Consider the following 114207-nt stretch of genomic DNA (forward strand, 5'->3'; position numbering starts at 1 on the left):
GGAGCTCAACCCCACCCGCGCGCCGGGCCGCAATCCGCTGTTCCAGGTCATGCTGGTCCTCAAGTCGGGTGCCGGGGAGGGCAGTTCCGACCTCGCGCCGGGGCTGCGCTCGGAGCCGGCGCCGCTCGGCACCGGCACGGCGAAGTTCGACCTGACGTTCGGGGTCGAGGAGTTGCGCGGCGCGGACGGTTCCCCCGCCGGACTGGAGTGGGCGGTCGGCTACGCCACCGACCTGTACGACGCCGCGACGGTCGCCGGCCTCGCAGACCGGCTGGGCCTGCTGCTGGAGGGTGTGGCGGCCGAGCCCGACAGGCGCCTGGAGGACGTGGAGCTGACGACGGCGCGGGAGTCGGCCGCGCTGGCGGAGTGGAGCGGCACGGACGTTCCCGCCACCGCCTCCGCGACGGTGACGGAGCGGTTCGCCGAACAGGTGGCGCGCACCCCGGGGGCCGTGGCGCTGGTCGACGGCGGACGGACGCTGCGGTTCGCGGAACTGAGCGACGAGGCGCACCGCTTCGCGCATCGGCTGCGGAAGTGCGGTGTGGGGCACGGCGACATCGTGGCCCTGCACCTGGAGCGCTCGGCGGACCTGGTGAGCTGCCTGCTCGGGACGCTGGCCTGCGGTGCCGCCTACACCCTGCTCGACCCCGACTTCCCGGACGGGCGGCTGTCCGCGGTGGTCGCGGCGACCCGGCCCGCGCTGGTCGTGACGGCGGACGCCGCTCCGGGGTGGCTGTCCGGTACGGGGGCGTCCGCGCTGTGCCTGGCGGAGGAGCGGTCCGCGCTCGCCGCGTGCCCGGTGACCCCGCCCGCGGTCGTCGTGGCGCCCGACGCAGCGGCCTGCGTGATGTTCACCTCGGGTTCCACGGGCGCTCCGAAGGGGGTCGTGGCACCGCACCGCGCGTTGACCGGCACCCTGTGCGGCCAGGACTACGCGCCGTTCGGCCCGGGCGAGGTGTGGCTGCAGTGCGCCCCGCTGTCCTGGGACGCGTTCGCGACGGAGCTTCTCGGCCCGCTCATGGGCGGCGCCACCTGTGTCCTGCAGCCGGGGCAGCGTCCGGACCCGCTGCTGATCGCGCGGCTCGCCGAGGAGCACGGGGTGACGGTGCTCAAGGCGTCCGCGGGCCTCTTCAACCATCTGGTGGACGAGCACCCGGAGATGCTGCCGCGACTCACCGCCGCGTTCACCGGTGGTGAGGCGGCCTCGGTGACGCACGTGGCGCGGGTGCTCCGCGCGTTCGGGCACGTCCGGGTCGGCAACGGCTACGGTCCCGCCGAGAGCATGGGCTTCTCCACCGTCCACGCCGTGTCCGAGGCGGACGTCGCGCGCGGCAGCATCCCCGTCGGCCGGCCCGTGGCGGGCAAGCGGGCACAGGTGCTGGACGCGTCGCTCCGCCGGGTGCCGCCCGGTGTTCCCGGCGAGCTCCACCTGTCGGGGACCGGGCTCGCGCTCGGCTATCTGAACCGACCCGCCGCGACCGCGGAGCGGTTCGTCGCCGATCCGTACGGCCCTCCCGGGAGCCGCATGTACCGCACCGGCGATCTGGTGCGCTGGCGTGCGGACGGTGTGCTCGAGTACCTCGGGCGGGCCGACGAGCAGGTGAAGATCCGCGGCTTCCGCGTCGAGCCGGCCGAGGTGCAGGCGGTGCTCACGGGGCATCCCGGGGTGCGGCAAGCCGCCGTGCGCGTCCGGGAGGACCGGCCCGGGGACCCGCGTCTCGTCGCGTACGTGGTGCCGCACGGCGAGGGTCTCCCCTCCGGGCTCGCCGCACGTGCCGCGGAGCTGCTGCCGCAGCACCTGGTCCCGGCCGCGTTCGTGGCGCTGGACGAACTGCCCCTCACCGCCAACGGGAAGCTGGACCACCGTGCGCTGCCCGCTCCGGATTACGCTGCGGCCGGCACGGAGCGCGCCGCCCGTACGCCCCGCGAGGAGATCGTGTGCGGGCTGTTCGCGGAAGTTCTGGGCCGGGGTGCGGTCGGGGCGGAGGACGACTTCTTCGCGCTGGGCGGGCACTCACTGCTCGCGATGCGGCTGCTGAGCCGCGTCAGGTCCGCTCTGGACGTGGAGCTGACGGTCGGCGACCTGTTCCGGCTGCGCACCCCCGCGGCGCTCGCCGCGGCCGCGGACACCGCGGTCCGGGCCCGGCCGGCGCTGCGCCGCGCCGAACGCGTCGGCCCGCTCCCGCTCTCGTACGCCCAGCAGCGGTTGTGGTTCCTCACCGACTCGGCCGACGGAGCGACGACGTACAACTCCCCGTACGCGCTCCGGCTGCGGGGCGTCCTGGACCGGGAGTGCCTGGCGGCGGCGCTGGGGGATCTGATCGCCCGGCACGAGGTCCTCCGCACCGTCTTCCCGCAGTCCGGCGGCACACCGCGGCAGGAGGTGTCGGCTCCACCCACGGGGCCGTACCCGCTCGCCGTGGAGGAGTGCGCCGCGGAGCGCCTGTCGGACCGGCTGCGGGAGGCTGCCCGGCACGTGTTCGACCTGGCGGTCGAGCCGCCGTTCACCGCCCGGCTCCTGCGATGCGCCCCGGACGAGCACGTGCTGGTGCTCGTGCTGCACCACATCGCCAGCGACGGCTGGTCGCGCGAGGTGCTGCTCCGCGACCTGGACACCGCCTACACCGCACGGCTGGCCGGAGCCGCGCCCGGCTGGCAGCCGCTGCCCGTCCAGTACGCCGACTACACCCTCTGGCAGCAGGACATGCTCGGCGACGCCGACGACCCCGGCAGCGTGCTCGCCACCCAGCTCGACCACTGGCGCACCGCCCTCGCCGGCCTGCCCGAGGAACTCGCCCTCCCCGTCACGGGCCGGCGTTCCGACGACGCCGACCGCCTCGGTGCCGTGGTCGGCGCGCAGTTGCCCGCGGACGTCCACCAGCAGGTGGTGGCGTTGGCGCGGGAGACCGGCACCACCGTCTTCATGGTCCTGCACGCCGCCCTCGCCGCACTCCTCACCCGACTCGGCGCCGGCACCGACATCCCCCTCGGCACCCCCGTCGCAGGACGCACCGACCAAGCCCTCGACGACCTCGTCGGCTTCTTCGTCAACACCCTCGTCCTGCGCACCGACACCTCCGGCAACCCCACCTTCCGCGAACTCCTCCACCGCGTACGCGACACCGACCTCACCGCCTACACCCACCAGGACATCCCCTTCGACCGCCTCGTCGAAGAACTCAACCCGCAGCGCACACCGGGCCGCAATCCGCTGTTCCAGACCATGCTCGTGCTCCAGGACGGGCAGGTCGACGGCATCGAAGGGAGCGGCCCGGGGGACCTGGCGGGCTCCTGGGAACCGGTGGGTACGGGCACGGTGAAGTTCGACCTCACCTTCGCCTTCACGGACCGCCGCGGCGAGGACGGGTCCCCCGCCGGGATCGACTGCGGTCTGGAGTACGACACGGGCCTGTTCGACCAGCGCGACGCCGACGGCCTGGCACGTCGGGTGACGGCTCTGCTGACGGCGGCCGCGGCGGACCCGGACCGGCCGCTGGGGCAGCTGGAGATACTGAGCGGAGAGGAACTCCGCCGGGCGCTCGACGGCTGGAACGCGACCGGCGCGCCGCGCGAGGAGGGCCGCACCGTCCCGCAACTGATCGCGGAACGCGCTGCGCTCACGCCCGGTGCGGTGGCCCTGGTCGACGCCTCCGGAACCGTCGGCTACGCGGAACTCGACGACCGGGCCAACCGGTTGGCGCACCACCTGCTCGCTCTGGGCGTCGGCCGGGGCGGTGTCGTCGGCATCTGCCTGGAGCGCTCCGCCGACCTCGTCGTCGCCATGCTGGCCACGCTCCGGACCGGAGCGGCCTACGTCCCGCTGGACCCGCGGCATCCGGCGGAGCGTTCCGCGTTCGTGCTGGCGGACACCGCGGCCGGCGTGGTGGTGTCCCGGCGCTCCCTCGCCGCGGCCATCGGGGCGGCGGACGCCTCGGCACCGTCCGCGGGGCCCCGCTTCGTGTTCCTCGAGGAGGAAGGGCTGTTGGCCGCGCAGCCCGGCACCGCGGTGGCCACCGCTCCCTCCGGGAGGGACGCGGCCTACGTGATCTACACCTCCGGATCGACCGGCCGCCCGAAGGGGGTGGTCGTCGAACACCGGGCGCTGTACGACCTCGTGCGGTGGCACAACGACAGCTATGCCGTCACATCCGACGACAGGGCGGGGCAGACCGCCGCCCTGGGGTTCGACGCGGCCGTCTGGGAGGTGTGGCCGTACCTGTGCGCGGGTGCCTCGGTGCACCTGCCGTCCCAGGACACCCTGGACGATCCGGACGCCCTGGCGGCCTGGACCGCCGACGCCGGTCTGACGCTGTGCTTCCTCCCGACGCCCCGTCTGGAGACCGTGCTGGACCATCCGTCGCTGGCGCAAGGCAGCCTGCGGGCCGTGCTCACGGGGGGCGACGCGCTGCGGCGCCGGCCCTCGGCCGACCTGCCGTTCCGTGTGGTGAACCACTACGGTCCGACGGAGTTCACCGTGGTCGCCACTGCGGGCGACGTGGCGGCCCGGAGCACGGGCGGCGACTCCTCCCCGGCGATCGGACGTCCGGTGGACAACACGCGGGCCTACGTCCTCGACGAGCATCTGGGCGCCGTCCCACCGGGCATCACGGGTGAGCTGTACCTGGCCGGGACGGGTCTGGCACGCGGCTACCTGGGGCGCCCGGGGCTCACCGCCCAGCGCTTCTCCGCCTGCCCGTTCGGCGCGCCCGGCGAGCGCATGTACCGCACGGGCGACCTGGTCCGCCGGGGCCACGACGGGACGCTGCACTTCGTCGGCCGTACCGACCACCAGGTCAAGATTCGCGGCTACCGCATCGAACCGGGCGAGATCGAGGCCGTACTGGCCGCCCATCCCAGGGTCGCGCAGGCCGTGGTCGTGGTCCGCGAGGACCGTCCGGGCGACCGGCGGCTGGCCGGCTACGTCGTCGCTCCCCGGGCCACGTCGGAGGAGCTGCGGGAGCACCTGCTGAAGAGCCTTCCCGCCTACATGGTGCCCGCCGACCTGGTGGCGCTCGACACTCTCCCGCTGACACCCAACGGCAAGCTGGACCGGGCGGCTCTGCCGCGTCCCCGCCGGGAGTCCGCCGGCCGCGCTCCGCGGACCGGGCAGGAGGAGATCCTGTGCGAGCTGTTCGCCGAAGTACTCGATGTGCCCGGCGGTGTGGGCGTGGACGACGACTTCTTCGCCCTCGGCGGCCATTCGCTGCTCGCCACCCGCCTGACGGCGCGGATCGGTGCCGCGCTGGGCGCCGACCTCGCGGTGCGCGACCTGTTCCGGGCGCCGACGCCGGCCGGACTGGCGGGCAGGCTCGCGCAGGCCGACCCCGCGCGCCCCGCGCTGCGGCCCACGGACCGCCCCGCACGTCTGCCGCTGTCGCCGGCGCAGCGGCGCCTGTGGTTCGTCAACCGGCTGGAGGGCGACACGGCCACCTACACGGTGCCCGCGGTGTTCCGGCTGGGTGGCGCCCTGGACCGGCCGGCGCTCGACGCGGCGCTGGGTGATGTCGTGTCCCGTCACGAGGCGCTGCGCACGGTCTTCCCGGAGGACGCCGGCGAGCCCCACCAGGTCGTGGTGCCCGCGGCCGAGGCCGGTCCGGGCCTGGAAGTGCTCGAGGTCGACGCCGCCGGGAGCGACGCGGTGGTCGTCGACCTGGTGTCCCGCCCGTTCGACGTCACCCGCGACCTGCCCTTCCGGGCCTCGCTGCTGCGGCGGGGCGCCGAGGACCACCTGCTCGTCCTGGTGATGCACCACATCGTCAGCGACGGCTGGTCCCTCGGGCCGCTGACCCGGGATCTGGCAGCCGCGTACGCGGCACGTCGCGCGGGCGGGGAGCCGGAGTGGACGCCGCTGCCGGTGCAGTACGCGGACTACACCCTGTGGCAGCGCGAACTGCTCGGGGACCCGGACGACCCGGGCAGTGCCGGAGGGAGGCAGCTCGCGCACTGGCGTTCCGCCCTGCGGGGCCTGCCCGAGGAACTGGCGCTGCCCACCGACCGGCCGCGCCCGGCGACGGCGGGGCACGGTGCCGGGCTGGTGCCGTTCGAGCTGGACGCGGAGGTGCACCGCGCCCTGGTGGCGGTGGCCCGGGAGCAGGGCGCGACGCTCTTCATGGTCGCCCATGCGGCGCTCGCCGCGCTGCTGACACGGCTCGGTGCGGGAACGGACGTGGCCGTGGGCACTCCGGTGGCCGGGCGTACCGACCCGGCGCTGGACGATCTGGTGGGCTTCTTCGTCAACACCCTCGTCCTGCGCACCGACACCGCGGGCGACCCGTCGTTCGGTGAGCTGCTGGAACGCGTGCGAGAGGCGGACCTGGCGGCGTTCAGCAACCAGGACGTGCCGTTCGAGCAGCTGGTCGAGGAACTCAACCCCTCCCGTTCCCTGGCCCGGCATCCGCTGGTGCAGGTGCTGCTGGTGCTGCAGAACGCGGGGTCGGCCCGTCTCGGCCTGCCGGGACTCCGTGTCGACGCCGTCCCGTCCTCGGGCGGCACCACCGCGTTCGACCTCACCGTCGGCCTGCGGGAGCGCCGCAGCGCCGACGGCCTGCCGGACGGCATCGAGGCCGGCATCGGCTACCGGACGGACCTCTTCGACCGGGCGACCGTCGAGGCGCTCGGCGGGCGGCTCCGGCGGCTGCTCGCCGCCGTCGCCGCCGACCCTGGACTGCGGCTGCACGAGGCGGAGCTGCTGGACGAGGACGAACGCCGGGTGCTGCGCGAGGGCAACGACACCGGGGTCCCCGTCCCCGCCGCCACCCTGCCTGCCCTCTTCTCGGCTCAGGTGCGGCGCACTCCGGAGGCCACCGCGGTGGTCTTCGAGGAGGAGACGCTGACGTACCGGGAGCTCGACGAGCGCGCGGAGCGCCTCGCCCGCCGGCTGCACCGCCGCGGGGCCCGGCCGGAACGCATCGTCGCCGTGGCGCTGCCGCGGTCGCTGGATCTGGTCGTCGCGCTGTACGCGGTGCACAAGTGCGGTGCCGCGTATCTGCCGGTCGACCCCGACTACCCGCGTGAGCGGGTGGCGGCGATGCTGGCGGACGCGGAGCCGGTGGTGCACCTGACCGCCGAGTCGCTCGCGGAGCTGCGGCTCGAACCGCCGTCGGCGGCGGCGCTGCCCGAAGCGGAGCCCCGCCACCCGGCGTACGTCCTCTACACCTCGGGGTCGACCGGGCGGCCGAAGGGCGTCACCGTTCCGCACGACGCGATCGTCAACCGCCTGTGCTGGATGCAGGACGCCTACGGTCTCGCCTCGGGCGAGGCGGTGCTCCAGAAGACGCCGTCCAGCTTCGACGTGTCGGTGTGGGAGTTCTTCTGGCCGCTCGCTTTCGGCGCGACGCTGGTGGTGGCACGCCCGGGCGGGCACCGGGATCCGGAGTACCTGGCCGGACTGGTGCGCCGACGGCACGTCACCACCGTGCACTTCGTGCCCTCCATGCTGGAGGCGTTCCTGGCGGAGCCGGGGGCGGCACGCTGTTCCTCGCTGCGGCGGGTGATCTGCAGCGGGGAGGCGCTGCCCGGTGCACTGGCGGAACGCGCCGTGCGGGTACTGGGCCCGGCGGCGGCCCTCCACAACCTGTACGGACCGACCGAGGCGGCGGTGGACGTGACCGCCCACCCGTACACCGCCGAGGACGGAGCGCGGGGGACATCCACCGTCCCGATCGGCACGCCCGTCTGGAACACCCGGGTGCATGTGCTGGACCGCATGCTGCGCCCGGTGCCTCCGGGAGTGCCCGGTGAACTCTATTTGGCCGGTGTCCAGTTGGCACGCGGCTACCTGGGGAGGCCGGCGCTTACCGCCGAGCGGTTCGTCGCCGACCCCCACGGCGGCGGCGACCGGATGTACCGCACGGGCGACCTGGTGCGCCGGCACCGCGACGGCGTGCTGGAGTTCCTCGGCCGCACCGACGACCAGGTGAAGCTGCGCGGCTTCCGCATCGAACCCGGTGAGGTGGCGCAGGTCCTGGCCGGGCACCCCGACGTGCGGCAGGCCGCGGCGACGGTGCGGGAGGACCGGCCCGGCGACCCGAGGCTGGTGGCCTACGTGTGCGGGACCGCGGACCCCGAGGAGGTGCGGCGGTACGCCGCCGACGCACTGCCCGCGCACATGGTGCCCGCCGCGGTGGTGCCGCTGGCGGAGATTCCGCTCTCCCCGAGCGGCAAACTGGACCGCTCCGCACTGCCCGCTCCCCGGTGGGGCGGCGGCACGGGCGGGCGGCCGCCCGGGGACGCGACCGAACGGCGGCTGTGCGCCCTGTACTCCGAGCTGCTGGGCACCGCGGTGGATGGCGTGGACAGCGACTTCTTCGACCTCGGCGGCCACTCCCTGCTCGCCACCCGGCTGATGCACACGGTGCGGGAGGCCTTCGGCGTCGAACTGGGCCTGAGAACACTGTTCGAGGCTCCGACCGTCGCCGAACTCGCGGCCCGCGTGGCCGGTGCCCGGCGCAGTGGCGGTACCGCTCCGGACACCACCGCCTCCGGCCCGCTGGACGTGGTCCTCCCGTTGCGCCGCGGCACGGCCGACGGCCCGCCCCCGCTGTTCTGCGTGCACCCCGCCGCCGGTATCGGCTGGGTGTACTCGGGACTGCTGCGCCACGTCCCGGACGGTCGCCCGGTGTACGCCCTGCAGGCGCGTGGCCTCACGGGGACCGACGCTCCGGCCACGAGCCTCGCCGCGCTGGTCGACGACTACGCGGCGCAGCTCCGCCGCGTGCAGCCGCAGGGCCCGTACCACCTGCTCGGCTGGTCCTTCGGGGGTCTGGTGGCGCACGCGCTCGCCACACGCCTCCGCGAGGAGGGGGAACCGGTCGCGCTGCTGGCGGTGCTGGACGGCTATCCGCCGGGCGCGGGAGTGCCGTCCGGGCCGGCACCGGCCGCGGATTCGCCGGAGTCCCTGAACGCACTTCTCACCTCGCTGGGGCACCGGCCCCCTGCCGACGGCCGGACCACGCTCGCCCGGGTGACGGAGGCGCTGTCGGGGGACGGTCCGCTGGCGGACCACGGCACCCGCGGGGTGGAGCGGCTGAGCACGGTGTTCGCCAACAACCGGCGACTCCAGCAGGAGTTCTCCCCGCGACCGTTCGACGGCGACATGGAGCTGTTCGTCGCCACGGCCGACAAGACCGCCGCCTCGCCCCGACCGGGGTTGTGGCGCCCGCACATCGGCGGGCGGCTCGGCGTGCACCCCGTGGGCTGCCGTCACGGGGAGATGGCACGCCCCGGCCCGGTGGACCGGGTCGGCGAGGTCCTCGCCGACCTGCTCGCCGCACGCGCCAGGACACCGGCAGCCGTGGGCGGCTGACCCCCGGCGTCCCCGGACCGGCGCCTCCCCGACCAACGACCTTCCGACCGCACCACCGTTCCGACGGACCGGCACCACACGTTCCACGTCCAGGCAAAGGAGCCCGACATGACCGTCGAATCACCCGCCCCGTCCACTGCCGTCGACACCGCCGAGGGCACCGTCCGGCACTACTACGAGCTGGTCGACAGCGGCGACGTCACCGGCCTCGTCTCGCTGTTCACCCCGGATGCCACCTACCACCGGCCCGGCTACCCGCCGATGGTGGGGCACGAGGCGATGACCAGCTTCTACTCCGGCGAACGTGTCATCAAGGAAGGCCGGCACACGCTCGACACGGTCGTCGACCACGGCTCCCGAATCGCGGTGCACGGCGAGTTCAACGGTGTCCTCAGGGACGAGAGCACGGTGAGCCTGCGGTTCGCCGACTTCTTCCAGCTCGCCGACGACGGCCGCTTCAGCCGGCGGGACACCTTCTTCTTCGCACCGCTCGTCTGAGGGCCCGCGCCCCCGCTCCCCTTTCCACCCCGAGAACCTCACGACCGAGAGGACATCCCATGACTCTGACAGCCCCCGAGGAGCAGGTCCCTTCCGCCGCCCCGCAGGTGGTCACCCACCCCGGCCACGGAGACGCGTTCACCGCCCACATGGTGGCGATGGACTGGAACAGGTCCCGCGGCTGGAGCGATTCCGTTCTGCGCCCGCTGGACAATCTCAGCCTGCACCCCGGCACCCTCGGCCTGCACTACGCGCAGGTGGTCTTCGAGGGCCTCAAGGCCCACCGCCGCGTCGACGGCGGGGTGTCCGTCTTCCGGCCGTGGGACCACGCACGGCGCTTCCGGCGGTCGGCACGGCGGCTGGCGATGCCCGAACTGCCGGAGGCGGCGTTCGTGTCGTCGATCGAGGACCTCCTCACCGCGGACCAGGGGATGCTCTCGGACGACCCGGCGCACAGCATCTACCTGCGGCCGTTCATGTTCGGCACCGACGCCAACCTGATGCTGCGGCCCTCGGAGGAGTACCAGTACCTGCTGATGGCGTTCGTCGCCGGCGGCTTCTTCGGAACGAACATCGAGAGCGTGTCGGTCTGGGTGAGCCACGAGCACAGCCGTGCCATCCCCGGCGGCACGGGGAACGTCAAGTGCGCGGGGAACTACGCCGGATCGTTCGTGGCGCAGCGGGCCGCCCAGGACGCGGGCTGCCAGCAGGTGGTGTGGCTCGACCCGGTGGAGCGGCGCTGGGTGGAGGAGATGGGCGGAATGAACATGTTCTTCGTCCGGGGCAGCGGCCCGGGAGCGGAGGTCGTCACTCCCGAGCTGAGCGGTTCGCTGCTTCCGGGGGTCACCCGCGACACGCTGCTGAAGCTCGCGGAGCGCGCGGGCTACACCGCCAAGCAGGAGCGGATCAGTCTCGACCAGTGGCGGGACGAGTGCCGGCGGGGCGTCATCACGGAGGTGTTCGCCTCGGGGACGGCCGCCGTGGTGACTCCGGTCGGGGAGGTGCACGACGAGGGCGGCGACTGGCGCATCGGTGACGGCACGCCGGGCCCGATCACGCTGGAGATGCGGCAGAAGCTGGTGGATCTGCACCACGGTGTGCTGCCCGACCCCGACGGCTGGCTGCACCGCATCTCCTGACGCGGTATCGCCGGCGGCGGCCGGTGCGGGGAGGACGGAACCGCCGAACGGTCCGTCCTCCCCGCCCACGGGGCGTCGTGTCAGCAGCCGTTGAGGATGCTGCTCAGGGCGCTCTTCTCGGCGCTGTCGACCGTGAGGTTCCAGTCGTACTTCACCCAGACCCACATGCGGGCGTACATGCAGTGGTAGCTGCTGCGCGGCGGGAGCCACTCGGCGGGGTCGCGGTCGCTCTTGGACTGGTTGGAGTTGTCGGTGACCGCGATCAGCTGGCTGATGGAGAGGTCGTTGGCGAAGGACTCGCGGGTGGAGTCGCTCCAGCCGGAGGCGCCGGAGCGCCATGCCTCGGCGAGCGGCACGACGTGGTCGATGTCGATGTCGCTGGGCGCGTACGACCAGACGCCGTCGTAGACCGAGTACCAGCTGCCGCTGGTGGGGTAGCAGTCGCCGCCGGTCACCACGTCGGACCCGTCACGCTCCAGCACGACTTCGCGGGTGTTGCAGTTGTTGCCCTGGCTGGACCAGTGCGGGAAACGGTCGCGGTCGTAGCCGCTCATCGAACCCTCGGAGCTCACGGTGAGCGCCGACAGGTAGGAGCGGGCCGTGGAGGCGCTCGGCGGGTCCGGCGGGTAGGCGTGGGCGGGCGGACCCGCGAGGAGGTTGGCGAACGTCAGTAGGCCGACGAGTACTGCGATCACGGCGACGTGTCGACGCGCGTTGAACGCAGCGGGCGCAAAGGGTATGCGCGTGCTGGACATGGCACTCCCGGTTGGCGAGTTGGGGGGAAACGGCGGAGCGCGGGGGTGCCCCGCTCCGCCGTCCCGGCGGCGTGTCTCGCGCAACAGCGTGACGCCATGGGCATGCCATGACAAGGGTCGTCGCGTGAACGTGCGGTGTACAGCGGCGTGGAACGGCCTCAGTCGATGGCGATGCGGGGGTGGTTGCCCGGTTCGATCCACGCCATGATCCGGTCCATCGTCGCCCGCGGCACGGAGACGCAGCCGGCCGTGGCGCCGCTGCCGTTGATGTGGAGGAAGATCCCGGCGCCGCGGCCCCGGACGGCGGGCCGGCGGTTGAAGTCGACGACCAGCGCGTTGGCGTACCGGTCCGGATAGTTGACCAGATGTTCGCTGCCGCGCTCACCGGACTCCTGGAGCGGGAAGTCCGCGCCCTCCGCGGTGTGCATCTGGTTGTAGAACTTCGACTCGGGGTCCTGCACCCACCAGTGGCGGTCGTCGACGACGGTGTACGGCATGGACGTACTACTCGCCTCCACCCCGAACCCCTCGGTGAGGGTGTAGGTGCCGCCGGGCGTGGTCCAGGTCCCCTGCTGCCGCGAGGAGCCGGGGACGACACCGTTCGAACCCACCCGGCCCTGCGAGGTGCTGAAGGCCGACTTCCACCCCGAGGCCCCCTTGGCCCACGCGGTGACGGTGGCGTACGAGCCGTTGGAGTCCACGGTGATGAGCTGCGTGGCATCACCCACCGTGACGGGCACCGGGAAGTCGGGGCCCGCGGAGGTGCCGGCAGCGGCGGAGGTGCCGCCGGAGCCGCCGCCGGAGGAGTCGCTGCCGGAGTGGTCGCCGCTCGCGGTGCGGGAGGGGGTGGCGGACGCGGTGGAGCCTCCCGAGGGCGAGGGCGAGGCGGACGTGCTCGCGGACGCCGAGGCGCGGGGAGAGGCGGAGTCCGAGGTACTGGGCGAGGCCTCGGCCGACTGCTCGGCGGACTTCGTCACCCCCGAGGCCGACGCCACCTCCTCGACGTCCTCACCACCGCAGGCGGAGGTCGCCGCAAGGGCTCCCACCGCAACCGTGGCCGCGAGTACCTGCCGGAACGACACCTGCACGCTGCACTCCTCCGAGAGACAGGGAAGTAGAGGGGACCGCACGAATGCGACCGTCGGGCAGGGCGGCTTCGGCACGCACCCCGCGGCAACGGCGTGCAGGTTTCTAGCCATGTCCGTGCGGCGAAGTCAATCGGGGCGATATTCCTCGCCAATCGGAAGAAATGTTCCTCGTACCGGCCGTCGCATGCTCCCGGGGAACCGGGGCACGTAGACTCCGACAACCGCTGGCCCGGGTTCCGGGGCAGCGACCGGATCTCCCGACCTGAAGGAACGCCGCAACGATGACCACCGCCGAACGCGCGGACGCGCCGATCTACGCAGACCTCGTTCAGGAGCAGGGCGACGTGATCGAGGAAGCTCGCCGGGTGGCCGAACAGGCCGAACGCGACGTGTCCGAGGTGATGGACTTCAGCCGGACGCACTCGCTCTCCGGCGGCGCCGCGATGCGCTGATCCCGCACCCGCCCCTCGCGGACGCCGCGGCCGAGCCCAGGGGTCTGCACCCCCGTGTCAGACCCCTGGACCTGCTTTTCCGAGTAAACAGTGACGCTGCGTGTATCCGCAAGGCACGGTTCGACGTCGGGCCGCAGCCGAGCGGAGCACTGCGCCCTCGCCCCCCGCGTGCCGGTGGCGGCGTCGCGAGGCGGGCGGACGGCCCGTGATTTCCGCCCTGGTACAGACCAGTTCCGGCCACCCCCTGGCGTTCGCGGACGCGATAGGGCAAGATCGGTTGCACGGCCCGCCCGGTGTGCATCCCCCGTCGCACCGGGCGGGTCTCTTCGTGCGTGCCCGATGCGCCCGTGCGAACCCCTCAGTCGTGCGGTACCACGGCGACCGGGCAGGCCGCATGGTGGACGGCGGCGTGCGCGACGGGCCCGATCCGGGGCCCCAGCGGCGCGCGGTGCTTGCGGCACCGGCCGACCACCAGAAGGTCCGAACCCTCCGCCTCGTGCACCACCGCCTGCACGGTGCCCTCCAGGCGCAGCGCCGCATGCAGTTCCACGTCCGGGTAGCGCTCGGCCCAGGGCTGCACGAGGGCGCGGACCTCCTTCTCGACCTCCCTGCGGTGCTCCACCGCCATGTGCGGCACCACCGGCCCGCCGGGGACGTACACGTGGGACGGCAGCCGGATCGCGTGGACGACGTGCAACGGAAGTCCGGTGGCACGGGCACTCTCGAAGGCGAACCGCAGCAGATTCTCGTAGGTGTGCCCCAGGCCCACGGCGACGACCACCCGCGGTCCGTGCGGATGGACCTCGTACTCCTCGTGTTCCGCGTGCCCGCGGCGTCGGCCTGCCGCGGTCGGAGGCTGCGGACCGCCGGCGGCGGTGTGGCCCTCCGCGCTCCCGTCGGGATCCTCGTCGACGCGCACCAGCACCACCGGGCGATCGGCGCGGGCGACGGCGGCGAGGCTGGTGCTGCCGAGGAAGAAGCTCGGGAGCCGGCGCATGCCGTAGGAACCGAGCACCAGCATCTGCGAAGCGTCCGCCACCCGGAGCAGGGCAACCTCGGGATCCTCCGCGACCACCTCGCTCGTCACCCGGAGGCCGGGGTGCCGGTCCAGCACGTCCTCGCGCATCCGCTCCACGAGCTCCTGGGCGGCCCGCACCTGACGCTCCTCCACACCCTCCCGGGCGAAGTCGGGGGTGGGCATCGGTTCCCTGGCATGCACCAGGCGCAGCGGCACGTGACGGCGCTCGGCCTCCGCCGCGGCCCAGTGCGCGGCGGCGACGCTCGCGGGGGAGCCGTCCAGTCCCACGGAAACGACAGTCTGCTCCTGTTCCTGTTCCTGCTCCTGCTCCTGCTCGGCCACGTTGCTGCGCCTCCTTCGCTGCCGGAGCAGTTCCGGCGCCGGGCCCGGGTACCCGCGGGCACGGGCTTTGCACGGACAGGTCCGCCGTCACCCGAACGGCCGTACCGATCTGTGCGCGGCGGCAGGAAGAACCGCAACCTGGCCGGTATGGAGCGGCCCGGACTCGCACTCGCCGCACTGCTGCTGCCGGCGGCGGTGCTGCTCAGGTGGGGCGCCCCGCAGGCGGACTCCGTCGTCGAGAAGCCGCCGCAGCGTTCCGCCGAACGGCCGGCGGCACCGCGCCCCGCTGTCGTTCCGCGGGCCGACTGGGGTGCGGACGAGTCGATGGTGCGGGAGAAGCCGGTGCACATGCAGCGGGTGAAGGCGGTCTTCCTGCACCACACCGACCACGACAACGGCTACGACTGCGCCGACGTCCCGAGACTGCTGCGGTTCCTCGAGGCGGACCACATCCGGTACGAGGGGTGGGACGACGTCGGCTACAACTACCTCGTCGACCGCTGCGGCACCGTCTACGAGGGGCGGGCCGGGGGCGGTGAGCACGCGGTGCGGGGCGCGCACACCAAGGGGTTCAACAAGCGGACCGTGGGCATCGCGGCACTGGGCACGTTCGACGCGGGCACCCATGTGCCGCAGCCCATGCTGGACGCGATCGCGGCACTCATCGCGTGGCGCCTTCCGCCGGAGAACGATCCGCACGGCCGGGTGCGGCTCACCTCCACGAACGATGCGAGCCGCTACCCGAAGGGCTCCACCAGGTGGTTCGACGTGATCGCCGGGCACCGGGACGCCTTCGAGACCACCTGCCCCGGGGATGCGCTGGAAGCACAACTCCCCGAACTGCGTGACGAGGTGGCGCGGCTGCGGTGACGGCGGGCGGCACCCGTCGGCACGAGGCCTCCCCGACTCAGCGGGTGAGGTGGTCGACGAACCAGTCGCAGGCGGCAGCCGCGGCCAGGTCCAGGGTGCCCGGCTCCTCGAACAGGTGGGTGGCGCCCGGCACCACCTGGATCGTGTGCGGGCCGGCAAGGGCCTCCCCCGCCTGCCGGTTGAGCCGGAGCACCTGCTGGTCGAGGCCACCCACGACCAGCAGGACCGGTGCGGTCACCCGCTCCAGTGCCTCCCCCGCGAGGTCGGGGCGCCCGCCGCGGGAGACCACGGCCCGCACCGTGCCGGGGCGTGAGGCGGCGGCCACGAGCGCGGCGGCGGCGCCGGTACTGGCGCCGAAGAGGCCGAGCGGAAGGTGGCCGACGTCCTCGTTGCGCGTCAGCCAGTCGACGGCCGCGACCAGTCGACCGGTGAGGAACGGGATGTCGAAGCGCAGTCCGGCGGTGACGGCGTCCTCGCGCTCCTCGTCGGCCGTCAGGAGGTCGAACAGCAGCGTCGCGAGTCCCGAGTCCTGCAGCACGCCCGCGACGGCACGGTTGCGGGGACTGTGCCGCGAACTGCCGCTGCCGTGGGCGAAGGCGACCACGCCGCGGGCTCCGCCGGGCACGACCAGGTCCCCGGCGAGGTCCGCGTCGCCGGTGTCGATGCCGACCGGGGCTCCGTCATCGCCGGGCGTCACGCCGGGCCCTCCGCCGCGTTCCCGGTCAGCAGGTCCGCCGCACGTTCGGCGACCAGCAGCACAGTGACCATGGGGTTGATCGTCGGCATCGTCGGAAACACGGAGGCGTCCACGACACGCAGCCCGTCCACCCCGCGCACCCGCAGGGCCGGATCGAGCACGGCCCAGGCGTCCTCGGCGGCACCCATCCGGCACGTGCCCGCGGGGTGGTAGACGGTGTGGGCGACGCGGCGCCCGTACTCGGACAGGTCGCGGTCGGTCGCCACGTCCGGTCCGGGCGCCACTTCCCGCACCAGCCAGGACTTCAGCGGTTCCGCGGCCGCCACCTGCCGCGCGATCCGCAGGCCGTCGACGATCGTCCGCTCGTCGTAGCCCTCCGGATCGGTGAAGTAGCGGAAGTCCAGGGCGGGCTTGTCGTCGGGGTCCGCGCTGCGCAGCCACATGCGGCCCACCGAGCGGGCGCGCGGGACGTTCGGCGTCATGCAGACGCCGAACTCGGGAACCGGGTAGCCGAGTCGCTCGGTGTTGACGGTGAACGGCACCTGGTAGAAGTGGAACATCAGGTCCGGGCGTTCCGCACCGGCCTCGCGGCGCAGCAGGAGTCCGGCATCGGAGTCCATGGCGGAGTTGGGCGGGAGGGGGCCGCGCGTCTCCCAGACGATCACCGACTCGGGGTGGTCGAGGAGGTTCTCGCCGACGCCGGGGAGGTCGGCGACCACGTCGATGCCGTGCCGCCGCAGTTCCTGTGCGGGCCCCACGCCGGAGAGCATCAGCAGCCGGGGGGTGTCGACCGCGCCGGCGCACAGCAGCATCTCGCGCTCCGCGCGGAGGACCGTCGTGGAGCCATCGGCCCGTCGTACCCGGACCCGTGTCAGCCGGCCGGCCGCGTCGGGCAGCAGCCGGTACGCCCAGGTCTCCAGCATCAGGGTCAGGTTGGGCCGGCCGAGCACCGGGTGGAGGTACGCGACCGAGGCGGAGGAGCGGTGCCCGGATTCGGGGTCGTAGGCCACCGAGAAGAAGCCGGCACCCTCGTGGAACGGCCGGGCGTTGAAGTCCTCGACCACGGGCACGTCCAGTGCCGCCGCCGCGGCGGCGACGAAGTCCTTCGCCGCGGGGTTCCGGTCGGCCTCGGCGACCGGCGCGATGGTGTTGCGGAGCCTGGAGCGGTAGGGCAGCAGGTCGTCCGGCCCCCAGCCGTCGCAGCCCCGCACCACCCAGTCGTCCAGGTCCTGCGGCAGCGGCAGGAAGCTGATCAGGGTGTTGTGGGAGGAGCAGCCACCGAGCACCCGTGCCCGGGAGTGCAGGATGTGCGAGTTGCCGCGCGGCTGTTCCTCGGTGGTGTAACCGTAGTCGAACTCGGAGTCCAGCAGGTTGATCCAGTTGCGCAGGCGCAGGATGCGCTCGTCGCCCACGTCGCTGGGGCCGCCCTCGACGACGCAGACCCGCACGTCCGGGTTCTCGGTCAGCCGGGCCGCCAGCACGGATCCGGCCGTGCCGCCGCCGACGACGACGTAGTCGTACGCCCGCTCCTCGTCCATGCCGTTCACCCCTTGAACCAGCCGGAGGGAGCCGGCGCCAGATTCTGGTAGATGTGCTTGGTCTCCTGGTACTCCCGCAGCCCGGCCGGGCCCAGTTCGCGGCCGATGCCGGACCGGCCGAAGCCGCCCCACTCGGCCTGCGGCACGTACGGGTGGAAGTCGTTGATCCAGACCGTGCCGTGGCGCAGGCGACCCGCCACACGCTGCGCGCGGCTCGCCTCGGACGTCCACAGCCCGCCCGCCAGCCCGTAGCGGGTGTCGTTGGCGAGCTCCACGGCCTCGTCCTCGGTGCGGAAGCGTTCGACGGTGACGACGGGGCCGAAGACTTCCTCCTGCACGATGCGCATGGAACGGTCGCAGTCGGCGAACACGGTTGGCCGGAGGAAGTAGCCGCGACTCAACTCCGGTGCGTCGGGCCGCTTTCCGCCGGTCACGAGGCGGGCTCCCTCCGCCCGGCCGATGGCGAGGTACTCCTCGACCTCGGCGCGGTGCCCGGCGGAGCTGAGAGGACCGCTCTCCGTCTCCGGCAGCAGCCCGTCGCCGAGCCGGATCCGCGCCGCCCGGTCCGCCAGGCTCTCCACGAACCGGTCGTGGATGCCGTCCTGGACGATGAGCCGGGAGCCGGCGGAGCAGACCTGACCGGAGTGGAGGAACGCTCCGTCGAGGGCATAGTCGAGTGCCGCATCGACGTCGCAGTCGTCGAAGACGACGTTGGGGTTCTTCCCGCCGAGTTCGAGGGCCACGGTCCGCACACCTTCGGCGCAGGCCGTCATGATGCGGCGTCCGGTCGCCAGACCGCCCGTGAAGGAGACCAGGTCGACCTCCGGGTGGGAGGTCAGGGCGGCGCCGACCTCGTCCCCCGGGCCGAGCACGAGGTTCGCGACGCCCGGAGGAACCCCGGCCTCCACCAGCAGCCGCACCATCCGCACGGTGCTGAGCGGAGTGGTCTCGCTGGGTTTGAGGACGAAGGTGTTGCCCGCCGCGAGGGCGGGTGCGATCTTCCAGGAGGCCTGCAGCAGCGGGTAGTTCCACGGGGTGATCAGCGCGCACACGCCGACGGGTTCGTGGACGACCCGGCTCAGCACGTCCTTGCCGACGTCGAGGACCCGCCCGCCGTCCTTGTCCGCGATCTCGGCGAAGTACCGGAAGGCGTCGGAGACGTCCGCCACGTCGATACGGGCCTCGGCGAGCGTCTTGCCGGTGTCCAGCGTCTCGGTCCGGGCGATCTCCTCGCGGTCGCGGAGGAGCAGCCGTGCCATGCGGTGCAGCACGTCGGCGCGGGCCCGCGTGGGGGCTCCGGACCACTCGCCGCCGTCGAAGGCGCGGCGCGCGGCACGCACGGCACGGTCGACGTCCGTCTCGTCGGCGTCGTCCACGGTGGCCAGCACGGTGGCGTCGAAGGGGTTGACGACCTCGCGCCGGCCGCCGGCCCGTGCCGGCACCCATTCGCCGTCGATGTAGAGCTCGGGCACGTGGCCGCTCCCTCCGTCCGTACGCTGTCCTCCCCACTGTCGGGCGGGCGCGGAGCCGGGACCACTCGGCAGCGCCGAGTGGGCGACGGTGCGGCCCCGCCGGACACACGCGGCGCCGGCACGAGATCAACGGGCCTGGGCCGGGGTTCTGCCCCATGATGCGGGGAGACGCGCGGAGACGGGGATCACGGGTTTCCCGCCTCGCCCCCGCGTCGGGGCGGCGCCACGAGCAGCCGCCCGCCGCCACGCCCGTTCAGGGGCCCGCCTGCGCAAGGAGCGGAATCATGCTGATGGCACACCCGGCGTTTCTGCGGGAGCTGGTGCAGCGCTACGAGGAACTGCTGGCCGGAACCGGATCGCCCCGGCAACAGCGGCAGCGGGATCTCGAGGACGTCTCGTACACGCTCTGTGTGTCCACCGGCACCCGCTCGGTGGAGCAGGCACTGGCACGGGCCCGGGAACGCATCACCGCTGCGTCCTGATCGGCGCTCCCGGCGGCGCCCCTCGCGACGTGCGGCGGGCGCCGTCGCGCCCCTCGCGGAGGTGCGGGCGGTGCCATCCGAGGCGGGCCCCGGTTCCGAAGAGACGGTGCGGGCGGTGAACCGCGCGGATCACGAGTCGTGAGGAGAGTGGCGGATGCGGGTCGGGCTGTTGCGGACCGTGGGAGCGGCGACGGCAGTGTACGGAGTCGCGGTGGCCGGGTGGCCGGATCTGCTGGCGAAACCGTCGGGCCTGGTGGATGGGCAGGGGCGGTCGGCCCGCGACACCCGGGTGTCGCTGCGGCCGTTGGCCTGGCGGGACGCGGCGAGCGGCGCGGCGCTGATCCTCGCACCGCCGGGGGCGGCGCTGCGGACGGCCGCCCTGGTGCGGATCGCCGCGGACCTGGGTGACGCCGCCCTGCTCGGTGCCACGCTTCCGGATCGCGACAAGCGGCTGAAGGCCGTCGCGGTGTCGGTGGGCTGGGGAGCGCTGTCGGTGGCGGGCCTGCTGGCCGGGAGCGAGGGCCGGGGTGGCCATGACGGTGGATGAGACGGCGGCCCGGCCCGATGCCCTGGTCGTGCAGCGTCCGGCGGCCGCCCCGGCGGCCGCCGTTCTGGTGCTGCACGGCGGCAGGGCCGACGGCCTGGAGGCACCGCCGCCGTGGAACCTTCCCGGAGTCCGGATGCGCCCGTACGTGCGGGCGATCTCCCGCGGCACCGAGGACCACGACGTGGTCGTCGCGACGGTGCGCTACCGCCACCGCGGCTGGAACGGTCACCGCGGGGACGCGGCCCGGGACGCCGAGCGGGCACTGGAGGAGCTGCGGCTGCTGGCGGGGCCGGTGCCCGTGGTGCTGGTGGGCCATTCGATGGGCGGCCGCGCGGCGCTGCGGGCCGCCGGTTGCGACCGGGTGACCTCCGTCGTCGGTCTGGCGCCCTGGTGCCCGCCCGGGGAGCCGGTGGAGCAGTTGCGCGGGCGCCGCGTGGTGCTGCTGCACGGCGACCGGGACCGGATGACGGACCCGTGGGGGTCGTACGAACTCGCGGCGCGCGCCCGCGCGGCGGGGGCCGGCAGCTGCCACCTGACGGTGGCGGGCGGCGATCACGCGATGCTGCGGCGGGCCGGTCTGTGGCACCTGCGCACCACGCAGACCGTGCGGGGCCTGCTGGGCCTGGGCCCGCTGCCGGAGGCGGTCTCCTCGGCGCTCGCCGACGATGCGGTGCGGGCCCCGGGGAACGGCGGGGCGCTGCTCAGGTAGAGGAGGCCACGAGAGTGACCACACCTCCTGTACGGACGGTGATGAGTTGCGCGCACAAAGTAGGACATTTAGCGTCTTTTCTGTGCGGGAGTGAGAGACCACTCACGGTGTGTACTCCTCGCTCCTCTCCGTTCCGCGGTCCCGGGTCCCCGGGCCCCTACCTCCACAGGAGACACAGTGCTTCAGTCCACGTTCAGCAAGGCGGCGATGGCCGTCGCGGGCGGCGCCGTGGCGGCGATGAGCGTCGCCGGCCCCGCGACGGCCGTCGAGACCACCACCCCGGCCGCCCCGGTGAAGACCGGTGTCGAGAGCCCGCTGCCGAAGCTCGGCGGGTACGGCAAGGTCTACTGGGGCAAGGTGATCGCTCGCACGGGCCTGAAGGTCCGCAGCGGCCCCAGCCAGCACCACAAGTGGGTCGGCAGCCTCAAGTACGGCGAGGTCATCAAGATCCGCTGCAAGGTCAACGGCCAGTGGATCGACGGCAACCCGCGCTGGTACAAGCTCTACGACGGCAACTACATGTGGGCCTCGGCGCGCTACATCAAGAACATCGGCGCCGCCCCGCACTACTGCCACCACCGCTGACGGAGCCGGGAGACCTCCCGACCGCACCGGAAGCACACCGTGCCCCCAGTTGCCCGAGCGGCCTGGGGGCACGGTGGTGTCCGGGCGCCGAACTCCCGCCGGGAACCGGCCTTTTTGCCGCACGAGGGATTGACCTCCTTGCTGACGCGCAGTCTCATAAGGGATGTCCTCACGTGTGACCACCGGTAACCTGCGAGGTGCCCACCACCATGACGTCCACCGCAGAGAGCGGCACCGCCCTCCTCCACGACGCACTCGGCCGGCTCAAGGACCGGGAGCAGGTGGCCGAGCGCCTCCTCGACGCCTCCCGCAAGCACTCCTTCGACCCGGACCGGGAACTCGACTGGGACGCCCCCTTCGAGGAGGGCAAGTGGTTCTGGCCGCCCGAACTGGTGTCGCTGTACGACACCCCGCTGTGGCGCCGCATGACGGAGGAGCAGCGTCTGGCCCTGGCCCGCCACGAGGCCGCTTCGCTGGCCTCGCTCGGCATCTGGTTCGAGGTCATCCTCATACAACTGCTGGTCCGGCACCTCTACGACAAGCCCCTGACCAGCGCCCACGCACGCTACGCACTCACCGAGATCGCCGACGAGTGCCGGCACTCGATGATGTTCGCCCGCCTCATCACCAAGAGCGGCGTTCCCGCGTATCCCGTCAGCCGGCTGCACCACAACCTGGCACGGCTGCTGAAGACGATCTCGACCACACCCGGTTCCTTCACCGCCACGCTGCTCGGCGAGGAGATCCTCGACTGGATGCAGCGGCTCACCTTCCCGGACGACCGCGTCCAGCCACTGGTGCGCGGCGTCACCCGGATCCACGTCGTGGAGGAGGCGCGCCACGTGCGCTACGCCCGCGAGGAACTGCGCCGCCAGATGGTCCGCTGCCCGCGCTGGGAGGCGGAACTCACCCGCGTCACCTCGGGCGAGGCCGCCCGCATCTTCTCCGTCTCCTTCGTGAACCCGCAGGTGTACACCGATGTCGGCCTCGACCGCCGGGAGGCCGTGGAGCAGGTGAAGGCGAGCCCGCACCGGCGGGAGGTCATGCAGACGGGCGCCCGGCGGCTCACCGACTTCCTCGACGAGATCGGAGTGCTCCGCGGCGTCGGCCGCCGGCTGTGGCGCAGTTCCGGCCTGCTCGCCTGAACGGCCGACTCCCCCACCGCCCGGGCGCTCCGGCGGTGCCGTGCCGCCGTGCCGCCCGGCCCCGCCGCGCCCCGGCGGCGAGCGGCTACGCTCGAGCCCATGACCGCACCGGCGTACCGCAGACTGACCGTCGAGCAGCGCCGCAGCCAGCTGATCGCCACCGCGCTCGGCCTCTTCGCCCATCGCATGCCCGAGGACGTGTCGCTCGACGACGTCGCCGCCGCGGCCGGGGTGTCGAGGCCCCTTGTGTACCGCTACTTCCCCGGCGGGAAGCAGCAGCTGTACGAAGCGGCGCTCCGCTCCGCCGCCGACCGGTTGGAGCAGTGCTTCGACGAACCCGCCGCCGGTCCGCTCTCCGCACGGCTCGACCGGGCGCTCTCCCGCTACCTGACCTTCGTCGACGAGTTCGACACCGGCTTCAAGGCACTGCTGCAGGGTGGCAGCGTCGTGGAGACCGGCAGCACCTCGGCGATCGTCGACGAGGTACGCCGGACCGCCGCCGAGGAGATCCTGCGCCACCTGGCCGTCCCCGAGCCCGGCCCGCGGCTCCGGCTGATGGTGCGCACCTGGATCACCGCGGTCGAGGGAGCCTCCCTGATCTGGCTGGACGCGGGGAAGCAGCCGCCGGTGGCCGAGCTCCGCTCCTGGCTGGTGGACCACCTGGTGGCATTGCTGGTGACGACCGCGGCGAGCGACCCGCAGACCGCCGGGGCGGCCCGCCGGGCCCTGCGGAGCGAGGGCCCCGACGGGCAGGTGGCGGCCCTCGTGCGTCGGGCGCTGCCCGTGGTGGCGGACACCGGACACCTGCTGGCACCCCCGGCGGACCGGGGCACGCCCGGCGAGGACGGGCCCGGGGACGCCTGACCTCCCGGCGAACGGCGGCGCTACGCTGGCGGCATGTCGAGTCACCTCTCCTGGCAGGCCGAGGAGGCCACGGTCGGTGAGCTCGCCGAGCGTGCCGGAGTCGCCGCGTCCGCCCTGCGCTACTACGAGCGCGAAGGCCTCATCCGCAGCAGGCGCACCGCCGGCAACCAGCGCCGCTACGGCCGCGACACTCTGCGCCGCGTCGCATTCATCCGTGCCGCGCAGCGCCTCGGCATGCCGCTGGCAGCCGTGCGGGACGCACTCGGCATGCTGCCGGAGGGACGCACCCCCACCCGGGAGGACTGGGCACGCGTCTCCGCGTGCTGGCGCGAGGACCTGGACGCGCGCATCCGGCTGATGCAGCAGCTGCGCGATCACCTCACCGGCTGCATCGGCTGCGGCTGCCTGTCCCTCGACGTCTGCGCGCTCGCCAACCCGCAGGACCGCCTCGGCGAGGAGGGGCCCGGGGCCCGCCGTCTGGCCCTGCCCGCCGCCGGGCCGGGAGAGGAGTGAGCATCGGATGCGCAGCGAGAACACACGGTTCGAGGGCGGCCCGCTGGACGGGCGGGTGCTCCCCGTGCTCGTGGGGGTGACGGGGCGGCCGCCGAAGACCTACGAGGTGCCGGTGCCCGATGCGGACGGGGGGAACCGGACCGTGCACGTCTACCGGCTGGAGCCGGCAGCGCTGACGCCGCGTCTGCGCCTGCCGCGCGCCTGGAAGTACGTCCACGAACCCGATGCCCGGCCCGGCGCAGGGCGCCCCGCATGGCCCTGGCGGAGCCGGAGCCGCTGAGGACGGCGCCCGCCGAGGCACCCGCCGACTGGTCCCGGCGCCGCGACGGTGCCGAGATGCGAAGAATTGACGCAGGTCTGCCCGGAGCCGCTGTCGACCGCTCCCCCGCGGTCTAGGGTGCGCAACGTGATCGCAGGCATGGCCCGGCTCGGCAACGCCGACCCCCCTCAGCTCGGCCCGTACCGTCTGCTCGGCAAACTGGGCACCGGCTCCGCAGGCACCGTGTACCTCGGCAGGGGCGCACCGCACCGCGGTGCGCGCAAGGAGCGGGCAGCCGTCCGCGCTCTCCGCCCGGAACTGCTGCGCGACCGGCAGCAGCGGGCGCTGGTGCGCCAGACCACCGAGGCGCTGTACCGCGGACCGCACAGCAGCCCCTATGTGGCGGCGGCGCAGGGCTGCGAACTCGACGGGGAGACCCCCTGGGTGGCGTACGACTTCGTTCCCGGCCCGGATCTCGGCAGCCTCGTCGGACGCCACGGGCCGCTTCCCGAGGACGCGGTGCGGGCCCTCGGCGGCGCCCTGTGCCGCGCGCTGGAGGTGCTGCACAGCAGCGGGGTGGCGCACGGCGGGCTCACGCCGGGCAACGTCCTCCTCGCCGCCGACCGGCCCCGGGTGGTCGATCCGGGGATGGGGACGGCCGTCACCGATCTGTCCGACGGCGCGTCGCCGCGTCCCGCGGACGACGTCTTCGTACTCGGCGTGCTCCTCGCCTACGCCTCCTCCGGCCGGGTGCCCTTCAGCGTGCCGCTGGCCCGGGCCTGCACACAGGCACCCGATCTGAGCGACGTGCCCGAGGGTCTGCATCCCGCCCTGCTGGCCTGCCTCCAGGCACGGGAGGACGTCAGGCCGGCGCCCGGCCCGCTGGCACGCGCGCTCGATCTGGCGGCCGAGGCGGAACTCCCGGTCCGGACGTGGCTCCCGCAACCGTGGGCGCGGGAGGTGTCGGACGCCGCAGCGGCGGCGGAGAACCTCGGCAGGCGCCGGCTGTTCCGGCGCTGACAACGGCACGGGCGCGGTACGGGCGCGGTACGGGCCCGTACCGCTCGGCCCCGGCACGGGATCGCGCCCCGGGACACCAACAGGTGACACCGACGGGCATTGGGACCAGCCCGGCGCGCGCGACGGACTGACGCCTGGTCACCATGCTTCCTGACCACGGAGGTGAGGGACCATGACCCGACCGACCGCACTCCGGCCGCACCGACGCGCCTGGCCGGTGGGCGCGGTGGCGGTGGCCACCGCCGGAGCGCTGCTGCTGTCGGCGGCTCCGCCCGCCCTGCCCGCGACAACGGCATCCGCGGCGGCGCCGCAGCATGCCGCCGCGGCCGACCGCCCGGTGAGCGAGCTGCTGGCCGCGTTGCAGAAGCTGTACCGGGAGGCGGAGTCGGCCTCCCGTGCGTACCGCTCCACCGCTCGTACGCTCCGGGCCCAGCAGAAGCGCACCGCCGAACTGGAGAGGCGACGCGACCGGGTCCGGCTGCGGCTGACCGCCGAGCAGCAGGAGGCCGGCCGGTTCGCACGCGCCCGGTACCGGTTCGGGGCGGTGGAGCTGTCGCCGACGGTGCGGGTGCTGCTGGCGGACGATCCGGTGCAGGCCCTGCACCACGAGCACACGCTGCGCCGGGAGGCGGCCCGCCGTCAGGCGGCGGTGCGCCGGCTGGCCGGCACGGAGCGGCACCGCGGCGCCGTCGCCGCCGAAGCGCGGAAGGCGCTGCAGCGGGAACAGCGCCTCGCCGACCGGAAGAAGCAGCAGCACGGAGTGGCCCTGGGCCGGCTGCGCCGGGTGGAGCGGCTGCTCGCCTCCCTCACACCCGATCAGCTGGTCGCCCTGCGGCGGCTGGAGCAGCAGCGCGCGGGCGGCGGGCCGCCCCTCTCGGGGCCCGCCGCCCGCGCGCGGACGCTCGGTGCCGGGGGCGTCAGCCCGCGGTGACCTCGGCCAGGTAGGCCTCGGCCTTGGCCGGGTCGAAGAACCAGTTCTCGAAGTCCGACGGGTCGTTGAAGCCGTTGGCGAAGCGGTCGGCGATCGGCTGGGCCTGTCCGGCGGCCCCGATCAGGTTGAGGACGTGCTCCGGCGGCGGGGCCAGCATCGCGTTGGTCCACTTGGTGACGTACTGGGCCGTCTCCCAGTAGCGGTCGAAAGCGCTCTGCATCCAGTCCTCGTCGAACGGCTTGTCGCCGTGCTCGAGGATCGCCGAGAGGTAGGCCGCCGCGCACTTCGACGCGGAGTTCGACCCCTGCCCGGTGATCGGGTCGTTGGCGACCACGACGTCCGCGACGCCGAGGACCGCGCCACCGCCGGGGAGCCGGCCGATCGGCTTGCGGACGGTCGGCGCGTAGCGTCCCGCGAGGGTGCCGCCGGCGTCGGTCAGTTCGACGTTCGTCGCCCGCGCGTACTCCCACGGCGTGAAGCGCTCCATCAGCTCCAGCGTCTTCGCGAGGTGCTCGTTGGGGTCCTTGATGCCCTGGAAGGCGTCGAGCGGCCCGCCGGGGATGCCCTCCCAGAAGAGGATGTCGCAGCGGCCCGACGTGGTGAGGCCGGGGATCACGAAGAGTTCACCCACTCCCGGGACCAGGTTGCAGCGGACGCCCTCCGTCTCCGGGTGCTCGGGACGCGGACCGAGCCCGTTGACGTACGAGACGGCCAGCGCGCGCTGCGGAGCGTCGTACGGGGACCTCTCCGCGTCGCGGGCGAACATGGAGACCAGTTCGCCCTTGCCCGCGGCGACCAGCACGAGGTCGTAGCGCTGGGCGAAGAAGTCGAGGTCGGAGACCGCGGCACCGTGGATGACGAGTTGGCCGCCGCGCTGCGCGAACGTCTCCATCCAGCCGGCCATCTTCACTCTCTGGTCCACGGACTGGGCGTAGCCGTCCTTCAGGCGCCCGAACCAGTCGATGGCGCGGGAGCCGTCGGGTCCCGCGACGGAGACCCCGAGTCCCTCGACCCGCGGTGTCTGGCTCTCCCAGAAGTTGGCCTCGATGTCCCGCTCGTGCTGCAGCGCGGTGTGGAACATGCACTGGGTGGACATGACGCGGCCGCCGCGAATCTCGTCGGCGGTCCTGTTGGACATCACGGTGACCTCGTAGCCCTGGCCCTGGAGGCCGAGGGCGAGCTGGAGGCCTGCCTGGCCGGCGCCGACGATGAGTATCTTCCGCATGACGGATTCTCCCTGAGTGGTACTGGGTGCGACGTGGTGTGGGGGGCGTCCGGTCAGGTCGGTGTCAGCTCCAGCGCGTGGCCGACGAGTGACAGCAGAGTCTCCTGCACGGTGTCCCGCTTCCGGGCATCCATGATCACAACAGGGACCGACCCGGACACCGTCAGGGCCTCCCGGACGTCGGCCTCGGAGTAGGAGTTCGTGCCCTCGAAGTGGTTCACCGCGACGACATAGGGCAGGCCGCAGCTCTCGAAGTAGTCGAGGGCGGGGAAGCAGTCCTCCAGCCTGCGGGTGTCGGCCATCACCACGGCGCCGATGGCGCCCCGCACCAGGTCGTCCCACATGAACCAGAAGCGCTTCTGCCCGGGGGTGCCGAAGAGGTACAGCACCAGGTCCGCGTCGAGCGTGATGCGGCCGAAGTCCATGGCCACGGTGGTGGTGGCCTTGTCCGGCGTGGAGTCGAGATCGTCGACGTCCTCGCTGGCCTGCGTCATCACCGCCTCGGTCTGCAGCGGTTCGATCTCGGATATCGCCCCCACGAACGTCGTCTTCCCGACGCCGAATCCGCCCGCGACGACGATCTTCGTGGAGATCGGGGCTCGCGTGAGGTCGGTCTCCCAGCCGTGGCGGGAAGCCTCGTGTTCAGAGCTTGCGAAGTCCACCCAGCACCCTTTCCAGCAGAGCCCGGTTGGGCCGGTCGGCACCATGTCCGGTGCCGTGCACACGGATCCGTCCCTGGTCGGCGAGGTCGCTCAGCAGTACGCGCACCACGCCCAGCGGCATCTTGAGCAACGCGGAGATCTCCGCGACGGTGCGCATCCGCCGGCACATCTCGACGATCGCCTGCATCTCGGGCATCACCCGGTCCCGCAGTCCGCCCGAGACCAGCTCGGGGCGCTCCGGCGGTGCCTCGATCGCCGCGACGAAGGTCTCGACGAGCAGCACGTGACCGTAGCGGGTCCGGCCACCGGTCAACGCATAGGGGCGCACCCGCGCCGGCGCCCGTTTCGGCAACGAGGGGTGGGAGGTCACTTCTCCATCTCCAGCTCCATCGATTTACGCAGCTCCGTCCGGATCTCGGGGGTCAGAACATGTCCTGCACGTCCGACGAACAGGGCCATGTGGTAGGCCACCACGCTCATGTCGGAGTCCGGAGCGGCATGCACGCCGAGCAGCGAGCCGTCGCTGATGGACATCACGAAGAGCGAGCCCTCGTCCATCGCCACCATGGTCTGCTTCACGCCGCCGGCGTCCATGAGTTTCGACGCGCCCACCGTGAGCGAGCCGAGACCGGAGACGATCGTGGCGAGATCGGCGCCCGCGCCGCGGGGGCCCTTGCCGTTGCTCTCCGAGGACTCCCGCTCGCGCTCGGGGACTTCGGTGTCCGAGGTGAGCAGCAGCAACCCGTCGGACGAGACGACGGCGACGGACTGCACTCCGGGAACCTCGTCCACGAGGTTCGACAGGAGCCAGCGCAGGTTCTGCGCCGCGCGGCTGACGTGCATGTCGTTGCTGGGGGCGTTCACTGCTGTGCCTCCTCGTCCGTGCCACCTGCACCGGCGGCCTTCTGCGTCGCGACCTCCGCGGCGGCGTCGCGATGACCGTCCCGCGCCCCCCGCTGGAATCCGCCGAGCCGGCGGCGCAACTCGTCGGCGTTCGCGCCGCCGCTGGTGTGCGGACGGGGCGGCCCGTCGGTTGCGACGTGCTTGGGGGTGCGCTTGGGCAGCCCCTTGTCGGTGATTCCCGGCGCGGCGGTGTGCGCATCGTCGCGCACGGCGTGGGTGCTCTCGGCGGTGTCCTCCGCCCGGGCGTGCTGTTCCGGCACCGGGGCCTCCGGGGCTCCCGGGGCCGCCTCGGACCAGGCGGCGTCGCCCGTGCCGTGGACGGCCTCGTCCGCCCGGTGCTCCCGGGCGGTCGCCTCGGCGGCCGCGATCAGTGGATCGCCGCCTTCCTCGAACGACTCCGGCACGTGGGGAGCCGGGTCCTGCCCGCCGCCTGCCCCGGAGCCGGCGTCGGCGGTCCCTGCGCCCGGCACGCGGACCGGGAGCGCGGGGGCGCTTTCGGACGTCTGCGTGCCCGAACTTCCGGCGTCCTGGGGCCGGTGCGACGGGAGGGCGTTGGAGTTGGCTTCGGCCACCGAACCGGGCAGGTACTGCCCGGTTCCACCGGTCTCGGGGGCGGTTCCGGCGGCTCCGGGCACCGGGCGGTCGGGCAGCAGGGTGCGCGGAAGCACGACCACGGCCGCGATTCCGCCCGCCTTCTGCTCTCTGAGCTGGACGCGCAGGCCGTGGCGTGCCGCGAGCCGCGCGACGACGTACAACCCGTTGCCCAGCCCGTCCCCGGAGTCCGTGTGGGTTCCGGGCGCGTCCTGCGCCTCGGGAACCCCGAGTCGCGCGTTGAGTGCGGTGAGGCGGTCGGAGGGCACGCCGATGCCGCTGTCCTGGACGGAGAGCATGATCTCGCCGTTCTCCAGCATCCAGGCGGAGAGCGTGACGTCGGCGTCCGGGGCGGAGAACGCCGTCGCGTTGTCGAGGAGTTCGGCGACCAGGTGGCTGACGTCGTCGGCCGCGAAGCCGGAGACCTGGGCGTGCGGGGGCAGCGAGGACAGCTGGACGCGCTCGTAGCGCTCGATCTCGCTGAGGGCGGCGCGCAGCACGTCCAGGAGCGGTACCGGGGTCTGGTGGTGGCCGCCGGAGTGCTCGGCGCCGGCGAGCAGCAGCAGGTTCTCGCTGGCGCGCCGCATGCGCGTGGCGAGGTGGTCCAGTTTGAAGAGGGATGCCAGCTCCTCGGGGTCGGACTCCTCCGCCTCCAGCGCCTCCAGCAGGCCCAGTTGGCGTTCGACCAGACCCAGCGTGCGCAGGCCGAGGTGCACGAAGGTTCCGTGCGTGGCGCCGTGCGCGGCCTCCAGCCGGCAGCGGAGCTCCTCGCATTCCTCCCGGAGCTGCCGGCGCTCCGCGGCGATCTCGTCCCGGGAGGCCGTCAGGCGGGCGTTGTCCTCCTCCACCTCCGCGAGACGGGTGTGCAGGCGGGCCGAGGTCTCGCGGAGCTCGTTGAGGGAGGCGACGACCTCGGCGAACTCGTCGTTGCGGCCGGTGAAGCGGACCGGCGCCTCCTCGCTCGGCCTGACGGACGACGCCAGGCGACGCGAGCCGCGCTTGAGCACCGACAGCGGCCGCGACAGCGACCTGGCGGTGTGCACGCTGACCCCTGCGGCGAGCAGCAGGCAGAGCCCGACGAGTGCGATCCGCAGCTCCAGCGCGGTGACCCGGTCGTCCCGCCGGCTCTCCAGACGGTCCACCTCGGCAGCGGCCAGCGAGGACTGCACGCTGCGCATGCGGTCGATGCGGGCGGAGAGTGCGGAGACGACCCGTTCCCGGTTCGTCGACCGGTCCTCGGTCCCCATGACGCCGTCGGTTGTGAGGGCTTCGACGTACTTCTCGGCGAGGCCGACGTCGGTGCCCGTGACGGTCTTGTCGTAGGTCTCGCCCGCACCGGCTCCGGCCGTCTGCTCGAAGTCCGCCAGGGCGGCCTGTTCACGGACCCGCGCGAGCCGGGCGGCCTCGGTCAGCCTGCGCTGCGGTCCGTCGGCGGTGAGGGCGCCGCGCAGGAACCCCCGGGTGGCCGAGGCCTGTTCGACGGCGCGCCCCAGGTGGGGTATGGCCTCGGTGGTCGCGACCGCCGAGGGGGCTTCCGCCTCGTCCTCGCCGGGAAGTCCGCGGGCGACGCTGCGGGAGACGTCGTGCAGCTGCCCGATGACGGCGCTGTACGCCTGGAAGGCGCCGTAGGGCGTGCTGTTGCGCGACAGTGCCTCCTGGCGGGTCGCGGGAAGCGCTTCCAGCGCCTGCCGCAACGGGGGCGTCACGGCGTCGGAGGCGAGGACGTCGGTGACCTGCCGGTCGACCCGGGCACGTTGCGCGTCGCCGGCGGGGGTGGCGCCGGCTTCCTCCTCGTCCCGGCGGCCGTCCGCCACGAACGCGACCATGTCGTCGCGTTCGTCGGAGAGCGAATGGGCCAGGGCGATGGCGCGCTGGTGCAGCGTGGCGCGCTCGACGGCCTGCTGGCTTCCGTTCAACGCGTCGGAGGAGTCCACGACGCCGGGCGCCCCGGCCGTCAGTACGGCCACGGAGCACAGGGCGACGGAGACCAGCAGTCGGTTGCGCACGCGCGTCCGGCGCAGCGGCTGCGCCGACGGGTCGGTCTCGGATTCGCCAGGTTTCCGCAGTCGCTTCGTCCGCACCCGTGCTCGCAATCTCGATCCCGCCTGGCCCGGCGACGGCCGGGAGGCGACAGGCCTGGTCGTGGCGGCACAGGGCGGGCCGCGCACCGTTCACGGCGTACGACCCTCGCAGTGCCTTTCACGGGTGGAGGTGGATCCCCCGCCGCGCCACCTGAAGGAGTGAACATCAGTCCCCGGTCGCAGACAACTCCCGTGGCGCCGGGTGCCGGTCCGCGCTCGTGGGCGGGGGTGGAAATCCTCGCCCGGGGCTGGCAATATGCCACGCCGCCGCAGGCACGGAACGGCAGATTCCGGAGATTCCCGACCACGGACGGACGGGCCGTCACACGATCTCCACAGCGGAGGCGTTCGGTGTTCGCCCCGACGGCCTGACCCGGGGACTGCGGCAGACTGGCGGCATGCGCGCCGAGACAGCCACCGAGCCGGGGACCGCGGGAAGACCGAACGAGGACCACGCCTCCCTGAGCGTTCCCGCCTCCGGCAGCGGGGGCGCGCTGGTCGTACTCGACGGCGTCACACCCCCCGCGGGGGACGACGGATGCGTGCACGGTGTGCCCTGGTTCGTCACACACCTCGGCGGATCGATGCTCGAACTGTCCGCTTCGCACCGGGACATGACGCTCCCCGAGTGCCTGTCCTCGGCCCTCGCGCGTACCGGGAGCGCGCACGCCGAAACCTGTGACCTTTCTCACCCGCGGACTCCCCAGGCGACCGTCGCCGCGGCGCGCTGGGACGACACCGTCGTGGAGTACCTGGTCCTGTCGGACTCGGTACTGCTCCTGCAAGCCGCGGACGGCGGCGTGCGCGCCGTCCGGGACACCCGGCTCGACCAACTCCCGCCGGAGGTGACGGCCCTGAGGGAGCGGGCACGCGCCCTACCCCGCGGCTCCGCGGCGCGCGCCCGGGCCGCCGCGGACCACGCCCTGGCGGTGGAGGCACTGCGCAACGCACCGGACGGCGCCGGGTTCCACACCGCGGCCGCGGACCCCGCCGTGGCCGCCCTCGCCGTGGCCGGCACCGCGCCGCGGGAGGACGTGCGGGCACTTCTGGCACTGACCGACGGAGCTTCGCGCTGGACGGACACCTTCGCGCTCGGCGACTGGAGCGAACTGCTGGCCCTCGCCCGCGCCGAGAGTCCCTCCGGCCTCCTCGCCCAGGTGCGGGCGGCGGAACGCGCCGACCCCGACGGCACGGCCTTCCCGCGGGGCAAGCGGCACGACGACGCCACGGCGGTGCTCGTCGAGCCCGGCCCGTAGTCCGCGCTACGACAGGGTGTTGAACCGGTGCAGCAGCCGGGCCAGTTCGGCGATCTCGCCGGGGCTCCAGGCGGCCAGCCGGCGTGCGTACTCGGCGCGCCGCGCCTCCCGCACCCGGCTGAAGCGCTCCCGGCCGTCCCGGGTGAGCCGCACCAGGGAGGCGCGGCCATCCTCCGGGTCGGGCTCGCGGTGGACGAGCCGCAGCGCCTCCAGGGCACGGAGCTGCCGGCTCATGGTGCCCTTGCCGACTCCGAAGTAGGCGGCGAGGGCTGTCGCGCGCTGCGGGCCCGCGCTCTCCAGCCGCAGGAGCAGTCCGTAGGCCGCGGGCTCGAGATCCGGATGCACCTCGCGCGCCATCTCTCCCGAGGCGGCTCGGGCGCGACGGAAGAAGACGGCCAACTCCCTTTCGAGTTCCAGATATTCGGGGGCGAAGTCCTCCACCTCGCCGTGGGGCTCGTGCACGTCGCGGCCTCTTCTTCGGTTCCCTCGCGGTGAAAGTTTTCCGCCGACGATCCACATCGTTCCAGCTCGGCCAGTATTCCTCAGGACTGGACCAACGGCGACGTGCGTCGCACCTTCCCGGCGCGCCGCTCGGGCGCGAAACTTCGGTCGGGGCGGCCCCTCCACCGGGCGGGAGGGGCCGCCCCTTCGCCGCCCGCCGCCCACCTCCCCGGCGAACCGCAGCCGTCCGCGAGGATGGAGGCATGGTCGGCACACCGAACACCCACGAGGAACCCGTCGTCCTGGACCGCCGGGACGGGCCGCACGGCGAGGTGGCGCTGCGGCGCCACGGCGCGCTGCTCCAGATCGTCGCCAACGGCTGCTTCCTGATGGACACCTCGGACGGGCGGTCGGAACGTCTGCTGGTCCGGGCGGCACTGTCCGCGCTCGACGGGCGCCGGGCCCCCTCCCTCCTGCTCGGCGGCCTCGGCGTCGGTTTCTCCCTCGACGAGGCGGCGGCCGAACCGCGCTGGGGTGCGGTGACGGTGGTGGAGCGCGAAGCGGCGATCATCGATTGGCACACGGCCTCCGGCGGACCGCTGGGACCGCTGTCCGCCCGGGCGCGGGCGGACAGCCGGACACGTCTCGTCCACGCCGATCTGCTGGAACACCTGCACGCTGCCGAGGAGCGCTACGACGCGCTGTGCCTGGACATCGACAACGGCCCGGACTGGACCGTCTCGGAGGGGAACTCGTCCCTCTACTCCCCCGCCGGCCTCGCGGCCTGCCGGGAACGGCTGACCCCGGGCGGAGTTCTCGCGGTGTGGTCGGCCGGCCCGTCCCCGGAATTCGAAGAGGCGCTGCGGAATGCCGGTTTCACGGCGGTTCGCACCGATGAGGTGCCTGTCGCCCGAGGCGTCCCCGACGTGGTGCACCTCGCGTCCGGGCCCTCGTAGCCGCATCCGCCGAACGGCCCGTACGCTGCTGTCGAGCAACAGACACACAAGCCACGGGGCTAGGCACTGGGCGGGCCGAATGGACCAGAAGAACACTCCACAGACTCACGGCGGCAGCACCCCGACGACTCCCGGTGCGCAGCGCCGCATCCTGGTCGTCGAGGACGACCCGACGATCGTCGACGCGATCGCCATGCGGCTCCGCGCCGAGGGGTTCCAGGTGCAGACCGCGAGCGACGGCCCGGCCGCCGTCGACACGGCGGAGGCATGGCAGCCGGATCTGCTGATCCTCGACGTGATGCTGCCGGGCTTCGACGGTCTGGAGGTCTGCCGGAGAGTCCAGGCCCAGCGCCCCGTGCCGGTCATGATGCTGACCGCGCGCGACGACGAGACGGACATGCTCGTCGGCCTCGGGGTCGGTGCGGACGACTACATGACCAAACCGTTCTCGATGCGCGAGCTTGCGGCCCGGGTGCACGTGCTGCTGCGGCGCGTGGAGCGGGCCACGATCGCCGCGCACACACCCCGCAGCGGCACACTGCGACTGGGCGAGCTGGAACTCGACCACGCGCAGCGGCGCGTGCGGGTCTCCGGCGAGGACGTGCACCTGACGCCCACCGAGTTCGACCTGCTGGTGTGCCTGGCCCACTCGCCGCGCGCCGTGCTCTCCCGGGAGCAGCTGCTCGCGGAGGTGTGGGACTGGGCCGACGCTTCCGGCACGCGCACCGTGGACAGTCACATCAAGGCGCTGCGCCGGAAGATCGGGGCCGAGCGGATCCGTACGGTCCACGGCGTCGGGTACGCCCTGGAGACACCCGCTCCCAGCGCTCCGGCTGCCGACGGCTCCTGACGTGGCCGGAAGGCTGCGCACCTCGGTGGCCGGAGCCTGGTCGCGACTGTGGGCCCAGGCGTGGGAGGGGCTCCGGCCCATCGACCCGTACCGCTCGGTCAAGGCCGCACTCGGCGCGTTGGTGATCGTCTCGGTGGCGATCACCACGCTGCTGGTGGTGTTCGCCATCAACTCGGCCACCGAGCTGCGGGTGATCACCATCCTCTCGATCATCGTCTCGCTGTTCATCACGCAGTTCGTGGCCCAGTCGCTGACGCGACCGCTGGACGAGATGACCCGGGCGGCACGCGCCATGGCGCGCGGCGACTACTCGCGGCGGGTTCCCGGACGGCGGCGGGACGAGTTCGGGGAGCTCGCGGAGACGTTCAACCGGATGGCCTCCGACCTGGAGGCGGTGGACCAGCATCGCAAGGAGCTGGTGGCGAACGTGTCGCACGAGCTGCGCACCCCGATCGCGGCGCTGCGCGCGGTGCTGGAGAACGTCGTCGACGGCGTGTCGGACGCCGACCCGGAGACCATGCGCACGGCCCTGGCGCAGACGCAGCGCCTGGGCCGGCTGGTCGACCAGCTCCTGGACCTCTCGCGACTGGACAGCGGTGCCGTGCCGCTGCACGCCCGCCGCTTCGAGGTGTGGCCCTACATGGCCGGGGTGCTCAAGGAAGCGAACATGAGCAAGCGCCAGGGCCATGCCCGGGCGGACGTCCACCTGCACCTGGACGTGTCCCCTCCGGAGCTGACGGCGTACGCCGACGCCGAGCGGCTGCACCAGGTGGTCGCCAACCTGATCGACAACGCCGTCAAGCACAGTCCGCCGCTCGGGCGCGTCACCGTACGGGCGCGGAGCGGCGAGCGGCCGGAGAGCCTCGAGATCGAGGTGCAGGACGAGGGCCCGGGCATCCCGGAGGAGCAGAAGCTTCACGTCTTCGAGCGGTTCAACCGGGCCAAGGAGTCGGGTTCCGGAGTGCACGGCGGTGGCACGGACGGCGGTACCGGGCTCGGGCTGGCCATCGCCCGCTGGGCGGTCGATCTGCACGGTGGATGGATCAGGGTGGCCGAATCCTCACGCGGATGCCGCATTCGCGTCACTCTTCCGGGGCCACGTCCGGCATCGGATTGACGGTACCGGCGGCGCGGCATTCTTCCCCGGGGACATCCGGCGGAGTCGGCGGCGACTCGCTCGCCCCGTTTCCCGAGGCTCCCCGAAGCCCGCTCTCCCTCGGTACATTGCAGGTCACCGAGGGTGTGACCACCTCCGGCGGGCTGTGCCGCGGGCCTGTCGCCTTGCTACGGTCGCAGATCTGCGCGCACCGTGACGCCCGAGTGAGGCCCACGGTTCCTTCGTCGACCCAGAACCTGGTGTGTTTCCCGCCATTTCTTGCGCCGAAACCAGCGATCCGGTGTGACGTACACGACGACAGGCGCGTGCGGACTGCAAGGAAGCGCTCAATGGGCGTAGCCTTTATTTCCGCTGTCCACCACCTTTAGGAAGCGGAAGAGGGCGGTTGCCGCCGTGTCGTCACAGTCCCCCGATACCTCGAGCGTCTCGACCGAGCCGGACGGAGACGGGAAGAAGTCACCCGTCACCTTCGGTGCGAACGAGTGGCTCGTCGACGAGATCTACCAGCAGTACCTCCAGGACCCGAACTCGGTAGACCGAGCCTGGTGGGACTTCTTCGCGGACTACAAGCCCGGTCCAGCGGGCGCCGCGACGCCGGACAAGGGAGCGCAGGGGGGCGAGAGTGCCACAGGAGCGGGCCTGAGCCCCGCCGAGGCGGGCGGCCCGGTCAAGCAGGCCCCCGCAGCCGCGCAGCCCGCGGCCTCCCGGGCGTCCGCGCCCCCGAAGGCGCCGGCGAAGCCGGCTGCCGCTGCTCCGGAGAAGTCCGCGGCCCCGCAGGCCGGGGCGAAGCAGTCCGCGCCGGCGAAGGCCGGGAAGACCGAGCAGGCGGCGCCGGCGAAGGCCGCACCGACGCAGCAGGCCGACGGGAGCGGACAGAGCGCCGAGGGCCCGGAGTACGTCACGATGCGCGGCCCGTCCGCCGCGGTGGCGAAGAACATGAACGCCTCGCTGGAGCTGCCCACGGCCACGTCCGTGCGCGCCATCCCGGTGAAGCTGCTCATCGACAACCGCATCGTCATCAACAATCACCTCAAGCGCGCCCGCGGCGGCAAGGTGTCCTTCACGCACCTCATCGGCTACGCCATGGCCAAGGCGCTGAAGGCGATGCCCTCGATGAACCACAGCTTCACCGAGAAGGACGGCAAGCCGACCCTGGTGAAGCCGGAGCACGTGAACCTCGGCCTGGCGATCGACCTGGTGAAGCCGAACGGCGACCGCCAGCTGGTCGTCGCCGGCATCAAGCAGGCCGAGACCCTCACCTTCTTCGAGTTCTGGCAGGCCTACGAGGACATCGTCCGCCGCGCCCGGAACAACAAGCTGACGATGGAGGACTTCACCGGCGTCACGGCGTCGCTGACGAACCCCGGCGGCATCGGCACCGTGCACTCCGTGCCGCGGCTGATGCCCGGCCAGGGCCTCATCATCGGTGTGGGCGCCATGGAGTACCCGGCCGAGTTCCAGGGCACCTCGCAGGACGCCCTGAACAAGCTGGGCGTCTCCAAGGTCATGACGCTGACCAGCACCTACGACCACCGGGTGATCCAGGGGGCCGCCTCCGGCGAGTTCCTGCGGATCATGCACCGGCTGCTGCTCGGCGAGGACAACTTCTACGACGAGATCTTCGAAGCGCTGCGCATCCCGTACGAGCCGGTGCGCTGGGCCCAGGACATCGACGTCTCCCACGACGACGACGTCACCAAGGCGGCCCGCGTCTTCGACCTGATCCACTCCTACCGGGTGCGCGGTCACGTGATGGCCGACACCGACCCGCTGGAGTACAAGCAGCGCAAGCACCCCGACCTGGACATCACCGAGCACGGCCTCACCCTGTGGGACCTGGAGCGGGAGTTCGCGGTCGGCGGCTTCGCGGGCCGTTCGATGGCCAAGCTGCGCGACATCCTCGGCGTGCTGCGCGACTCGTACTGCCGGACCACCGGCATCGAGTACATGCACATCCAGTCGCCGAAGGAGCGCAAGTGGATCCAGGACCGCGTCGAGCGTTCGCACGCGTCGCCGGAGCGTGAGGAGCAGCTGCGGATCCTGCGCCGCCTGAACGCGGCCGAGGCCTTCGAGACGTTCCTGCAGACCAAGTACGTCGGCCAGAAGCGCTTCTCGCTGGAGGGCGGCGAGTCCGTCATCCCGCTGCTCGACGCCGTGATCGACGCCGCCGCGGAGGCCCGGCTGGACGAGGCCGTCATCGGCATGGCCCACCGCGGCCGCCTGAACGTGCTGGCCAACGTCGTCGGCAAGAGCTACGCGCAGATCTTCCGCGAGTTCGAGGGCAACCTCGACCCGAAGTCGATGCACGGCTCCGGCGACGTGAAGTACCACCTCGGCGCCGAGGGAACCTTCACCGGCCTGGACGGCGAGCAGATCAAGGTCTCGCTCACGGCGAACCCCTCCCACCTGGAGGCGGTCGACCCGGTCGTCGAGGGTGTGGCCCGCGCCAAGCAGGACATCATCGGCAAGGGCGGCACGGACTTCACCGTCCTGCCCATCCAGGTGCACGGCGACGCGGCCTTCGCCGGCCAAGGCGTCGTGGCCGAGACGCTCAACATGTCGCAGCTGCGCGGCTACCGCACCGGCGGCACCGTGCACGTCGTGATCAACAACCAGGTCGGCTTCACCGCCGCCCCGGAGTCCGCGCGGTCGTCGATGTACTGCACCGACGTGGCGCGGATGATCGAGGCGCCGATCTTCCACGTCAACGGCGACGACCCGGAGGCCGTCGTGCGCGTGGCGCGGCTGGCTTTCGAGTACCGGCAGGCGTTCAACAAGGACGTCGTGATCGACCTGATCTGCTACCGCCGCCGCGGCCACAACGAGACGGACAACCCGTCCTTCACCCAGCCGCTGATGTACAACCTGATCGACAAGAAGCGCTCGGTGCGCAAGCTGTACACCGAGTCGCTCATCGGCCGGGGCGACATCACCATGGAGGAGGCGGAGCAGGCGCTCCAGGACTTCCAGGGCCAGCTGGAGAAGGTGTTCACCGAGGTCCGCGAGGCCACGACGCATCCGGGGCCGGCCGAGGTGCCGCACCCGCAGGCGCAGTTCCCGGTCCACGTCGACACCGGCGTGACCCAGGAGGTCGTCAAGCGGATCGCCGAGTCCCAGGTCAACATCCCCGACCGGATCAAGGTGCACCCGCGTCTGCTGCCGCAACTGCAGCGCCGTGCCGCGCAGATCGAGGAGGGGAAGATCGACTGGGCGACCGGCGAGGCGCTCGCCGTCGGCTCCCTGCTGATGGAGGGCACCCCCGTCCGCCTGGCCGGACAGGACTCCCGCCGGGGGACCTTCGGCCAGCGGCATTCGGTGCTGCTCGACCAGAACACCGGCGACGACTTCACGCCGCTGCTCTACCTCTCCGAGGACCAGGCGCGGTACACCGTCTACGACTCGCTGCTGAGCGAGTACGCGGCGATGGGCTTCGAGTACGGCTACTCGCTGGCCCGCCCCGAGGCGCTGGTCATGTGGGAGGCGCAGTTCGGCGACTTCACCAACGGCGCGCAGACGGTGATCGACGAGTTCATCTCCTCGGCGGAGCAGAAGTGGGGCCAGACCTCCGGCGTCACACTGCTGCTGCCGCACGGCTACGAGGGGCAGGGCCCGGACCACTCCTCCGCCCGCATCGAGCGGTTCCTGCAGCTGTGCGCGCAGAACAGCATGACGGTCGCGATGCCGACCCTGCCGTCGAACTACTTCCACCTGCTGCGCTGGCAGGTGCACAACCCGCACCACAAGCCGCTGATCATCTTCACTCCGAAGTCGATGCTGCGGCTCAAGGCGGCGACGTCGAAGACGGAGGAGTTCACCTCCGGCGGTTTCCGTCCGGTCATCGGCGACGACTCCGTCACCCCGTCGGACGTCCGCAAGGTCGTCTTCTGCTCCGGCAAGGTCTTCTACGACCTGGACGCCGAGCGGCAGAAGCGGGGCGTGACGGACACCGCGCTGATCCGCATCGAGCGGCTGTACCCGCTGCCGGGCAAGGAGATCCAGGAGGCGCTGGCGCCGTACACCAAGGCGCAGAAGTTCGTCTGGGCCCAGGACGAGCCGGCGAACCAGGGTGCCTGGCCGTTCATCGCGCTGAACCTGGTCGACCACCTCGACCTGATCATCGGCGCGGCGCCGGACAACGCGGACCGGCTGCGGCGGGTCTCCCGCCCGTCGTCCTCGTCGCCGGCCGTCGGCTCCGGCAAGCGCCATGCCGAGGAGCAGAAGGCTCTGGTGGACGAGGTGTTCGACCTCTGAGGTCGCTCCGGCCGGTCCGGTGCGCCCGGACCGGCCGGGTGATGTACGTCGCTTAGCGGGGCGGAGGCTGTCGGCCTCCGCCCCGCGGCGTTAGCGTGTGATCATGTTTGCTGCCTACGCTGCGCGGATCGACAAGGACCAGCCGCTGAGCGGATTGGAGTTGGGTGAACGCCCCGAGCCGGAGACGCCTCCCGGCTGGGCCACCGTCGACGTGAGAGCGGCCTCGCTCAATCACCACGACCTGTGGTCGCTGCGCGGCGTGGGGCTGGGGGAGGAACTCCTCCCGATGATCCTCGGCTGCGACGCCGCGGGTGTCGACGCCGACGGCAACGAGGTCGTCCTGTACTCGGTGATCGGCGCCACCGGCCACGGTGTGGGCCCGCGCGAGCCGCGTTCCATCCTCACCGAGCGCTACCAGGGAACGTTCGCCGAGCGGGTCGCCGTGCCGCAGTGGAACGTGGTGCGGAAGCCGAAGGAGCTGTCGTTCGAGGAGGCGGCCTGCCTGCCGACGGCCTGGCTGACGGCGTACCGGATGCTGTTCACCAACGCCGGGGTGCAGCCTGGCGACAGTGTGCTGGTGCAGGGTGCCGGCGGCGGGGTCGCCACCGCCGCGATCGTGCTGGGCGCCGCCGCGGGGCTGCGGGTGTTCGCCACCAGCCGCCACGAGACGAAGCGCCGCAGGGCCGAGGAGCTGGGCGCCGAGGCGGCCTTCGAGAGCGGGGCACGACTGCCGCACCGGGTGGACGCGGTGATCGAGACGGTGGGCGCGGCGACCTGGTCGCACTCGGTGAAGTCGTTGAAGCCCGGCGGCACTCTGGTCATCTCGGGCGCGACGAGCGGACCGAACCCGCAGTCCACCGAACTCAACCGGATCTTCTTCCTGGAGCTGAAGGTCGTCGGATCGACGATGGGCAGCAAGGACGAGCTGGAGTCGCTGCTCAACTTCTGCGCGGCGAAGGGCGTCAGGCCCGTCATCGACTCCACCCTGCCTCTTGACCGCGCCCGCGAGGGCTTCGAGAAGATGGCCGGCGGCGATCTCTTCGGCAAGGTCGTCCTGACCGTCTGACGACCACGGGGAGAGGACCCTCATGTCTGTACCGGCCCTGCGCACGGTCGGCGCGGCGGATCGTGACGCCGTCGCGGAACTGCTCCACGCGGTGTTCCGCGACGACCCGGTGAGCCGCTGGGTCTTCCCGGACGCGGAACGCCGGGAGGTCTGGCATCCGCGCCTCTTCGGCGCGTTCCTCGACCACGGCCTCCAGCACGGGACGGTCCACGCGACCCGGGACGGCGCGGGCGCCGCGGTGTGGTTCGCCGTCGAGGGCGGCGAACTCCGCGGCGGGGACGACCTGGGCGCCCGCCTGGAGAAGGTGGATCCGGGGAACGACCGGCTTCCCACGCTCGGTGAACTCACCGAAGCGGTGCACCCCACCGATCGTGACCACGCGTACCTGCAGGCCATCGCCGTCTCGCAGGACCGCCAGGGCCGTGGCGTCGGTTCCTCGCTGCTGGCTCCGGTGCTCGAACGGTGCGACCGCGAGGGCCTGCCGGCGTACCTCGAGGCCAGCAGCGACCGCAGCCGGGGGCTGTACGCACGCCACGGGTTCGTGACGCTCGAGCGGATCGTGCACCTTCCCGACGGCCCGCCGATGTACCCCATGTGGCGGGAGCCGGCGACGGCCTGACGCTCCACGACGCGAGCGGCGCCGGACAGCACAGCGGCCGTCCGGCGCCGCTCGCGCGTCGCGGTCACTCCTGCGGCGGGTCGTCCCACAGGGCGGTGAGCTCGTTCGCCGAGCGCCCGAGGACGCGGCGAGCGGCGCGGAGCTGCTCGGGACCGACGCCGTGGTCCCGTGCCGCGTCCCGCACGTCGTCCCGGAACCGGTCGAGCAACCGGTCCAGGTCCCGGGCGGGGTCCGTGGACGGCCGGTCCTGGGCCCACTCCGGCAGCCGGGCACCGGCCGGCGCACCGGTCTGCTCCGCGGCGTCGGCCTCCGCCGCCGACCCGGCCTCCTCCGGGGTGCTCTTCCCGGCCGGAGGGCGGGGGCCGCCGGACGGTGCGGAGTGCGGCGGGGTGCGGGGCGGCCACCCGGTGGCCTCCCCGGCGATGCGCCCCAGGTCGCCCATGTGTCGCCCGAGTTCGGACAGACCACCGAGCACCGCGCCCTGCCAGTCCCCGGAGCGGGCCTGTTCCTGCACCTGGCCCTGCACACGGCGGGCGATGCGGCCCACCTCGTCCATCGCCTCGGCGTGGGCCTTCCGCTCCTCGTGCACCTGCTGCTGGGCCCGGCGGGCGTCCTCCCGGGCACGGCGCGCCTGCTGCTTCCAGTCCTCCTTGGCGCGCCGTATCTCCTCACGCACCTCCCGCCAGGCTTCCGGGTCACCGTGCCGGCCGCCCCTGCCGGAGGCCCCGGAGGTGCTCCCCGCTCCGGCACCGCGCGCCTGCCTGGCCTGCCGGCGCACCTCCCGGCGCAGGTCGTCGGCGGAGCCGCTGACGTCCTCCCTCATCTCTGCCGCGAGTGAGGCGAGCGACTCGCGGATCTCCAGTTCGAGTTCGGTCAGTTCGTCCTGCCGAGCGGCGAGTTCCGCACGCCCGGCGTCCGTGAGGGCGTACACCTTCCGCCCGCCCTCGGTGCTGTGGGAGACCAGTCCTTCGGCCTCCAGCTTCGCCAGCCGGGGGTAGACGGTGCCGGCGGAGGGTGCGTACAGCCCCTGGAAGCGCTCCTCCAGGAGGCGGATCACCTCGTAGCCGTGGCGGGGCGCCTCGTCGAGAAGACGCAGCAGATACAGCCGCAGGCGACCGTGTGCGAACACGGACGGCATGTCAGACCTCCTTCCGGAGACCGGAGCCGACCGGTGGGGCCTCGTCCGTCGGAGGCCGCCGCAGCAGCGCGATCGGGCCCGAGACGGTGTGCGCCCGCAGGCGTCCCGTGCCGTTGCCGAGGCTGCCGTTCAGGCGCCTCGCACCCCAGGGGCCGTCCGCACGGACCTCGTCGAAGGCGCTGGAGACGGTGCCTCCGGCGGTGGCGGCCTCGACAGTGGTGTCGGCGGGCTCGGCCAGGCGTACCGCGATCTCACCGGAGACGGTGTTCAGGCGGACGTCCGCGGCGGCGGCGCGCCGGTCCAGGTCGATGATGACGTCGCCGCTGACGGTGTCGGCACGGAGCGTGGAAGCGGCGCCGTCGACCACGGTGAGGGAGCCGGAGACCGCGTTGACCCGCAGGCTGTCGCGCAGCGCCTGCGCCTCGACGTGGCCGGAGACGGTGTCGACCCTGACCTCACCGCCGAGCCCGACGAGCGTGATGCCCGCGGAGACCCCGCGCACCTCGGTGCGCCGGTCGACGCCGGAGACCACGGTGTCCGCCCGGACGACACCGACGCGGACACGGGTGCCGGCAGGCACGGAGACCGTGACGTCGGCCTCGCAGTGCTGCTTCCGGCGTTCGAGGATGCGCAGGACGTCCTTGCGGAACAGCTCGTCGTGGCCGACGTCGAGCCGCGCTCCCTCACGGCGCACGGTCAGAGGACGGCCGCGGATGTCGGTGATCTCCACGCGGGCTCCGGACTCCTCCGTCCCCACGATGTTGACGGAACCGCCGATGAGACGGACGTCCAGTTCGTCGAGCGGATGGTCGAACGCGAGTGTCTGTGGTGCGGAGACTTCCGGCACGGGATCCCCCTCCGGGTATGGACCGGCAACGACATATCGTGTCTCTCGCACACACGATATGTCGCGTCACTCCGGAAGGCAAGCGCTGCGGCGCACCCGGGCCGCCGCGGCTACTCCTCCTCGTCCTCGTCGTCCAGACGGGCCAGCCAGGTCGCGAGGCGCTCCACGGGAACCTCGAAGTCGGGGTTGAGGTCGACGAAGGCACGCAGCTGCTCGGAGAGCCACTCGAAGGTGACCTCCTCCTGGCCGCGCCGCTGCTCCAGCTCCTCGATGCCGCGATCGGTGAAGTACAAGGGGGTATCTCCAGCTCGGGAAGTCCCCGGGAACTCCTCCCGGGGCGGACGGTGACGCGCACCAGCGTAGGCAGGAGGCCCCGCCGCCCGGGCGGGCGGCGGGGCCTCCTGCTGTACGAACGGCGGCCGTCGGACGGATGCGGGGGCGCGCGGCTCAGAGGACCTTGGACAGGAAGGACTTGGTCCGTTCGTGCTGCGGGTCGTTCAGGACATCGCGCGGGTGCCCGGACTCCACCACGACACCGTCGTCCATGAAGACCAGGGAGTCGCCCACCTGCTTGGCGAAGCCCATCTCGTGCGTCACCACGATCATGGTCATGCCCGACTCCGCGAGGTCCCGCATCACGTCGAGCACCTCGCCGACCAGTTCGGGGTCGAGCGCCGACGTGGGCTCGTCGAACAGCATGAGCTTGGGTTCCATGGCGAGGGCGCGCGCGATCGCCACGCGCTGCTGCTGGCCGCCGGAGAGCTGCGACGGGTAGTGCCCGGCACGATCGCCCAGTCCGACGCGCTCCAGCAGCCGCATCGCCCGGTCGCGGGCCTCCGACCTGCCGACGCCCCGCACCTGGACGGGCGCCTCCATCACGTTCTCCACCGCGGTCATGTGCGGAAAGAGGTTGAAGCGCTGGAACACCATGCCGATGTCCTTGCGCTGGTCGGCGACCTCGCGCTCCTTGAGTTCGTAGATCCTCTCGCCCTTCTGGCGGTAGCCGACCAGCCGGCCGTCCACGTAGAGGCGTCCCGCGCTGATCTTCTCCAGGTGGTTGATGCAGCGCAGGAAGGTCGATTTCCCGGAACCGGACGGCCCCACCAGGCAGAAGACCTCCTGCGGCCGGACCTCGAGGTCGATGCCCTTCAGGACCTGGTGGTGGCCGAAGGACTTGTGGACGGACTCGGCGCGGACCATCGGCCCGCCGGAACCGGCGGAGGGAGTGCCGCCGGACGTGTCGGTGCTCTTCATCGGGCCTTCGCCTCCGGTCCCGTGTCGTGGCGGAACGTGGTGAGGTGCTTCCGCACCCGCTGCAGCGGCGTGTCCGGGAGGTGCCCGGAGGTGCCCTTGGAGAAGTGCCGCTCGATGTAGTACTGGGCGATGCTGAAGATCGTGGTGAGGGCCAGGTACCAGACGGTCGCCACCAGCAGCGACTCCATCACCGCCAGCGTACGGGAGCCGAAGTTGCGGCTCGCGAGGAACAGCTCGGGGAAGCCGATGGCGAAGACCAGCGACGAGGTCTTCAGCATGTTGATGAACTCGTTGCCCGTCGGCGGGATGATCACGCGCATCGCCTGCGGCAGCACGATCCGGCGCATCGTCTTGGTGCCCCGCATGCCGAGGGCGTGGGCCGCCTCGGTCTGGCCGGTGTCCACGGACTGGATGCCGGCCCTGCTGATCTCCGCCATGTAGGCGGCCTCGTTGAGGCCGAGCCCGAGGAGGCCCGCGACGAACGGGGTCATGAAGTCGTTCATCTCGTCCTTGTAGATCGGCCCCAGGTCGATCGTCTGGAAGATGATCGAGAGGTTGAACCAGAGGAAGATCTGGACCAGGACGGGAGTCCCGCGGAAGAACCAGATGTAGAACCAGGCCACACAGCTGAGGACCTTGTTGCTCGACATCCTCATCACCGCGAGCAGCATGCCCAGGACGACGCCCATCAGCATGCCGAGCACGGTGATCTTGAGGGTGTTCCAGGCGCCCTTGACGAAGGTCTCGTCGTCGAGCATGTCGGCGACGACGTCCCACTGGATGTCGGCCCTGGCGAAGGCGAGCGCGACGAGCCCCACGAGGGCGAGGACGGCGGCGGCGCCGACCCAGCGCCCGTAGTGCTTGACGGGGACGGCCTTGATGGCATCCGGGGGGACCTTCGAGACGGCTGCGGCACCGGGGCCCTCGGAACGGGCGCCCCCGGCCGACCGGGAGGTCCCGCTCGGATTCCTGCTTTCGGGGTCTACGGGTTCAGACACGGAGCATGACTTTCTGGCAGGCGTGGGCGTGGCCCGGTGACCGCGGTCGGGCAACCGCGGTCACCGGCGGGGCGGGCGGACGGTCAGCTGCCGGCGTTGATCGTCGCCTCGTCCAGCGCGCCGTTGGTCACGTCCCACTTCTTCATGACCTTCTCGTAGGAGCCGTCCTTCATGATCTTGTTCATGGCGGCCTGGACGGCGTCCCGCAGCTTCGCGTTCTTCTTGCTCACCGCGATGCCGTACGGAGCGGCGTCGATCTGCTCCCCCGCCACCTCGAACCGCTCGCCGCCGCCGAAGGTCTTGGCGTTGTACGCGGCCACCGGGTAATCGGTGACCACCACGTCCGCACGGCTGTTCTGGAGCTGCGTGATGGAGTCGGTGTCCTTGTCGGCGAAGAACGGGTCGATCTTCTTCCCGCACTTCTTGTTCTGCTCCCGCACCAGCGCCTCGTTGGCCGTGCCGCGCTGTGCCGCGACGGTCTTGCCGCACAGATCGTCCAGCGTGGTGATCTTCTCGGGGTTCCCCTTCGCGACCAGGAGTGCCGAGCCGGCGCGGAAGTAGTCGACGAAGTCGGCGCCGCCGCCCTCGGCGTCCTCGCTCACGCCCTTCTGCCGCTCCTCGGTGTCGGTGACGGCCGACATGACGATGTCGTAGCGGCCCGAGTTCATGCCGAGGATGAGCTGGTCGAACGTACCGTTCTGGAAGGCGAGGTCGACGCCGAGGACCTTGCTCAGCTCGGCGGCGAGATCGGGGTCGATCCCGGCCGGCTTGCCGTCCTTGTCGACGAACTCCACCGGCGCGTAGGCGATGTCCGAGCCGACCTTGATGGTCCCGGCCTTCTGGATGCTGCTGGGCAGCTCGTCGTAGAGGGGCGCCCCGGTGTCGGCGGCCTTCTTGCCGTCGCCGCTCTCCCCGGCCGCCCCCTCGGTCTGGTCTCCGCAACCGGTCAGCAGAAGCGCTCCGGCGACCGCGACGGCTCCCGCCGTCCCGATGCGGGAGCGGGCTGCTGCGGGGCGTCGGGTGGTGCGAACGGTCATGTGCCAGGTCCTCCTGCGAGTGAGGGTCGGGACGCGAACGCGCGCACGGAAGTCACGGTCCGGCCACTTCTGCTACTGAAGTGGAATCTTGCCATTCGCTTCCCGGCCACCGGGGTGCGGGATGTCAAAATCACATAACGGATGAACGATCCACCGCACAGGCGGGTCGGGATACGGTACGGGACCGGACCGCGCAATCGGCGTGTCAGGTGCGTGAGAGCTTCCTCACGCACCGTAGGAAGAGGTTCGTACCGGGAGTCGTCCGTCGGGTAGAAAGGACGCCTACACCCCTCACCCGGGGACCGGGACGCATGTGCGGCGCGTCCGGCGTCCGTGTCTCAGCAGGTCGCGGCCACCCGCGGGCCGACCGCGGACGTGGTGCCCGCCCGCCCCTCGACCAGGGAGCGGCCACCCTCGACACATCACGAACAAGGGGTCCACACAGTGGCAGCGGAGATCGTCAATCCCCAGGACGGGCTGGACGACAGCATGATCGATCCGGCGTTCGCGCTTCACCGCGGCGGCAAGATGGCCGTCCACTCGACGGTGCCCGTCCGCAACGCGGACGACCTGTCCCTCGCCTACACGCCCGGCGTCGCGAAGGTCTGCAGCGCGATCGCCGAGCAGCCGGAGCTCGTGCACGACTACACCTGGCGGTCGCAGGTGGTCGCGGTGGTCACGGACGGCAGCGCCGTCCTCGGCCTCGGCGACATCGGCCCGTCCGCCTCCCTCCCCGTCATGGAGGGCAAGGCCATCCTGTTCAAGCAGTTCGCCGGGGTCGACGCGGTGCCGGTCGCCCTCGACTGCCGCGACGTCGACGAGATCGTGGAGACCGTGGTGCGCATGGCGCCGTCGTTCGGCGGCGTCAACCTGGAGGACATCTCCGCACCCCGCTGCTTCGAGATCGAACGGAAGTTGAAGGAACGGCTGGACGTGCCGGTCTTCCACGACGACCAGCACGGCACGGCCATCGTCACGCTGGCCGCCCTGCGGAACGCCGCCCGGCTGGCCGACCGCGCGCTGGGCGAGCTGCGCGCCGTGATCTCCGGCGCCGGCGCCGCAGGCGTCGCCATCGCGAAGATCCTGGTCGAGGCCGGCATCGGTGACGTCTCCGTCTGCGACCGCAAGGGTGTCGTCTCCGCCGGCCGCGAGGACCTGAACGCCGCGAAGCGGGACCTGGCGGGCTTCACGAACAAGGCGGGACACACCGGTTCGCTGGAGGCCGTCCTGAAGGGCGCCGACGTCTTCATCGGTGTGAGCGGCGGCACCGTCGCCGAGGAAGCGGTGGCCACGATGGCCGAGAACGCCTTCGTCTTCGCCATGGCCAACCCGAACCCGGAGATCCACCCGGACGTGGCCCGCAGGTACGCCTCCGTCGTGGCCACCGGCCGCAGCGACTACCCGAACCAGATCAACAACGTGCTGGCGTTCCCCGGCGTCTTCGCCGGTGCGCTCCAGGTCCGCGCCTCGGAGATCACCGAGGGCATGAAGATCGCGGCTGCGGAGGCGCTCGCCGCCGTCGTCGCCGACGAGCTGAGCCCGGACCGCGTCATCCCGTCGCCGTTCGACGAGCGCGTCGCGCCCGCCGTGACGGCCGCCGTGGCCGCCGCCGCCCGCGCGGAGGGCGTCGCCCGCGTCTGACCCGTGCCGGAGGCCGGGGACGCGCCGTGCGGGGCGTCCCCGGCCTCCGGCGTGTCCGGCGGCGGAAGGGTGCGGCGCGGGACCGGCTCAGCGGAGGCCGAGCACCACCGCGTCGGAGGGAGAGGCCCACACCGCCCGCGCCTCGGCGAAGCCGGCGGTGCGCAGAGCCTCCACGTGCCAGGAGAGCGGCTGCACCTCACCATCGGCGTGGTCGCCCGCGGCGGGGTCGCCGAAGATCCGAAAACGCTCGACCGTCGGCCCGGCCAGCACCGGGTCGGCGGCCGCCGCCTGCCACCAGGCGACCCAGTCCTGCACACCCGCGGCCCGCTCCCGGTCGCGCCGTTCCCGGTCGTAGGCCCGCTCCGCCGCGTCGATGCGCGGGATGTCCGGATCCGGCATGCGGTCGGCGTTCATCAGGGCGCCGCCCTCCCGCACGACGCCGGCGAGCCGGCCGTAGAGCGCTCCGAGCGCCTCCGTGTCGAGCCAGTGCAGAGCGGTCGCGGTGAGCACGACGTCGTAGGTGCCGTCGGGGGTGCGGTGGGGGCCGTGCGGCAGCTTCTCCGTCCAGGTGGGATCGGTGAGGTCGGCGGAGACGAACCGAGCGCGCTCGTCCCCCTCGAAGGTGCCGCGGGCGATCGCGAGCAGCGCCGGATCGAGGTCCACGCCGGTGGTGCGGGCGCCCGGGAACCGCCGCAGCACGCGACCGGTGATGCTTCCCGTGCCGCAGGCCAGGTCGAGGACCCGGGGCTGGGGGCCGACGAGTGCCTCGGTCATGTCGAGCATGACCCGGAAGCGTTCCTCACGGTCCGGCAGGTACCACTCCTGCTGGCGGTCCCAGCTGTCCTGCCACGCCTGCCAGTCGGGCCCGGCGGTCGCTCCGCTCGTCATCCGTCCTCCCCGGTAATACCCTGTAAGCCAGCCCGGCCATTACCGAACCTCCTCGACCTTAGATCCATCAAGTAAGGACCACAAGTGGAATTGAGCTATTACTCCGACTACGCCGTGCGCTTGGTGAACACCGAGCGGCCGGAACGCGGGGAGGACGTGCTCACCTCGATCGAGGCGGTCCAGGAACTGTTCGGGCCGAGCCTGCAGCTCGCCAGGAGGGCCACCGACGGCGACGTGACGCGGCTGCGCGGGGTCCGGACGCGGCTGCGGGCGGTGTTCGGGGCGGCGGCGGAGGGCGACGAGGTCCGAGCGGTGGACCTGCTCAACTCGCTGCTCATGGAGTACCCGACGAGCCCGCAGATCTCGGGGCACGACCAACGGGGCGAGGACGGGCGTCCCCACTGGCACATGCACCTGGCCGAGCACGCCGCCAGCGCGACCGCGGGCTACGCGGCGATGGCGAGCATGGGACTGGCCTTCCACCTCACCGAGTTCGGCGTGGAACGCCTCGGCATCTGCCAGGCCGACCCGTGCCGCAACGCCTACCTGGACACCTCCACCAACCGGTCGCGCCGCTACTGCTCCGACCGCTGCGCGACCCGCGCGAACGTCGCCGCCTACCGCGCGCGGAAGCGGCTCGCCGGCCGGGGCACGAGAGGCCGCACCGCGGAGAGCGCCCAGGTGAGCAGCGGGAGCAGCGAGCCCTGACGGCGCCCCGGCGCCGGACACCGGGGCCGCACCCGCAGCCAGGCCCGCGCGAGCACCATCGCGTCGGGCACCGCGCCGAACTCCCTGCTGTCGTTCCGCACCGCGGGGTTGTCGCCCTGCACCCACCAGCCCGCGGCGCCGTGACGGGCGACCAGACGCTTCACGATGAGCAGATCGTGCTGCAGAGGGTGCCGCAGCACGACGACGTGGCCGGGGCGCACCCGGCCGCCATAGTGCACCACGAGCCGGTCCCCGGGGCGCAGCGTGGGCAGCATCGACGGGTTGTACACCTCCGCGAGCCCGAACCGCCGCAGCGGGCCGCGCGGCCCGGGGAACTCCCCGGCCGTCCGCGTCGTCCGTGATCCTGCCCGCTCCGGCATGCCCGTCCTCCGATGTGTGGGTGAAGGGCCGACCCCCCGGGTGGCCCCTTCTGGGACTTTTGATCCAAGCATCCAGGGGCACACGCGAAAACGGCCGGCCCAGCGAGTAACCTCGCACCCGAGAAAGACGATCACGAGGAAGGACGGCTTTCATGCTTTCCCGCCTGTTCGCCCCCACGGTCCAGGTCAGCGCCCACTGCGACCTGCCCTGTGGTGTCTACGACCCCGCCCAGGCCCGCATCGAGGCCGAGTCCGTCAAGGCCATCCAGGAGAAGTACCAGGCCAACGAGGACGCGCACTACCGTGCCCGCGCCACCGCCATCAAGGAGGAGCGCGCGGAGCTGGCCAAGCACCACATCTCGGTGCTGTGGAGCGACTACTTCAAGCCTCCGCACTTCGAGAAGTACCCGGAGCTGCACCAGCTGGTGAACGACACCCTGAAGGCCCTCAGCGCCGCGAAGGGGTCCACGGACCCCGCCACCGGCCAGAAGGCACTGGACTACATCGCCCAGGTCGACAAGATCTTCTGGGAGACGAAGAAGGGCTGACCCTGGATCAGCCCCTCGGTGCCACGTCCGACTCGGCACCGTACGTCACGTCCGCACCCGGTCCGCCGGGGCACCGTGTTCGGCGCCCCGCGGGCCGGGTGCGGTCGTGTGCGGCGGAGTACGGCGCGTGCGGCCGGCCGGTGTCCCGGGGCGGGGGATCGTGCGCCGGGCCCAGGACTCGCCCACACTTCCCTCTTACCGGACGTGCTCGGGCGACGTGGCGTCGTGTGACGACTATCCCCCAGGCCACGTCCCGCCAGCCGAATACGAAACCACCTACCGCCTGACAACCACAAAACCCCAGGTCACAGTCAACCTAGAGCCTCCAACCCACCCGGGGCGGTTCGCCCTACATGATTGACGATGTGCAACGCCTGCAGGCGGCGTGGGGACGGATTGAGTCCTGGCTGCTCGAGTACGCTCCGGCATCCGCCGCTCTGCTGCGCCCGCCCGCAAGTGATGAGCAAATCACGGCTGCTGAAGACGAGATCGGAGTGAGCCTGCCCCCGGTACTGCGGGCCTGGTACCAACTCCACGACGGCGCTATGGGGTCGAGCCCCGAGGACGAGATCGAAGAGTGGGCGGTCACTGGCTGGCTTCCGATGCACCGGACATGGCTCAGACTGGAAGAAGTCACCGGCTTCTACCTGACACACGTTCAGGAATGGGAGCGTGAGCCCGGCCTGATCCCCATCGCGTGCAACCCCGGCGACGGCTGGTACGGCTTGTACCTTGATGCCCGTAAAGACGAGCCCACCTACGGGAATCTCGGCACCTGGGCGGTCGACCAAGAGAGCGAACCTGTGCCCTTCGACACTGACGGCTGGCCGCTCGCGGGTTGGCTGGAAGCCACCGCCACGGCTCTGGAAGAGTGCCGCTGCCTGCGCAAACCGGATGGCACCGAAGACACCCGCGAGATGCCAGTCCTGATTCAAGGTGGCCTGGACTGGGTCAACGCTCGGACCGGCTTCAAAGAAGGCATGCAGCACCTCACGGACCTGTAGCAGAGGTTCACACGCCCGTGCCAGCCGGAGCCGAAGAACGACGTCGATACGGATGACAGGCGCCATCGCTCAGGTGGTGTCCGGCCGAGTGGCGTAGCCGATCAAGATGTTCGAACCCCCGGGTCGCGGCCCAAAACACCCTCGGCGGACGACCTGTTGAGCCTCGCCAAGCCGGGGCAGGGCTTCGGCGTAGTTCGTCGTCCCTTTTAGACAGCGGTGACCACCCGGTAGACGCACGCCAGGATGACCGCTGCACAGACAACTTTGGACAGAAGGCGCCGGGAGAGCGCCGTCACGGCCACCCCCGCCGAAAGCGCGGCGATGCCGACAAAGACCAGCGCCACATAGGCGCCATCGTTATCCCGCCGCCCAGGGAATGCCGCAGGATTGTCTGCCTCAACCGTCATGGCGAAGCTGAACAACGCGAGAAACGCCGCCACGATATAGAGTACTGCCGCACCACAGGACTTGGCGACGGAGGACACCTTTGTCACGGTCATCGGATCAGTCCCTCCAGCATCCCTTGTCTGTCGACGGCGAGCTGTCCATACTGCTGCGCAGCGCTGGTTCCGTAATATTCTGGCCCGCCGTTGACTTATTTTTCTGGAACTGAGTCAGGTTGCCCGAGGCGTAGCCCAGGAGATCAGCAGCTGTGTCCCCCTGCACGCTTACCTCGCCAAATGATGTGTTGAGATCGCCGGTGAGGGCCATCTTGTCGACAACTCTTACACCCAGACACCTCTGCCACCGGCACCTGGACCACCGCCGACGGCACCGGACAGCAGGGCTACCACGCCACCCACACCGCCGCCGGCGGCGCCCCGCGGGCCGGTGCGGTCGTGTGCGACGGAGTACGACCGGCCGGTGTCCCGGGGCGGGCGGATCGTGCGCCGGCCCCAGGACTGGCGCACGCTTCCCTCTTACCGGACGAGTTCTCCCAAGTGGGGCGAAGCAGGAATCTCGGGTTCGTTCTTGCAGTGCATGACGTCCTGCGACAGGTAGCTCGCGACGGCAGTCGCCACTCTCCCGGACACGCGCGCCAGACGCCTGCTGCCCTGCTTGTCGATGCTGGGACTCTTCACGCGGACGATGAAACGAGTGAACGAGTACTCCGCCGTTGCGCAGGGAACCCCGATGACGGAGCTATTAGGAGCCGCAAATCCCCGAACATCGCCCTGCTTCACCCACCGCGCCTGCGGGGCGTTCCAAGCCAAGTTGGAGAACCCCTTGGAATTCGGCATCTTCTCGCTGGTCACATAGGAAGACACGTCCAAGTAGTGCACCCGGTTGACGGTTATGCGACACCCGCCCTCCCAGATCGAATCCAGCTCGGACAGCTTTCCGTAGGCTCCCGTGTATACGATCGGCGAGTCATTCGGGCGCGGAAGCAGGTCCTTGAATACTTGCCTCTCAATAGGAGTCTCGCAGAGAGTTTTGGGCAACGTGTAAACTTCTCGCCCACCATTAGAATCGCCGCCGCACCCCGAGACCACGAATACCAGAGCAGCGACGCAACCGGGGATCGACCGTCGCTTCCACACTTCTTTTCGATAATTCATGATCCAACTCCCGTGACTACCGCCCCGGCGCAGAATCCAGATGTGGCACCCGAACGCGCGGAACTATCGAATCCTTTAAGCTCATTCGGATTCCATTTCACCCCTTCCGCTGCACGGCACACGGCATCACCCATGAAACTCTCCATCTCACTTTCCTGGAGTCGTGCAATTTGTCAGCCTCGTAGTGACCTTTTATTTGCGCCTCTTCCATGCGATCCCGCGTAATACTCTCAACAATGCTACTTTACAGTTCGCCGATTCCAGCTGACACCAGATCGCCACCCACGGGTATCCGCCCAGTCACAAGACCAACACCCGTTTCGACGCACCCACTAACCTGTTGAACATCTGCATTGAATTCTTCAGCTTTCTTGATTTCTCCATCAAGAAGCGCCTCAGCGCGAGCTCTGTCCATTATGCCGCCGATCTGCGCGCCAGTTTGGGCGGGCGGATCGTGCGCCGGGCCCAGGACTCGCCCACACTTCCCCTACCGGACAAGTTCCCCCAGATGAGGTGAAGCAGGAATCTCGGGTTCGTTCTTGCAGTGCATGACGTCCTGCGACAGGTAGCTCGCGACGGCAGTCGCCACTCCCCCGGACACGCGCGCCAGACGCCTGCTGCCCTGCTTGTCGATGCTGCGGCTCTCCACGCGGACGACGAAGTGCAGGAAAGAGTATTCCGCCGTTGCACAGGGCACCCAGATGTAAGATCTGTTGGGCGCTGCGAAGCCCTGGACATCTCCCTGCTTCACCCATCGCGCCCGAGGAGCCTGGAACGCCAGGTTGGCAAACCCCTTGCGGTTCGGTAGGTCCTCGACGGTCACGTAGGACTTGATATCCAGACCGTGCACCCGGTTGACGGTTATGCGACACCCGCCCTCCCAGATCGAATCCAGCTCGGACAGCTTTCCGTAGGCTCCCGTGTATACGATCGGCGAGTCCTTCGGCTTCGGCAGAAGATCCTTGAACACTTGCCTCTCAACGCGAGTCTCACAGAGAGTCTTGGGTAGCGCGTGAACTTCTCGCTCACTCTTACCCTCGGCAGCACACCCTGAGGCCAGCACGGCCAGGATGGTCATCAAACTTGGAGTAGCGCACCTCGCTGCACTGTTCCAGGACTTCACGATCCGACCTCTCCCGGTTCTTGCCGAGACGCGAACAGCATCACCATGCTCCGCGCCTTCTTCTCTCCTGCACGCACTCGCACCTGCCTACCGCCCCTCGTGCGTTCATCAAGACGACCCACAATGCCTTGCTGTCAACTCTTCCAAAGAAGCCCCTGGAGGCGAAGAGGTGTCGCAATGACGGGGTCGTTGCCGCATCTAAGTATGCGATGAGCAATATCTTTGGCCACGCTTGCCGCCAAATTTCCCGAAGCACGCCCAAGGGAGTCTCGAGCATATGTATCTGCACCACTCGTCACCCAGACAGAAAATCCGATGCCAGAATCTCACGCCAGAGAACAGGGTACGTAAACGAGTGACCGATCAGGGGCTGCAAACCCCTTCACATCTCCGTCTTCCACCCATCGAGCTTTTGGGGAGCCATGCGCAAGCTCCTTCAATTCTTGCCTGCTCGACGAACCATTCTTTGACATACGAACAGTGACGTTGATGTCATTCACCCGGTTGACAGCCACGTTGCAACCCGCTTCCGAGCTGTAGGTCAAAGTAGAAAAGTCACCGTTCGAGTACGCCTCTACGAACGGCGGACTGGTTGGCTCGGGCAGCAAGTTTCGGTACACTTCGCGTTCAACCTGTACACCGCAAAGGTTTTCCGGAAGCTTGTACGCCTTCGGCTCGCCATGGTGATCCTGGTTCGACGAGGAAGTCGTGCACCCGGACATCAGACAGGCGACGAGCGCAAGAGACACAGAGGCAATCATCTTCCGCACCGGAACCACTGATCTTTCGATCTACTTCTCAGCGTGTGGACTTGTGCCGACACCCGACCGCCGCCATGCGGAGCTGCCTCCCGCACCTCCGGCTCCCGCGACTGTCTCGACGTCACTCGTGCTCATCCCGGCCCCCCTCAACTCTCCCTGTGACGGCTCGTCACAGTGACGCTCTGCCATCGTGCGAATGGCACGCGTCACCCTACTGAGCGGTTCTTCGCCGCGCGAGTCCGGAAAGGACACAGTCACCTTCCCCGACTGCCGTCCTTGCTTCCCCGCCACCGAAGCTCAGGGCGTGCCGCTTCTCAGGCCGCGGGGACCTGCAACAGTGGGCTGTGGTGGTGGAGGAGCCACTGCCGGTAGGCGGGTGCGCCCCAGGCGACCTCGCGGTACGCCTCCTCGAGGTCGGCGAAGGCCGCGTCGAAGTCCGTGCCGCCCGACCGCCCGGAGCCGGCGGCACGGGTGGCCATGAGCAGACGCACTGTCAGCGGATCTCCGGCCAGGGGCCGGACGACCATGCCCGGGCGGGCGCGCGAGGTGGGCTGGACAGGCGCGACGACCTCGCCCGCGGCGACCAGGTCCGCACCGGTGAGGTAGTCGCCGTGCGCCACGCGCAGTTCGAGCCCCGCCTCGGTGAAGATGCGGCGCAGTCCGGCCCATTCGCCGTCCACGTTCGGGTCGACCATCCAGCGGTCCTCGGCGAGATCCCGGAGGGCGACCTCTTCCTGCCCCGCCGCCGGATGCCCCGCGGGGAGTGCCACGAACTGCGGTTCCCTGTCCATCAGATCGCGCTGCTCCAGCCCTTCGGGCATCTCCAGCGGGCAGCCGGTGACCTCGTGCACGAACGCCACGTCGAGCTGGCGGTCGGCGACCATCTGGAGCAGGGTGGCCGGGGAAAGGTCGGTGCGGATGGTGGTGTCGGTGTCGGGCAGCCGGAGCCGCAGCCGCCGCAACCAGCCCGGTACGGCTCTGTTGTGCGTGCTGCCGATGCGGAGCCGGGTGCCGCCGCCGAGCCCGAGGGCATCGCGTGCGTCGGTGATGAGGGCGCTCATCTCGGCGACGATGGGCCGGGCGCGGCTGAGTACGGAGAGTCCGAGCGGTGTGGGGCGGCTTCCGGTGCGCTCACGCGTGAAGAGCCGCCCGCCGAGGGCTCGCTCGATACGGGCGAGCTGTGTCGTCAGAGACGGCTGCGTGACCCCCAGTTGCCGCGCGGCCTTGTGCACGCTCCCGTGGTCAGCGATAGCGCACACCGCACGAAGATGTCTCACCTCGAGCTCCACGTCGGGAGCATAACCAGCCGCTCTCCCGCTACGCCAGAGACATGACAATGTCACGTCTCCAGTTCAGGGGCGATACGCCGGTCCTATCAGGGGATGCCATCTTCCCCGGCGCAGGGTGAGGCAGCGCACACTCTCGGAGACCGCACGTTCTTCTGCGGGATCCGAATGGCGTCCCCCCACACGCCCCACGCGTACGCCGGACGGGTCCACGGACGATCTGGAGGGAACCCCCCATGAGACACTTCAGGACCATCCTCTCCGCAACCGCCGGCCTCGGACTCGCAGTGGCCGGTCTGGCCGCCGCCCCGGCCTCGGCCTCCCAGGCGGACGGCACTGTCGTCGCGGCCTACGAGGGTGCCAGCAAGGCCGAGCAGGCCCAGAACCAGGCCTTCTTCGACGCCGTCTGGGCGAAGGTCAAGGAGCGCCAGGCCGAGGAGCCCGGCTTCCAGGCCGTCACGGTCTACTACAACGACTCGAACGCCCCGTCGTTCCAGAGCGAGATCGCGCAGAGCACCTCGATCTGGAACTCCTCCGTCAGCAACGTGACGCTCGCCGAGACCTCCGGCTCCGGCGACTTCGCCTACTACGAGGGCAACGACTCCCGCGGCAGCTACGCCTCGACCGACGGTCACGGCAGCGGCTACATATTCCTGGACTACGCCCAGAACCAGCAGTACTACTCCCCCCGCGTCGTGTCCCACGAGACGGGTCACGTCCTGGGCCTGCCGGACCACTACAGCGGCCCGTGCAGCGAGCTGATGTCCGGTGGTGGCCCCGGCACCTCCTGCACCAACGCCTACCCGAACTCGACCGAGAGCTCCACGGTCGACAGCCTGTGGGCGAACGGCCTGTCCCCGATGAAGTCGGAGCTCACCACCGTGACCCGCTGACGGACGTTCTGCGTCCGTCCCGGGATCCGTCCGAGCCGAGCCCGTCCCGCTCCTGCGGGGCGGGCTCGCGCTCGTCCGTGCCCGGACCCGTCACCCGGCCGCACCGGGCCGCTCGGCGGGCGCCAGCCGCCACAGCGACGTCACCTCGGCCGAACGGGCCGCGTGCAGCGGATCGTCGGGGTCGGCCGCCCGCGGGTGCACGGGCCGGGTGTCGTGGCGGGCGCGCACCCGCAGACCGGCAGCGCCGATCCAGTCGAGCAGCTCCTCGCGGCTGCGCAGGCCGAGACGTTCGGCGAGGTCGGAGAGGACCAGCCAGCCCTCGCCGTCCGGCGCGAGGTGCGCGGGCAGTGCGCGGAGGAACGCCCGGAGCATCGCGCTGCCCGGATCGTAGACGGCGCGCTCGACCGGCGAGGTCGGTCTGGCGGGCAGCCAGGGCGGGTTGCACACCACCAGCGGCGCCCGCGCCGGGGCGGAGGCTTCCGGTCCGGGGTCCGGGAAGAGGTCGGCCCGCACCACGTCGACGGCGCCGGGCGGGGCGAGTCGGGCCAGGTTCTGCCGGGCGCAGTCGAGCGCGCGGGGGTCGGTGTCGGTGGCGACGACGCGCCGGACGCCGCGCCGGGCGAGCACGGCGGCCAGCACCCCGGTGCCGGTTCCGATGTCGTAGGCCAGTTCCTCCGCTCCCGGCGGCAACGGGGCGTCGGCGACCAGGTCGACGTACTCGCCGCGGGCCGGGGAGAAGACTCCGTGGCGCGGGTGCACGCGGTCCCCGTCCAGCGCAGGAACCCGCACGCCCTTGCGGCGCCACTCGTACGCTCCGACGAGGCCGAGCAGTTCCCGCAGCGCGACGAGGGAGGAGGTGCCGTCCGGGTCGGGCGCGCCGTAGGCGTCCTCGCAGGCGCCGGCCACGTCGGGGGCGCGGCGCAGCGGGACGGTGTACCGGCCGTCGGTGGCGTCGAGGGGGACCAGCAGCATGCCGAGGATGCGGGCGCGTTGGGCCTGCCGAGCGCGGTGCCGGTGGAAGGACGCGGCGGGCGCGGTGTCGGCGGGAGCCTCCGTACGGCGGCGGGACCTGCGGGGCGGCCGGTCGACGCGGCGGGCGAGCGCCGCGAGGAGCGTCCGGGCCTGGTGGTAGTCGCCGCGCCACAGCAGGGCTGTCCCCTCGCAGGCAAGCTTGTGGGCGACGTCGGCCTTCGTACGGTCGTCGGCGATCACCACGCGCTGCGGCACGCGGGCACCGTTCTCGGAACGCCACCAGGCGGACCGCGGTTCGCCGTTCTCGGTCCAGCGGACCGTGGGGCGTTCGTTCACACCGTCAGGGTACGGCGGCGCCGGGTCGGCGCGGCGCGGGGCCCGGCGACGGAGGGCTGCCGCGGGAGGTGTGTCATCCCGCGGTGTGCGAGGAGGTGCGGACCGCGCCGACGCTGGCGGCGATCACCAGGGCTACCGCGACGAGCTGCACCGGCCCCATGCGCTGCCCGAGGACCAGGAATCCGGCGGCGGAGGCGGCCACGGGCATCAGGCTCATCAGGACCGCGAACGTCGACTGGGGGAGCGTCCGCAGCGCGAACATCTCCAGGGTGTAGGGCACCCCGGAGGACAGCACGGCCACGCCGGCCCCCAGCGCGAGGGTGACGGGGTCGAGCAGGGCACTGCCCCCGCTGGCGATGCCCAGCGGGGCGCTGACGCAGGCGGCGACCGCCATGGCGATGGCGAGTCCGTCCGCCTTCGGGAACCGGGCTCCCGTGCGGGCGTTGTAGACGATGTAGGCCGCCCATGTCCCGCCCGCTGCCAGGGCGAAGGCCACGCCGGGGGCGTTCAGCTCGTCGAAGCCGCTGTTGCCCAGCAGGTACACGCCTCCGAGCGCGAGTCCCGCCCACAGCACGCTGAGCGCGCGACGCGAGGCGACGACCGAGAGCGTCAGGGGGCCGAGGAGTTCGAGGGTGACGGTGGCGCCGAGCGGGATGCGCTCGATGGCCTGGTAGAAGAGCGTGTTCATGGTGCCGAGCGCCACGCCGAGGCCCACGACCGTCGCCCAGTCGGTGCGCGAGTGCCCGCGCAGCCGGGGGCGGCAGACGGCGAGCAGGAGCGCCGCGGAGAACACCAGTCGCAGCGCCACCACGCCGAGGGCGCCCACCCTGGGGAAGATGAGCGCGGCCACGGCGGAACCGAACTGCAGCGACAGGGCGCCGGCGCACACCAGGCCGACCGCGCCGATCCGGCCGCCGCGGACCGGGCCGGGCGGCGGGGTGCCGCCCGGCGCGGCAGGGGTTCCGGCGGCGCCGGGGGGCTGTGCGGCCGTGCGAGTGTTCTGGCGCATGACGTCCACGCTAGAAGCGCCTGCGGCGGCCCGTGAAATGCCGTTCCGCCGATGGCTATGCTCGGCAGACATGACCGTCGAGTTGCGTCATCTGCGCGCGTTCCTCGCCATCGCCGACGCCGGGAGCATCACGCACGCCGCCGCGGCGCTCCATGTGGGGCAGCCGGCGCTCTCTCGCACCCTCGCGCAGCTGGAGGCCCATCTGGGGGTGCGCCTGGTGGACCGCACGACGCACCACCTGGGTCTCACGGCCGAGGGGCGCACCTTCCGCGACAAGGCCGCCGTGGCGCTGGCCGCCGTGGACGACGCCCTCGATCCCGCGCGGGTGGCCGACTGGCCGCTGCGGCTGGGACACGCCTGGTCGGCGCTGGGGCGCTGGACGACGCCGCTGCTCCGGCGCTGGCAGGAGGAGCACCCCGACACTCCGCTGGAGCTGCTGCGCATCGACGACCGCAGCGCGGGTCTGCTGAGCGGCAGGGTCGACGTGGCGCTGCTGCGCGGCCCGCTGCCTCCGGAGGCCGCCGGCCGGCTGCGCTCCCGCCGACTGCCGGACGAGGCGCGCGTGGCGGCGGTGCGGGCGGACGGGGAGCTCGCCGCGCGGGAGGAGCCGCTGACGCTGGCGGATCTGGCGGAGTACCCGGTGGCGCTGAACACCGTCTCCGGGCTGACCACGCTCGCGCTGTGGCCCGAGGAACGGCGACCGGATCCGGCACAGGTGGTGGAGGTGGCCAACACCGACGACTGGCTCGGCGCGATCGCCGCGGGCCGGGCGGTCGGTGCCTCGACCAGCGCGACGGCCGAGATGCATCCGCACCCCGGCGTGGCGTACCGCCCGCTGGCCGATGCCGCCCCGGTGCCCGTCCGGCTGGTGTGGCGTGACGCGCCCGCGCATCCCGCGATCGCGGCCCTGGTGAATCTGGCCGCGGACGTTTCGGGCGCAGCGCGGGAGGAACCGGACTGATCGGGTATGCGTTCACCGGTTGCGGGCGTCGCGCCCGCGAAGCCGATCAGCACAACGGGAGGCACACGATGGCAGGGTTCCTCGACCGGGCCAAGGAGCAGGCGCAGCGCGGCATCGCGCAGGGCAGGGAGAAGGTGGAGGAGGTCCAGGCGCAGCGCGCGGGCCACGACCTGGTGCGACGCCTCGGCGCCGCCTACTACGCGGAGCAGCACGGTACGGGGTCCCCGGAGGACGTGCAGCGCGCGCTCGGCGCGGTGGAGGACCACGTCGCCCGGCACGGCAAGGGGGCGCTGGACTGACCGCGGCGGCCGCCCGCGGCCGCTGTCCCTGACGGCACCGCGGCGGTGGAGAATGGCGGGGTGACGTCGCACGCCCCGGATTCGGACCCGCCCGCTGCCGCTCTGCGGGCCCTGTGGTCTGCGGCGCGGCTGCCGTCGCCGCTGACGGAGGTGGCGGACGAACGCTTCGCGCGGCGGGACGTGCGGCTGCTGCTCAAGCGGGACGACCTGATCCATCCGGAGATCCCGGGGAACAAGTGGCGGAAGCTGCTGCCGAACCTCCGGCACGCGGTCGAGGGCGGCCCGCGCACGCTGCTCACGTTCGGCGGTGCCTACTCGCACCACCTGCGGGCGACCGCGGCGGCCGGGCGCCTGCTGGGGCTGGAGACCGTGGGGGTGGTCCGGGGCGAGGAGCTCGCCGACCGGCCGCTGAACCCGACGCTGGCCCGGTGCGTCGCGGACGGCATGCGGCTGCACTTCGTGTCGCGCTCCGCCTACCGGCGCCGCAGCGATCCGGGGTGGACGGCGGGGCTGCGGCGGAGGTTCGGGGATTTCCTGCCCGTCCCGGAGGGGGGCAGCAACGCGGCTGCCGTCCGCGGCTGCACGGGCCTGGGGCGCGAACTGCGCGGGCGGACGGATGTGGCTGCCGTGGCCTGCGGTACCGGCGGGACGCTGGCCGGACTGGCTGCGGGGCTCGGCGAGGGTGCGTACGCCCTGGGGGTGCCGGTGCTGCGCGGCGGTTTCCTCGCCGGCGAGGTCGAGTGGCTGCAGCGCACCGCGTTCGGCGGGCGTCGCGGCGACTGGCGGCTGACCGACCGGTTCCACTGCGGCGGCTACGCCCGTACCACGCCGGAGCTGACCGCTTTCGCCGAGGACTTCTCCCGGCGGCACGCCCTGCCGCGGACGGAACCGGTGTACGTGGCGAAGCTGCTGTTCGGGCTGACCGCGCTCGCGGCGGAGGGCGCCTTCCCGCGGGGCAGCACGGTGACGGCGGTGATCACGGGGGTCGGCGCGGAGGCGGCACCCGCTCACGACGGGTGACGGCCGACGGAACCGTACGTGTTTCCCTGCGGTACCGGGGAAGTTTGGGCGGGCCCGGAACGTTCACCCAGTGTCGTGGCCAGCTTCCCGGCCGCACCGTACGCACCATCCGTCACAGAGGACACCAACACAGTGTCACGATCCGGCATTTGGACCCTCGACCCCCTGGCGACGCGCCGTGCCCGCGTGTTTACCATGAGTGATGCTCCGCTGTGGCGTCCGAGTGGCACCGAGGGTATCGTCCGGGCGACATCCCGAGGTGGATCGCGATAGCGTCGCAGTCGAAGGCTCCAGTACGACGGTCCGTCGCGCTCGGCACCGGCATTGCGCCGAGTGGCCGCACCGCCGCCCTGGTCACGGAAAACGAGCCCAACCGGCTTGTGCCACCTTGGAGGTGAGGGTGTCCCAGATCGCAGGCGAGCCCGGAGACAAGGACTTCGTGGAGGTACGGCTGCCCGCTGCGGGCGCCTACCTGTCCGTGCTGCGTACCGCCACGGCCGGCCTCGCGGCCCGCTTGGACTTCACCCTGGACGAGATCGAGGATCTGCGGATCGCGGTCGACGAGGCGTGCGCGATCCTGCTGCAGCAGGCCGTGCCGGGCTCGGTGCTCAGCTGTGTGTTCGAGTTGATCGGCGAATCGCTGCGGGTCACGGTCTCCGCACCCACCACCGACGGCCGGGCGCCCGAGCGGGACACGTTCGCCTGGACCGTGCTGGCCGCCCTCGCGGGCGAGGTCGACTCGACCGTGTCGGAGGAGCGCACCGTGAGCATCAGCCTGCGCAAGCAGCGCGGTACGGGGCCGGATCCGTCGTGACGGAGCACGAGGCACGAGAGGCATGGGCGGGCCGCCGGCAGGCGGCCGGTCCGGGCATTCCCGAGCAGCACGCCCGCCCGCACCCGGAAGGGGACGACCGGGTCGGCCCCGGGCAGTCGGATCAGGCGGAGCAGGCGGACTCGATGGAAGACGACGGGCAGGAAGCGCAGGTGCGGCAGGGCGGGACCGCCGGCCCCCCGGCCGGCGGGCGCGGACACGGTGCCGCGGACCGCAACGCCGCGCGCGACCTCTTCCGAGAGCTGCGGGGGCTGCCGGACGGTTCGCCCGGCCACGCGGAGCTGCGCAACCGGCTGGTGCAGATGCATCTGCCGCTCGTGGAGCACCTGGCGCGGCGCTTCCGCAACCGCGGCGAGCCGCTGGACGACCTCACGCAGGTCGCGACGATCGGCCTGATCAAATCGGTCGACCGCTTCGATCCCGACCGTGGGGTGGAGTTCTCCACCTACGCCACCCCGACCGTGGTCGGCGAGATCAAGCGGCACTTCCGCGACAAGGGCTGGGCGGTACGGGTGCCGCGCCGCCTGCAGGAGCTGCGGCTGTCCCTGACGTCGGCGACCGCCGAGCTCTCGCAGCGGCACGGCCGGGCTCCGACCGTCCACGAACTGGCCCAGCGGTTGTCAATCTCGGAGGAGGAGGTCCTCGAGGGCCTGGAGTCGGCGAACGCCTACAGCACGCTGTCGCTGGACGTTCCCGACACCGACGACGAGTCCCCGGCGGTAGCCGACACCCTCGGGGCCGAGGACGACGCCCTGGAGGGTGTGGAGTACCGGGAGTCCCTCAAGCCGCTGCTGGAGGAACTGCCCCCGCGGGAGAAGAAGATCCTGTTGCTGCGCTTCTTCGGCAACATGACCCAGTCGCAGATCGCGCAGGAGGTCGGCATCTCGCAGATGCACGTCTCCCGGCTGCTGGCACGGACCCTCGCCCAGCTGCGGGACCGCCTGCTCGTGGAGGAGTGAGCCGGGCGCGGCGGGTCACGCGTCGCGCGGGCCGATCCCCAGCGCGGCGGCCGCGGTGGGGGTGACGAGCGCGCCGAGCACGACCAGCGCCGCCAGGCCGATCACCACTCCGCCCGCGACCCACGGCCCGCCGTTCTGGGCCATCTGCCAGCCGACGGGCAGGGCCAGCAGCTGCGTGATGAGGGCCGGGCCGCGGCTCCACCGGCGGCGCTGCCGGATGCCGTGCGCCGCCGCGAGCGGCAGCGCGGCGAGTGCCAGGACAGTGAGAGCCATGGTCAGTGCCTGCACGAGGCCGTCGGGCTTTCCCGTGAAGACCATCACCAGGGACACCAGGCCGAAGCCGGCGATCACCGCCCCCTCGGCAGCGGTCAGCACCGCCGCGACAGCGAGGCGGACCGGGCGGGAGGCGTCGGGGGTCTCGTCACTCAGGTCACTCACCCCTGCAGGGTAGCCCGGGCTCCGCGGGAGAGGCTCCCGCCCGGGAGGCCCGCCGCGGAGCGCGGGTACGCTGCCCGCATGCGCGCACTCCTCGTGGTCAACCCGGCAGCCACCCTCACCAGCGCGCGGACCCGTGACGTGCTCGTCCACGCCCTGGCCAGCGATCTGGAGCTGGAGGTGGCGACGACCGAGTACCGGGGTCACGCGCGCGACCTGGGGCGGGCGGCCGCGAGAGACGGCGCGACCGAACTGGTCATCGCCCTGGGCGGCGACGGCACGGTGAACGAGGTCGTCAACGGCCTGCTGCACGACGGCCCGGCGCCCGGGAGACTGCCGCGGCTGGCAGTCGTCCCCGGCGGTTCCACCAATGTCTTCGCGCGTGCCCTGGGACTGCCCAACGATGCGGTCGAGGCCACCGGCGTCCTCCTGGACGCGCTGGAGACCTCGCGCGAACGCACCATCGGGCTCGGCCGGGCCGAGGGGGCGCCGGGGACCGACGACTCGGGGGCGCCGCCCCGATGGTTCACGTTCTGCGCGGGCTTCGGTTTCGACGCGGGTGTCGTCGGACGCGTCGAGCACCACCGGGAACAGGGCAAGCGTTCGACGCATCCCCTGTACATACGACAGGTGCTCCGCCAATTTCTTCACGAGCCGCACCGCCGGCAGGGCACCGTGACCCTGGAACGCCCGGGTGAAGAAAATGTGGAGCACCTGGTGCTGTCCATCGTCTGCAACACCGCACCGTGGACCTACCTGGGCAACAGGCCGGTGTACGCGGCCCCCCGCGCCTCCTTCGACACCGGCCTCGACCTGCTGGGACTCTCCCGGCTGACGCCCGCTGCGGTGGGGCGGTACGCCACACAACTGCTCACCTCTTCGCCGAGCCGCGGCCCTCATGGCAAGCACGCACTGTCGTTGCACGATCTCACGGACTTCACCTTGCATTCGCAGGTTCCACTGCCTTTCCAGATCGACGGTGACCACCTGGGACTGCGCAGAAGCGTCAGGTTCGCAGGTGTACAGCGAGCACTGCGTGTGATTGCGTAAGTCGAAACAGCCAAAGTCCTTCCAGTCGAACGTTTAAGCAGGCTTCCACCCCCTCGAAGTACGGCTGTGAGCCAAGCGACACCAAGGATTCAAAAAAAACTTTCCGGAAGGGGTTGTATCCGTCGCCGAGGTTTGCGAGTCTCTTCATGGCGATCGGGACAGCCCCTCATCGGGCCCCCTTGAGAGCCTCGAATCCCCTTATCCGGTCCGATGGGACCCGCATCACATTGACGTGGTAGCCCTTCCTCCGCGAAGGGATTCGTGAAAGCGTTCACATTCACAAGCACGTTGAGCCCGCAACACGAGGAGAGGTAGCAGCCATGGACTGGCGTCATCACGCCGTTTGCCGCGAGGAAGACCCCGAGCTGTTCTTCCCCATCGGCAACACCGGTCCTGCGCTGCTGCAGATCGAGGAAGCCAAGGCCGTCTGCCGCCGCTGCCCCGTCTCGGAGCAGTGCCTGCAGTGGGCCCTGGAGTCCGGTCAGGACTCCGGTGTCTGGGGTGGCCTCAGCGAGGACGAGCGCCGCGCGATGAAGCGCCGCGCCGCCCGCAACCGGGCGCGGAACAACGCCGCATCCGCCTGACGCCCCACCGCACCGGCTGCAATCCCGAGCCGCAGCGCGCAGTGCTTCCGGAAAGCACCGCACACGCTCAAGGCGCCGAGCCCCGGTGGCGACCGACAGGTCGCCACCGGGGCTCAATGCCGTGCGCTCACTGCTTCTCCGCAGCCACCGGCAGATCCAGCACGACCCGGGTTCCCCGCTCCGGTGCCGGCACCATGTCGAACGTCCCGCCCAGTTCTCCCTCGACGAGGGTCCGCACGATCTGCAACCCCAGATTTCCGGCACGGTGGGGTTCGAAGTCCTCCGGCAGACCGCGCCCGTCGTCCGTGACCGTGACGCGAAGACGTCCCTCCTCCTGCCCGGCGGCCGGAGTGCGGACGGCGCCCACCTCGACGCTGCCGTGCTCACCCGCCCCGAAGGCATGCTCGAGCGCGTTCTGGAGCACCTCGGTCAGCACCATGGACAGCGGAGTGGCCACCTCCGCGTCCAGAATCCCGAACCGGCCGGTGGTGCGCCCCGTGACACGGCCCGGCGACAACTCCGCGACCATCGCCAGCACACGGTCCGCGATGACGTCGAACTCCACCCGCTCGTCCAGGTTCTGGGAGAGCGTCTCGTGCACGATCGCGATGGAACCCACCCGGCGCACGGCCTCGTTGAGCGCGTCCCGGCCCCGGTCCGAATCCATCCGCCGCGCCTGCAGCCGCAGCAGGGCGGCCACGGTCTGCAGGTTGTTCTTGACCCGGTGATGGATCTCCCGGATCGTCGCGTCCTTCGTCAGCAGCTCCCGCTCGCGGTGCCGCACCTCGGTGACGTCGCGCAGCAGCACCAGTGAACCGATGCGCGACCCCTTGGGCTTCAGAGGGATGGCCCGCAACTGCACGACGCAGTCGTTGCCCTCGATCTCGGCGGCGCGGGGCGCCCATCCACTGGCGAGCTTGACCATGGCCTCGTCCACCGGGGCCCGGGTCGGGGCGAGGTCCGCCGTGGCACGGCCCAGGTGCAGGCCGACCAGATCCGCCGCCAGGCCGAGCCGGTGGTACGCCGAGAGCGCGTTGGGGCTGGCGTACTGCACCGTGCCCTCCGCATCGAGACGGATCAGGCCGTCCCCGACCCGGGGGGAGAGGTCCGACTCTCCCTTCTGCCCCGGGTACGGGAAGGACCCCGCCGCGATCATCTGGGCGAGGTCGGAGGCGCTCTGCAGGTAGGTGAGTTCCAGACGGCTGGGCGTGCGGACGGTGAGCAGGTTGGTGTTCCGCGCGATGACGCCGAGCACCCGGCCCTCGCGCCGGACGGGGATCGACTCGACCCGCACGGGCACCTCCTCCCGCCACTCGGGGTCGCCCTCGCGGACGATGCGGCCCTCGTCGAGGGCGGCATCCAGCAGCGGGCGCCTGCCGCGCGGCACGAGATGACCGACCATGTCGTCCTGGTGCGAGGTGGGACCGGTGTTGGGCCGCATCTGCGCGACGGACACGTACCGGCTGCCGTCCCGGGTGGGAACCCACAGCACCAGGTCCGCGAAGGACAGGTCGGAGAGCAGCTGCCACTCGGAGACCAGCAGGTGCAGCCACTCGAGGTCGGCGGGCCCGAGAGCGGTGTGCTGGCGGACGAGGTCGTTCATGGAGGGCACGATGCCGAGCCTACCGGCCGCCGCGTCGCGCTCCGGCGGGCCGGGAGCGGGCGTGCCGGAGCAGGGAGGGGCACTTCGGGCCGCGGCACCGGTACGGGACCCTCGACCCGTCCGGCACCGCAGCCCGGAGCCCGAAGACCCGTGCGCAGTCAGGGCAGAGAGCGCCACGAGTCCCGTTCCGACCTCCTGTGCGGGGAGGACGGAAGCCCTGGTCTCCGGTCGCCTTCGCGCGGGTCCAACTCCCGGCGTACGGCGAACCGATCCTCCATTGTGGACCGGACCACCGGCTCTGTCCACGGCCGACGGCGGCACGCGGCCGGGGCCGTCAGCGGGTCCGGGTGACCTTCGCGAGCGCGCGGGGCGCGTCCGGGTCGTGCCCCCGGGCGAGCGTGACCTCGTGGGCCAGCATCTGGAGCGGAAGGATCTCCAGAATCGGCTGCAGCTCCTCCGCCAGCGACCCGGTGGGCAGGACGAACCCCGCCGAGGCGGCTGCGACCTGCTGCTCCGGGCCGATCACCACCAGGTCGGCACCGCGGTCGCGGAGCCGGTCGAGCACCGGCTGGAGCGCCTCGCCACCGCGCCCGTCGGTGACCACGGCGATGACCGGGGAGACGTTGTCGACCATGGCCAGCGGGCCGTGCAGCAGATCGGCGCCGGAGTAGGACAGGGCCGGGATGTAGCTGGTCTCCATCAGCTTCAGCGCCGCCTCCTTGGCCGTCGGGTAGCCGTAGCCGCGCGACGTGATCACCATGCGGTCGGCGAACCGGTAGCGCCCGGCCAGGGCTCTCACCTCCTCGCGGCGGTCCAGCACCGACGCCGCGAGCGCGGGAACCTCCGCGGCCGCACCGGTGCCGTCACCACCGCGCATACCCTCCACCAGCAGGTAGAGGGTGAGGAGTTCGGCGGTGTAGGTCTTCGTGGCCGGCAGCGCCTCCTCGGGACCGGCGAGCACGTCGAGGTGGAACTCGCTGACCCGGGCCAGCGGCGAATCGGCGTTGTTCGTCACCGCCAGAGTGATCGCACCCGCCTCACGGGCGGCACGCGTGGAGGCGACCAGGTCGGGCGAACCGCCCGACTGGCTGACCGTGATCACCAGGCAGTCTCGCAGGTCGGCCGTGGCCCGGTAGGCCGTGACGGTCGACATCGAGGTCAGGCCGCACGGCTTGCCCAGCAGCACCTCGAACAGGTACTTGGCGTACAGCGCGGCGTTGTCGGAGGTGCCGCGCGCGGTGAGCAGCACGAATCTCGGCGCGCGGGCGGCGATGAGCTCGGCCGTCCCGCGGATGCCCGGGGCGTCGCTCCGCTCGCGGTCCAGCAGCCGGCGCAGCACCGCGGGCTGTTCGGCCATCTCCGCGGCCATGACGGACCCCGGGGCTGCGGGCCGTTCCGGGGAAGGTGTCGGGGCAGGCATGGCAGGGCCTCTCGTTCTCGGTCCGGGTGGGCGGTGTCAGCGGGCGGCTGCGGCCCCGGCGAGCACCTCGGCGGCGGCACGTGCGCAGACCCGGGCCGCTCCATGGGTGGCGAGGTGCAACGCGCCGTCCGGCAGCGCGGCGGGGACACCCATCTCGACGACGACCGTGTCGGGCCGCGCGGCCCGCAGCGCCGCCTGCGCCCCGGCCATCCAGGGGTGCCGGTGGAGGTCCCGCACCACGGCGACGATCCTGCGTCCCGACGCCGCACGGAGGATCTCCTCCACGACGGCGCGGGACCCCTCCGACTCCAGCAGGCCCCTGTCGTACGCCGCGGTCGTGGTGCCCGGCAGCAGCCTCCGGAGCTCCGCGACGAGCCCCCAGGGCGTTTCGCTGCCGACGGCGGGAGTGGCCACGGGGGTGAACGCGGCGACGAACGGGGGCGAGGCGAACGGAAGACCGTCGGTGTCGCCGGTGACCTGCAGGGCACGCCGGGCCGCCCGCAGGCCGACCTCCTCCGCGGCTTCTGCGGCCGGGGCGGTGCCGGCGGTACCGTCCCCGGGTGCCGCCCGCCTGCGGCCGCGCGCCGTCCGTTCCGCGAGGGCACGCACCCGTCCGGCCGCGTCCGCCAGCCGCTCCCGGGGGAGTTCGCCGTCGTGGACGGCACGCACCAGCGCGTCGCGGAGCCGGACCACCGTCGTCCCGTCGGCGAGTCCGCCGCCGACGCAGACGGCGTCGGCACCGGCGGCGAGGGCGAGCACACTGCCCCGCTCGATCCCCCAGGTGTCGGCCACGGCTGCCATCTCCATGCCGTCGGTGACGACGAGTCCCCGGAATCCGAGGCCGCCCCGGTCCGCGGGGGCGCGGAGCAGACCGGTGAGTACGGCGGGGCTGAGGGTGGCGGGACGTTCGGGGTCGAGGGCGGTGAGCCGGATGTGGGCGCTCATCACACAGCTGACGCCGGCTTCCACGGCCGCCCGGAACGGCACCAGTTCTCTGGCGCGCAGCGTGGCGGCGTCGACGTCGACCCGGGGCAGGGCGTGGTGCGAGTCGACGGAGGTGTCGCCGTGCCCGGGGAAATGCTTGACGCAGGCGGCGACGCCCGCGTCCTGCAGTCCGCGGACGTAGGCCGCGGTGTGCCGGGCGACCAGGTGCGGGTCGTCGCCGAAGGAGCGCACGCCGATGACCGGGTTGCGCGGGTCGGAGTTGACGTCGGCGGACGGGGCCCAGTCCAGGTCGACGCCGCAGGACGCCAGGCGCTGTCCGAGCGCGTGGGCGACCTCCCGGGTGAGTGCGACGTCGTCGACCGCGCCGAGCGCGTGGTTCCCGGGAAAGGAGGAGCCGGTCCGTGCTTCGAGCCGGGTGACGTCGCCGCCCTCCTCGTCCACGGCGACGAGGACGTCGGGGCGTACGGCGCGGAGCTCTCCGGTGAGGTCGGCGAGCTGGGCGGGCGACTCGATGTTCCGTGCGAACAGTCCCACCGCGCACAGGCCTTCGCGAAGCCGCCGCAGGAGCCACGCGGGGGCACGGGTCCCGGTGAAGCCGGGCTGGAGGACGGCCAGGGCGTCCCGGGCGAGAGCGGCGTCCCGCGGCGGCAGCGTCGTCATGGCCGGTTCCCCGGGCGCGAGCCTGTCACGCCGGCCTCCTCCCTCGGGACTCGTGATGGTATAGACCAGTACCGGGCAGCCTGGCCCTCCCCCCTCGGAGGTGTCAACGACCCGCAGGGCCCGCCACCGGTTCCGTTACCGGAAAGACATCCGGTCAGGTGAGGTCCCGCGGGGCGATCGCGTGCCACGATGTGATCCGCCACGGAGACGGAGGAGCCGGTGACGAACGCCGCGAAGAACGGGAGCGGGAACGGCGGGGGAACGACGCGCACCACGCGGGTGCCGAAGTACTACCGGCTGAAGCGCCACTTGCTGGACATGACCGAGACGCTTCCGCCAGGCACCGCCGTCCCCCCGGAACGCGCGCTCGCCACCGAGTTCGACACCTCCCGCACCACCGTGCGCCAGGCGCTGCAGGAGCTGGTGGTCGAGGGGCGGCTGGAGCGGATCCAGGGCAAGGGCACCTTCGTGGCGAAACCCAAGGTCTCCCAGGCTCTCCAACTCACCTCCTACACCGAGGACATGCGGGCGCAGGGTCTCGAGCCCACCTCCCACCTGCTGGACATCGGGTACATCACGGCCGACGACCGGCTCGCCGGGCTCCTCGACATTCCCTCCGGCGGCCGGGTGCTGCGGATCGAACGGCTGCGGCTCGCCAGCGGCGAGCCGATGGCGATCGAAACCACCCACCTGTCGCAGAAGAGATTCCCCGCGCTGCGGCGCAGTCTGGTGAAGTACGCCTCCCTCTACACGGCGCTCGCGGAGGTGTACGACGTGCACCTGGCGGCGGCCGAGGAGACGATCGAGACCTCGCTGGCGACCCCGCGCGAGGCGGGACTGCTCGCCACCGACGTGGGCCTGCCGATGCTCATGCTCTCCCGGCACTCGCTCGACACCTCCGGCGAACCGGTGGAATGGGTGCGCTCGGTGTACCGGGGCGACCGCTACAAGTTCGTCGCGAACCTTCGACGCCCCCGGCACTGAACACGCACCCCAGCGCCGCCACCTGCCGGAACGTGCACCCGGCGCGGCAGAGTTGTCCGGTCCGTTATCCGAGAGGGTAGTGACGGGGGACGGCGGCCGTGGCTAGATTCCTGCGCACCGAACAGGAGATCACTTCAGCCATGGACGGAGCACCACCCATGCCACCACCCCCGAGTGCCCGCAACGTCCCCACCCTCACGCCTGCGCGCGCAGGGGCCGCCGTCTGCCTCTTCGTCCCGTTCGTCGCGATGCTCTGGGTCGGCTCCTACGACCGGGTCGAACCCACCTTCATCGGGCTTCCGTTCTTCTACTGGTACCAGATGCTCTGGGTTCCGCTGGCCACCGCCCTGACCTGCACGGCCTACGTGCTGGTGCGGCGCGACAACGCCGCGCGCGCCGCGGCCCGGTCCGCGGAAAGGGGTGACGAGGCGTGAACGAGGGCATCAACGTCGTCGCACTCACCGTCTTCACGTTCTTCTTCGCGCTGGTGACGGTGATGGGCTTCCTCGCCGCACGCTGGCGCAAGGCCGCGGAGGCGAACAACCTGGACGAATGGGGCCTGGGCGGCCGCAGTTTCGGCACCTGGATCACCTGGTTCCTGCTGGGAGGCGACCTCTACACCGCCTACACCTTCGTCGCCGTCCCTGCCCTGATCTACTCGGCGGGCGCGGTGGGCTTCTTCGCGGTGCCGTACACCATCCTGGTCTACCCGCTGATCTTCCTCTTCCTGCCGCGTCTCTGGTCGGTCTCCCACCGGCACGGGTACGTCACGACCTCCGACTTCGTGAAGGGCCGCTTCGGCTCCCGGGGCCTCTCCCTGGCGGTGGCGCTGACCGGCATTCTCGCGACCATGCCGTACATCGCGCTGCAGCTGGTCGGCATCCAGGCGGTCCTGGACGTGATGGGCATCGGCGGCGGCGCCTCGACGCACTGGTTCGTCAAGGACCTTCCGCTGCTCATCGCGTTCGGTGTCCTCGCCGCCTACACCTACTCCTCCGGGCTGCGGGCGCCCGCACTGATCGCCTTCGTCAAGGACGCGCTGATCTACATCGTGATCGCCGTGGCGATCATCTACATCCCCGTCGAGCTGGGCGGTTTCGACGAGATCTTCGCGAGCGCCGGCAAGTCGCTCGCCGACTCGGGCGGCGAGCTGATCACGGGCGCGGACGGCCACTGGGCGTACGCGACCCTGGCGCTGGGCTCGGCCCTCGCGCTGTTCATGTACCCGCACGCGATCACGGCGACGCTGTCCAGCCGCAGCCGTGAGGTGATCCGGCGCAACACCACGATCCTGCCCCTGTACTCGCTGATGCTCGGCCTGCTCGCACTGCTCGGCTTCATGGGCATCGCGGCCGGCATCTCGCTGGACAACCCGCAGCTGGTGGTGCCACAGCTGTTCGAGAACATGTTCCCCTCGTGGTTCGCGGGTGTGGCCTTCGCCGCCATCGGCATCGGCGCGCTCGTACCGGCGGCAATCATGTCGATCGCGGCGGCCAACCTCTTCACCCGCAACGTCTACCGCGACTTCCTCAAGCCGAACGCCACTCCGGAGCAGGAGACGAAGGTCTCCAAGGTCACCTCGCTGCTGGTCAAGGTGGGCGCCCTGCTGTTCGTCCTGACCCTGGACAAGACCGCGGCCCTCAACTTCCAGTTGCTGGGCGGCATCTGGATCGCACAGACCTTCCCGTCGCTGGTGGGCGGCCTGTTCACCCGCTGGTTCCACCGCTGGGCGCTGCTCGGCGGCTGGCTGGCCGGCATGGCGTACGGCACCGTCGCGGCCTACAACGTCTCCACTCCGACGCAGCCCCACTTCGGCGGCAGCATCACCACGATCCCGGCGATCGGTGAACTCGGGTACATCGGCCTCACGGCGCTCGTGATCAACGCCCTGGTGACGGTCGTACTCACCCTGGTGCTGCGCGCGGTGAAGGCCCCGGACGGCCACGACGAGACCCAGCCGTCCGACTACCGGGCGGACTCCGGCGACGAAGGCGTCCAGGAGGAACTGCCCTCCCCCGCTGGAGCGCACTGACCGCGCCCGCACCCACCGCACAGCACGCCACCGGCCCCTTGAGGTCGGTGGCGTGCTGCATGCTGGGGCGATGGACGTGACGATCAGAACCGCCCGGGAGCGGGAATTCGAGGAGATCGGTGACCTGACGGCCCGGGCCTACCTGGACGACGGTCTGCTGACCGGCGGCGCCGAGGACCCGTACCTGGACTCCCTGCGCGACGTGAGGGGCAGGGCCGCCTCCACGGAGGTGCTGGTGGCCGTCGATCCCGCGCAGACCTCGCTGCTGGGCGCCGTGGCCTTCGTGGGGGACGGCGGGGAGTTCGCCGAACTCGCCGGGCCCGGCGAGGCGGAGTTCCGCATGCTGGCGGTGGCACCGCCGGGACGGCGCCGCGGCGTCGGCGAGGCACTGGTCCGAACCTGCCTGGACCGGGCGCGGACCCGGGGCCTGCGGCGCGTCGTACTGTCGAGCCTGCCGGAGATGACCGCGGCCCACCGGCTCTACCGGCGGCTCGGCTTCACACGCGCACCGGAGCGCGACTGGTGGCCGCTCCCGACCGTGGAACTGTGGGCCTTCACTCTCGACCTCTCCGGCTGAGCAGGGACCCGCGGCAGCCCCCAGGAGCCCGCGTACGGCCCTCCGGCACCGGCAGACACCCTCCACTGACGACCCCCTCGACACACAAGATGTGGGGTCGCTCTCCGAGGGCGCCACAACATGTATGCTCGTGCTCGCCGTCGTTGCAGGGGAACCCGGTGCGAACCCGGGACTGTCCCGCAACGGTGTGCGGCGTGCCGCCGTGCCTGCGTGCAGGCAGCGGCACGCAGCGAGTCCGAGCACCTGCCGACGGTTCCGTACACGTCCGCGCCCCGTGGGATGGGCCGGTGGACGCGGGTGACGCCTGCTCGGACTCGGGTGCCGCCTCCGCCGCCGTGCTCCCCCGCGCCCCGCGAAGCGAGGGAGAGCACCACATCGTGACCACCGCACCCGCGGCCGAGGCCGACACCGCGCCCGCCCCGGTCGACCAGGTGTCCGCAGCCGACGAACTCGCCGTGCTGGAACGGCTGCTGGCCGAGCTCACCACCGACCTGCCGGGGACCGGTCCCGCCCGGATCGTGGATGCGGTCCGGCGGGGACGGCACCCCGGCTCCACGCCCGACGACCTGCGGTCCCTCGCGATCGAGGCGGCGGCCGGGCTCATCGGTGAGGAGCCGGCACATGGCCGGCTCGCCGCCCGGCTGCTGACGCTGGCGGTCCAGGACGAGGCGGCCGGCCAGGGCGCGTCGCGCTTCTCGGAGTCGGTCGCCGTCGGCCACCGGGAAGGCCTGATCGCCGACGGGACCGCCGCGTTCGTGGCTGCTCACCGCGAACGGCTGGACGCGCTGGTGGCCGCGGCCGTAGCCGAGGGAGCGGACGACCGCTTCGGATACTTCGGCCTTCGCACGGTGCACTCCCGCTACCTGCTGCGGCACCCGACGACGCGCCGGGTGATCGAGACACCCCAGCACTTCCTGCTGCGCGTCGCCTGCGGACTCGCCGCCGGCACCGACGAGCAGGCACTCGCCGAAGTCGCCGACTTCTACCGGCTGATGGCCTCGCTCGCCTACCTGCCCTCCTCCCCCACCCTGTTCAACTCCGGCACCCGCCACCCGCAGATGTCGTCCTGCTACCTGCTGGACTCCCCCCAGGACGAACTCGACTCCCTCTACGAGCGCTACCACCAGATCGCCCGACTCTCCAAGCACGCAGGCGGCATCGGCCTCTCCTGGTCCCGGGTCCGCGCCCGCGGTTCGCTGATCCGCGGCACCAACGGGCACAGCAACGGCATCGTGCCGTTCCTCCGCACCCTCGACTCCTCCGTGGCCGCGGTGAACCAGGGCGGGCGCCGCAAGGGCGCCGCCTGCGTCTACCTGGAGACCTGGCACGCCGACCTGGAGGAATTCCTGGAACTGCGGGACAACACCGGCGAGGAGGCGCGCCGCACCCACAACCTCAACCTCGCCCACTGGATCCCCGACGAGTTCATGCGCCGCGTCGAGGCGGACGCCGACTGGTCGCTGTTCTCCCCCGCCGACACTCCCGAACTGGTCGACCTGTGGGGCGAGGACTTCGACACCGCCTACCGCCGCGCCGAAGCCGAGGGCAAGGCCGTCAGGAGTGTGCCCGCCCGGCAGCTCTACGGCCGCATGATGCGCACCCTCGCACAGACCGGCAACGGCTGGATGACCTTCAAGGACGCCGCCAACCGCACCGCCAACCAGACCGCGGACCCCGGCCGCACGGTGCACTCCTCCAACCTCTGCACCGAGATCCTGGAGGTGACCGACGACGACGAGACCGCCGTGTGCAACCTGGGTTCGGTCAACGTCGCCGCCCACCTCGGCGAGGACGGGCAGCTGGACTGGGAACGGCTCGACGCGACCGTGCGCACCGCCGTGACCTTCCTGGACCGGGTGGTCGACGTGAACTTCTACCCGACGTCGCAGGCATCGGCCTCCAACTCACGCTGGCGGCCTGTCGGACTCGGACTGATGGGACTGCAGGACGTCTTCTTCCGGCTGCGGCTGCCGTTCGACTCCCCGGAGGCACGACGGCTGTCCACCCGCATCTCGGAACGCATCATGCTCGCCGCGTACGGGACCAGCGCCGAACTGGCCGAACGCGAAGGCCCGCTGCCCGCCTGGTCGGCCACCCGAACCGCGCGCGGGGTGCTGCACCCGGACCACTACCCGGAGGCCGAACCCGCCTGGCCGGAGCGCTGGTCGGCGCTCCGGGAGCGGATCGCCGCGACCGGGCTGCGCAACTCCCTGCTGCTCGCCGTCGCCCCGACCGCCACCATCGCCGCCATCGCGGGCGTCTACGAGTGCATCGAACCCCAGGTCTCCAACCTCTTCAAGCGCGAGACGCTCAGCGGGGAGTTCCTCCAGGTGAACACCTACCTGGTGGAGGAGCTGAAACGCCTCGGACGGTGGGACGAACGCACCCGGGAGGCGCTCCGCGAAGCGAACGGCAGTGTGCAGGAACTCGACGGCCTCCCCGACGAGGTGCGGCACCTGTTCCGGACGGCGTGGGAGATCCCCCAGCGCGCGCTGATCGACATGGCGGCCGGCCGAACGCCGTACCTGGACCAGAGCCAGTCGCTGAACCTGTTCATGGCCGCTCCCACCATCGGGAAGCTCAGCTCGATGTACGCCTACGCGTGGAAGCGCGGGCTGAAAACGACCTACTACCTGCGGTCGCGCCCGGCGACCCGGATCGCGCGTGCCGCGGGAGCCACGGCCGCCGGCCCCACCGCCGGGCCGGACCGGAGCGGCGGAGACGCCGTCGCCTGCTCCCTGGAGAACCCCGAGACCTGCGAGGCCTGCCAGTGACCACCTCACCCGACACCGGCGCCGGAACCGGACGTGCGAAGAACCTGCTCGATCCCGGCTTCGAACTGACCCTGCGCCCCATGCGCTACCCGGAGTTCTACGACCGATACCGGGACGCCATCAAGAACACCTGGACCGTGGAGGAGGTCGACCTCCACTCCGACGTCGCCGACCTGGACAAGCTCTCGCCCGGCGAACAGCACATGATCAGCCGTCTGGTGGCCTTCTTCGCCACCGGCGACTCGATCGTGGCGAACAACCTCGTACTCAGCCTCTACAAGCACATCAACTCGCCCGAGGCGCGGCTCTATCTCTCGCGCCAGCTCTTCGAGGAGGCCGTGCACGTCCAGTTCTACCTGACCCTGCTGGACACCTACCTGCCCGATCCGCAGGAGCGCGCGGAAGCCTTCGCCGCGGTGGAGAACATCCCGTCGATCCGGGAGAAGGCGCAGTTCTGCTTCCGCTGGATGGCGGCCCTCGAAGAAGGAGAGGGCGCAGAGCGGATCGAACGCCTGGAGACGCGGGAGGACCGTCGGCGCTTCCTGCTGAACCTCATCTGCTTCGCCGCCTGCATCGAGGGGCTGTTCTTCTACGGCGCCTTCGCCTACGTCTACTGGTTCCGCTCGCGCGGCCTGCTGCACGGGCTGGCGACCGGCACCAACTGGGTGTTCCGCGACGAGTCGATGCACATGTCGTTCGCGTTCGACGTGGTGGACACCGTGCGCGAGGAGGAGCCCGAACTCTTCGACGACGCGCTGGAGAAGCAGGTCACCGACATGCTGGACGAGGCCGTCGCCGCCGAGTTGCAGTTCGCACGCGACCTGTGCGGCGACGGTCTGCCCGGCATGAACACCGAATCCATGCGGCAGTACCTGGAAGCCGTGGCCGACCAGCGGCTGGTCCGCCTGGGGTTCCCGGTCCGCTACGGCTCCCGGAACCCGTTCTCCTTCATGGAACTGCAGAACGTCCAGGAGCTGACGAACTTCTTCGAACGGCGCGCCTCGGCCTACCAGGTCGCCGTCGAGGGGTCGGTCTCCTTCGACGACGACTTCTGACCGCATCACGTCCCGGTGCCGCCCCGCTTCCGCGGGTGGGCACCGGGACGGCGGGTGTCAGTCGTTGGGGACGGTCTCGTAGCGCGGCGTGCCCTCGGCCATCTGCTTCAGGACGTGCTTGCGCTCCCGCTTGGAGAGCCGGTCGATGTACAGGTAGCCGTTGAGATGGTCGGTCTCGTGCTGGAGACAGCGGGCGAAGTAGCCGGTGCCGCGCACCCGGATCGGCCTGCCGTCGGCGTCCTGCCCCCGCACCACGGCGACGTCCGGGCGGGCGAGGGACTCGTAGGCGGTCGGCACCGACAGGCAGCCCTCGTTGGAGTCGTCCAGCCGGCGCTCCGCGGCCGGCAGCTCCTCGAGCACGGGGTTGACCACGACGCCCACGTGCCGGACACCGTCGTCGTCCGGGCAGTCGTAGACGAAGACCTTCGCGTCCACGCCGATCTGGTTGGCGGCGAGCCCGACGCCCTCCGCCGCGCGCTGGCTGGCGAACATGTCGTCGATCAACGCCGCCAGCTCGTCGCCGAACTCGGTGACCTCCTTGCACTCCCGGTGCAGGACCGGGTTGCCCACCACCGTGATCGGGCGGACGGTGCCCCGCGCGCAGTGCGCCTGCTCACGCTCCGCACAGTCCTCGGTGTCGACCGCGAACTCCTCGGCCGCCTCCGGCCGGGTCTCCTGCTGCTGCGACATCTGCGCCGTACGCCTTCCTCAACGTCTTCCGGACCTCGCGCGAGCCCGTCCCGCGCGACCGTCGCACGGATCCGCCCTACAGGGTACGGGTCCCGGCCGACCGCGGGGGCCGGGCCGGAGCAGCGCCCCGTTCAGCAGACCTCTTCCAGGTCCCGCCAGTCACGGGTCTGCGGGCTGTCGGCGACCCAGCCGTCGAGCAGGCCGCGCACCAGGCCGGGCGGAGCGGCGATGCCGCATTCGCGCTCCGGCACCCACAGCTCCCCGGGCCCTCCCGCCGTCATGTGGCCCAGCGGGCCGGGGTGGCCGGGCGAACTGCTGTCGTGCGGGTCGAGGTGGGCGCTGCCGTCCCCCTCGTCGCTGGGCATGCTGTCCTCGGAGCAGGAGCGGCACAGCAGACGCACGGAGGACGACCAGTCCTCGGCGGCGAAACCGGCGTCGGCGGCCAGCCGTTCCAGAGCGTCGCGGTCGTCCTCGGTGGCGGCGTCCAGCAGCACCACCCAGGTGGGGACCGGCGAGGGCGCCCACAGTTCGATCTCGTCGAAGACGGGGTACGCGGCCCCGGCCTCGGTGGTGCGCTCGCCGTGCGGCACACCGTCGTGCAGCACAACCTCACCCCACCGGCGCCCCGACGAGGGAAGCGGGATGCTCTGGACCTCCAGCCGGGCCGGGTCGACCCGGCGGCCCCACACCACCTCGGCCTCCCCCTCGGGAGAGAGCCGGACGGCGGCGCTGCCGAGCCGCATGCCCGTCGGTTCGCCGACAGCGGCCGCCCCCAGGGCGTCGCCCGGCACCCGCAGACCGAACGCCTGCCAGGCCCGGCGCGCCAACGGCCAGTCCTGCAGGGCGGTGGCGGCGATGCCGACGTTCCACCAGTCGGGCGCTCCGGCGTCGCGGTCCAGCAGCGCGACGGCCCGCAGGCCGGCGGAGCGCGCCTGCTCCCAGTCGTGCCGGAACTTGTGCAGCAGTGCGAGGTTGAACCAGGACTCGGAGAGCCACGGCTCCAAATCTGCGGCACGGGTGAGCAGAGCGCCCGCGTCCTCGTAGCGCCCGTCGCCGATGAGCGTGAAGGCACGGTCGGTCGCCTGCCGCCACGAGGCGGAGGGCCGGTGCCGCTCCTTGCCGAAGATCCTCACGATGTGCCGCCTGACTCCCGCCTGTCGCTTGCGTACGCGCGTCGTGCGTCGCGGGGCCTGCCGTGGAAGCGGTTCCCCTCTCGCATCCAACCATGCCCGCCGGGGTGCGCGCTCACTACCCGAACGAGGAGGCAACCGGGTCCGTGTTCCCGTCGGCCACCACCCGGGCCAGCGCCTCCACCACCCGAGGGTCGTACTCCTGCGCCCCGCCCAGCCGCATCCGCTCCAGCACCCGCAACGGCCCGGAGGCGGAGTGCTGGGCGGCGGCCAGCTCCTCGTAGGCGTTGGCGACCCGCACGACACGTGCTGTGAGCGGCTGTTCACGCCACGGATCGGCCTGTCGTTCCACCACCAGGGCGACTTCGGCGGGGACGCCCGTCTGCCGGACCACCGCTCCGCCGAGCAGGGCGATGCGGCGCCGCTCGCTCTCCTCCAGTTGCTCGGTGGCGCCTCCGGCGAGCGGGTCCACCAGTGAGAGCTGCCCGATGTCGTGCATCAGGGCCGCGTACTCCAGCACGGTGAGTTCGGGCTCCGCCAGCCGGAGTTCGCGTGCCATCGCCCGGCTGAGTGCGGCCACGCGGCGGGCGTGGCCGTGCGGGGTGCAGCCGGCCACCTCGGTCGCCCGGGCCAGCGAGGCGATGGTCTGCCGGTAGGTGGCGCGCACGTGGGCGTAGCGGCGCAGGGCGAACTGCACGAGCAGCAGGGGCCCCCAGCAGAGCGGGAGGGCGCGCAGGCCGAGCCCGCCGACCGCGAGTGCCAGCACCGCTCCGGTGGCGGCGAGCGCGGGCACCACGCCGAACACGGCGCGCAGCCGGTCGCGGAGCTGCGGAGCGAACGCCCACCCGTGGCGGGCGGAGGCGAGGACGGCGCCCACCACCGCGTCGCACCCGGCGCTCAGGCCGAGCACCGTGATCATGAGGAGGACGTGCAGCGGTCCGGAGGGCCCCGTGGCGTCCACCACGGCGTGCAGGGGCTGGAAGCAGGCGGCGGCGAACGCGACGGTCAGCAGGCGGCGGACGTAGCGGTCCGCGCCGGGCGGTGGCCCGCGGTGCAGGTGCGGCAGCATGCCGAGGAGGGTGGCCGCGACCGTGACGGCCACCACCTGGAGCACTCCGTGGCCGGCCCTGCTGCCGCCGATCTCGCCGAGCAGGGCGTAGCCGAGGGCAGCGGACACGGCCAGCGGGCCGACCGGGTGGTTGCTGCCGGGCAGCCGGACGCGGACCGTCTCGCCGACGGCGACGAGGAGTCCGAAGGAGACCGCGGCCGCCGGCTGGTCGACGCCGCGCACCGCGGTGGCGGCCAGGGCGGTGGCCGCGAGGACGGCCGCCGCGGCGTGCACGACCGCCGCCCCGCGGCTCGTACGGCTCCGGCGGTCCCGTGCGTGTCCGCTCACCCGGGCCCCCGCTGTGTGGAGCCGTGGTTCCCGCGGACGTCCGGCCGGCCGGGGTCCGGCGGCCGCGGTGCGGGCACCCCCTCCGGCGGGGTCGCCGGCTCCGACCGGGTGCGGACGGCCGCGCGGTGCCGTCCTCCCGCGGTACGGCGCCCTGTGCGCGGCGGGGGCACACCGTGGCGGCGCGACGCGGTACGGCCCGCGTCGTGGGGGCGGCCGCCGGTACGCGGCACGGCGGGGACCGGCTGCGGGGAGGCGTCGTCGCCGGGCGGGTCGGCGGTCGCCGCCGGGGACCAGCCGTGGCGTTCCAGCGCGCGGACCAGGGCGGAGACCATGCGGGGGTCGAAGTGGGTGCCGGCGCAGCGTTCCAGCTCCGTCAGGGCGTCCGGCACCGGCCTGGCCCGGCTGTAGCTGCGGTGCGAGGTCATGGCGTCGAAGGCGTCGGCGACCGCCACCAGGCGGGCGGGTTCGGGGATCTGCTCGCCGGCGAGGCCGTAGGGGTAGCCCGTGCCGTCCAGCCGCTCGTGGTGGTGGAGGATCGCCGACCGGGCCTCGCCGAGGAAGCGGATGCCCCGGACCATCTCGTGGCCGTACTCCGGGTGGAGTTCGAGGACGCTGCGCTCCAGCGGGCTCAGCGGCCCGGCCTTGCGCAGCAGCCTGGTGGGTACGCCCAGCTTGCCGACGTCGTGCAGGATGCCGGCGAAGCGCAGCGTCTCGGTGCGGGCGCCGTCCATGCCGAGCTCCCGCGCGATCATGGCGGACGCGCGGCCCACGCGTTCGCCGTGGCCGCGGGTGTAGCGGTCCTTGATGTCCACGGCCTGGACGAGCGCGCGGACGGTCGCGTGGTGCGCGGTGCGCTCCCGCTGGTACGCGGCGAACGTCCAGCAGCACAGGGCCATCGGCAGGAGGACCGGGAGCGCGGCGGCCGGTCCGAGGGTGCTGCGCCACAGCAGGGCCATCAGCAGCGCCGCGGGCGCCTGCACCAGGTGCACGGTCGTCACCGGCAGGAAGCGCCCGCGCCAGGCGGCGCGCGGGGCGCACCGCTCCGCGGCGACGAGGATCGCCCCGTCGAGGGCGGTGAGTACCAGGCAGTGGGTGAGGACCGACAGGGCGGCGGGCAGCAGGGCGCCGGGCAGTCCGGCCGCCGCCACCGGACCGTTCCCCGGCGGGCCGGGCAGCAGCAGGGCGGGGGCGAGGGCGCCGGCGTAGGCCGCGAGCGCCGGCCGGACGACACGCCAGAGGCGGCGGGCGCCAGGGTGCCGTGCGGGGACCCGGCCGACCGCCGCACCGGCCAACGGCACCAGGGCGGCGGCCCCGGGAGGCAGCAGCAGGACCGCCGCCAGCAGCAGCGTCCCGCAGACCTCGGGCGGCGCCTCGTCCTCCGCGCCGCGCCGCGGCTCGGCGCCGGGACGCAGTCGTGCGACCAGGCGGCAGCGCGGCAGCGCCTCGGCAAGTGTGTACAGGGCGGCGAGCACCAGCACCGTGGCCCACGGCACCCCGGCGGGCCGGAGGAGGGAGGGCAGGGTGCAGCCGGCGGCCGCGAGTGCGGCGAGTCCGACGAGTGCCCCTGCGGACGCGGGCAGTCCGGTGCCCCGTGCTCCCATGCGGCGCCTCCTCCCCTACGGCACAGGTACGGGAGAATAGGCACGTCGCGACGGTTCGGGGGGAGAGTTGCGGCGGATTGCCCCGACCCCCCGGCCAAGCCCCACCCGTTCGGGTGAAGAGCGGCGGAAAAGGGGAGTCACGGGCCGCGGAGGGTGGGCCGGCATCGGCCCGCGGGTGCCGGGGCTCAGCCCGCGGTGCCGCCCTCGGCTCCGGAGCCGGTCCCGGTGCCGGCCTCACCGGCACGGATCACCTCGATGCGCCCCATCACCTTGGCCCGGAGGCCGGTCGGCACGTCGTCGTGGCCGCAGCAGCGCTTGACGAGCTTCTTGACCTCCTGCTCCAGGCCGTACTTCTCGAGGCAGGGGTGGCACTCGTCGAAGTGGACCCGGAACTTCTCGCGGTCGCCCTCGGGCATCTCCTTGTCGAGATACTCGTAGAGGTGGTCCAGGATCTCGGAGCAGTCCGTCTCGTGAGGCTCTCCGCAACTCATGAGCCCGAGCCCTTCCCGTCGTGCGACGCGTCCGTACCGGCACCGGCCGGGAGGAGACCGCGCTCCTGCGCGTAGTCCTCGAGCATTCCGCGCAGCTGACGCCGTCCGCGGTGCAGCCGGGACATGACGGTGCCGATGGGTGTCCCCATGATGTCCGCGATCTCCTTGTAGGCAAACCCCTCGACATCGGCCAGGTACACCGCGATGCGGAACTCCTCCGGAATGTCCTGCAGCGCCTGCTTGACGTCCGAGTCCGGCAGGTGGTCGAGGGCCTGTGCCTCGGCCGAGCGGAGGCCGGTGGACATGTGGGACTCGGCACGGGCGAGCTGCCAGTCCTCGATCTCCTCGGCCGCGCTGCGCTGCGGCTCGCGCTGCTTCTTGCGGTAGGAGTTGATGAAGGTGTTGGTCAGGATCCGGTACAGCCACGCCTTGAGGTTGGTGCCCTCGCGGAACTGGTGGAACGACGCGTACGCCTTCGCGTAGGTCTCCTGCACCAGGTCCTCGGCGTCGGCCGGGTTCCGCGTCATGCGCAGGCCCGCCGAGTACATCTGGTCCAGGAACTGCAGGGCATCGCGCTCGAAGCGCTCGCTGCGCTCCTCCACGGTCTCCTCCCGTGGGGCAGCCGACCGCTGTGAGGCGCTGCGTGTGCTGTGCGTGCCGTCGCCGGTTCCGGTGACCGGACCCACCTCCTCCGTCGTTCCTCCGGGGCCGGGCGTGTACCCGTCCGAACCGGAGAATAGACGACGATCCGATCCCCGCGCCGCCGGAGTCGCGGAGCCACCGGCCAGCGCAAGCGTGGCCCAGTCCACCTCGACGGCCTGGGGACGCTGCGGGCAAGCGACAGAACCCATGAGGGCGGCTTCCTTTCGACGTGACGTACACAGTGGTGTATCGAACATCGGTACGACGGCTTTCCCGCCGCACCCCTGCCAACACGCGCGCAGCCGCGCGCATTCCCTACCCGAGCCACTCCCGCACGGCCTCGCCGAGCGAGCGCAGGGCCTCCTCCTGCGGGACGGCGCCCTTCCTGGGCACGGCGAAGCCGTGGTCGCCGCCGGGCACCTCGACCAGGCGCGTGCCCGCGGGGAACTCCTCGGGCCGCCCGAACGGGTCCCGTGCACCCTGGACGACGAGGGTGGGGACCCCGGCACCCGTCAGCTCGTCCGCCCGGGACTTCTCCGGCTTCCCCGGCGGGTGGAGCGGGAAGGACAGGGCCAGGACCGCTTCGGCACCGAGGGACGCGGCCGTCCGGCAGGCGACGCGGGCCCCGGCGCTCCGGCCGCCCGCGACGACGGGCAGTCCCGGTTCCGCGAGGGCGGGCCAGAGCGCCTCCCACGCCGTGTCCAGCGTCCGGGGCGCCGGGGCGATCTTCCGGCCGGCGACGCGCCAGGGCTGCTCGACCAGGGCGACCGTGGTGCCCGCCGCGGGCAGGATCTCCGCGAGGGTCCGCAGGTCCCGGGCCTCGATCCCGCCGCCGGCACCGTGGCCGAGGGCGAGGACGCGGCGCGGTGCCGCCGCGGAGTGCCAGGTGATACGGGCGTCCCCGGCGGGTGTCGGGACGCGGTGCGAAGTGTGGTTCATGGGGCACCATCCTTCCCCGGATCCGCAGGGGCGTGAGGACGGAGGCGCCCACCGGCGCGCCGTGCGCCTCCCGGCCACCGCGGCCCGGCGCGGTCAGAACAGCGTGGGTTCTGTGTGGGCTTCGATCTCGGTGACGAGCTCCGGCCCGTTGTTCCGCACGTTGCTGACGTCCGTGGAGACGGGGTGGGCACGGAACGAACCCGGCGGAGGCGGTGCGAGCAGGGTCCGCAGGTCCGTCGGATCGGTACGCGCCGGGTCCAGCCAGGCGTCCCACCGGTCGGGCTGCAGCATCAGCGGCATCCGGGGGTGGATGTCCGCGAGGGACTGCGGGCCCGCGGCGTCCGCCTCTCCCGTCGCGCCCGCGAGGAGCGAGGTCTCGGCCGCGGTGGTCACCACCGTGCAGGTCACCCACCATGCCCGCGGGTCCCCGTCGGGACGCGTGCGGTCCCGCCAGAACTCGTACAGCCCGGCCATCGCCATGACGCCGCCGTCCGCGGGGGTGACGAAGTACGGCTGTTTCCGCGGCCGCTTCCGCCTGCCCTCCTGTTCCAGGTCGAGTTCTCGATCCCCGGTGACCCACTCGAAGTAGCCGTCGGCGGGCAGCAGGCAGCGGCGTGCCGCGAAGGGCTTCCGGTACGCGGCCTTCTCGTGCACCGTCTCGGCCCGGGCGTTGATCATCCTGGCGCCCATCTCCGGTGACTTCGCCCACCCGGGCACCAGCCCCCAGCGCACGGTGCGCAGCTGCCGGACCGGCTCCGGATCGCCGCTCCCCTTCTCGGGCCGGTCCAGCACCGCGTACACGCTCTTGGTCGGGGCGACGTTCCAGTCCGGCTCCAGGGCCTCCTCCGGGTCCCACTTCCGCACCTCGAACAGGTCGACGAGATCCTCGGGGCTCCGGCTGGCCGCGTACCGTCCGCACATGGGTGCAAGACTGCCACGGCACGCCCGCAGGACGCCGGGCCCGTGCGCAGAAACTCCAGGGGAGGACCGGAGGAGCATGGACACCACCACCGTCGCCGCGCTCGGGGACCGGGTTCTCGGCACACAGCCGGACCCGTCGCTGTGGGTCGTACTCGCCACGGCGGCGGCCGCGCTCGCGGTGACCGCGCCCCACCGAATATGGCGGCTGTCACGGAACGCGATCACGATCGCGCACGAGGGCGGGCACGGCCTCACGGCGCTGCTCACCGGGCGCCGCCTGGACGGGATCCGGCTCCACTCGGACACCTCGGGGCTCACGGTCTCCCGCGGCAAGCCGCACGGCGTCGGCATGGTGCTCACCGCGGCGGCGGGGTACACCGCTCCCCCGCTGCTCGGGCTCGGCGGCGCATGGCTCCTGGCGGACCACCGCATCACGCTCCTGCTGTGGGGTGCGACGCTGCTGCTCATCGCCATGCTCGTGATGATCCGGAACGCGTACGGCGTGCTCACCGTCGTCGTCACGGGCGGGGCGTTCCTCCTGGTGTCCTGGCTCACCGGGCCGCAGGTGCAGGCCGCCTTCGCCTACGGGGTGGTGTGGTTCCTGCTGCTGGGTGGTGTGCGCCCGGTGTTCGAACTCCAGGGCAAGCGCCGTCGCGGCGGGGCCCCGGACTCGGACGCGGACCAGCTCTCCCGGCTCACGCACGTGCCGGCCCCCCTCTGGCTGCTGCTGTTCCACGCCGTCTCGCTGTGTGCGCTCGCGGGCGGCGGACGCTGGCTGCTCGACCTCTGAGACGCCCCGGATCTGGCCGAGGCGGTCCTGCCGCGACCGCCTAGAGTGAAGGTCATGACCGAGACCACCGGCCGCTCCGACGCGGACTCCGCCCTCTGGCCCGCCCCTCCCGCCGCGGCTCCCGTGGACGCGACCGTGACCGTGCCCGGTTCGAAATCGGTCACCAACCGCGGCCTGGTGCTGGCCGCTCTCGCCTCCGAGCCGGGATGGCTGCGCCGCCCGCTGCGCTCGCGCGACACCGACCTGATGGCCGCGGCCCTGCGCGCGATGGGCACGGAGATCGAGGAGACCACGCCGTCCGGCTCCTCGGCGGTCCCCGGCACCGCGGGAACCGGGGAGGTCTGGCGGATCGTCCCGGCGGGCCTCCACGGGCCGACCGCGGTGGACGTCGGCAACGCCGGCACGGTGATGCGTTTCCTGCCTCCCGTCGCGACGCTCGCCGACGGCCCGGTCCGGTTCGACGGCGACCCCCGGTCCCACGAGCGTCCGCTGCACGGCGTGATCGACGCGCTGCGCGCCCTCGGCGCCCGCATCGAGGACGACGGGCGCGGTGCGCTGCCGCTGACCGTGCACGGCACCGGCTCGCTGGACGGCGGCACGGTGGAGATCGACGCCTCCTCCTCCAGCCAGTTCGTGAGCGCCCTGCTGCTGTCGGGTGCGCGTTTCAACCAGGGCGTCGAGGTCCGGCACGTCGGGGACCGGCTGCCCTCGATGCCGCACATCAGGATGACGGTCGAGATGGCCCGTGCCGCCGGGGCGCAGGTCGACGCGCCGGAGGACGGCGGCGAGCCGCACGTGTGGCGGGTGCGGCCGGGGGCGCTGCTGGGTCGCGACCTGGTCGTGGAGCCCGATCTTTCCAACGCGCAGCCGTTCCTGGCGGCCGCACTGGTCACGGGTGGCCGCGTCACCGTTCCGGACTGGCCGCGCCGCACCACCCAGGCGGGGGACGCACTGCGGGAGATCTTCACAGCGATGGGCGGCTCCTGCGAGCTCGACGACCGCGGCCTGACGCTCACCGGCAGCGGCCGCGTCCACGGCATCGACATCGATCTGGGGGAGGTCGGCGAGCTGACCCCGGGAGTCGCGGCGGTGGCGGCACTGGCCGACTCCGAGTCGGTGCTGCGTGGCGTGGCGCACCTGCGCCTGCACGAGACGGACCGGCTGGCGGCCCTGGCCCGCGAGCTGGGGCGGCTGGGCACCGATGTGACCGAGACCGAGGACGGGCTGCGCATCCGGCCACGGCCGATGCGCGCGGGAGTGTTCCGCACCTACGACGACCACCGGCTGGCGACGGCCGGCGCGGTCCTCGGACTGGCCGTGGAAGGCGTGCGGGTGGAGAACATGGCGACCACCGGGAAGACGCTCCCCGACTTCCCGGAGCTGTGGCTCGGGATGCTCGGCGGGTCGCGCACCGCCGGCACGACGGCGTAGAGGGCGAGGGGCCATGCGCCGCTACGGCAAGCACACCGACGAGGACGATGTCCGCGTGCGGCCCGGGCGCCGCGGCAGCCGTCCGCGCACCCACCGCCGCCCCAAGCACGAGGACGCGGTGGAGGGCTTCGTGCTCACGGTCGACCGCGGCCGGCTCACGGTCCTGGTGGACGGGCGCACGGTCACCGCGATGAAGGCCCGGGAGCTGGGCCGCAAGGGCGTCGTGGTGGGCGACCGCGTGGCCGTCGTCGGCGACCTCTCGGGGGCGAAGGACACGCTCGCGCGGATCGTCCGGGTGGAGAAGCGTGCGTCGGTGCTGCGGCGCACCGCGGACGACGACGACCCGTACGAGCGGGTGGTGGTCGCCAACGCGGACCAGCTCGCGATCGTCACCGCGCTGGCGGACCCCGAGCCCCGTCCCCGTCTCATCGACCGCTGCCTGGTCGCCGCGTACGACGCGGGCCTGGACCCTCTCCTGGTGCTCACCAAATCGGACCTGGCCCCGGCCGAGCCGCTGCTGGAGACGTACGCACCGCTGGGCCTGCGGTACGTGGTGAGCAACCGCGAGGAGCTGCTGGGCGGTGACGCCGCCGAACGGGTCCGCGACCTGCTGTACGGCAGGAGCACCGCGTTCGTCGGGCACAGCGGTGTGGGGAAGACGACGCTGGTCAACGCGCTGGTGCCGCAGCGGCAGCGCGCGACGGGCGACGTGAACGCGGTGACCGGCCGCGGCCGCCACACCACCACCTCGGCGCTGGCCCTGCCGCTCCCGCGCCGCGGCGGCAGCGGGTCCGGCGACGGTCCGGGGGACGGTTGGGTGATCGACACACCGGGCGTCCGGTCCTTCGGCCTGCACCACGTGGACCCGGGGCGGGTCATCCACGCCTTCCCCGACCTGGAGCCGGGCACCGCGGAGTGCCCGCGCGCCTGCAGCCACGACGAGCCGGACTGCGCGCTGGACGCCTGGGTGGGCGAGGGGCACGCGGACCCCGCCAGGCTGCTGTCGTTGCGGCGGCTGCTGGCCACCCGCGACCCGCGCGAGGGGGACTGACCGCCCGCGCGCAGAAGTGCCCCGGCGTCCCACCGTCCGTCCGGAGAACGGACTGCGGCACCGCGCCGGTTGTCGCGCTCCCCCGGACGGCCATGCTCGTGTGGCCGGTCCGCGGGGCGGCCGATACTGTTCGCACATGCCGGACTACCACGATGATCTGCGTCTCGCCCACGTCCTGGCCGACGCCGCCGACGCCACGACCATGGAGAGGTTCAAGGCCCTCGACCTCGAGGTGGAGACCAAGCCGGACATGACGCCGGTCACCGAGGCGGACAAGGCCACCGAGGAACTCATCCGCACCTCGCTGCAACGGGCCCGGCCGCGGGATGCCGTGGTGGGTGAGGAGTTCGGCACCGAGGGACACGGAGTGCGGCGCTGGATCATCGATCCGATCGACGGCACCAAGAACTACGTGCGCGGCGTCCCGGTGTGGGCCACGCTGATCGCCCTGACCGAGTTCACCGAGGAGGGCGACCGCCCGGTGGTGGGTCTCGTGTCCGCGCCGGCGCTCCACCGGCGGTGGTGGGCGGTGCGCGGGGGCGGCGCCTACACCGGACGCAGCCTGGCGCAGGCCTCGCGGCTGCGGGTCTCGCAGGTCAACCGGATCGCGGACGCCTCGTTCGCCTACTCCTCGCTGTCCGGCTGGGAGGAGCGCGGCATGTTCGACGGCTTCCTGGATCTGGCGCGCTCGTGCTGGCGGACGCGGGCGTACGGCGATTTCTGGCCGTACATGATGGTCGCCGAGGGTTCGGTGGACATCTGCGCCGAGCCGGAGCTGTCGCTGTGGGACATGGCGGCGAACGCCGTGATCGTCGAGGAGGCCGGTGGCCGTTTCACCGGGCTGGACGGCAAGCCCGGTCCGCACAGCGGCAACGCGGCGGCGTCGAACGGGCTGCTGCACGAGGAGCTGCTGCGGTCCCTGACCGCCTGAGTCGAGCCGTGGTTCCCTGACCGCCTGAGTCGAGCGGTGGGCTGTGCCGGACGGGGCTTCCCGCTCCGGCGCTTCCGCTCCATCCCTTGTCGCGGCCGCCGGCGCGTGTGAGCATGAGAACTCGAGAGCTTGTGCCCTTGTGAAAGCCTTCGCAAGGTGCCCCGCGACCCGAGAGGGGCTCACCTCATGACCACCCTCGTCCAGGACGCCATGAGCACGCTGATCCTCACCATCGGCCCCACCCACTCGCTGCGACAGGCGGCCGAGCTGATGTCGGCTCGCCGGGTCGGCGCCGCCGTCGTCCTCGATCCGGACGACACCGGCATCGGCATCCTCACCGAACGGGACGTCCTCAACTCCGTCGGCGCGGGGCAGGACCCCGACCGGGAACTCGCGCAGGAGCACACGACCACCGACGTGGTCTTCGCCCGTCCGCAGTGGACGCTGCACGAGGCCGCTCGGGCCATGGCGCGCGGCGGATTCCGCCACCTCGTCGTGCTCGACGATCACGAACCCGTGGGCGTGGTGTCGGTCCGGGACATCGTCCGGTGCTGGTCGGGCATTCCCGACCAGCACGACGTGACCGTACCCGGCTGAGAAGCCTTCGGGCCCGGGCGCCCGGTCGGGCGTCCGGGCCCGAAGGACCGGAGGGTCAGCCGCGCAGCGCCTGGACCGCGGCCTCGAGCCGCTTGCCGTACTCCGGGTCCGCCTTGCGGAAGTTCTCGATGGCCCGCTCGGCGATGTGGTCGTGGGTGATGCCCGCCATGGCACCGGCGAGGTTGCTGATGAGCCGCTCCCGCTCCTCCTCCGACATCTTGCGGTAGAGGTTGCCCGCCTGAACGAAGTCGTCGTCCTCGGCGTGGGCCGGGGCCTCGATGTCACCGGTGCGGCCGGAGACCTCCACCGGCTGCCAGACCGGCATCTCCGTCTGTGCGGGACCGCCGAAGCTGTTGGGCTCGTAGTTCTTCGCACCGGCGTGCCGGCCGTCGTACAGGAGGCCGTCCCGGTTGTGGTTGCGGACCTCGGCGGCGTGCGGACGGTTCACGGGCAGGTGGTCGGCGTTGATGCCGACGCGGTAGCGGTGCGCGTCGCCGTACGCGAAGAGGCGGCCCTGCAGCATCTTGTCGGGCGAGGGACCGATACCCGGCACGAAGTGGTGCGGGGAGAAGATCGACTGCTCGACCTCCGCGAAGATGTTCTGCGGGTTGCGGTTGAGCTCCAGCCTGCCGATCTCGTGCAGGGGGTAGTCGCCGTGCGGCCAGACCTTGGTCAGGTCGAAGGGGTTGAAGCGGTAGTGCGCCGCGTCGGCCGCGGGCATGATCTGGACGTGGACCGTCCAGCTCGGGAACTCGCCGCGCTCGATCGACTCCCGCAGGTCGCGCTGGTGGCTGTCCGGGTCCTTCCCGGCGAGTTCGTCGGCCTCGTCCTGGGTCAGGCAGGCGATCCCCTGGTCGGTCTTGAAGTGGTACTTGACCCAGAAGACCTCGCCGTCGGCGTTGTTCCACTGGAAGGTGTGCGAGCCGTAACCGTTCATGTGGCGGTACGAGGCGGGGATGCCGCGGTCGCCGAACAGCCACGTGACCTGGTGCGTGGACTCGGGCGAGAGGCCCCAGAAGTCGAAGACGTTGTCCGCCTCCTGGGAACCGGTGTACGGGTCACGCTTCTGGGTGTGGATGAAGTCGGGGAACTTGATGGCGTCCTTGATGAAGAACACCGGGGTGTTGTTGCCGACGAGGTCGTAGTTGCCCTCCTCGGTGTAGAACTTCAGCGCGAAGCCGCGCGGGTCGCGCACCGCGTCCGCCGCACCGAGGTTGCCCGCCACGGTGGAGAACCGCGCGAAGACCTCGGTCTCCTTGCCTACCTCGGAGAGGAAGGCCGCGCGGGTGTAGCGGCTCATGTCCCGGGTGACGGTGAACGTTCCGTAGGCGCCTGCGCCTCGGGCGTGGACGATGCGCTCGGGGATGCGCTCGCGGTTGAAGTGCGCGAGCTTCTCCAGCAGGTGCTGGTCCTGCACCAGCACCGGGCCGCCCACGCCCGCGGTCTGGCTGTTCTGGTTGTCAGCGACGGGTGCGCCGGCCTCCGTCGTGAGCGGGCCGCTGGGCTTGTTCTTCGTGGTCACATCCGCCTCCTGGAACTCAGGCCTGTCCTCGGGCAACTGCTCGCCGATCCTACATTGGACATTGTCCAAGTCAAGAAGTTGCCGAAAGCCGTACCCGATCTGGTCATGGAACGGGACGCTGCTAGGCTTGTCCCCATGAGTGACCTTCTGCAGCGACTCCGCGAGCGCGGCTGGCGGCTCACCGCACAGCGGCGGGTCGTCGCCGAAGTCCTGGACGGCGACCACGTCCACTACACCGCCGACGAGGTGCACTCGCGCGCCACCGACAGGCTGCCCGAGATCGCACGCGCCACGGTGTACAACACGTTGAGCGAGCTCGTGGCACTCGGCGAGGTCATCGAGGTCAGCACGGACGGCCGCGCGAAGCGCTACGACCCGAACGCGCGCCACGCCCACCAGCACCTGGTCTGCTCCGGGTGCGGGGCGATCCGGGACGTCCATCCCACCGGGGACCCGCTCACCTCCCTCCCGGAGGCGGAGCGCTTCGGCTTCACCCTCGCCGGCGCGACGGTGACCTTCCGCGGCCTCTGCCCGGACTGCGCCGCGGCGGCGGCCTGAGAGCCGACCCCTTTGCGCCGGCGCGTCCGCGCGGCGGAGCGCACAGCTCACCCGGAAAAGACGAAAGGTCCCGGATTCGGATGAATCCGGGACCTTTCGATCAGTAGCGGGGACAGGATTTGAACCTGCGACCTCTGGGTTATGAGCCCAGCGAGCTACCGAGCTGCTCCACCCCGCGCCGTTGTGGTGGTAACTCTAGCCCGGAGCCCACGAGCAGCGCAAATCGCTTCCGGCGGGACGACCGCGCGGCACCCTCCCCGCAACGGGGAGGACCGCGCGGACGAGTCCTGGGCACGCACCGGGGCCACCGGTCCGCAGGTCAGGCGGTCAGTTCGTCGGCGAGGGCGCCCGCCAGCCGCGAGGCGCGTTCCGCGACCTCGGCGGGACCGAGCTCCACCGCCCGCGCGCACCAGGTGCGCCCCTCCGCCAGCTCGCCGCGACGTGCCGCCATCAGGGCGAGCCGGAGCGCGGCCCGCCCGTGACCGGCCTCCGCGGCACGGGTCCACCACAGTGCGGCCTCCGGCTCCCCACCCTCGCGGGCGAGCAGCAGCCCCAGGTTGAAGGCGCCGTTCGGGCTTCCCGCCGCGGCGGCCTCGCGGTACCAGCGAGCCGCCTCCACGAGGTCGCCGCGCTCGGCCGCGCACATCCCCAACCGGACCTGCGCCCGGCGGTGCCCCTGCTGGGCGGCGCGCTCGTACCACTCCTCGTGCTCGGGATACCCGGGAACGGCCTCCGTCCGCTCCTGCGGGTCGCCGCGGTCCAGCAGGGAGCCCAACCGGAAGGCCCCTTCGACGCTGCCCCCGCCGGCCGCGCGGCGCAGGTACTGCTCGGCGGCGTGCTCGTCGCCCTCGTTCTGCAGAGCGATGCCGACCTGCAGGGCAGCCTCCGCGTGCCCGGCAGCCGCCGCCTGCTCGTACCAGAGCCGGGCGGCGGCGTCGTTGCCGCGACCGGCGTGGAGGATTCCCAGGTTGAAGGCGGCGTCCACACTGCCCGCCTCGGCCGCCTTCGAGAACCACGGCTCCGCACCGTCCGCGTCACCCCGCTGCAGCAGCAGCACGGCCAGCGCGTTCGCGGCTTCGTGATGCCCCGCGTATGCGGCTCGCCGGTACCACTGCTCCGCCTGGGCCGTGCGGCCCTGCGCGGCGCACAGCAGGCCGAGGTTGAACGCGCCGTTGTCCTCGCCCGCATCGAGCGCGGCACGGTACCAGCGTTCGGCAGCCTGCCGTTCGTTGCGGGAGGCGTGGAGCGCGCCCAGCGCATTGGCCGCGTGCCCGTCGCCCTTCTCGGCGGCGCGCCGCCACCAGACGACGGCGTGCTCCTCGTCCCCCGCGTCGCGGAGCAGGAACCCCAGGGCGCAGGCCGCCCGGGGCTCACCGTCCTTCGCCGAGGACAGGTACCAGCGCCCCGCCTCCTTCCACTCGCCGCGGCTCTCGAGGATCGTGCCCAGACGCAGTGCGGCCTGGCGGTGGCCGCGGGCAGCGGCCTGCCGGTACCACTGCTCCGCCTCGTCGTCCCGGCCCTCCGTCGCCCCGGACTCCACGAGCCGGGCCAGACGGTAGGCCGCCTCCCGGTGCCCCTGCTCGGCAGCAGCGCGGAACCACTGCTCCGCACCCTCCTCGCCCAGGTGATGCAGCAGGTCGGCCAGTGCGTAGGCACCCAGCGCGTGCCCCGATTCCGCGGCCTGGAGCAGCCAGTAGTGCGCGGCCGGCTCGTCGCCCCGCTCCCGGTGGTGACGGCCCAACGCGTGGGCTGCCGCAGCGGATCCGGCGACCGCGGCGACACGCCACCAGCCCGCGGCCTCCTCGGCGTAGCCGCGCTGGTGCAGCAGCACTCCCAGGTTGTTCGCCGCCGCGCGATCACCGGCGGCGGTGGCGGCACGGAGTTTCGGCTCGGCGGCGTCCAGATCCCCCCGGCGCAGCAGCTGCGCCCCCATCACACTCAGTGCGGCGGCGTCCTGGACGCCTCCGCCCCCGGTTCCCGTTTCCACCCCTGCAAGCCTGACGTTGTCCCCCATAAGCCCCATCGTCGCACCACCCGCAACCCGCGTACACCTCAAATACGGCAGCCCGTGAGGTCACTTCAGCGGTTTGTCGACTTCCCGACACGACGACCTCCCAAACTCCGGTCCGGAGAACTCCCCCTCACAAGCGAAGGGCCCGAAGTCGTTGACTCCGGGCCCTTCTTCGTACTTCCGGTCAGGAGGTCGTGCCCTGCCGTGCCTCGGCCGCGTTCGCGATGGCCTCCTTCAGGTCCTGCTGCGCCTTGCCGTAGGCCTCCCAGTCGCCCTTGCGGAACGCCTCCTCGCTCCTGCTGTAGGCGTCCTCGATGTCCTGGAGGGCCTGCTGCAGGGAGGGCGAGGTGGATCCTCCGGTGTCCTGCTGCTGACCACCGTCCTGGCCCTGGCCCTGGCCCTGGTCCTGGCCCTGGCCCATGCCTCCGCCGTCGGTCTGGAACACCTCGTTGAGCGCTTCGGGCAGCGTGTTCTCGAAGGCGACGCGCTCACCGAACACGGCGACGACCTTCCGCATGCGCGGATAGCTCGTGTTGGCGCCCTCGATGTAGACCGGCTCGACGTACAGCAGGCCGCCCTTGATCGGGACCGTCAGCAGGTTGCCGTAGGTGATCGTCGAGTCGCCCCGCTTGAGGATGTTGAGGTCGTCGGCGATCTCCGGGTCGGAGTTGATGTTGCTCTGCACCTGCTGCGGCCCGGGCACGGTGGTGTTCGACGGCAGTCTCAGGATGTCGATCCTGCCGTAGTTCGCGCTCGTCGCGTTCGCGTCGACCGCCATGAAGGCGCTCAGGGCCTTGCGTTCGACGGGGTTGAACGTCGTGGTCAACGAGAACGTCTGCTGCTTCTCTCCCGGCAGTTGCATGCTCAGGTAGTACGGCGGCACCGCCGTCGTACCCTCGCTGGTCGGGTCGTCCGGGATCTGCCAGCGTTCGCTGCCGCTGTAGAACTGCGCGGGATCCGTCACGTGGTACCGGGTGAGCAGCTCCCGCTGGACCTTGAACAGGTCCTGGGGATAGCGCAGATGCTTCTTCAGGTCCGGCCCGATGTCGCTCTTGGGCTGCACGGTGCCGGGGAAGGCCTTCATCCAGGTCTTGAGCACCGGGTCGCCGGTGTCCCACTCGTAGAGCTCGACCTCGCCGGAGTAGGCGTCGACGGTCGCCTTGACCGAATTGCGGATGTAGTTGACCCGGTTCTGCTGGGTCACCACCGAGCGCTGGCTGTCGGTGAGCGCGTCCGTGGTGGTGTCGCCCAGCGTGGTGCGGGAGGAGTAGGGGTAGTTGTTCGTCGTCGTGTAGGCGTCGACGATCCACTTCACCCGCCCGTCGACGACCGCGGGGTACGGGTCGCCGTCGATCGTCAGCCAGGGCGCCACCGCCTCGACACGGTCCTTCGGCGTGCGGTTGTAGAGGATCTGCGACCCTTCTCCGATCGCCCCCGAGTAGAGGATCCGCGGCTCGCTGAAACTCACCGCGTACGCGGCCCGGCTGAACGGGTTGGAGAGCTCGATGCCGCCCTTGCCCTTGTAGGAGTAGGTCTTCTCCTTGTCACCGACGTAGTCGATCTCCTCCTGCGGGCCGCCCACCACGGAGTACTTGGTGGTCTTCTCGCCGAAGTAGATCCGGGGTTCGTAGGTCCCCAGCTGGCCCTTCGGAGGCAGGTTCTCCTCGATGTAGACGGGCTCGCCGTCCTTGTTCACCTCGGTCCCCTTGGCCGCGACCATGCCGAAGCCGTGGGTGTACTTGAAGTGCTCGTTGATCCAGCCCTGCTTGGGAAGACTCTTCGGGTCGATCTCGCGCAGGCCGACGACGGTGTCCTGGTCACGGCCGCTCTCGGTGGAGTAGCGGTCCACGTCCAGTGTCTCGGGGAACTCGTAGTACCCGCGCTGCTGCTGCTGTTGCTGGAAGGTCGGCGAGACGACGTTCGGGTCGAGCAGACGCAGGCTCGCCGTGGTGTTGGCCGCGTTCCGCAGTTCCTCGTCGCCCGCGTCGGTGGTGCCGGAGTAGCTCCGCACCCCGGCGTCCGCGATGTTGTAGGCCGAGCGGGTCGCGTTGATGTTCTTCTTGATGTACGGCGTCTCCTTGGCCTGCTCGTTCGGCTCGACCTGGAACTTCTGCACGATCGCGGGGTACAGCCCGCCGATGAGGATCGCGGAGAGCACCATCAGGCCGAATCCGATGACGGGCAGCTGCCAGGTGCGGCGCCAGAGCGTGCCGAAGAACAGCAGCGCGCAGATGATCGCGATGATGAACAGGATGGTCTTCGCCGGCAGGTAGGCGTTGGCATCCACGTACTTCAGGCCGGTCCAGTTCTCCGTCGCCTTGAAGTCGCTGCCCTTGACCGCGAGACCGTACCGGTCGAGCCAGTAGGCGGCGGCCTTCAGCGCGACGAAGACGCCCAGCAGCACCGAGAGGTGCCCCGTGGCCTGCGAGGTGGCACGGGCGCCGGGACTGGACATCCGCAGTCCGCCGTACAGGTAGTGGACCAGGCCGGCGGTGATCAGCGCGAGCACCGTCGCGGCGAAGCCGAAGCCGAGCAGGAAGCGGTACCAGGGCAGGTCGAAGGTGTAGAACGAGATGTCCTTGCCGAACTGCGGATCCGTCTGCCCGAAGGCGACGCCGTTCACCCACATCAGCCAGGTGCGCCACTGCCCGGCGGCCGACGCACCGGAGATCAGCCCGACCAGCGCGGACGCCCCGAGCAGGATCCACTTCTTGTACGGAGCGATGCCCATGCGGTACCGGTCGAGGCTCTGCTGCTCGAGCGACATGGCGCTCAGCGGCGGTCGGAGCCGGTGGGCGAGCCACATGTTGAGGCCCACCACAACGGCCATCAGCAGCCCGAAGACCGCGAACAGACCGATCTTCGTCAGCAGCGTGGTGGTGAACACCTCGCTGTAGTCCACCGAGTGGTACCACAGCCAGTCCGTCCAGAACCCGGCGAACATGACGAAGAGCATGGCGAGGACCGCGAGCACACCCGCGGTCATGAGCAGCGTCCGGGCGCGCCTCGAGGGTCGGCCCACTCTGATCCGTGGCCCGGTGGGACCCCCGGAGCCCCGGTCCGGCATCTGGAAAGCCAAGGTGCGCACCTTTGAATCGCAGTGGATGATGCTGGGCCCCGAATCGTAGGGCCCACTGAGGCAACTTACCGAAGCTTTACCCAGTTCCCGGTTCCGGGGTGTTCGCAGGCACGATGGAGGGATGAACACCACCCCTGAGAACGACACACCCCTGGCCACCGGTCCGCTGACCAGGGCAGTGCTGGAGATCGACGAGTACGCCGCAGGCCTGGGCTGGGATCAGCCCGCCCGTCTCTTCGCCCTGGTCGACACCGCGCAGCTGCGGGCCGAGGAGCCCTCGCTCGCCGACCGCCTCGGCGTCGGCGCGGACCAGGAAGGCGTCGGCGGTCCGGCTCTCACACCCGTCGAGCAGGACGAACTGCCGGAAGGGGCACCGCTCGACGAGTTCCTGGCCACCATCGGCTGGCCGGACGCCGTCGCCGGGTGCGCACTCGCGGTCGAACGGCTGATGCTGCCGCCCTCGGCGGAGGAGTCGGCACCCGCGGACATGGACGAGGCGCAGCTCTCGCGCTGGGTGGCCGAACACCCCGAACGCCAGGAGGTCCGGATGACGGTCGGCGTGCTGCGCGACGGCACCCGGGAGTCGGCGGTCAGGCTGCGGGAGAAGGACGCCACGACGGAGGTGCTGACCGGCGCCGGGCTGGTCCCGGGCCTGGCCGAGGCGCTGGCCGCCACGTTCTCCGAGGCCGGCTGACCGGGGGGCGGCTCAGTCGGCGGGGCAGGTGGAGAGGTCCGCGGTGTCGCCCTCGCGGATCTTCTCCAGCTCCTGCAGCGCTTCCCCGAGGCTCTTCACCCGGACCAGGGTGAGGCCGTCGGGCTTGTGCGAGGCGGCCGCCGAGCAGTTCTTGGCGGGAGTGAGGAAGTACTCGGCTCCCTTGTCGTGCGCGGCGATGGTCTTCATCCCTATGCCACCGATGGGGCCGACCCGGCCGGAGGCGTCGATGGTGCCGGTGCCCGCCACGAAGGCACCGCCGGTGAGGCGGTCCTGCGGGGTGAGCTTGTCGACGATGCCGAGGGCGAACATCAGGCCCGCGCTCGGACCGCCGACGTCGGCGAGCGAGATGTCGATCGGGAACGGCAGCGTGTGGCTGACGCCCGGCTGGATACCCACGATGGCCCGGCCGTCCGGCGCCTTCTCGGTGGGGACGGTGACCTGCTCCACGGGCAGCGAACCGACGTCGCGGCCCTTCTTCTGCGCCGCCTTCACGCGCTCCGCCGGCACGATGCCGAACCGGACCCTCTCACCGGGCTCGTGACGCGTCACCACCCGGGCGACCTCCTCCGGTTCCCGCACCCGTTCGCCGTCCACGGTCCGGATCACGTCACCCGCGTTCAGCCGGCCCTCGGACGGTGCGTCCGCCACCACGGCCTGCACCACCACCCGTGCGGTGACGGGCTCGCCGAGTTCCTCGAGGGCCGCAGCCTTCGCGGACTCCTGGGACTGGCTGAACTCCTCGGCGTTCCGCTGGTCGACCTCTTCCGCCGACGCGTCGTCCGGGTAGAGGACCTCGTGCGGCACCACGGCCTCGTCGTCCGAGAGCCACCCGTGCAGTGCGGTGAACAGGTCCATGCGGTACTCGGACCCCGTCACCCGGACGGTCGTCATGTTGAGGTGACCGCCGTACGCGCGGTGGGGGATCTTCCGGCCGGGAAAACTGAGCACCTGCTTGCCGTCGACCTTGCCCAGCGTGTTGTACGTGGGGCCGGGCGACATCTCCGCGTACGGAACCCTGATCAGCACGGCCGCGCAGAGCAACGCTATGAGGCACAGGGTGGACGCGAGCATCGTCGCGGTGCGGCGTGGCATGCGTACGACAGTACGGGACGTCCCGCTCAGGGCGCTTCCCGGCCCGGACGGCCGACGGCGTCCAGAGCGTTCGTGCGCTCCATCGCGGCACGGAAGCGTTCGTACCCGGCCACCCCGACCGCGTCGGGGACCGACGAGCGCCTGCGCGCGGCCCAGCCGCCCCACACGCTCGCCACCACCCCGCCGAAGACCGGGATCAGCAGCCAGAGGAGAGCCGCCATCGAGTCCTCCCGACTGTGCTGTGCCCCGGCCGACCGCCGAGTGGCCGGCTGATGAGCAGATTAACTCTCGGCGCTTCCAACGGTCGGGGGCGGCGCGGGGTTACGCAACGGCGACACGCTCGGCGGAACGAAGGGGGACCGAACGCCGCAGCAGGAGAGCACCGAGTGGTCGCCACCCGGCAGCGAGCGCTACGCGCCCACCCTCCCTCCCGTCGCCCGACCACCAACCCCTGTAGGAGGGCGCTACGCGCCCACCCATTCATCGGTGCCGTCGGTGAAGGTCTGGTGCTTCCAGAGCGGGACCCGGGCCTTGAGATCGTCGATCAGGCGGCGGCAGGCGGCGAAGGCGTCACCGCGATGCGGGCAGGAGACGGCGACCACCACCGCCAGGTCCCCCACCTCCAGATCGCCCACCCGGTGGACGGCCGCCAGCGCGCGGACGGGGAAGTCGGCGGCGATCCTCTCCGCGACCCGCCGCAGCTCGGCCTCCGCGGTCGGATGGGCGGAATAGCCCAGTCGAGCGACATCGGTGCCGCCGTCGTGGTCGCGGACCGTCCCCACGAAGAGGGCGGTGCCGCCCGCCGAGGCGTCCCCTACGGCGCCGAAGACCTCGTCGACCGACAGCGGGGTCTCCCGCACGGCGAGGAGCCGAATCGGTGCGGCAGCGGCCTGTTCGCCGGGATGGTCGTTCCTCTGTGCCATGCCGCTCATGCTGCCCTACCGGCCCGCGGCCGGAGCACGCCACCCGCCGGCGGCGGGTGCATCCCCCGCTCCCCGGCTCACACGCCCCGGCGTTTGCGCGCCCGCCGTACGACCGCAGCGGCGCCGAGGAGGGCGACCGTGGCACCCGCGGCGCCCGCGGCCGTGGCGTCCTTGCGACCCAGCCGGCGGCCGGCGACCGTGTGGCGGCCCGCCACCTCGTCCAGCAGCTCGGCCAGCACCTCCTCGTTCGTCCAGCCCGGCCGCCAGCCCGCGTCGTGCAGCCGGCTGCCGCTGACCACCCAGGGGTGCATCGTGTAGGCGAGATCACCGGCCGGCGACGGCGTGATGCCCAGCCGGTGCAACCGGGACGCCGTACCGAGCGCGACCGCCGACGGCAGTTCCATCCGCCGGATGCCGCTCAGTTCCTCGACCTCCTCCTGCTCCAGCCAGCCGTCGCAGCCGACCACCACCTCCCCGTCGACCTTCTCCAGCACCGCGTACTCCAGCGCGCCGACCAGGTCCTCCACGTGGCAGAACTGCCAGCACGGCCGCGATCCGGCCACCACCAGCAGCCGCGGCGACTCGAAGTAGCGGGTGAGCGCGGTGTCCGTCCCGCCCACCAGGACGGTCGGCCGCAGCACGGTGACGTTGAGTCCGGGGTGCGCCCGCGGCGCCCGGCGGGCGAGGTCCTCGATCTCCAGCAAGTCGCCCAGCCCCGTGGCCTCCGCGGTGGCCCGCAGCTCGGCGTCCTCCGCGAGCGGCACCTCGTTGTCGGGCAGCGCGCCGTAGACCATCGCCGAGGTGCACAGCACCACCCGGCGCACCCCCGCCGCGGCGGCGGCGGTGAGTACCGTCTGGGCTCCTCGCACGTTGTAGGCGGACCGAGCTGCCGGATCCGACTCGAGATCGAGGTCCAGTGCGAGGTGCACCACGACGTCCACCGGACGGTGCTCGCCCCGGAGCCGGTCGGCGAGTGCCGGATCGCGGACGTCCAGGGTGTGCCACTGGACGTTCCGCGCGTCGCCGCGCCGCTCGTCCAACGCGATGACCTGCGAGACCTCGGGAGATGCAGCGAGCCGCTCGGTGAGCAGCGCGCCCACGCCCGAAGCCGCGCCGGTGACGGCGACGACGGGGGTTCGCGCTGCGCGAACGTCGGTCTCGGAGGAACTCACCGGGTGTCTCCCGCGGTTGTTTCTGGTACGAGGTGCGCAGCTCCATCCTGCCTGACGGATGTCTAGGCTGGAGGTGGAGCCCATCAGATCGCGACGGATCACCAGAGACCGTACGCGGCGTACGGGCGAGGTGCTGTGCGCCTCGCTGACGTGCCAGGCATCAGCGAACCGTCCGACGAGACAGAGCCGAGGAAACCGTGAGTGACAATCCGTTCGGATTCGGCGTACCTTCCGAGGAGCCCGAGGACGGGGACGAGGGCAGGAAGAAGCAGGGCGGGGGGTCGGACCGGGGCGGTCCGGACACCCCGTTCGGCTTCGGCGGAGGAGCGGGCGACGCCGCCAACCCGCTGGCCGCGATGTTCGGGTCGCTCGGCGGCGCCGGAGGATCCGGCGGCTTCGACCCCAACGACCTCGGGGCAGCGTTCCAGCGGCTCGGCCGGATGCTCTCCTACGAGGGCGGGCCGGTGAACTGGGACATGGCGAAGGACATCGCCCGGCAGACGGTCGCGCAGGGCGTGCAGGACGGTCCGGTCGCCCCGGACGGCCAGGAGGGCCGGGACAGCCGGGACAAGGACCGCAGCGTGGGTCCGACCGAGCGCGGCGAGGTCGAGGAGGCCGTGCGCCTGGCGGACCTGTGGCTGGACGGCGCGACGTCGCTGCCCTCCGGGGCGGGCTCGGTGGTGGCGTGGAGCCGGGCCGAGTGGGTCGAGGAGACGCTGCCCGTATGGAAGGACCTCGTCGACCCGGTGGCCGAGCGCGTCGGCGCCGCGATGGGCGACGTGCTGCCCGAGGAGATGCAGGCCATGGCCGGCCCGCTGCTCGGCATGATGCGGTCCATGGGCGGGGCGATGTTCGGCACCCAGATCGGCCAGGCGCTCGGCGTGCTCGCCGGTGAGGTGGTCGGTTCCACCGACATCGGCCTGCCGCTCGGGCCCTCCGGCAAGGCCGCCCTGCTGCCGCACAACATCGAGAAGTTCGGCCGGGGACTGGGAGTGCCGCAGGAGGAGGTGCGCCTCTACCTGGCGCTGCGGGAGGCCGCGCACCAGCGGCTGTTCCAGCACGTGCCGTGGCTCCGCTCCCACCTGTTCGGAGCGGTCGAGGGATACGCGCGGGGCATCAAGGTCGACACCTCCAAGCTCGAGGACGTCGTGGGCCGGTTCGACCCGCAGAACCCCGAGGAACTGCAGCAGGCTCTGCAGCAGGGCATGTTCCAGCCGGAGGACACCCCGGAGCAGAAGGCCGCTCTGGCCAGGCTGGAGACGGCGCTGGCGCTCGTCGAGGGCTGGGTCGACGCCGTCGTCCACGCGGCGGCCGAACCGCACCTGCCGGGCGCTGACGCGCTCCGCGAGACGCTGCGCCGTCGCCGCGCCTCGGGCGGTCCGGCGGAGCAGACCTTCGCCACCCTGATCGGTCTGGAGCTGCGCCCCAGGCGGCTCCGGGACGCCTCCAGGCTCTGGGCCTCCCTGTCGGACGCGCGCGGCCCGGAGGGCCGGGACGGCCTGTGGGCGCACCCGGACATGCTGCCGACGGCGAGCGACCTGGACGACCCCGACGGCTTCGTGCACCGGGAGCAGGCGGACTTCTCGGAGCTGGACAAGATGCTCGGCGACGCGGCGGAGCAGCGCGAGACCGGCGACGACTCCGACGGGGAGAAGTGAGCCTCCACGCGGACGCGGTCCGCACGTTGAAGGAGTGGACGGCACCGGACGAGTCGCAGGAACGGCTGCGGCTGTCCTACCTGGACCATCTGGCGTCGTTCCCGGACGGCATGTGGAAGGCGTGCGCGGACGGACACGTCACGGCGAGCGCGCTGGTGGTGGACGCCGCGGGCGAGCGCGTGCTGCTGACCCTGCATCGCAAGCTGCGGATGTGGCTCCAGACGGGCGGCCATTGCGAACCCGGCGACGCGGGTCTCGCGGAGGCCGCGCTCCGGGAGGCGGAGGAGGAGTCCGGTATCGGCGGACTGACACGGGTCGGCGGGCCGGTGCGGCTGGACCGCCACGAGACGCCGTGCGCGTGGCACCTGGACGTGCAGTACGTGGTGCGCGCGCCGCGCGGGGCGGTCGGGACCGTGAGCGCGGAATCGCTCGATCTGCAGTGGTTCCGCTTCGACGAGGTCGGGGATGTCGTCGACACCTCGGTGCAGCGGTTGGCCGAGGCGGCGCTGCACCGCCTTCGCTGACGCGCCGGGTGGCCGGGGCCGCTCCCGCTCAGTCGCTCGGCTCGGCGGGGAAGTGCGGCAGCCGGCCCGCGGCGGCGACACCCTCCAGGTAGCCCCGCGCGCGTTCAGTGCGCGGGTAGGCCTCCAGGAGGCGCCAGAACTCCGGGCCGTGGCCCGGAACGAGCAGGTGCGCGAGTTCGTGCAGCAGCACGTAGTCGACCACGAAGGGCGGCATGCCCTGCAGGCGGTGCGAGAGCCGGATGCTGCCCTCCGCGGGCGTGCAGGACCCCCAGCGGGTGTTCTGGTTGGTGACCCAGCGGACGGAGGCCGGGCGGGCCCTGCCATGCAGGTACCGCTCGGACAGGTCCGCGGCGCGGGTGGCGAGGGCGCTCCCGTCGAGTACGCGCCTGCTCTCCTGCGCCGCCAGGCGGTCCAGCATGATCTGGATCCACCGCTCCTCCTCGGCCGCGGACATCCGGTCCGGGATCAGCACGACGGTACGGCCGCCGTCCCGGTAGGCGGAGACCGTTCTGCGTCGGCGGGTGCTGCGGCGTACTTCGACCGCGCCTCTGCCGGCTCTGGTGCTGTTCAGCGGCTCGACGGGCACGTGGAGAGGGTACCCGGCCGGTCCCGTCGGGATGCGTCGACGGGAACCGGCACTGAAGGTCCGGGCTTCAGCATCGTGAAGCAGTACATCGAGCAGCAGAACCGGCCGCTCCGACCCGGGCCGAGGCGAACACTGCGGATCAACGGACGGTACGGGGGAGCTTCGACAGTGCTGCGGTACGACGATCACCCCCAGCCTGTGGACAACCCGCTACGGCGATCCCGTCCACCGTGCATGCTGAGGCCATGCTCCCCCTGATCAAGCCCGCACTGCGGCGCTGCTGGCGCGACCGTCGCACGGTGCAGTACGGCGTGGCCCCGTCGCACGCCGTACTGCTGGAACCGGTCCAGGACGCCACCGCGGCCTTCCTGGACCTCCTGGACGGCACCCGCAGCGTGCCGCGCCTGCGCGAGGAGGCGCACCGGCTCGGCCTGCCTGCTGCCGCAGCCGACGGGCTCCTGGAGCGGCTGGCGGCGGCGGGCGTGCTCGACGACGCCGGACCTCACCGGGAGGTGGCCGGTCTCTCCGCGGACCGGTTGCGCGCGGACCTCGCCTCGCTGTCCGCCGTGCACCGGGAACCCGGCGGGGCGCCGCGCCGGTTGGCGGCCCGGCGGACGGCGCGGGTACGGGTGCAGGGCGCGGGCCGGGTCGGTGCTGCGGTCGCCGTCCTGCTGTCCGCGGCAGGGGTGGGGCAGGTCGACGTCGTCGACCGCGGGCGGGTGGAGCCGTGGGAGGCACTCCCGGGCGGCATCCCTGCCGGGGAGTGCGGGGAGCGGCGGGAGGACGCCGCGCGGCGCGCCGTTGCCGGGGCCCGCCCCTGGTCGCGGCGCCCTGCCGCGTCCGCGCTCAGGGACAGGGACGGCACCGGGCTGGTGGTCCTCGCGCCCCGCGATCCGCTGCAGGCCTGGGCGCCGGACCCGTCGGCCGCGGAGCAGCTCCTGCGCACGGGCACGCCGCACCTGTACACGGGAGTGCTGGAGAGCACCGGGTTCGTGGGGCCGCTGGTGCTGCCGGGAGCGTCGCCGTGCGCCGAGTGTCTGCTGCGGTCGCGCGCGGATGCGGAGCCGTCCTGGGCGTTGATGGCCGCGCAGTGGCGTACCCCGGCTCGCCGGGGGAACGGCGTGGGTGCCTGCGACGCCGCCCTCGCCACGGCGGTCGCGGGCATCACCGCCTGCCACGTGCTGAGCTTCCTCGACGGCGACGGCAGTCCGGGGGCCGGCTCGCGCACCTGCCTGGCACTGCCTCATCTGCTCACGGAGCACGAGACCTTCGCACCGCACCGCGACTGCCCCTGCGGGGCGGCGGGGGACGCGTCCGGCACACCACCCTCGGCACGCGTGCCCGCGCAGGACACAATGACCGTGTAGGGCTGCACACGGTCCGGGAGTTGGAGGGCGCATGTCTGATCTTCCCCGCAGGGCGGTCACTCGCACCGCGAAACTGGCCGCACTGCCACTGGGATTCGCCGGCCGCGCGACCTGGAGCCTGGGCAAGCGGATCGGTGGCTACTCCGCCGATCTGGTCGGCAGCGAGCTGCAGCAGCGCACCGCCGACCAGTTGTTCCGGGTGCTCGGGGAGCTGAAGGGGGGCGCGATGAAGTTCGGGCAGGCGCTCTCCGTGTTCGAGTCGGCCCTGCCCGAGGATCTCGCCGGTCCGTACCGGGCGACGCTGACCAAGCTCCAGGAGGCGGCTCCGCCGCTGCCTGCGGGCACCGTGCACGGCGTCCTCGCGGAGGCCCTGGGGCCGGACTGGCGTGCGTATTTCGACGAGTTCGAGGACAAGCCGTCGGCTGCGGCCTCCATCGGGCAGGTCCACCGGGCCGTATGGCACGACGGCCGTGAGGTCGCCGTGAAGGTGCAGTATCCGGGGGCGGGAGAGGCGCTGCTGTCGGATCTCGGGCAGTTGGGGCGCTTCGCGCTGCTGCTCGGCCCGCTCGTCCCGGGGATGGATGTCAAGCCGCTGATCGCCGAACTGCGGGCGAGGGTCAGCGAGGAGCTGGACTACGCCTTGGAGGCGGAGGCGCAACGCGCCTATGCGCGGGAGTTCGCCGACGATCCGGACGTGTTGGTGCCCGACGTGGTGCACCAGGGCGAGGGGGTGCTGGTCACCGAATGGATGGAGGGCGTGCCGCTCGCCGAGGTGATCGCGGAGGGCACCGAGCAGGAACGCGACCGTGCCGGGCAGCTGCTGGCGCGGTTCCTGTTCTCCGCGACCGAGCGGACCGGCCTGCTGCACGCCGATCCGCATCCGGGCAACTTCCGGCTCCTCCCGGAGGGTCCCGACGGCACGGAGGCGTCTGTGGAGCGGTGGAGGCTGGGGGTGCTGGACTTCGGGACCGTGGACCGGCTCCCGGAGGGCCTGCCGCCCACCATCGGGTCCGCGCTGCGCCTGGCGCTCGACGGTGACGCGGAGGCGGTGTACGGGCTGCTCCGCGAGGAGGGGTTCGTGCGGGAGAGCGTCGAGCTGGAGCCGGAGTCGGTGCTCGACTATCTGGATCCCATCATCGAACCGGCCCGTGTGGAGACGTTCGGTTTCAGCCGTGCCTGGATGCGGGAGCAGGCGGCGCGGATTGCCGATCCGCGGTCACCTGCGCACCAGTTGGGCCGGCAGCTGAATCTGCCGCCCTCGTACCTGTTGATCCACCGGGTGACGCTGAGCACGATCGGGGTGCTCTGCCAGCTCGGTGCGTCCGTGCGGTTGCGGGACGAGATGGCGGACTGGGTCCCCGGCTTCGCCCCGTCGGACTCCGCCGGAGTCGAGCCGCCTCACGATGTCGCCGACGCCCGGGCATGAGGGCTGCAGGGCCGGAAGGACGGCCGGGCGCCGGGGCTGTCACGCCCCGGCCCCCGGCGGGCGTGGCTCACATGACCAGGCGGGCCACCGCCTTGCGGGCTCGCAGGGAGGCGCGCTCGGCGCGGCGCTGCAGGCGTCGGGCCTGACGCACCCGCAGCGCCCACTGTTCGGACTCGGCCTCGTAGAGGCGTGACTCCATATGGGCCCTGGCCATGGATTCGGGCATGAGGTGCATCTGTCGGTTCCTCTTCGTGGTGCGGTGCGCGGTGTGTCCGGCACGGCGGGAGATGTGGTCGGTGGAGGTGTTCTTCATCGTCGGATCCAGCTCGGAGAGGTGACGCGGCTGCGGATCGCGCGTCGACGGGTGATCGAGAGTGCCCTGGGTGCTCATGCCACGACCGGGTTCTTCCGGGGACGTCCACGGGGCCGCTTGCGCGGTACCACGACACCCTGGACGAAGAGTTCGCCGCCCCAGACGCCCCAGGGCTCGCGGCGGTCCTTGGCGCCGGCGAGGCAGGACTGACGCAGCGGGCAGGTACCGCACAGCGACTTGGCGTACTCGACGTCCGCGGGGGCCTCGGCGAAGAAGACCTCCGGATCGTAGGAGCGGCAGGGCACCGACACGCCGAGCCTTTCGATGGCGTTGTCGAGCTCGGTGAGCGTGATGAGCGGGGCGGTCAAGGAGTCCTCCGTGGCAGCGGGCGGGATCAGGTCGGTGGTCGGTGACGACGCGTGCGTGTCGAGAGGCACTGGCGGTTCTTCCTTGTGGGTCGTGTCTGTCGTCTGTGCGGTCCGGCTGGTGGCCGGGCAGTGGGGCAAACAGAAGGGCCGCGGATCCCGGTGTGGGTTCCGCGGCCCTGGAAGGTGCCGACCTGATCGTGCCGATCAGGCTGGATCTCTCCAGGGTTCGTGGCCACGGAAGGCCCACGTGAGGTGCTGCTTCTTCTGGCGACCTGCGCCGGCACCGGCGGCGGTGAAGCCGCAGGCATAGGCGGCTGCCTGTGCCTGTGCTGCTACCGCGGGTGCCCCGGTCGGTCGCGTGGCGCCGACCTGCTGGCACCGGCCATTGCCCTCGATCCCGGAGACGAGGGAAGCGAGGACACCGGTGTGGGGCATGCCGGTGCCGCGCAGGCGGGAGCCGAGCAGGGACGGGGAGACGGCCGAGCGGTCGGTCGTCGGAATGGTGTCGATGATGCTGATCACTGGGCTCGCCTCCTCTCGGCGTCTCGGGGATCCTGGCCGACTCGACGGGCCGACTCGGGATCCGGATGTTCAGGATTCAGTACAGCATGAACGGATGGGAGCGGAAAGCCCCCTTCGCATCCATGACCGGAAGGCTATGGGGCCCCACTGCACCCGCGCAAACTATTTTCCGGCTTCCGTCGGGAAAACCGTCCGGGCGGGTCGGGTGCGTCCGCTATGCCCTCCTGTGTCCTGCTCCCGGCAGGCTTCCCGCCCGCCGGCACACGCCCTGCGCGCGCCGAACGCGCCCGTGGCCCTCGGCAGTTCGCCGGACCGCCGGTCCGCCCCGCGGACACGGCGCGGTCAGCTTCCCTCGGATTCCCCGGTACCTTCGCCCTCCGGCGGTTCGGCACCGCCGGTCGGGGCCTCACCCGCGAGGTCCTGGCCGGCGCACAGGGCGAGCACGTCCGCCCCGAAGCGCTGGAGCTTCCGGGCTCCGACCCCGGAGATGCGGGAGAGCCCGCCCTCGTCGTCCGGCACGGCCTCGGCGATGGCCAGCAGCGTCTTGTCGGTGAAGACGCAGTACGCCGGCTGCCCCAGGTCCCTGGCCCGCTCCGCCCGCCAGTCGCGCAGCCGTTCGTAGAGCGCCTCGTCCAGGTCGGACGGGCACCCCTCGCAGCGCATCAGCTTGAGTTCGCCGGGATCGGTCAGCGTGCGGCCGCACACCCGGCAGCGCACCGGGCCGCGCTTCCGGCGGGAGCGGCCCGCACCCCGCTCGACCCCACCGGTTCCGCCGGGCCCGCCACCGGGCGCGGCAGAGCCGGGCCGCAGCCCGGAGAGGAACCGGCTCGGGCGACGGCCGCCCCGGCCGCCGGGCGTGCGGGAGAGCGCCCAGGACAGACTCAGGTGACGCCGTGCCCGGGTGACGCCGACGTACAGCAGGCGGCGCTCCTCCTCGACCTGCTCGTCGGTCCTGGCGTACGCGATCGGCATCATGCCCTCGGTCAGCCCCACCAGGAACACCGCGTCCCATTCGAGGCCCTTCGCCGAGTGCAGGGAGGCGAGGGTGATGCCCTCGACGGTCGGGGCGTGCTGCGCACGCGCCCGCTCGTCGAGTTCCGCGACGAGTTCGGCGAGCGAGGCTCCCGGACGCGCCCGGGCGAAGTCCTCGGCGAGTCGTACGAGTGCGGCGAGGGACTCCCAGCGCTCGCGCACCGCACCGGAGCCGGCGGGCGGATCCGGCGTCCAGCCGCGCGAGGCGAGCACGGCGCGCACCTGCGAGGGCAGGTCGACGGCCTCGTCGAGGAGGGCGTCGTTGCCGCCGGCGCGTGCGGCACCGCGCAGCGCGACGCCCGCCTCGCGGACCTCCGGGCGTTCGAAGAACCGCTCGGCGCCGCGCAGCTGGTAGGGCACTCCGGCGTCGGCGAGGGCCTGCTCGTGGATCTCGGACTGCGCGTTCACCCGGTAGAGCACCGCGACCTCGCTGGCCGGGACCCCGGAGTCCAGCAGTTCCCGGATACGGCGGGCCGTGCCTTCGGCCTCGGCCGGTTCGTCGGCGTACTCGGTGTAGACCGGGTCCGGGCCGGGTTCCCGCTGCGAGACCAGTTCGAGCCGGTGCTGCGCGGCGCGACCGCGGGCCTGACCGAGCAGCCCGTTGGCGAGCTGCACCACCTGCGGAGTGGAACGGTAGTCGCGGACGAGTTTCACGACCGTGGCGTCGGGGTGGCGGGTACGGAAGTCCAGCAGGTGGTCCGGGGTGGCGCCGGTGAAGGAGTAGATGGTCTGGCTGGCGTCGCCCACGACGCACAGGTTCTCGCGCTCCCCCAGCCACAGTTCCAGCAGCCGCTGCTGGAGCGGGTTGACGTCCTGGTACTCGTCGACGACGAAGTGCTGGTACTGCCGGCGCACCGTGTCGGCGACGTCGGGGCGGTCCTGGAGGACGCCGACGGCCAGCAGCAGCACGTCCTCGAAGTCGATCACCGACCGGTCGCGCTTCAGCTGCTCGTAGGCGGCGAACACGCGGGAGGTCTCGGCCGGATCGCGGGGAGCCTCGCGCGGCGACTTCGCGATCATCGCGGGGTAGTCGTCGGGGACGGTCCGGGTGACCTTGGACCATTCGATCTCGCCTGTGACGTCGCGCAGCTCGTTCCGGTCGAGGCGGATGCGGCAGCGGGCGGCCGCTTCCGCCACGAGCTGGATCTTCCGGTCGAGCAGCTGCGGCAGCTCGCCGCCCACCGCCCGCGGCCAGAAGTACTGGAGCTGCCGCAGCGCCGCGGAGTGGAAGGTGCGTGCCTGGACGCCCGTCGCTCCGAGCTGGCGCAGCCGGCCTCGCATCTCTCCCGCCGCGCGGTGGGTGAAGGTGACGGCGAGGATGCCGGAGGGCGGCAGTACCCCGGCCCGTACCCCGTAGGCGATCCGGTGGGTGATGGCGCGGGTCTTGCCCGTGCCGGCGCCCGCCAGGACGCACACCGGGCCCCGCAGCGCGGTCGCGACCTCGCGCTGCTCGGGGTCGAGACCCTCCAGCACGGCGTCGGCGTCCCGCGGCGGCTCGACGTGCTCGGGGCGGGCCGCGGTGCGGTCGGGTTCGGAGAACAGGGTGCCGTCGGTCGGTGCAGTCACCCGGACCATGCTGCCAGCTCCGCGGAACGCCCCGGGTAGGTTGTCCACAGCCGGACCGCCGCGGTGTGACCATCCGCCGCGGCGGCCCGCGGGGAATGCCCGGCCCCCGGGGCACGTTCCCCGTGAGGTGCCGTGCGCCGGGTGCGCGCGGCACACGCCCGCACACCGTCCGCGAAGCGAAGGAGACACCGGAGCCATGGTGGGAACCGTGACGATGTACAGCACCACCTGGTGCGGCTACTGCCGCCGCCTGAAGGGCCAGATGGACCGGGAAGGCATCGCCTACACCGAGATCAACATCGAGCACGACCCGGAGTCGGCCGCCTTCGTCGAGAAGGCCAACGAGGGCAACCAGACGGTACCGACGGTGCTGGTCTCCTCGGCGGCGAACGGCAAGGACGTCGTCATGACGAACCCCAGCCTGGCCCAGGTCAAGCAGGCCCTCGGCGCCTGAGCCCCCATGCCACTGGAGCGGACCTCGGAGCTCGTCGCGGCGGCCGCGCGCCGGGGCGGGGCCGTCGCGGCACTCAACGTGATCACCCTGGAACATGTCGAGGCCGCGCTCGCGGGCGCGGAGGCGGCCGGCCAGGCGGTCGTCCTGCAGATCAGCGAGAACGCGGTCGCCTACCGCGGCGGCCGGCCCGGGCCCCTGGCGGCGGCGGCCGCGCAGGGCGCCCGGGAAGCAGCGGTACCCGTCGGGCTGCACCTCGACCACGTCACGGAGGGCAGCCTGCTGCGGCAGGCACCCGCGTGCGGCTTCTCCTCGGTGATGTTCGACGCGGCACACCTGCCGTACGAGGAGAACGTCGCGGCCACCCGTGACGCGGCGACGTGGGCGCACGGGCAGGGCCTGTGGCTGGAGGCGGAGCTCGGCGAGGTCGGTGGCAAGGACGGCAGCGGGCCGCTCGACGCGCACGCGCCGGGAGCCCGCACCGACCCGGAGGAGGCCGCACGGTACGTCGCGGCCACCGGCGTGGACGCCCTGGCCGTCGCGATCGGCTCGTCGCACGCCATGACTTCGCGCGACGCCCGGCTGGACCACGACCTCCTCGCCCGCCTCCGCGCACGGCTGGACGTGCCGCTGGTGCTGCACGGCTCGTCGGGCGTGCCCGACGACGAACTCGCCCGCGCCCTCGCCGGCGGCATCGCCAAGGTCAACATCGGCACCGCGCTGAACGTGGCGATGACCGGCGCGGTCCGGGAACGGCTGTCGGGCGACGCGCGCGTCGTCGACCCGCGCCGCTACCTCGGTGACGGACGCTCGGCCATGACCGCGACGGTCACCCGCCTCCTCACCTCGCTCGCCGACCGGAACGGGCGGGCCCCGGCGGCTCGCTGACGCCGGGCCCCACGGGGCGGGGGTCCGCGCCGGACCCGCTCAGCGGACGGGACGCGGGAGCGGTCGGCCGTACCAGTGCTCGACCAGGCGGGCCGCGATGGAGATGCCGGAGGGCGGCAGGACCTCGCCCGAGGCGAAGGCCTTCTCCAGGTCCTCCCGCGAGAACCAGCGGGCCTCCTCGATCTCGTCGCCGTCCACCGCGATGCGGGAGGACCGGGCGCGGGCCGTGAACCCCAGCATGAGGCTGGACGGGAACGGCCAGGGCTGGCTCGCCAGGTAGGAGACGTCCTCGACGGCGACCTCGACGCCCGCTTCCTCGGCGACCTCCCGGACCACGGCCTGCTCGATCGACTCCCCCGGTTCCACGAACCCGGCGAGCGTGGAGAACCGCCCCTCGGGCCAGTGGACCTGGCGGCCCAGCAGAGCGCGGTCCTGCTCGTCGGTGACCAGCATGATCACGGCCGGGTCGGTGCGCGGATAGTGCTCCGCACCGCAGGCCGGGCAGCGCCGCACGTGGCCCGCCGCCGCGATGACGGTACGGTCGCCGCAGCGCGAGCAGAAGCGGTGCATGCGCTGCCAGTTCTCCAGCGCGACGGCGTGCACCATGAGCTCCGCGTCCCGCTCCCCGAGCAGGACGCCCGCCTCGCGGAGACCCGCCGGACGCGCTATGTCGTCCATGCGGCCCGGCAGCCCGTCCTTCTGCAACGCGAAATAGCACACCCCGTCCGGGTCGACGCCCAGGAAGTAGCGGTGGGCCTCGGTGACGGGAGCGTCGAAGGACGGCATGGTCACCAGGACGGCACCTCCGTCCTCGGTGTCCTCGATCAGGGCCTGCCCGTCCGACACGACGAAGACGCGCGTCGTCGGATGGCTCCACGCGGCCGCCAGCCAGGCCTCGTCGAGACGGCGGTGCGCCGCCCGGTCGATGCCGCCGGTCGGGGTCAGGGCGATGGAGCGGGTGGTCGCGGAACTCTCGGCGCCTTCGGTCATGGTCACTGCTGCTTAC

Annotated in this window: 104 protein-coding genes, 1 tRNA gene and 1 riboswitch; of the genes, 53 read left to right on the forward strand and 52 right to left on the reverse strand. The window is 72.0% G+C overall.

Translation table 11 applies throughout. The annotated features are described in order from the left end of the window. The first annotated feature begins 49 nt into the window (after positions 1-49). The 3 genes from ACL06G_RS06975 (at position 50) to ACL06G_RS06985 (ending at position 10941) form a co-directional block, all read left to right on the forward strand. Positions 50-9304, forward strand: coding sequence for a non-ribosomal peptide synthetase (locus ACL06G_RS06975; RefSeq protein ID WP_412835584.1), 9255 nt, complete (start codon positions 50-52; stop codon positions 9302-9304). 108 nt (positions 9305-9412) lie between these two features. Then, on the forward strand, positions 9413-9802 hold the full coding sequence (locus tag ACL06G_RS06980) for a nuclear transport factor 2 family protein (RefSeq protein ID WP_412784412.1): 390 nt from the start codon (positions 9413-9415) through the stop codon (positions 9800-9802). Between the two features lie 59 nt (positions 9803-9861). Next, entirely contained in the window at positions 9862-10941 is a 1080-nt protein-coding gene (locus tag ACL06G_RS06985; protein WP_412784413.1) for a branched-chain amino acid aminotransferase, read from the forward strand. An 80-nt stretch (positions 10942-11021) separates the two neighbouring features. Here ACL06G_RS06985 and ACL06G_RS06990 read toward each other — a convergent pair whose 3' ends face one another. Both ACL06G_RS06990 and ACL06G_RS06995 read right to left on the reverse strand, forming a co-directional pair. Next, positions 11022-11696, reverse strand: coding sequence for an HNH endonuclease family protein (locus ACL06G_RS06990; protein ID WP_412835585.1), 675 nt, complete (start codon positions 11694-11696; stop codon positions 11022-11024). A 158-nt stretch (positions 11697-11854) separates the two neighbouring features. After that, complete coding sequence (locus tag ACL06G_RS06995; RefSeq protein WP_412835586.1) at positions 11855-12784, reverse strand: L,D-transpeptidase family protein; 930 nt, start codon at positions 12782-12784, stop codon at positions 11855-11857. 281 nt (positions 12785-13065) lie between these two features. On the opposite strand from ACL06G_RS06995, the gene ACL06G_RS07000 reads away from it, so the two are divergent. After that, on the forward strand, positions 13066-13236 hold the full coding sequence (locus ACL06G_RS07000) for a hypothetical protein (RefSeq protein ID WP_412784416.1): 171 nt from the start codon (positions 13066-13068) through the stop codon (positions 13234-13236). Between the two features lie 358 nt (positions 13237-13594). Here ACL06G_RS07000 and ACL06G_RS07005 read toward each other — a convergent pair whose 3' ends face one another. Next, entirely contained in the window at positions 13595-14596 is a 1002-nt protein-coding gene (locus ACL06G_RS07005; RefSeq protein WP_412835587.1) for a universal stress protein, read from the reverse strand. A gap of 147 nt (positions 14597-14743) precedes the next feature. On the opposite strand from ACL06G_RS07005, the gene ACL06G_RS07010 reads away from it, so the two are divergent. Then, positions 14744-15466, forward strand: a complete 723-nt coding sequence (locus ACL06G_RS07010) for a peptidoglycan recognition protein family protein (RefSeq protein ID WP_412835588.1) — start codon at positions 14744-14746, stop codon at positions 15464-15466. A 37-nt stretch (positions 15467-15503) separates the two neighbouring features. Here ACL06G_RS07010 and ACL06G_RS07015 read toward each other — a convergent pair whose 3' ends face one another. Genes ACL06G_RS07015 through ACL06G_RS07025 form a run of 3 tightly spaced genes read right to left on the reverse strand, consistent with a single transcriptional unit; the run spans position 15504 to position 19173 of the window. Beyond that, entirely contained in the window at positions 15504-16163 is a 660-nt protein-coding gene (locus ACL06G_RS07015) for a dienelactone hydrolase family protein (protein ID WP_412784419.1), read from the reverse strand. Continuing rightward, entirely contained in the window at positions 16160-17701 is a 1542-nt protein-coding gene (locus tag ACL06G_RS07020; RefSeq protein ID WP_412784420.1) for a GMC family oxidoreductase, read from the reverse strand. The genes ACL06G_RS07015 and ACL06G_RS07020 overlap by 4 nt, the downstream gene beginning before the upstream one ends. Before the next feature lie 5 nt (positions 17702-17706). Continuing rightward, positions 17707-19173 (reverse strand): aldehyde dehydrogenase family protein, encoded by a 1467-nt coding sequence (locus ACL06G_RS07025; protein ID WP_412784421.1) that lies wholly within the window; start codon positions 19171-19173, stop codon positions 17707-17709. Positions 19174-19457: 284 nt separating this feature from the next. Between ACL06G_RS07025 and ACL06G_RS07030 the strand changes: the two genes are divergently transcribed. From ACL06G_RS07030 to ACL06G_RS07075, 10 genes are all read left to right on the forward strand, one after another. Further along, entirely contained in the window at positions 19458-19655 is a 198-nt protein-coding gene (locus tag ACL06G_RS07030; protein WP_412784422.1) for a DUF5133 domain-containing protein, read from the forward strand. Positions 19656-19809: 154 nt separating this feature from the next. Then, complete coding sequence (locus tag ACL06G_RS07035) at positions 19810-20202, forward strand: hypothetical protein (protein ID WP_412784423.1); 393 nt, start codon at positions 19810-19812, stop codon at positions 20200-20202. After that, entirely contained in the window at positions 20189-20911 is a 723-nt protein-coding gene (locus ACL06G_RS07040; protein WP_412784424.1) for an alpha/beta fold hydrolase, read from the forward strand. Before ACL06G_RS07035 ends, ACL06G_RS07040 begins: the two co-directional genes overlap by 14 nt. Before the next feature lie 177 nt (positions 20912-21088). After that, positions 21089-21496: an SH3 domain-containing protein gene (locus ACL06G_RS07045; RefSeq protein WP_412784425.1), complete on the forward strand. Its 408-nt coding sequence runs from the start codon at positions 21089-21091 to the stop codon at positions 21494-21496. A 209-nt stretch (positions 21497-21705) separates the two neighbouring features. After that, a complete protein-coding gene (locus tag ACL06G_RS07050) occupies positions 21706-22641 on the forward strand; it encodes an AurF N-oxygenase family protein (RefSeq protein WP_412784426.1) in 936 nt (311 codons plus the stop codon). Between the two features lie 99 nt (positions 22642-22740). Continuing rightward, entirely contained in the window at positions 22741-23505 is a 765-nt protein-coding gene (locus ACL06G_RS07055; protein ID WP_412835589.1) for a TetR/AcrR family transcriptional regulator, read from the forward strand. A gap of 33 nt (positions 23506-23538) precedes the next feature. After that, positions 23539-24018: a redox-sensitive transcriptional activator SoxR gene (gene soxR, locus ACL06G_RS07060; RefSeq protein WP_412835590.1), complete on the forward strand. Its 480-nt coding sequence runs from the start codon at positions 23539-23541 to the stop codon at positions 24016-24018. A gap of 7 nt (positions 24019-24025) precedes the next feature. Then, positions 24026-24298 carry a DUF8847 domain-containing protein gene (locus tag ACL06G_RS07065; RefSeq protein ID WP_412835591.1) on the forward strand — a complete coding sequence of 91 codons (273 nt, stop codon included), beginning with the start codon at positions 24026-24028 and terminating at the stop codon, positions 24296-24298. A 126-nt stretch (positions 24299-24424) separates the two neighbouring features. Further along, a complete protein-coding gene (locus ACL06G_RS07070; protein WP_412784430.1) occupies positions 24425-25297 on the forward strand; it encodes a protein kinase domain-containing protein in 873 nt (290 codons plus the stop codon). A gap of 172 nt (positions 25298-25469) precedes the next feature. After that, the gene (locus tag ACL06G_RS07075) at positions 25470-26228 is read left to right on the forward strand and encodes a hypothetical protein (protein WP_412835592.1); all 759 of its coding nucleotides are present in this window, start codon (positions 25470-25472) and stop codon (positions 26226-26228) included. On the opposite strand, the gene ACL06G_RS07080 is transcribed toward ACL06G_RS07075, so the two are convergent. Genes ACL06G_RS07080 through ACL06G_RS07100 form a run of 5 tightly spaced genes read right to left on the reverse strand, consistent with a single transcriptional unit; the run spans position 26215 to position 31690 of the window. Then, complete coding sequence (locus tag ACL06G_RS07080) at positions 26215-27453, reverse strand: styrene monooxygenase/indole monooxygenase family protein (protein ID WP_412784432.1); 1239 nt, start codon at positions 27451-27453, stop codon at positions 26215-26217. The genes ACL06G_RS07075 and ACL06G_RS07080 overlap by 14 nt on opposite strands. A gap of 53 nt (positions 27454-27506) precedes the next feature. Continuing rightward, complete coding sequence (locus ACL06G_RS07085) at positions 27507-28160, reverse strand: GTP-binding protein (protein WP_412835648.1); 654 nt, start codon at positions 28158-28160, stop codon at positions 27507-27509. Beyond that, positions 28096-28485: a DUF742 domain-containing protein gene (locus ACL06G_RS07090; RefSeq protein ID WP_412784434.1), complete on the reverse strand. Its 390-nt coding sequence runs from the start codon at positions 28483-28485 to the stop codon at positions 28096-28098. The genes ACL06G_RS07085 and ACL06G_RS07090 overlap by 65 nt, the downstream gene beginning before the upstream one ends. After that, positions 28482-28979, reverse strand: a complete 498-nt coding sequence (locus ACL06G_RS07095; protein ID WP_412784435.1) for a roadblock/LC7 domain-containing protein — start codon at positions 28977-28979, stop codon at positions 28482-28484. The genes ACL06G_RS07090 and ACL06G_RS07095 overlap by 4 nt, the downstream gene beginning before the upstream one ends. Beyond that, positions 28976-31690 (reverse strand): sensor histidine kinase, encoded by a 2715-nt coding sequence (locus tag ACL06G_RS07100; RefSeq protein WP_412835593.1) that lies wholly within the window; start codon positions 31688-31690, stop codon positions 28976-28978. The genes ACL06G_RS07095 and ACL06G_RS07100 overlap by 4 nt, the downstream gene beginning before the upstream one ends. A 398-nt stretch (positions 31691-32088) precedes the next feature. On the opposite strand from ACL06G_RS07100, the gene ACL06G_RS07105 reads away from it, so the two are divergent. After that, the gene (locus ACL06G_RS07105) at positions 32089-32946 is read left to right on the forward strand and encodes a protein phosphatase 2C domain-containing protein (RefSeq protein ID WP_412784437.1); all 858 of its coding nucleotides are present in this window, start codon (positions 32089-32091) and stop codon (positions 32944-32946) included. A gap of 6 nt (positions 32947-32952) precedes the next feature. Here the strand turns inward: ACL06G_RS07105 and ACL06G_RS07110 are convergent, their stop codons facing one another. Then, positions 32953-33465 carry a MarR family winged helix-turn-helix transcriptional regulator gene (locus ACL06G_RS07110; RefSeq protein ID WP_412835594.1) on the reverse strand — a complete coding sequence of 171 codons (513 nt, stop codon included), beginning with the start codon at positions 33463-33465 and terminating at the stop codon, positions 32953-32955. A 185-nt stretch (positions 33466-33650) separates the two neighbouring features. Between ACL06G_RS07110 and ACL06G_RS07115 the strand changes: the two genes are divergently transcribed. The 6 genes from ACL06G_RS07115 to ACL06G_RS07140 all read left to right on the forward strand — a co-directional run bounded on the left by ACL06G_RS07115 (position 33651) and on the right by ACL06G_RS07140 (position 42246). After that, on the forward strand, positions 33651-34343 hold the full coding sequence (locus ACL06G_RS07115; protein WP_412784439.1) for a spermidine synthase: 693 nt from the start codon (positions 33651-33653) through the stop codon (positions 34341-34343). A 79-nt stretch (positions 34344-34422) separates the two neighbouring features. Beyond that, positions 34423-35193, forward strand: coding sequence for a response regulator transcription factor (locus tag ACL06G_RS07120; protein WP_412784440.1), 771 nt, complete (start codon positions 34423-34425; stop codon positions 35191-35193). Between the two features lies 1 nt (position 35194). After that, complete coding sequence (locus ACL06G_RS07125; RefSeq protein WP_412784441.1) at positions 35195-36310, forward strand: HAMP domain-containing sensor histidine kinase; 1116 nt, start codon at positions 35195-35197, stop codon at positions 36308-36310. A gap of 393 nt (positions 36311-36703) precedes the next feature. Beyond that, positions 36704-40561 carry a multifunctional oxoglutarate decarboxylase/oxoglutarate dehydrogenase thiamine pyrophosphate-binding subunit/dihydrolipoyllysine-residue succinyltransferase subunit gene (locus tag ACL06G_RS07130; RefSeq protein ID WP_412784442.1) on the forward strand — a complete coding sequence of 1286 codons (3858 nt, stop codon included), beginning with the start codon at positions 36704-36706 and terminating at the stop codon, positions 40559-40561. A 103-nt stretch (positions 40562-40664) separates the two neighbouring features. Further along, on the forward strand, positions 40665-41627 hold the full coding sequence (locus ACL06G_RS07135; protein WP_412835595.1) for a zinc-binding dehydrogenase: 963 nt from the start codon (positions 40665-40667) through the stop codon (positions 41625-41627). Between the two features lie 22 nt (positions 41628-41649). Further along, positions 41650-42246 carry a GNAT family N-acetyltransferase gene (locus ACL06G_RS07140; RefSeq protein WP_412784444.1) on the forward strand — a complete coding sequence of 199 codons (597 nt, stop codon included), beginning with the start codon at positions 41650-41652 and terminating at the stop codon, positions 42244-42246. 64 nt (positions 42247-42310) lie between these two features. On the opposite strand, the gene ACL06G_RS07145 is transcribed toward ACL06G_RS07140, so the two are convergent. The 6 genes from ACL06G_RS07145 to ACL06G_RS07170 all read right to left on the reverse strand — a co-directional run bounded on the left by ACL06G_RS07145 (position 42311) and on the right by ACL06G_RS07170 (position 47520). Further along, positions 42311-43384: a PadR family transcriptional regulator gene (locus ACL06G_RS07145; RefSeq protein ID WP_412784445.1), complete on the reverse strand. Its 1074-nt coding sequence runs from the start codon at positions 43382-43384 to the stop codon at positions 42311-42313. Between the two features lies 1 nt (position 43385). Beyond that, positions 43386-44231 carry a DUF4097 family beta strand repeat-containing protein gene (locus tag ACL06G_RS07150; RefSeq protein WP_412784446.1) on the reverse strand — a complete coding sequence of 282 codons (846 nt, stop codon included), beginning with the start codon at positions 44229-44231 and terminating at the stop codon, positions 43386-43388. A gap of 110 nt (positions 44232-44341) precedes the next feature. Next, positions 44342-44524: a DUF6104 family protein gene (locus ACL06G_RS07155; protein WP_412784447.1), complete on the reverse strand. Its 183-nt coding sequence runs from the start codon at positions 44522-44524 to the stop codon at positions 44342-44344. A 154-nt stretch (positions 44525-44678) separates the two neighbouring features. Further along, positions 44679-45431: an amino acid ABC transporter ATP-binding protein gene (locus ACL06G_RS07160; protein ID WP_412784656.1), complete on the reverse strand. Its 753-nt coding sequence runs from the start codon at positions 45429-45431 to the stop codon at positions 44679-44681. 50 nt (positions 45432-45481) lie between these two features. Continuing rightward, positions 45482-46483 carry an amino acid ABC transporter permease gene (locus ACL06G_RS07165; RefSeq protein ID WP_412784448.1) on the reverse strand — a complete coding sequence of 334 codons (1002 nt, stop codon included), beginning with the start codon at positions 46481-46483 and terminating at the stop codon, positions 45482-45484. 83 nt (positions 46484-46566) lie between these two features. Beyond that, positions 46567-47520, reverse strand: coding sequence for an ABC transporter substrate-binding protein (locus ACL06G_RS07170; RefSeq protein ID WP_412835596.1), 954 nt, complete (start codon positions 47518-47520; stop codon positions 46567-46569). Between the two features lie 444 nt (positions 47521-47964). On the opposite strand from ACL06G_RS07170, the gene ACL06G_RS07175 reads away from it, so the two are divergent. Beyond that, complete coding sequence (locus ACL06G_RS07175; RefSeq protein WP_412784450.1) at positions 47965-49161, forward strand: NAD(P)-dependent malic enzyme; 1197 nt, start codon at positions 47965-47967, stop codon at positions 49159-49161. Positions 49162-49248: 87 nt separating this feature from the next. On the opposite strand, the gene ACL06G_RS07180 is transcribed toward ACL06G_RS07175, so the two are convergent. Further along, positions 49249-50049: a class I SAM-dependent methyltransferase gene (locus tag ACL06G_RS07180; RefSeq protein ID WP_412835597.1), complete on the reverse strand. Its 801-nt coding sequence runs from the start codon at positions 50047-50049 to the stop codon at positions 49249-49251. Positions 50050-50133: 84 nt separating this feature from the next. Between ACL06G_RS07180 and ACL06G_RS07185 the strand changes: the two genes are divergently transcribed. After that, positions 50134-50757, forward strand: a complete 624-nt coding sequence (locus ACL06G_RS07185; protein WP_412784452.1) for a CGNR zinc finger domain-containing protein — start codon at positions 50134-50136, stop codon at positions 50755-50757. Here ACL06G_RS07185 and sodX read toward each other — a convergent pair. Next, on the reverse strand, positions 50667-51137 hold the full coding sequence (sodX, locus tag ACL06G_RS07190; RefSeq protein WP_412784453.1) for a nickel-type superoxide dismutase maturation protease: 471 nt from the start codon (positions 51135-51137) through the stop codon (positions 50667-50669). The two genes, ACL06G_RS07185 and sodX, sit on opposite strands and share 91 nt — an antisense overlap. A 152-nt stretch (positions 51138-51289) precedes the next feature. On the opposite strand from sodX, the gene sodN reads away from it, so the two are divergent. Then, positions 51290-51685 carry a superoxide dismutase, Ni gene (gene sodN / locus ACL06G_RS07195; protein WP_412784454.1) on the forward strand — a complete coding sequence of 132 codons (396 nt, stop codon included), beginning with the start codon at positions 51290-51292 and terminating at the stop codon, positions 51683-51685. A 353-nt stretch (positions 51686-52038) separates the two neighbouring features. Beyond that, positions 52039-52689 carry an SMI1/KNR4 family protein gene (locus ACL06G_RS07200; RefSeq protein ID WP_412784455.1) on the forward strand — a complete coding sequence of 217 codons (651 nt, stop codon included), beginning with the start codon at positions 52039-52041 and terminating at the stop codon, positions 52687-52689. A gap of 206 nt (positions 52690-52895) precedes the next feature. Here the strand turns inward: ACL06G_RS07200 and ACL06G_RS07205 are convergent, their stop codons facing one another. From ACL06G_RS07205 to ACL06G_RS07220, 4 genes are all read right to left on the reverse strand, one after another. Continuing rightward, positions 52896-53189, reverse strand: coding sequence for a hypothetical protein (locus ACL06G_RS07205; protein WP_412784456.1), 294 nt, complete (start codon positions 53187-53189; stop codon positions 52896-52898). 420 nt (positions 53190-53609) lie between these two features. Continuing rightward, positions 53610-53771 carry a hypothetical protein gene (locus tag ACL06G_RS07210; RefSeq protein WP_412784457.1) on the reverse strand — a complete coding sequence of 54 codons (162 nt, stop codon included), beginning with the start codon at positions 53769-53771 and terminating at the stop codon, positions 53610-53612. Between the two features lie 964 nt (positions 53772-54735). Next, the gene (locus ACL06G_RS07215) at positions 54736-55326 is read right to left on the reverse strand and encodes a hypothetical protein (RefSeq protein WP_412784458.1); all 591 of its coding nucleotides are present in this window, start codon (positions 55324-55326) and stop codon (positions 54736-54738) included. A gap of 1120 nt (positions 55327-56446) precedes the next feature. Further along, complete coding sequence (locus ACL06G_RS07220; RefSeq protein WP_412784459.1) at positions 56447-57409, reverse strand: LysR family transcriptional regulator; 963 nt, start codon at positions 57407-57409, stop codon at positions 56447-56449. Between the two features lie 245 nt (positions 57410-57654). Here ACL06G_RS07220 and snpA point away from each other — a divergent pair, with 245 nt between their 5' ends. Then, positions 57655-58311, forward strand: coding sequence for a snapalysin (gene snpA, locus ACL06G_RS07225; RefSeq protein WP_412784460.1), 657 nt, complete (start codon positions 57655-57657; stop codon positions 58309-58311). Positions 58312-58401: 90 nt separating this feature from the next. On the opposite strand, the gene ACL06G_RS07230 is transcribed toward snpA, so the two are convergent. Together ACL06G_RS07230 and ACL06G_RS07235 are read right to left on the reverse strand one after the other, a co-directional pair. Next, a complete protein-coding gene (locus ACL06G_RS07230; protein ID WP_412784461.1) occupies positions 58402-59619 on the reverse strand; it encodes a methyltransferase in 1218 nt (405 codons plus the stop codon). 73 nt (positions 59620-59692) lie between these two features. After that, entirely contained in the window at positions 59693-60628 is a 936-nt protein-coding gene (locus ACL06G_RS07235; protein ID WP_412784462.1) for an EamA family transporter, read from the reverse strand. 70 nt (positions 60629-60698) lie between these two features. Between ACL06G_RS07235 and ACL06G_RS07240 the strand changes: the two genes are divergently transcribed. From ACL06G_RS07240 to ACL06G_RS07260, 5 genes are all read left to right on the forward strand, one after another. Next, on the forward strand, positions 60699-61589 hold the full coding sequence (locus tag ACL06G_RS07240; protein WP_412784463.1) for a LysR family transcriptional regulator: 891 nt from the start codon (positions 60699-60701) through the stop codon (positions 61587-61589). A 68-nt stretch (positions 61590-61657) separates the two neighbouring features. Next, positions 61658-61888: a hypothetical protein gene (locus tag ACL06G_RS07245; protein WP_412784464.1), complete on the forward strand. Its 231-nt coding sequence runs from the start codon at positions 61658-61660 to the stop codon at positions 61886-61888. Between the two features lie 60 nt (positions 61889-61948). After that, the gene (locus ACL06G_RS07250) at positions 61949-62908 is read left to right on the forward strand and encodes a 1-aminocyclopropane-1-carboxylate deaminase/D-cysteine desulfhydrase (protein ID WP_412784465.1); all 960 of its coding nucleotides are present in this window, start codon (positions 61949-61951) and stop codon (positions 62906-62908) included. Between the two features lie 400 nt (positions 62909-63308). Further along, positions 63309-63722, forward strand: coding sequence for an ATP-binding protein (locus ACL06G_RS07255; RefSeq protein WP_412835598.1), 414 nt, complete (start codon positions 63309-63311; stop codon positions 63720-63722). Further along, positions 63719-64699: an RNA polymerase sigma factor SigF gene (locus ACL06G_RS07260; protein ID WP_412784467.1), complete on the forward strand. Its 981-nt coding sequence runs from the start codon at positions 63719-63721 to the stop codon at positions 64697-64699. The genes ACL06G_RS07255 and ACL06G_RS07260 overlap by 4 nt, the downstream gene beginning before the upstream one ends. A gap of 15 nt (positions 64700-64714) precedes the next feature. Here ACL06G_RS07260 and ACL06G_RS07265 read toward each other — a convergent pair whose 3' ends face one another. Beyond that, a complete protein-coding gene (locus tag ACL06G_RS07265; RefSeq protein ID WP_412784468.1) occupies positions 64715-65137 on the reverse strand; it encodes a hypothetical protein in 423 nt (140 codons plus the stop codon). A gap of 78 nt (positions 65138-65215) precedes the next feature. Here ACL06G_RS07265 and ACL06G_RS07270 point away from each other — a divergent pair, with 78 nt between their 5' ends. Together ACL06G_RS07270 and ACL06G_RS07275 are read left to right on the forward strand one after the other, a co-directional pair. Then, on the forward strand, positions 65216-66184 hold the full coding sequence (locus ACL06G_RS07270) for a diacylglycerol/lipid kinase family protein (RefSeq protein WP_412784469.1): 969 nt from the start codon (positions 65216-65218) through the stop codon (positions 66182-66184). Positions 66185-66504: 320 nt separating this feature from the next. Beyond that, positions 66505-66768 (forward strand): WhiB family transcriptional regulator, encoded by a 264-nt coding sequence (locus tag ACL06G_RS07275; protein ID WP_412784470.1) that lies wholly within the window; start codon positions 66505-66507, stop codon positions 66766-66768. A gap of 127 nt (positions 66769-66895) precedes the next feature. On the opposite strand, the gene ACL06G_RS07280 is transcribed toward ACL06G_RS07275, so the two are convergent. The 3 genes from ACL06G_RS07280 to ACL06G_RS07290 all read right to left on the reverse strand — a co-directional run bounded on the left by ACL06G_RS07280 (position 66896) and on the right by ACL06G_RS07290 (position 71396). Further along, positions 66896-68371: a histidine kinase N-terminal domain-containing protein gene (locus ACL06G_RS07280; RefSeq protein ID WP_412784657.1), complete on the reverse strand. Its 1476-nt coding sequence runs from the start codon at positions 68369-68371 to the stop codon at positions 66896-66898. Between the two features lie 334 nt (positions 68372-68705). Continuing rightward, a complete protein-coding gene (locus ACL06G_RS07285; RefSeq protein ID WP_412784471.1) occupies positions 68706-69791 on the reverse strand; it encodes an SIS domain-containing protein in 1086 nt (361 codons plus the stop codon). Between the two features lie 36 nt (positions 69792-69827). Then, positions 69828-71396 carry a glycoside hydrolase family 3 protein gene (locus ACL06G_RS07290; protein WP_412784472.1) on the reverse strand — a complete coding sequence of 523 codons (1569 nt, stop codon included), beginning with the start codon at positions 71394-71396 and terminating at the stop codon, positions 69828-69830. A 219-nt stretch (positions 71397-71615) separates the two neighbouring features. Here ACL06G_RS07290 and ACL06G_RS07295 point away from each other — a divergent pair, with 219 nt between their 5' ends. From ACL06G_RS07295 to ACL06G_RS07320, 6 genes are all read left to right on the forward strand, one after another. Continuing rightward, on the forward strand, positions 71616-72380 hold the full coding sequence (locus tag ACL06G_RS07295) for a GntR family transcriptional regulator (protein WP_412835599.1): 765 nt from the start codon (positions 71616-71618) through the stop codon (positions 72378-72380). Positions 72381-72538: 158 nt separating this feature from the next. After that, complete coding sequence (locus ACL06G_RS07300; protein ID WP_412784474.1) at positions 72539-72814, forward strand: DUF3311 domain-containing protein; 276 nt, start codon at positions 72539-72541, stop codon at positions 72812-72814. Continuing rightward, positions 72811-74412: a monocarboxylate uptake permease MctP gene (gene mctP / locus ACL06G_RS07305; protein WP_412784475.1), complete on the forward strand. Its 1602-nt coding sequence runs from the start codon at positions 72811-72813 to the stop codon at positions 74410-74412. Before ACL06G_RS07300 ends, mctP begins: the two co-directional genes overlap by 4 nt. A gap of 70 nt (positions 74413-74482) precedes the next feature. Beyond that, positions 74483-74989, forward strand: coding sequence for a GNAT family N-acetyltransferase (locus tag ACL06G_RS07310; RefSeq protein ID WP_412784476.1), 507 nt, complete (start codon positions 74483-74485; stop codon positions 74987-74989). Positions 74990-75110: 121 nt separating this feature from the next. Further along, a riboswitch (cobalamin riboswitch) is annotated at positions 75111-75254 on the forward strand. 112 nt (positions 75255-75366) lie between these two features. Next, positions 75367-77763: a ribonucleoside-diphosphate reductase subunit alpha gene (locus ACL06G_RS07315; protein WP_412784477.1), complete on the forward strand. Its 2397-nt coding sequence runs from the start codon at positions 75367-75369 to the stop codon at positions 77761-77763. 80 nt (positions 77764-77843) lie between these two features. Continuing rightward, positions 77844-78818 (forward strand): ribonucleotide-diphosphate reductase subunit beta, encoded by a 975-nt coding sequence (locus ACL06G_RS07320; protein ID WP_412784658.1) that lies wholly within the window; start codon positions 77844-77846, stop codon positions 78816-78818. Positions 78819-78875: 57 nt separating this feature from the next. Here the strand turns inward: ACL06G_RS07320 and def are convergent, their stop codons facing one another. The 8 genes from def to ACL06G_RS07360 form a co-directional block, all read right to left on the reverse strand. Further along, the gene (gene def, locus ACL06G_RS07325) at positions 78876-79508 is read right to left on the reverse strand and encodes a peptide deformylase (RefSeq protein WP_412784478.1); all 633 of its coding nucleotides are present in this window, start codon (positions 79506-79508) and stop codon (positions 78876-78878) included. A 131-nt stretch (positions 79509-79639) separates the two neighbouring features. After that, positions 79640-80641, reverse strand: a complete 1002-nt coding sequence (locus ACL06G_RS07330; RefSeq protein ID WP_412784479.1) for a tetratricopeptide repeat protein — start codon at positions 80639-80641, stop codon at positions 79640-79642. A 115-nt stretch (positions 80642-80756) separates the two neighbouring features. Continuing rightward, positions 80757-82034, reverse strand: a complete 1278-nt coding sequence (locus ACL06G_RS07335) for an HD-GYP domain-containing protein (RefSeq protein WP_412835600.1) — start codon at positions 82032-82034, stop codon at positions 80757-80759. Next, complete coding sequence (locus tag ACL06G_RS07340; RefSeq protein WP_412784481.1) at positions 82031-83635, reverse strand: HD-GYP domain-containing protein; 1605 nt, start codon at positions 83633-83635, stop codon at positions 82031-82033. Before ACL06G_RS07340 ends, ACL06G_RS07335 begins: the two co-directional genes overlap by 4 nt. 185 nt (positions 83636-83820) lie before the next feature. Then, a complete protein-coding gene (rsrA, locus tag ACL06G_RS07345; RefSeq protein WP_412784482.1) occupies positions 83821-84126 on the reverse strand; it encodes a mycothiol system anti-sigma-R factor in 306 nt (101 codons plus the stop codon). Continuing rightward, positions 84123-84812 (reverse strand): sigma-70 family RNA polymerase sigma factor, encoded by a 690-nt coding sequence (locus ACL06G_RS07350; protein WP_412784659.1) that lies wholly within the window; start codon positions 84810-84812, stop codon positions 84123-84125. The genes rsrA and ACL06G_RS07350 overlap by 4 nt, the downstream gene beginning before the upstream one ends. A gap of 271 nt (positions 84813-85083) precedes the next feature. Continuing rightward, complete coding sequence (locus ACL06G_RS07355) at positions 85084-85707, reverse strand: alpha/beta hydrolase family protein (RefSeq protein ID WP_412784483.1); 624 nt, start codon at positions 85705-85707, stop codon at positions 85084-85086. A 93-nt stretch (positions 85708-85800) separates the two neighbouring features. After that, on the reverse strand, positions 85801-86628 hold the full coding sequence (locus ACL06G_RS07360; RefSeq protein WP_412835601.1) for an SOS response-associated peptidase: 828 nt from the start codon (positions 86626-86628) through the stop codon (positions 85801-85803). Between the two features lie 76 nt (positions 86629-86704). Between ACL06G_RS07360 and ACL06G_RS07365 the strand changes: the two genes are divergently transcribed. From ACL06G_RS07365 to ACL06G_RS07385, 5 genes are all read left to right on the forward strand, one after another. After that, positions 86705-87418 (forward strand): M50 family metallopeptidase, encoded by a 714-nt coding sequence (locus tag ACL06G_RS07365; protein ID WP_412835602.1) that lies wholly within the window; start codon positions 86705-86707, stop codon positions 87416-87418. Between the two features lie 54 nt (positions 87419-87472). Next, a complete protein-coding gene (gene aroA, locus ACL06G_RS07370) occupies positions 87473-88849 on the forward strand; it encodes a 3-phosphoshikimate 1-carboxyvinyltransferase (protein ID WP_412784486.1) in 1377 nt (458 codons plus the stop codon). Between the two features lie 13 nt (positions 88850-88862). Beyond that, the gene (gene rsgA / locus ACL06G_RS07375; RefSeq protein ID WP_412784487.1) at positions 88863-89900 is read left to right on the forward strand and encodes a ribosome small subunit-dependent GTPase A; all 1038 of its coding nucleotides are present in this window, start codon (positions 88863-88865) and stop codon (positions 89898-89900) included. Positions 89901-90036: 136 nt separating this feature from the next. Next, positions 90037-90831 (forward strand): histidinol-phosphatase, encoded by a 795-nt coding sequence (gene hisN, locus ACL06G_RS07380; RefSeq protein ID WP_412784488.1) that lies wholly within the window; start codon positions 90037-90039, stop codon positions 90829-90831. Positions 90832-91017: 186 nt separating this feature from the next. Further along, positions 91018-91428 carry a CBS domain-containing protein gene (locus ACL06G_RS07385; protein ID WP_412784489.1) on the forward strand — a complete coding sequence of 137 codons (411 nt, stop codon included), beginning with the start codon at positions 91018-91020 and terminating at the stop codon, positions 91426-91428. A gap of 55 nt (positions 91429-91483) precedes the next feature. On the opposite strand, the gene ACL06G_RS07390 is transcribed toward ACL06G_RS07385, so the two are convergent. After that, the gene (locus ACL06G_RS07390) at positions 91484-92950 is read right to left on the reverse strand and encodes a catalase (protein WP_412784490.1); all 1467 of its coding nucleotides are present in this window, start codon (positions 92948-92950) and stop codon (positions 91484-91486) included. A 135-nt stretch (positions 92951-93085) separates the two neighbouring features. Here ACL06G_RS07390 and ACL06G_RS07395 point away from each other — a divergent pair, with 135 nt between their 5' ends. Further along, entirely contained in the window at positions 93086-93508 is a 423-nt protein-coding gene (locus ACL06G_RS07395; RefSeq protein WP_412784491.1) for a Fur family transcriptional regulator, read from the forward strand. A gap of 104 nt (positions 93509-93612) precedes the next feature. Here ACL06G_RS07395 and ACL06G_RS07400 read toward each other — a convergent pair. The 3 genes from ACL06G_RS07400 to ACL06G_RS07410 all read right to left on the reverse strand — a co-directional run bounded on the left by ACL06G_RS07400 (position 93613) and on the right by ACL06G_RS07410 (position 98607). Then, positions 93613-93686, reverse strand: a tRNA-Met gene (locus ACL06G_RS07400). 141 nt (positions 93687-93827) lie between these two features. Next, a complete protein-coding gene (locus tag ACL06G_RS07405; protein ID WP_412784492.1) occupies positions 93828-95522 on the reverse strand; it encodes a tetratricopeptide repeat protein in 1695 nt (564 codons plus the stop codon). A 181-nt stretch (positions 95523-95703) separates the two neighbouring features. Next, a complete protein-coding gene (locus ACL06G_RS07410) occupies positions 95704-98607 on the reverse strand; it encodes a UPF0182 family membrane protein (RefSeq protein WP_412835603.1) in 2904 nt (967 codons plus the stop codon). Positions 98608-98719: 112 nt separating this feature from the next. On the opposite strand from ACL06G_RS07410, the gene ACL06G_RS07415 reads away from it, so the two are divergent. Continuing rightward, positions 98720-99292, forward strand: coding sequence for a PPA1309 family protein (locus tag ACL06G_RS07415; protein ID WP_412784493.1), 573 nt, complete (start codon positions 98720-98722; stop codon positions 99290-99292). 12 nt (positions 99293-99304) lie between these two features. Here ACL06G_RS07415 and ACL06G_RS07420 read toward each other — a convergent pair whose 3' ends face one another. The 4 genes from ACL06G_RS07420 to ACL06G_RS07435 form a co-directional block, all read right to left on the reverse strand. Beyond that, a complete protein-coding gene (locus tag ACL06G_RS07420) occupies positions 99305-100405 on the reverse strand; it encodes a YlbL family protein (protein WP_412835604.1) in 1101 nt (366 codons plus the stop codon). 26 nt (positions 100406-100431) lie between these two features. Then, positions 100432-100626: a hypothetical protein gene (locus tag ACL06G_RS07425; RefSeq protein ID WP_412784495.1), complete on the reverse strand. Its 195-nt coding sequence runs from the start codon at positions 100624-100626 to the stop codon at positions 100432-100434. A 243-nt stretch (positions 100627-100869) separates the two neighbouring features. Further along, positions 100870-101328, reverse strand: coding sequence for a molybdenum cofactor biosynthesis protein MoaE (locus ACL06G_RS07430; RefSeq protein ID WP_412784496.1), 459 nt, complete (start codon positions 101326-101328; stop codon positions 100870-100872). Positions 101329-101405: 77 nt separating this feature from the next. Then, positions 101406-102500 (reverse strand): SDR family oxidoreductase, encoded by a 1095-nt coding sequence (locus ACL06G_RS07435; RefSeq protein ID WP_412784497.1) that lies wholly within the window; start codon positions 102498-102500, stop codon positions 101406-101408. Positions 102501-102697: 197 nt separating this feature from the next. Between ACL06G_RS07435 and ACL06G_RS07440 the strand changes: the two genes are divergently transcribed. Together ACL06G_RS07440 and ACL06G_RS07445 are read left to right on the forward strand one after the other, a co-directional pair. After that, a complete protein-coding gene (locus ACL06G_RS07440) occupies positions 102698-104158 on the forward strand; it encodes a zinc-dependent metalloprotease (RefSeq protein WP_412784498.1) in 1461 nt (486 codons plus the stop codon). Beyond that, positions 104155-104682 carry an NUDIX domain-containing protein gene (locus ACL06G_RS07445; protein ID WP_412835605.1) on the forward strand — a complete coding sequence of 176 codons (528 nt, stop codon included), beginning with the start codon at positions 104155-104157 and terminating at the stop codon, positions 104680-104682. Before ACL06G_RS07440 ends, ACL06G_RS07445 begins: the two co-directional genes overlap by 4 nt. Positions 104683-104710: 28 nt before the next feature. Here the strand turns inward: ACL06G_RS07445 and ACL06G_RS07450 are convergent, their stop codons facing one another. Next, positions 104711-105268: a M48 metallopeptidase family protein gene (locus ACL06G_RS07450; protein ID WP_412784500.1), complete on the reverse strand. Its 558-nt coding sequence runs from the start codon at positions 105266-105268 to the stop codon at positions 104711-104713. A gap of 245 nt (positions 105269-105513) precedes the next feature. Between ACL06G_RS07450 and ACL06G_RS07455 the strand changes: the two genes are divergently transcribed. Then, entirely contained in the window at positions 105514-106635 is a 1122-nt protein-coding gene (locus ACL06G_RS07455) for a ThiF family adenylyltransferase (protein ID WP_412835606.1), read from the forward strand. 31 nt (positions 106636-106666) lie between these two features. Continuing rightward, the gene (locus tag ACL06G_RS07460; RefSeq protein WP_412835607.1) at positions 106667-108061 is read left to right on the forward strand and encodes an ABC1 kinase family protein; all 1395 of its coding nucleotides are present in this window, start codon (positions 106667-106669) and stop codon (positions 108059-108061) included. Between the two features lie 67 nt (positions 108062-108128). Here the strand turns inward: ACL06G_RS07460 and ACL06G_RS07465 are convergent, their stop codons facing one another. From ACL06G_RS07465 to ACL06G_RS07480, 4 genes are all read right to left on the reverse strand, one after another. Beyond that, positions 108129-108452, reverse strand: a complete 324-nt coding sequence (locus tag ACL06G_RS07465; protein ID WP_412784503.1) for a putative WhiB-interacting protein — start codon at positions 108450-108452, stop codon at positions 108129-108131. After that, positions 108449-108811, reverse strand: coding sequence for a WhiB family transcriptional regulator (locus ACL06G_RS07470; protein WP_412835608.1), 363 nt, complete (start codon positions 108809-108811; stop codon positions 108449-108451). Before ACL06G_RS07470 ends, ACL06G_RS07465 begins: the two co-directional genes overlap by 4 nt. Positions 108812-108946: 135 nt before the next feature. Continuing rightward, positions 108947-109264, reverse strand: coding sequence for a hypothetical protein (locus ACL06G_RS07475; RefSeq protein ID WP_412835609.1), 318 nt, complete (start codon positions 109262-109264; stop codon positions 108947-108949). Positions 109265-109606: 342 nt separating this feature from the next. Then, positions 109607-111862 (reverse strand): ATP-dependent DNA helicase UvrD2, encoded by a 2256-nt coding sequence (locus ACL06G_RS07480; RefSeq protein ID WP_412835610.1) that lies wholly within the window; start codon positions 111860-111862, stop codon positions 109607-109609. A 196-nt stretch (positions 111863-112058) separates the two neighbouring features. On the opposite strand from ACL06G_RS07480, the gene ACL06G_RS07485 reads away from it, so the two are divergent. Beyond that, positions 112059-112316, forward strand: coding sequence for a mycoredoxin (locus tag ACL06G_RS07485; RefSeq protein WP_412784507.1), 258 nt, complete (start codon positions 112059-112061; stop codon positions 112314-112316). A 6-nt stretch (positions 112317-112322) separates the two neighbouring features. Next, entirely contained in the window at positions 112323-113201 is an 879-nt protein-coding gene (locus tag ACL06G_RS07490) for a class II fructose-bisphosphate aldolase (RefSeq protein ID WP_412835611.1), read from the forward strand. A gap of 39 nt (positions 113202-113240) precedes the next feature. Here the strand turns inward: ACL06G_RS07490 and nudC are convergent, their stop codons facing one another. Beyond that, positions 113241-114191 carry an NAD(+) diphosphatase gene (nudC, locus tag ACL06G_RS07495; protein ID WP_412784509.1) on the reverse strand — a complete coding sequence of 317 codons (951 nt, stop codon included), beginning with the start codon at positions 114189-114191 and terminating at the stop codon, positions 113241-113243. Between the last annotated feature and the right edge of the window lie 16 nt (positions 114192-114207).

Origin of the sequence: Streptomyces callyspongiae (assembly GCF_047200695.1) — a bacterium.
Lineage (GTDB): Bacteria > Actinomycetota > Actinomycetes > Streptomycetales > Streptomycetaceae > Streptomyces.

Bases quoted from the DNA above. Each gene is read 5' to 3' on its own strand.
- ACL06G_RS07145 (WP_412784445.1), bottom strand. From the start codon at position 43,384: ATGCCGTCCGTGTTCGCACACGGTCGCCTGCGGCTGTATCTGCTGCGT.
- ACL06G_RS07010 (WP_412835588.1), top strand. From the start codon at position 14,744: ATGGAGCGGCCCGGACTCGCACTCGCCGCACTGCTGCTGCCGGCGGCG.
- def (WP_412784478.1), bottom strand. From the start codon at position 79,508: ATGTCGCAGCAGCAGGAGACCCGGCCGGAGGCGGCCGAGGAGTTCGCG.
- ACL06G_RS07115 (WP_412784439.1), top strand. From the start codon at position 33,651: ATGGTCGGCACACCGAACACCCACGAGGAACCCGTCGTCCTGGACCGC.
- rsrA (WP_412784482.1), bottom strand. From the start codon at position 84,126: ATGAGTTGCGGAGAGCCTCACGAGACGGACTGCTCCGAGATCCTGGAC.
- ACL06G_RS07105 (WP_412784437.1), top strand. From the start codon at position 32,089: ATGCGCGCCGAGACAGCCACCGAGCCGGGGACCGCGGGAAGACCGAAC.
- sodN (WP_412784454.1), top strand. From the start codon at position 51,290: ATGCTTTCCCGCCTGTTCGCCCCCACGGTCCAGGTCAGCGCCCACTGC.
- ACL06G_RS07135 (WP_412835595.1), top strand. From the start codon at position 40,665: ATGTTTGCTGCCTACGCTGCGCGGATCGACAAGGACCAGCCGCTGAGC.
- ACL06G_RS06980 (WP_412784412.1), top strand. From the start codon at position 9,413: ATGACCGTCGAATCACCCGCCCCGTCCACTGCCGTCGACACCGCCGAG.
- ACL06G_RS07430 (WP_412784496.1), bottom strand. From the start codon at position 101,328: ATGGCACAGAGGAACGACCATCCCGGCGAACAGGCCGCTGCCGCACCG.
- ACL06G_RS07160 (WP_412784656.1), bottom strand. From the start codon at position 45,431: ATGGTCCGCGCCGAGTCCGTCCACAAGTCCTTCGGCCACCACCAGGTC.
- ACL06G_RS07365 (WP_412835602.1), top strand. From the start codon at position 86,705: ATGGACACCACCACCGTCGCCGCGCTCGGGGACCGGGTTCTCGGCACA.
- ACL06G_RS07035 (WP_412784423.1), top strand. From the start codon at position 19,810: ATGCGGGTCGGGCTGTTGCGGACCGTGGGAGCGGCGACGGCAGTGTAC.
- aroA (WP_412784486.1), top strand. From the start codon at position 87,473: ATGACCGAGACCACCGGCCGCTCCGACGCGGACTCCGCCCTCTGGCCC.
- ACL06G_RS07245 (WP_412784464.1), top strand. From the start codon at position 61,658: ATGGCAGGGTTCCTCGACCGGGCCAAGGAGCAGGCGCAGCGCGGCATC.
- ACL06G_RS07290 (WP_412784472.1), bottom strand. From the start codon at position 71,396: ATGACGACGCTGCCGCCGCGGGACGCCGCTCTCGCCCGGGACGCCCTG.
- ACL06G_RS07280 (WP_412784657.1), bottom strand. From the start codon at position 68,371: ATGAACGACCTCGTCCGCCAGCACACCGCTCTCGGGCCCGCCGACCTC.
- soxR (WP_412835590.1), top strand. From the start codon at position 23,539: ATGTCGAGTCACCTCTCCTGGCAGGCCGAGGAGGCCACGGTCGGTGAG.
- ACL06G_RS07285 (WP_412784471.1), bottom strand. From the start codon at position 69,791: ATGCCTGCCCCGACACCTTCCCCGGAACGGCCCGCAGCCCCGGGGTCC.
- ACL06G_RS07000 (WP_412784416.1), top strand. From the start codon at position 13,066: ATGACCACCGCCGAACGCGCGGACGCGCCGATCTACGCAGACCTCGTT.
- ACL06G_RS07020 (WP_412784420.1), bottom strand. From the start codon at position 17,701: ATGGACGAGGAGCGGGCGTACGACTACGTCGTCGTCGGCGGCGGCACG.
- ACL06G_RS07415 (WP_412784493.1), top strand. From the start codon at position 98,720: ATGAACACCACCCCTGAGAACGACACACCCCTGGCCACCGGTCCGCTG.
- ACL06G_RS06990 (WP_412835585.1), bottom strand. From the start codon at position 11,696: ATGTCCAGCACGCGCATACCCTTTGCGCCCGCTGCGTTCAACGCGCGT.
- ACL06G_RS07300 (WP_412784474.1), top strand. From the start codon at position 72,539: ATGCCACCACCCCCGAGTGCCCGCAACGTCCCCACCCTCACGCCTGCG.
- ACL06G_RS07420 (WP_412835604.1), bottom strand. From the start codon at position 100,405: ATGCCACGCCGCACCGCGACGATGCTCGCGTCCACCCTGTGCCTCATA.
- ACL06G_RS07055 (WP_412835589.1), top strand. From the start codon at position 22,741: ATGACCGCACCGGCGTACCGCAGACTGACCGTCGAGCAGCGCCGCAGC.
- sodX (WP_412784453.1), bottom strand. From the start codon at position 51,137: ATGCCGGAGCGGGCAGGATCACGGACGACGCGGACGGCCGGGGAGTTC.
- ACL06G_RS07360 (WP_412835601.1), bottom strand. From the start codon at position 86,628: ATGTGCGGACGGTACGCGGCCAGCCGGAGCCCCGAGGATCTCGTCGAC.
- ACL06G_RS07395 (WP_412784491.1), top strand. From the start codon at position 93,086: ATGAGTGACCTTCTGCAGCGACTCCGCGAGCGCGGCTGGCGGCTCACC.
- ACL06G_RS07425 (WP_412784495.1), bottom strand. From the start codon at position 100,626: ATGGCGGCTCTCCTCTGGCTGCTGATCCCGGTCTTCGGCGGGGTGGTG.
- ACL06G_RS07465 (WP_412784503.1), bottom strand. From the start codon at position 108,452: ATGAGCACCCAGGGCACTCTCGATCACCCGTCGACGCGCGATCCGCAG.
- ACL06G_RS07120 (WP_412784440.1), top strand. From the start codon at position 34,423: ATGGACCAGAAGAACACTCCACAGACTCACGGCGGCAGCACCCCGACG.
- ACL06G_RS07140 (WP_412784444.1), top strand. From the start codon at position 41,650: ATGTCTGTACCGGCCCTGCGCACGGTCGGCGCGGCGGATCGTGACGCC.
- ACL06G_RS07180 (WP_412835597.1), bottom strand. From the start codon at position 50,049: ATGACGAGCGGAGCGACCGCCGGGCCCGACTGGCAGGCGTGGCAGGAC.
- ACL06G_RS07050 (WP_412784426.1), top strand. From the start codon at position 21,706: ATGACGTCCACCGCAGAGAGCGGCACCGCCCTCCTCCACGACGCACTC.
- ACL06G_RS07030 (WP_412784422.1), top strand. From the start codon at position 19,458: ATGCTGATGGCACACCCGGCGTTTCTGCGGGAGCTGGTGCAGCGCTAC.
- ACL06G_RS07385 (WP_412784489.1), top strand. From the start codon at position 91,018: ATGACCACCCTCGTCCAGGACGCCATGAGCACGCTGATCCTCACCATC.
- ACL06G_RS07355 (WP_412784483.1), bottom strand. From the start codon at position 85,707: ATGAACCACACTTCGCACCGCGTCCCGACACCCGCCGGGGACGCCCGT.
- ACL06G_RS07490 (WP_412835611.1), top strand. From the start codon at position 112,323: ATGCCACTGGAGCGGACCTCGGAGCTCGTCGCGGCGGCCGCGCGCCGG.
- ACL06G_RS07215 (WP_412784458.1), bottom strand. From the start codon at position 55,326: ATGACCATCCTGGCCGTGCTGGCCTCAGGGTGTGCTGCCGAGGGTAAG.
- ACL06G_RS06985 (WP_412784413.1), top strand. From the start codon at position 9,862: ATGACTCTGACAGCCCCCGAGGAGCAGGTCCCTTCCGCCGCCCCGCAG.
- ACL06G_RS07110 (WP_412835594.1), bottom strand. From the start codon at position 33,465: ATGTGGATCGTCGGCGGAAAACTTTCACCGCGAGGGAACCGAAGAAGA.
- ACL06G_RS07235 (WP_412784462.1), bottom strand. From the start codon at position 60,628: ATGCGCCAGAACACTCGCACGGCCGCACAGCCCCCCGGCGCCGCCGGA.
- rsgA (WP_412784487.1), top strand. From the start codon at position 88,863: ATGCGCCGCTACGGCAAGCACACCGACGAGGACGATGTCCGCGTGCGG.
- nudC (WP_412784509.1), bottom strand. From the start codon at position 114,191: ATGACCGAAGGCGCCGAGAGTTCCGCGACCACCCGCTCCATCGCCCTG.
- ACL06G_RS07075 (WP_412835592.1), top strand. From the start codon at position 25,470: ATGACCCGACCGACCGCACTCCGGCCGCACCGACGCGCCTGGCCGGTG.
- ACL06G_RS07200 (WP_412784455.1), top strand. From the start codon at position 52,039: ATGATTGACGATGTGCAACGCCTGCAGGCGGCGTGGGGACGGATTGAG.
- ACL06G_RS07485 (WP_412784507.1), top strand. From the start codon at position 112,059: ATGGTGGGAACCGTGACGATGTACAGCACCACCTGGTGCGGCTACTGC.
- ACL06G_RS07080 (WP_412784432.1), bottom strand. From the start codon at position 27,453: ATGCGGAAGATACTCATCGTCGGCGCCGGCCAGGCAGGCCTCCAGCTC.
- ACL06G_RS07170 (WP_412835596.1), bottom strand. From the start codon at position 47,520: ATGACCGTTCGCACCACCCGACGCCCCGCAGCAGCCCGCTCCCGCATC.
- ACL06G_RS07320 (WP_412784658.1), top strand. From the start codon at position 77,844: ATGCGCTACCCGGAGTTCTACGACCGATACCGGGACGCCATCAAGAAC.
- ACL06G_RS07040 (WP_412784424.1), top strand. From the start codon at position 20,189: ATGACGGTGGATGAGACGGCGGCCCGGCCCGATGCCCTGGTCGTGCAG.
- ACL06G_RS07240 (WP_412784463.1), top strand. From the start codon at position 60,699: ATGACCGTCGAGTTGCGTCATCTGCGCGCGTTCCTCGCCATCGCCGAC.
- snpA (WP_412784460.1), top strand. From the start codon at position 57,655: ATGAGACACTTCAGGACCATCCTCTCCGCAACCGCCGGCCTCGGACTC.
- ACL06G_RS07460 (WP_412835607.1), top strand. From the start codon at position 106,667: ATGTCTGATCTTCCCCGCAGGGCGGTCACTCGCACCGCGAAACTGGCC.
- ACL06G_RS07205 (WP_412784456.1), bottom strand. From the start codon at position 53,189: ATGACCGTGACAAAGGTGTCCTCCGTCGCCAAGTCCTGTGGTGCGGCA.
- ACL06G_RS07405 (WP_412784492.1), bottom strand. From the start codon at position 95,522: ATGGGGGACAACGTCAGGCTTGCAGGGGTGGAAACGGGAACCGGGGGC.
- ACL06G_RS07270 (WP_412784469.1), top strand. From the start codon at position 65,216: ATGCGCGCACTCCTCGTGGTCAACCCGGCAGCCACCCTCACCAGCGCG.
- hisN (WP_412784488.1), top strand. From the start codon at position 90,037: ATGCCGGACTACCACGATGATCTGCGTCTCGCCCACGTCCTGGCCGAC.
- ACL06G_RS07275 (WP_412784470.1), top strand. From the start codon at position 66,505: ATGGACTGGCGTCATCACGCCGTTTGCCGCGAGGAAGACCCCGAGCTG.
- ACL06G_RS06975 (WP_412835584.1), top strand. From the start codon at position 50: ATGCTGGTCCTCAAGTCGGGTGCCGGGGAGGGCAGTTCCGACCTCGCG.
- ACL06G_RS07455 (WP_412835606.1), top strand. From the start codon at position 105,514: ATGCTCCCCCTGATCAAGCCCGCACTGCGGCGCTGCTGGCGCGACCGT.
- ACL06G_RS07340 (WP_412784481.1), bottom strand. From the start codon at position 83,635: ATGGGAGCACGGGGCACCGGACTGCCCGCGTCCGCAGGGGCACTCGTC.
- ACL06G_RS07065 (WP_412835591.1), top strand. From the start codon at position 24,026: ATGCGCAGCGAGAACACACGGTTCGAGGGCGGCCCGCTGGACGGGCGG.
- ACL06G_RS07310 (WP_412784476.1), top strand. From the start codon at position 74,483: ATGGACGTGACGATCAGAACCGCCCGGGAGCGGGAATTCGAGGAGATC.
- ACL06G_RS07085 (WP_412835648.1), bottom strand. From the start codon at position 28,160: ATGGTGCCGACCGGCCCAACCGGGCTCTGCTGGAAAGGGTGCTGGGTG.